The sequence below is a fragment of the Giesbergeria giesbergeri genome, from assembly GCF_054779375.1.
Map to the genome: position 1 here is coordinate 115344 of NZ_BAAGYJ010000005.1, position 85180 is coordinate 200523.

The 85180-nt window shown below is 57.2% G+C and carries 79 protein-coding genes, 2 tRNA genes and 2 pseudogenes (1 of these 83 running past the window's edge); 55 read left to right on the forward strand and 28 right to left on the reverse strand.

All coding sequences use genetic code 11. The features are described 5' to 3' along the window. The 4 genes and pseudogenes from ACYVB2_RS10420 to ACYVB2_RS10435 form a co-directional block, all read left to right on the forward strand. Positions 1-57, forward strand: a pseudogene (locus ACYVB2_RS10420) (transposase); its annotated part reaches 272 nt to the left of the window's first position; the annotation flags it as partial. An 873-nt stretch (positions 58-930) separates the two neighbouring features. Next, on the forward strand, positions 931-1860 hold the full coding sequence (rpoH, locus tag ACYVB2_RS10425) for an RNA polymerase sigma factor RpoH (protein WP_382432349.1): 930 nt from the start codon (positions 931-933) through the stop codon (positions 1858-1860). 112 nt (positions 1861-1972) lie between these two features. After that, entirely contained in the window at positions 1973-2980 is a 1008-nt protein-coding gene (locus ACYVB2_RS10430) for a Bug family tripartite tricarboxylate transporter substrate binding protein (protein WP_382432351.1), read from the forward strand. A 15-nt stretch (positions 2981-2995) separates the two neighbouring features. Beyond that, positions 2996-3769: a Crp/Fnr family transcriptional regulator gene (locus ACYVB2_RS10435; protein ID WP_382432353.1), complete on the forward strand. Its 774-nt coding sequence runs from the start codon at positions 2996-2998 to the stop codon at positions 3767-3769. Between the two features lie 22 nt (positions 3770-3791). Here the strand turns inward: ACYVB2_RS10435 and ACYVB2_RS10440 are convergent, their stop codons facing one another. The 3 genes from ACYVB2_RS10440 to ACYVB2_RS10450 all read right to left on the reverse strand — a co-directional run bounded on the left by ACYVB2_RS10440 (position 3792) and on the right by ACYVB2_RS10450 (position 7368). Continuing rightward, entirely contained in the window at positions 3792-5627 is a 1836-nt protein-coding gene (locus tag ACYVB2_RS10440; RefSeq protein WP_382432355.1) for a putative bifunctional diguanylate cyclase/phosphodiesterase, read from the reverse strand. Between the two features lie 194 nt (positions 5628-5821). Next, the gene (locus ACYVB2_RS10445) at positions 5822-6451 is read right to left on the reverse strand and encodes an SCO family protein (RefSeq protein ID WP_382432357.1); all 630 of its coding nucleotides are present in this window, start codon (positions 6449-6451) and stop codon (positions 5822-5824) included. Between the two features lie 2 nt (positions 6452-6453). Beyond that, positions 6454-7368 carry a biotin synthase gene (locus tag ACYVB2_RS10450; protein ID WP_382432359.1) on the reverse strand — a complete coding sequence of 305 codons (915 nt, stop codon included), beginning with the start codon at positions 7366-7368 and terminating at the stop codon, positions 6454-6456. Positions 7369-7409: 41 nt separating this feature from the next. On the opposite strand from ACYVB2_RS10450, the gene ACYVB2_RS10455 reads away from it, so the two are divergent. The 12 genes from ACYVB2_RS10455 (at position 7410) to ACYVB2_RS10510 (ending at position 16318) form a co-directional block, all read left to right on the forward strand. Next, positions 7410-8126, forward strand: a complete 717-nt coding sequence (locus tag ACYVB2_RS10455; protein ID WP_382432361.1) for a ComF family protein — start codon at positions 7410-7412, stop codon at positions 8124-8126. A gap of 32 nt (positions 8127-8158) precedes the next feature. Beyond that, complete coding sequence (gene trmL / locus ACYVB2_RS10460) at positions 8159-8653, forward strand: tRNA (uridine(34)/cytosine(34)/5-carboxymethylaminomethyluridine(34)-2'-O)-methyltransferase TrmL (protein WP_382432363.1); 495 nt, start codon at positions 8159-8161, stop codon at positions 8651-8653. Beyond that, positions 8640-9278, forward strand: a complete 639-nt coding sequence (locus tag ACYVB2_RS10465; RefSeq protein WP_382432365.1) for a trimeric intracellular cation channel family protein — start codon at positions 8640-8642, stop codon at positions 9276-9278. Before trmL ends, ACYVB2_RS10465 begins: the two co-directional genes overlap by 14 nt. A 27-nt stretch (positions 9279-9305) precedes the next feature. Beyond that, on the forward strand, positions 9306-9740 hold the full coding sequence (locus ACYVB2_RS10470; RefSeq protein ID WP_382432367.1) for a DUF1841 family protein: 435 nt from the start codon (positions 9306-9308) through the stop codon (positions 9738-9740). Between the two features lie 63 nt (positions 9741-9803). Then, positions 9804-10724: an ABC transporter ATP-binding protein gene (locus tag ACYVB2_RS10475; protein ID WP_382432369.1), complete on the forward strand. Its 921-nt coding sequence runs from the start codon at positions 9804-9806 to the stop codon at positions 10722-10724. Next, positions 10721-11476, forward strand: coding sequence for an ABC transporter permease (locus tag ACYVB2_RS10480; protein WP_382432371.1), 756 nt, complete (start codon positions 10721-10723; stop codon positions 11474-11476). The genes ACYVB2_RS10475 and ACYVB2_RS10480 overlap by 4 nt, the downstream gene beginning before the upstream one ends. Positions 11477-11485: 9 nt before the next feature. Next, entirely contained in the window at positions 11486-11737 is a 252-nt protein-coding gene (locus tag ACYVB2_RS10485) for a BolA family protein (protein ID WP_382432373.1), read from the forward strand. Positions 11738-11747: 10 nt separating this feature from the next. Continuing rightward, positions 11748-13028 carry a UDP-N-acetylglucosamine 1-carboxyvinyltransferase gene (gene murA / locus ACYVB2_RS10490; RefSeq protein WP_382432375.1) on the forward strand — a complete coding sequence of 427 codons (1281 nt, stop codon included), beginning with the start codon at positions 11748-11750 and terminating at the stop codon, positions 13026-13028. 3 nt (positions 13029-13031) lie between these two features. Beyond that, entirely contained in the window at positions 13032-13697 is a 666-nt protein-coding gene (gene hisG, locus ACYVB2_RS10495; RefSeq protein WP_382432377.1) for an ATP phosphoribosyltransferase, read from the forward strand. Positions 13698-13759: 62 nt separating this feature from the next. Beyond that, positions 13760-13969 carry a diguanylate cyclase domain-containing protein gene (locus ACYVB2_RS10500; protein ID WP_382432379.1) on the forward strand — a complete coding sequence of 70 codons (210 nt, stop codon included), beginning with the start codon at positions 13760-13762 and terminating at the stop codon, positions 13967-13969. Positions 13970-13995: 26 nt separating this feature from the next. After that, the gene (gene hisD / locus ACYVB2_RS10505) at positions 13996-15333 is read left to right on the forward strand and encodes a histidinol dehydrogenase (RefSeq protein ID WP_382432381.1); all 1338 of its coding nucleotides are present in this window, start codon (positions 13996-13998) and stop codon (positions 15331-15333) included. A 4-nt stretch (positions 15334-15337) separates the two neighbouring features. Beyond that, entirely contained in the window at positions 15338-16318 is a 981-nt protein-coding gene (locus ACYVB2_RS10510) for a nuclease-related domain-containing protein (protein ID WP_382432383.1), read from the forward strand. Positions 16319-16418: 100 nt separating this feature from the next. Here the strand turns inward: ACYVB2_RS10510 and hisC are convergent, their stop codons facing one another. Continuing rightward, positions 16419-17492, reverse strand: a complete 1074-nt coding sequence (hisC, locus tag ACYVB2_RS10515; RefSeq protein WP_382432385.1) for a histidinol-phosphate transaminase — start codon at positions 17490-17492, stop codon at positions 16419-16421. Between the two features lie 119 nt (positions 17493-17611). On the opposite strand from hisC, the gene hisB reads away from it, so the two are divergent. The 3 genes from hisB to hisA all read left to right on the forward strand — a co-directional run bounded on the left by hisB (position 17612) and on the right by hisA (position 19756). Further along, positions 17612-18199 carry an imidazoleglycerol-phosphate dehydratase HisB gene (hisB, locus tag ACYVB2_RS10520; RefSeq protein WP_382432387.1) on the forward strand — a complete coding sequence of 196 codons (588 nt, stop codon included), beginning with the start codon at positions 17612-17614 and terminating at the stop codon, positions 18197-18199. Positions 18200-18251: 52 nt separating this feature from the next. After that, positions 18252-18920 carry an imidazole glycerol phosphate synthase subunit HisH gene (gene hisH, locus ACYVB2_RS10525; protein ID WP_382432389.1) on the forward strand — a complete coding sequence of 223 codons (669 nt, stop codon included), beginning with the start codon at positions 18252-18254 and terminating at the stop codon, positions 18918-18920. A 92-nt stretch (positions 18921-19012) separates the two neighbouring features. Then, positions 19013-19756 carry a 1-(5-phosphoribosyl)-5-[(5-phosphoribosylamino)methylideneamino]imidazole-4-carboxamide isomerase gene (gene hisA, locus ACYVB2_RS10530; protein WP_382432391.1) on the forward strand — a complete coding sequence of 248 codons (744 nt, stop codon included), beginning with the start codon at positions 19013-19015 and terminating at the stop codon, positions 19754-19756. A 56-nt stretch (positions 19757-19812) separates the two neighbouring features. On the opposite strand, the gene ACYVB2_RS10535 is transcribed toward hisA, so the two are convergent. From ACYVB2_RS10535 to ACYVB2_RS10570, 8 genes are read right to left on the reverse strand one after another with little or no spacing between them, the layout of a single operon-like run. Then, entirely contained in the window at positions 19813-20979 is a 1167-nt protein-coding gene (locus ACYVB2_RS10535; RefSeq protein WP_460536486.1) for a spherulation-specific family 4 protein, read from the reverse strand. 35 nt (positions 20980-21014) lie between these two features. Continuing rightward, the gene (pelG, locus tag ACYVB2_RS10540) at positions 21015-22388 is read right to left on the reverse strand and encodes an exopolysaccharide Pel transporter PelG (RefSeq protein ID WP_382432395.1); all 1374 of its coding nucleotides are present in this window, start codon (positions 22386-22388) and stop codon (positions 21015-21017) included. After that, entirely contained in the window at positions 22388-23935 is a 1548-nt protein-coding gene (pelF, locus tag ACYVB2_RS10545) for a GT4 family glycosyltransferase PelF (protein ID WP_382432397.1), read from the reverse strand. Before pelF ends, pelG begins: the two co-directional genes overlap by 1 nt. Next, positions 23932-24951, reverse strand: a complete 1020-nt coding sequence (locus ACYVB2_RS10550; RefSeq protein WP_382432399.1) for a hypothetical protein — start codon at positions 24949-24951, stop codon at positions 23932-23934. The genes pelF and ACYVB2_RS10550 overlap by 4 nt, the downstream gene beginning before the upstream one ends. Then, positions 24941-26314 carry a PelD GGDEF domain-containing protein gene (locus tag ACYVB2_RS10555; RefSeq protein WP_460536491.1) on the reverse strand — a complete coding sequence of 458 codons (1374 nt, stop codon included), beginning with the start codon at positions 26312-26314 and terminating at the stop codon, positions 24941-24943. Before ACYVB2_RS10555 ends, ACYVB2_RS10550 begins: the two co-directional genes overlap by 11 nt. Positions 26315-26327: 13 nt before the next feature. Next, the gene (locus ACYVB2_RS10560) at positions 26328-26879 is read right to left on the reverse strand and encodes a penicillin-binding protein activator LpoB (RefSeq protein ID WP_382432403.1); all 552 of its coding nucleotides are present in this window, start codon (positions 26877-26879) and stop codon (positions 26328-26330) included. Between the two features lie 23 nt (positions 26880-26902). Beyond that, positions 26903-30826: a tetratricopeptide repeat protein gene (locus ACYVB2_RS10565; RefSeq protein WP_382432405.1), complete on the reverse strand. Its 3924-nt coding sequence runs from the start codon at positions 30824-30826 to the stop codon at positions 26903-26905. Then, the gene (locus tag ACYVB2_RS10570; RefSeq protein WP_382432407.1) at positions 30792-33596 is read right to left on the reverse strand and encodes a bifunctional glycoside hydrolase 114/ polysaccharide deacetylase family protein; all 2805 of its coding nucleotides are present in this window, start codon (positions 33594-33596) and stop codon (positions 30792-30794) included. The genes ACYVB2_RS10565 and ACYVB2_RS10570 overlap by 35 nt, the downstream gene beginning before the upstream one ends. A gap of 200 nt (positions 33597-33796) precedes the next feature. Here ACYVB2_RS10570 and galE point away from each other — a divergent pair, with 200 nt between their 5' ends. Genes galE through tatC form a run of 10 tightly spaced genes read left to right on the forward strand, consistent with a single transcriptional unit; the run spans position 33797 to position 39866 of the window. Further along, entirely contained in the window at positions 33797-34807 is a 1011-nt protein-coding gene (gene galE / locus ACYVB2_RS10575) for a UDP-glucose 4-epimerase GalE (protein WP_382432409.1), read from the forward strand. Between the two features lie 50 nt (positions 34808-34857). Further along, complete coding sequence (hisF, locus tag ACYVB2_RS10580) at positions 34858-35658, forward strand: imidazole glycerol phosphate synthase subunit HisF (protein WP_382432411.1); 801 nt, start codon at positions 34858-34860, stop codon at positions 35656-35658. Positions 35659-35672: 14 nt separating this feature from the next. Next, the gene (gene hisI, locus ACYVB2_RS10585; RefSeq protein WP_382432413.1) at positions 35673-36071 is read left to right on the forward strand and encodes a phosphoribosyl-AMP cyclohydrolase; all 399 of its coding nucleotides are present in this window, start codon (positions 35673-35675) and stop codon (positions 36069-36071) included. Positions 36072-36086: 15 nt separating this feature from the next. Continuing rightward, positions 36087-36452, forward strand: coding sequence for a phosphoribosyl-ATP diphosphatase (locus ACYVB2_RS10590; protein ID WP_382432415.1), 366 nt, complete (start codon positions 36087-36089; stop codon positions 36450-36452). Next, on the forward strand, positions 36449-36835 hold the full coding sequence (locus tag ACYVB2_RS10595; RefSeq protein WP_382432417.1) for a DUF4870 family protein: 387 nt from the start codon (positions 36449-36451) through the stop codon (positions 36833-36835). Before ACYVB2_RS10590 ends, ACYVB2_RS10595 begins: the two co-directional genes overlap by 4 nt. Then, complete coding sequence (locus tag ACYVB2_RS10600) at positions 36828-37856, forward strand: patatin-like phospholipase family protein (protein ID WP_382432419.1); 1029 nt, start codon at positions 36828-36830, stop codon at positions 37854-37856. The genes ACYVB2_RS10595 and ACYVB2_RS10600 overlap by 8 nt, the downstream gene beginning before the upstream one ends. A 29-nt stretch (positions 37857-37885) precedes the next feature. After that, entirely contained in the window at positions 37886-38245 is a 360-nt protein-coding gene (locus ACYVB2_RS10605) for a histidine triad nucleotide-binding protein (RefSeq protein ID WP_382432421.1), read from the forward strand. A gap of 41 nt (positions 38246-38286) precedes the next feature. Next, positions 38287-38529 carry a Sec-independent protein translocase subunit TatA gene (gene tatA, locus ACYVB2_RS10610; RefSeq protein ID WP_382432423.1) on the forward strand — a complete coding sequence of 81 codons (243 nt, stop codon included), beginning with the start codon at positions 38287-38289 and terminating at the stop codon, positions 38527-38529. Between the two features lie 20 nt (positions 38530-38549). Continuing rightward, entirely contained in the window at positions 38550-39017 is a 468-nt protein-coding gene (tatB, locus tag ACYVB2_RS10615; protein WP_382432425.1) for a Sec-independent protein translocase protein TatB, read from the forward strand. Between the two features lie 54 nt (positions 39018-39071). Further along, positions 39072-39866 carry a twin-arginine translocase subunit TatC gene (gene tatC, locus ACYVB2_RS10620; protein ID WP_382432427.1) on the forward strand — a complete coding sequence of 265 codons (795 nt, stop codon included), beginning with the start codon at positions 39072-39074 and terminating at the stop codon, positions 39864-39866. Here tatC and ACYVB2_RS10625 read toward each other — a convergent pair whose 3' ends face one another. After that, a complete protein-coding gene (locus ACYVB2_RS10625) occupies positions 39867-41015 on the reverse strand; it encodes a trypsin-like peptidase domain-containing protein (protein ID WP_382432429.1) in 1149 nt (382 codons plus the stop codon). It lies immediately after the preceding gene. A gap of 95 nt (positions 41016-41110) precedes the next feature. Between ACYVB2_RS10625 and ACYVB2_RS10630 the strand changes: the two genes are divergently transcribed. Both ACYVB2_RS10630 and pdxA read left to right on the forward strand, forming a co-directional pair. Beyond that, positions 41111-41872: a Nif3-like dinuclear metal center hexameric protein gene (locus tag ACYVB2_RS10630; protein WP_382432431.1), complete on the forward strand. Its 762-nt coding sequence runs from the start codon at positions 41111-41113 to the stop codon at positions 41870-41872. A gap of 12 nt (positions 41873-41884) precedes the next feature. Further along, a complete protein-coding gene (pdxA, locus tag ACYVB2_RS10635; protein WP_382432433.1) occupies positions 41885-42931 on the forward strand; it encodes a 4-hydroxythreonine-4-phosphate dehydrogenase PdxA in 1047 nt (348 codons plus the stop codon). 5 nt (positions 42932-42936) lie between these two features. Here the strand turns inward: pdxA and mscL are convergent, their stop codons facing one another. Next, a complete protein-coding gene (gene mscL / locus ACYVB2_RS10640) occupies positions 42937-43374 on the reverse strand; it encodes a large conductance mechanosensitive channel protein MscL (RefSeq protein ID WP_382432435.1) in 438 nt (145 codons plus the stop codon). A 147-nt stretch (positions 43375-43521) separates the two neighbouring features. On the opposite strand from mscL, the gene petA reads away from it, so the two are divergent. The 6 genes from petA to ACYVB2_RS10670 all read left to right on the forward strand — a co-directional run bounded on the left by petA (position 43522) and on the right by ACYVB2_RS10670 (position 47715). Next, a complete protein-coding gene (gene petA, locus ACYVB2_RS10645) occupies positions 43522-44121 on the forward strand; it encodes a ubiquinol-cytochrome c reductase iron-sulfur subunit (protein ID WP_382432437.1) in 600 nt (199 codons plus the stop codon). 11 nt (positions 44122-44132) lie between these two features. Then, positions 44133-45548, forward strand: coding sequence for a cytochrome b (locus ACYVB2_RS10650; protein WP_382432439.1), 1416 nt, complete (start codon positions 44133-44135; stop codon positions 45546-45548). A gap of 16 nt (positions 45549-45564) precedes the next feature. Next, the gene (locus ACYVB2_RS10655) at positions 45565-46323 is read left to right on the forward strand and encodes a cytochrome c1 (RefSeq protein ID WP_382432441.1); all 759 of its coding nucleotides are present in this window, start codon (positions 45565-45567) and stop codon (positions 46321-46323) included. A 99-nt stretch (positions 46324-46422) separates the two neighbouring features. Further along, a complete protein-coding gene (locus ACYVB2_RS10660) occupies positions 46423-47034 on the forward strand; it encodes a glutathione S-transferase N-terminal domain-containing protein (RefSeq protein WP_382432443.1) in 612 nt (203 codons plus the stop codon). Positions 47035-47074: 40 nt separating this feature from the next. Next, positions 47075-47590, forward strand: coding sequence for a ClpXP protease specificity-enhancing factor (locus tag ACYVB2_RS10665; RefSeq protein ID WP_382432445.1), 516 nt, complete (start codon positions 47075-47077; stop codon positions 47588-47590). Between the two features lie 49 nt (positions 47591-47639). Then, positions 47640-47715, forward strand: a tRNA-Thr gene (locus ACYVB2_RS10670). A gap of 118 nt (positions 47716-47833) precedes the next feature. Here the strand turns inward: ACYVB2_RS10670 and ACYVB2_RS10675 are convergent. The 3 genes from ACYVB2_RS10675 to ACYVB2_RS10685 all read right to left on the reverse strand — a co-directional run bounded on the left by ACYVB2_RS10675 (position 47834) and on the right by ACYVB2_RS10685 (position 51943). Then, complete coding sequence (locus ACYVB2_RS10675; RefSeq protein WP_382432447.1) at positions 47834-48916, reverse strand: TRAP transporter substrate-binding protein; 1083 nt, start codon at positions 48914-48916, stop codon at positions 47834-47836. Positions 48917-49071: 155 nt separating this feature from the next. After that, positions 49072-50973, reverse strand: coding sequence for a 1-deoxy-D-xylulose-5-phosphate synthase (dxs, locus tag ACYVB2_RS10680; protein ID WP_382432449.1), 1902 nt, complete (start codon positions 50971-50973; stop codon positions 49072-49074). Positions 50974-51016: 43 nt separating this feature from the next. Then, positions 51017-51943 (reverse strand): polyprenyl synthetase family protein, encoded by a 927-nt coding sequence (locus ACYVB2_RS10685; RefSeq protein ID WP_382432451.1) that lies wholly within the window; start codon positions 51941-51943, stop codon positions 51017-51019. 336 nt (positions 51944-52279) lie between these two features. On the opposite strand from ACYVB2_RS10685, the gene ACYVB2_RS10690 reads away from it, so the two are divergent. The 5 genes from ACYVB2_RS10690 (at position 52280) to flhC (ending at position 56525) form a co-directional block, all read left to right on the forward strand. Beyond that, positions 52280-53419 (forward strand): aromatic ring-hydroxylating oxygenase subunit alpha, encoded by a 1140-nt coding sequence (locus ACYVB2_RS10690; RefSeq protein WP_382432453.1) that lies wholly within the window; start codon positions 52280-52282, stop codon positions 53417-53419. A gap of 94 nt (positions 53420-53513) precedes the next feature. Then, a complete protein-coding gene (locus ACYVB2_RS10695; RefSeq protein ID WP_382432455.1) occupies positions 53514-54425 on the forward strand; it encodes a DMT family transporter in 912 nt (303 codons plus the stop codon). 56 nt (positions 54426-54481) lie between these two features. Continuing rightward, on the forward strand, positions 54482-55348 hold the full coding sequence (locus ACYVB2_RS10700; RefSeq protein ID WP_382432457.1) for a sulfurtransferase: 867 nt from the start codon (positions 54482-54484) through the stop codon (positions 55346-55348). 225 nt (positions 55349-55573) lie between these two features. Then, positions 55574-55903 (forward strand): flagellar transcriptional regulator FlhD, encoded by a 330-nt coding sequence (gene flhD, locus ACYVB2_RS10705; protein ID WP_300074585.1) that lies wholly within the window; start codon positions 55574-55576, stop codon positions 55901-55903. Between the two features lie 43 nt (positions 55904-55946). Beyond that, a complete protein-coding gene (gene flhC, locus ACYVB2_RS10710; protein ID WP_382432459.1) occupies positions 55947-56525 on the forward strand; it encodes a flagellar transcriptional regulator FlhC in 579 nt (192 codons plus the stop codon). Positions 56526-56601: 76 nt separating this feature from the next. Here the strand turns inward: flhC and ACYVB2_RS10715 are convergent, their stop codons facing one another. The 3 genes from ACYVB2_RS10715 to ACYVB2_RS10725 form a co-directional block, all read right to left on the reverse strand. After that, complete coding sequence (locus tag ACYVB2_RS10715) at positions 56602-57705, reverse strand: peptidylprolyl isomerase (RefSeq protein WP_382432461.1); 1104 nt, start codon at positions 57703-57705, stop codon at positions 56602-56604. Positions 57706-57766: 61 nt separating this feature from the next. After that, positions 57767-58303, reverse strand: a complete 537-nt coding sequence (locus ACYVB2_RS10720; RefSeq protein ID WP_382432463.1) for a FlgO family outer membrane protein — start codon at positions 58301-58303, stop codon at positions 57767-57769. Then, positions 58300-58995 (reverse strand): hypothetical protein, encoded by a 696-nt coding sequence (locus ACYVB2_RS10725; RefSeq protein WP_382432465.1) that lies wholly within the window; start codon positions 58993-58995, stop codon positions 58300-58302. The genes ACYVB2_RS10720 and ACYVB2_RS10725 overlap by 4 nt, the downstream gene beginning before the upstream one ends. Before the next feature lie 141 nt (positions 58996-59136). Here ACYVB2_RS10725 and ACYVB2_RS10730 point away from each other — a divergent pair, with 141 nt between their 5' ends. The 12 genes from ACYVB2_RS10730 to ACYVB2_RS10785 all read left to right on the forward strand — a co-directional run bounded on the left by ACYVB2_RS10730 (position 59137) and on the right by ACYVB2_RS10785 (position 77406). Continuing rightward, complete coding sequence (locus ACYVB2_RS10730) at positions 59137-60321, forward strand: AI-2E family transporter (protein ID WP_382432510.1); 1185 nt, start codon at positions 59137-59139, stop codon at positions 60319-60321. Positions 60322-60387: 66 nt separating this feature from the next. After that, positions 60388-61242 (forward strand): AAA family ATPase, encoded by an 855-nt coding sequence (locus tag ACYVB2_RS10735; protein ID WP_382432467.1) that lies wholly within the window; start codon positions 60388-60390, stop codon positions 61240-61242. Between the two features lie 26 nt (positions 61243-61268). Further along, a complete protein-coding gene (locus ACYVB2_RS10740) occupies positions 61269-61901 on the forward strand; it encodes a GNAT family N-acetyltransferase (RefSeq protein WP_382432469.1) in 633 nt (210 codons plus the stop codon). Between the two features lie 127 nt (positions 61902-62028). After that, entirely contained in the window at positions 62029-63594 is a 1566-nt protein-coding gene (locus ACYVB2_RS10745; RefSeq protein WP_382432471.1) for a class I SAM-dependent DNA methyltransferase, read from the forward strand. After that, the gene (locus tag ACYVB2_RS10750) at positions 63591-64886 is read left to right on the forward strand and encodes a restriction endonuclease subunit S (protein ID WP_382432473.1); all 1296 of its coding nucleotides are present in this window, start codon (positions 63591-63593) and stop codon (positions 64884-64886) included. Before ACYVB2_RS10745 ends, ACYVB2_RS10750 begins: the two co-directional genes overlap by 4 nt. Beyond that, positions 64883-65632 (forward strand): abortive infection family protein, encoded by a 750-nt coding sequence (locus tag ACYVB2_RS10755; RefSeq protein ID WP_382432475.1) that lies wholly within the window; start codon positions 64883-64885, stop codon positions 65630-65632. The genes ACYVB2_RS10750 and ACYVB2_RS10755 overlap by 4 nt, the downstream gene beginning before the upstream one ends. Then, on the forward strand, positions 65632-68820 hold the full coding sequence (locus tag ACYVB2_RS10760) for a type I restriction endonuclease subunit R (RefSeq protein ID WP_382432477.1): 3189 nt from the start codon (positions 65632-65634) through the stop codon (positions 68818-68820). The genes ACYVB2_RS10755 and ACYVB2_RS10760 overlap by 1 nt, the downstream gene beginning before the upstream one ends. 79 nt (positions 68821-68899) lie before the next feature. Further along, on the forward strand, positions 68900-70087 hold the full coding sequence (locus ACYVB2_RS10765; protein WP_382432479.1) for a vWA domain-containing protein: 1188 nt from the start codon (positions 68900-68902) through the stop codon (positions 70085-70087). A 28-nt stretch (positions 70088-70115) separates the two neighbouring features. After that, positions 70116-72005, forward strand: coding sequence for an autotransporter assembly complex protein TamA (locus ACYVB2_RS10770; protein ID WP_382432481.1), 1890 nt, complete (start codon positions 70116-70118; stop codon positions 72003-72005). 6 nt (positions 72006-72011) lie between these two features. Beyond that, positions 72012-75959, forward strand: coding sequence for a translocation/assembly module TamB domain-containing protein (locus ACYVB2_RS10775; RefSeq protein WP_382432483.1), 3948 nt, complete (start codon positions 72012-72014; stop codon positions 75957-75959). 38 nt (positions 75960-75997) lie between these two features. Further along, positions 75998-76072, forward strand: a tRNA-Arg gene (locus tag ACYVB2_RS10780). A 263-nt stretch (positions 76073-76335) separates the two neighbouring features. Further along, positions 76336-77406, forward strand: coding sequence for an RNA-guided endonuclease InsQ/TnpB family protein (locus ACYVB2_RS10785; protein WP_382432485.1), 1071 nt, complete (start codon positions 76336-76338; stop codon positions 77404-77406). Between the two features lie 127 nt (positions 77407-77533). On the opposite strand, the gene hppD is transcribed toward ACYVB2_RS10785, so the two are convergent. The 3 genes from hppD to tsaE form a co-directional block, all read right to left on the reverse strand. Then, complete coding sequence (gene hppD / locus ACYVB2_RS10790; RefSeq protein WP_382432487.1) at positions 77534-78622, reverse strand: 4-hydroxyphenylpyruvate dioxygenase; 1089 nt, start codon at positions 78620-78622, stop codon at positions 77534-77536. Between the two features lie 167 nt (positions 78623-78789). Then, positions 78790-80226 carry an N-acetylmuramoyl-L-alanine amidase gene (locus ACYVB2_RS10795; protein WP_382432489.1) on the reverse strand — a complete coding sequence of 479 codons (1437 nt, stop codon included), beginning with the start codon at positions 80224-80226 and terminating at the stop codon, positions 78790-78792. Next, a complete protein-coding gene (tsaE, locus tag ACYVB2_RS10800) occupies positions 80223-80732 on the reverse strand; it encodes a tRNA (adenosine(37)-N6)-threonylcarbamoyltransferase complex ATPase subunit type 1 TsaE (RefSeq protein WP_382432491.1) in 510 nt (169 codons plus the stop codon). The genes ACYVB2_RS10795 and tsaE overlap by 4 nt, the downstream gene beginning before the upstream one ends. A gap of 12 nt (positions 80733-80744) precedes the next feature. On the opposite strand from tsaE, the gene queG reads away from it, so the two are divergent. Then, positions 80745-81800: a tRNA epoxyqueuosine(34) reductase QueG gene (gene queG, locus ACYVB2_RS10805; protein WP_382432512.1), complete on the forward strand. Its 1056-nt coding sequence runs from the start codon at positions 80745-80747 to the stop codon at positions 81798-81800. 9 nt (positions 81801-81809) lie between these two features. On the opposite strand, the gene ACYVB2_RS10810 is transcribed toward queG, so the two are convergent. From ACYVB2_RS10810 to ACYVB2_RS10830, 5 genes and pseudogenes are all read right to left on the reverse strand, one after another. Beyond that, positions 81810-82868, reverse strand: a complete 1059-nt coding sequence (locus ACYVB2_RS10810) for a protein-glutamate methylesterase/protein-glutamine glutaminase (RefSeq protein ID WP_382432493.1) — start codon at positions 82866-82868, stop codon at positions 81810-81812. Continuing rightward, entirely contained in the window at positions 82865-83374 is a 510-nt protein-coding gene (locus ACYVB2_RS10815) for a chemotaxis protein CheD (protein WP_382432495.1), read from the reverse strand. Before ACYVB2_RS10815 ends, ACYVB2_RS10810 begins: the two co-directional genes overlap by 4 nt. Position 83375: 1 nt before the next feature. Then, on the reverse strand, positions 83376-84185 hold the full coding sequence (locus ACYVB2_RS10820) for a CheR family methyltransferase (protein WP_382432497.1): 810 nt from the start codon (positions 84183-84185) through the stop codon (positions 83376-83378). Between the two features lie 31 nt (positions 84186-84216). Continuing rightward, positions 84217-84774, reverse strand: a complete 558-nt coding sequence (locus ACYVB2_RS10825) for a chemotaxis protein CheW (RefSeq protein ID WP_382432499.1) — start codon at positions 84772-84774, stop codon at positions 84217-84219. A gap of 11 nt (positions 84775-84785) precedes the next feature. After that, positions 84786-85180: pseudogene (locus tag ACYVB2_RS10830) on the reverse strand (methyl-accepting chemotaxis protein); the annotation flags it as partial.

Consider the following 85180-nt stretch of genomic DNA (forward strand, 5'->3'; position numbering starts at 1 on the left):
CCCAGCTCGACCAAAAACAAAGAGGGTGAGCGAGATCCAGAGAGGCACCAGACAAAGACAAGGCCGAGCGGCTTAAGGCCAGCGTGTGAGACAAGGTGGAACAACCGTTCAGGGTGAAAAAGCAGTAGTTTGGCTACCACCAAGGTGGGCTACCGGGGCCAGGGGAAGAGCACGGCGCGGTTGACGATGCTGTTTACGTTGGGAAATCTGTGAATGGCAAGGAAGTGCATCATGGGTGCACAGGGATAGGAGTGCTTTCCCAGTGCTAAAGCGGTATCGCAGAGGCCAAAACAGGCCTGCAAACTGCGCGAAAAGGGTGCCAATCAACCGGTTATGCAGGCATCAAGTGAACCTGCGCGCTCTGTCGGGCGGAGTTGATAGGGCCACCAGAACCACAATCTTCTGTATTTTCGAGACAATTCCCACATCATGGAATAAAAAACAACGGTGAAAAGTAAGAAATTGCTTCGCCGAAGATTTCAGTCCTCAGCCCTTACTCAAACTCCCGAGTTCCATGCTGTATTTGCCCTTGTCTCACGTGGCAAACGTCCCCATAGTTCAGTGCTCAGTGCAAAAAACAGAACCTAGAAAAATTTCGCTGGGTCTTACATCAGCGGAGGTTTGAACAAGCTTGACGAAGTCGGCGTTAAAGGCATCCGCCAGAGTCGCCCCCTTTATTGGGTAGCGTATTCGGTGCCTCCTTGTCTGAACGAGAGGCTAGAGGCACTATCAATCCAACCCCAGTAATTGGGGCTATTGCCCTTTGATCCCAAACGAAAGAAGCAGTCAGAGTTCAGAACTCAGTGCAAAGAGCGGGAAACTGAGTGACGATCAACATTGATTTTTTTGTTACAGGGTCGGGAACTTCGGGTCTTGGCACTCTCTCCAACAGAGTGCTAACATGAAGACTTGGAAGAAAGGACTTCTGGAATGACACTCTCATCTGGATCCGCATCGGCGGCTTTGGCATCGACCAACCCGTGGGCCGTAGTGCCGTCGCTGGGCAATCTGGACGCTTATATCTCGGCAGCCAATCGCTTGCCCTTGCTCACCTATGAGGAAGAGCAAAGCTATGCGCGTCGGCTGCGCGACCACAATGATGTGGAGGCGGCTGGGCGCTTGGTCATGTCACACCTGCGGCTGGTGATTTCTATTTCGCGTCAATATTTGGGGTATGGGCTGCCCCACGGCGATTTGATCCAAGAAGGTAACGTGGGCCTGATGAAGGCGGTCAAACGCTTTGATCCTGATCAGGGGGTACGTCTGGTCAGTTATGCCATGCACTGGATCAAAGCCGAGATCCATGAATACATTCTGAAGAACTGGCGTATGGTCAAGGTGGCTACCACCAAGGCGCAGCGCAAGCTGTTCTTCAATTTGCGCTCCATGAAGCAAGGCTTCAAGACCGATGCCGAAGACACGCACCGCAGCAGTTTGTCCGATACTGAAATTGACCAAGTAGCCCATCAGCTCCAAGTCAAGCGCGAAGAAGTGATAGAGATGGAAACACGCATGTCTGGTGGTGACGTGCTGTTAGATCCAGCTCCCTCCGACGATGGTGAGCAGGCGTTTGGCCCGATTGCCTATCTGGCTGATGCTTCGCACGAGCCTACGGCTGTGATGGAGTCGCACCAGCGCGACATGCTGGCCAGCGATGGTATTGCCACTGCCTTGGCTACGTTGGATGAGCGTGGTCGCCGGATCGTGGAGGAGCGTTGGCTCAAAGTGAATGACGATGGTTCTGGTGGCATGACACTGCATGAATTGGCGGCGGTTTATGGCGTGAGTGCCGAGCGCATTCGCCAGATTGAGGTGGCCGCTATGAAGAAAATGCGCAAGGTGTTGAGCGCCTACGCCTGATGGGCTGTTCCCCACCGTATGGGGTGGCGATAATGTAGGATGCACCATTGAGGTGCAACGTGCCTTCTTTGCGCTGGGGTCATAGGATCACAGCGATTGTTCAGGAGTTTTGATGCCCCCTTCCTCCTCGCGCCGCACGGCCCTGCTTTGGGCCTTGGCTGCTGTTGGCAGCAATGCCTGTCTGGCACAGCCCGTGGTGGCGGGCAGGGCGCTGGCTACGCCTGGATGGCCTACGCAACCTATCCGGTTGGTGGTGGGTTTTCCGGGGGGCTCTTCGCCCGATTTGGTCGCACGTACATTGGCAGAACCCCTTGCACAGGCTTTGGGCGTGCCAGTGGTGGTAGAAAACCGGGTGGGGGCTGGAGGCAACATCGCCGCCGAGGTGGTGGCCCGTGCCACCGACCACCACACGCTGGGAGTGATGATCAACGGCAACTTGACAATTGCACGGATGCTCAACCCCAAACTTGTTTACGACCCCCTCAAAGATTTGGCGCCTATCAGTTTGATCGGTACCGCCCCTTTGGTTTTGGCGGTGCCTGCCAAAGCACCGGGGAGTCAAACCCGTGATTTCTTGATAGCAGCTCGCCAAGCGGGGGATCGGTGGAGTTATGGCACGCCGGGGGTGGGCACAGTCGCCCACATTGGCATGGAGTTGCTCAAAGCCAAAACAGGCATGGCCCCAGTGCATGTGCCCTATCCTGGCAATCCTCAGGTCATCCAGGCGCTGGTGGGGGAGCAGTTGCAATTGGCCCTGCTGCCCCCAGCAATGGCAGCCGCCCAAGAGCGGGCAGGCAAGTTGCGCATTATGGGGGTGACATCTACTGGGCGTAGCACGTTGGTGCCCCATTACCCCAGTTTGTCCGAGGCGGGGGTGGCTGATTTCCATTTAGAAATATGGAATGCCGTGGCCTCCTCGCCAGCACTGCCGTTGCCAGTGCGAGAGCGGCTCTCAGTGCTGCTCAGCCAGATCGTACGCAATCCAGGGGTGCGCCAAAAATTGTTCCAACAGGGCTGGCAGGTTGCAGGCACCACCGCCGAAGGGCTGGCCCGACGCATTCAGGCTGACACCCAGCTGCTGGGGGGAGTGATTGCCACCCAGAGCATTCGGGCCGATTGAGCCAAGGAGCGTCCTTTGGCTGCTGCACCTTTGCCATTGCCAGCCCCCCCCCAAGGGGCCGTGTTGCGTGGCTTGGCGGTAGACGCAGCCGAGGGGCGGGCAGCCGATTGCGCACGCTGTGCCTGTCAGCGCCTGTGCCTGATGGGCAAGATGGCTCCAGAGGTGCGTCCGCATTGGCAGTCGTTGGTCACCGAGCGATCTTTTGCCAAGGGGAGCTATTTGCTGCGCCAGGGGGAGGCTCTGACGGTTTTTCGTATCGTCAAGGTGGGCACCACCATGTTGTTGCGCAGTTCAGAATACGGCATTGAACGGCCTGTGGGCCTGTGCGGTCATGGTCAAACGTTGGGTTCCACCATGTTGCTCGGTCAGCCTGCCATGTTGTCGTGCATTGCCATGTCACCCGTGCGGATCTGTGAAGTGCCCATTGCACCTTTGTTGGCGGGTGGCTTGGTCAACCAGACTTTTTTATGGGAATTGGCCGTGGCTTATGCACAGACCAATGCCCAAATGGCAGATTGGGCGCGTTTGGTACGCATTCCTACCGTGGCAGGTCAGGTGGCAGCGGCTTTGCTGCAATTGGCCACTTTGCAACGCAGCACCTTGGTGCGCCTGCCTAGCCAGAGCGCATTGGCGGCCTTGTTGGCCACCACGCGCGAGACGATTGCCCGCACCTTGCGCCAGTTGGAACTGGAAGATTGTTTGGTTCGCCGAGACCGCTGGCACTGCGAGATTCGGCGCGAGTTGCTGCTGGCCCGTTGTGGTGAAGGCCAAACGGCATTGCCGTCTTGACCTGTTGCACAACGGTGGCAGTTTAGGGTGTTGGGCAACTCGCCGCAGCGCACAGGGCGGCAAAGGACACAGGCGTGCCCATCCAGCGCGGCATTTCTTGGGCTGGAACGGCCTTGGCGTAGAGCCAGCCCTGCACGATGTCGCAGCCATAGCGGTGCAAACGGCGCAATTGATCGGGCGACTCGACTCCTTCGGCTACCACGGTCAGGCCCAACGTGTGTGAGAGATCAATGACTGCCCGCACCAGTGCGGCCTGATTGTCGCCTTGCAACATAGGCTCAATAAAGTCGCGTGCGATCTTGATGCGTGAGATGGGCAACTGTTGCACATAGGCCAGCGAAGAATGGCCCGTGCCAAAGTCGTCCAACGTCACGTTCAGGCCCAAGGATTTGACGCAGGCCAGTGACTGGCGGGCCAGCACTGGGTCGGCCATTGCCTCGGATTCGGTCAGTTCTAGCTCCAGCAGGTCGGGTGGGACACCGTGGCGCTGCAATACTTCTTGCAATTGCGAGCCCCAGTCGGGTTGCTGTAATTGCTGCATGGAGACATTGACGGCTACTCGCAGCGGAGTACCTGCCTGCTGCCAAGCCATGATTTGCCTGCACACAGTGTTGAGCACCCATTGCCCCAAGGGCAAGATCAGCCCCGTGGCTTCGGCCACCGGAATAAAACGTGACGGCGGCACTTCGCCCAGTGCGGGATCTGTCCAGCGCAGCAGGGCTTCAGCCCCCACCACCTCGCCACTGAAAACATCGACTTGTGGTTGGTAGTGCAAAGACAAACCGCCATAGGCCAGCGCCAGTTTCAGACGATCATGCAGCAATACCTTTTCTGCCATTTTCTCGCCCATGGGCGGGGTGTAGAGCGCATATTGTCCCCGACCCCGATCTTTGGAGTGGTACATGGCGATGTCGGCATAACGCATCAATGTTTCGGCATCGCTGGCATCGTGTGGGAACACGGCAATGCCCGCACTGGCACCGCAGTTGAGTTCAAAGCCCTGCACCCGAAATGGCTCTTGCAGCAGTTGCAGGAGTTTGGCGGCTGTGGTTTGGGCCTCTTGCACTTGGGTCAGGGCAGGTAGCAGCACGGTGAATTCATCACCACCCAAGCGCCCCACCACATCGCTGGCCCGCAAGACGCTTTTCAAGCGCCGCGCCACCTCAATCAGCACTTGGTCGCCAGCGGCGTGGCCGTAGCCATCATTGATGGCCTTGAAGTCGTCCAGATCCAGTAGCAACAAGGCAAACGGTTGATCTTCTTCCGCGCCCAACTGGATGGCCTGTTCTAATCGCTGGCCAAACTGCCAACGGTTGACGAGCCCGGTCAGGTTGTCATGTGCGGCTTGGTAGCAAGTTTGTGCTTCCAGGCGCTTGACTTCAGAGATGTCGCGCACAAAGGCCACTGCCGCACCACCATAGGCTTCTGAGTAGCCCAGTGCCACATCCACAGGAATCAGATTGTTGTCTTTGCGGTACAGCCACAGATCATGGCCCATGCCCATAGGACGGCGCGTGGGGTTCTGGAAGTAGCTGCGCATTTGTTGTGCATGCTTGGCACCAAGATGCGGCGCTAGCAACACGCTGACCGATAGCCCTATCAATTCGTCGGTGTGGTAGCCAGAGATGATTTCGATGGCCGGATTGGCCATGATGATGGTGCCCTCACGGTCGACCAACAAGATGCCATCGGGTGCTGCCTGCATGGCCACTTGTTCGAGCCAGCCACCAGGAACCTCACGCAAGCTATCGGCATAGACCAGCGGCGGACTGCTGCCGTGGTGGAAGGGGCAGCGGCGGGGGGCGACAGTGCCTTGGCTGTTGCTGTCGCGAAGCGCGGGAAGATCAAAAATATGCATCGATGCGGCTCCTGTTCTGTAACAAAAGCCCCTATCGGGTGCTTCTGCAATCAGCCCACTGGCCGTGTGGGAGGGTAGATACTGTCTTCACTCTAAGCAAGTTTGATGACAACACTATGGGGTAATCCCGTATCTCCGCACCGACGAAACTGCAATGTGATGCAGTTGGCAATTCGCGCTGTTTTTGTGTGGGCTTAATGGCTGGAAGTTGCCACGGGTTGCAGCAGCGCACGCACATCAGCGGCCAGTGCTTGGGCTCCGCTGCCATAACGGGCGTATACGCGCAGCTTGCCTGTGGGGTCGTAAATGTAACTGCCGGCCGAATGGTCTAATGTGTAGCTGGTAGGGGTGGGGCCATCTACTTTCTTGTAGTAGATCTTGAAATCTTTGGCTAAGGCTGGCAGTTGCTCTGGCGTTGGGCGCAGGGCCAGAAAGTGGGGGTCGAAGTTGGCCATGTAGGCTTTGAGCATCTCGGGTTGGTCACGCTCCGGATCGACACTGATGAAAATACCCTGCAACCGTTCACCATCGTTGCCCAACAATGCCTTGGCTTGGGCTAGCTCTTGTAGCGAGGTGGGGCAGACATCGGGGCACTGGGTGTAGCCAAAGAACACTACGACCGCTTTGCCACGAAAGTCTGACAACCGGCGCAATTGGCCTTGGTGGTCGGTCAGGGCAAAGTCGCGGGCGTAGTCGGCTCCAGAAATATCAACACCTCGGAAGGTCGGGCCTTCTTTGGAGCAGGCACTCAACATAGCACCTGCACTGATGACCAGCGTGGTAGCACCCAGCTGCCGTAGAAATTGTCTTTTGAGTATGGTCATGGTCAAGGTTGTGTGCTGCCCCGCAGCATGGCGCGCATGTCTTGCAAAGAGACTGCGCTTTCAGAGGCCACGCGTACGCGCGGAGTTGGTTTGAAAGCGTGGCCGTAAATGATTTCAAAAGTGAGCGCCAGCTGACCATTGTCACCCGGCGTGGCGAGGCGTTGGCTGATTTGCTCTAGCAGTTGCCCGTACCAATGGCGTCCGCGCAGGGCGGCAAAGCGTTGTGGGTGCAGGTTGCGCCCGAGTTCGCGCAACTCTTGCAGCAGGCGCTGCGGGCTGGAAAAAGTCAGGGTGATGCGTTCCATGTCCATCACCGGCTCGGCAAAGCCGGTATGTACCAGCATGTCACCCCAGTCGTGCATATCGGTGTATTGGTGGCTGGGGGCGGGCCAGCCCAGTGCCTCATAAAGGCTGCGCAGTTCTTTGAGCGTATCTGGCCCTAGGCAGGAAAACATCAGGTAGCCATCTACAGCCAAAGTGCGGTGCCACTGTGCCAACAGCTCTTGTGGCTGGCTGTGCATGTGCAGGGCCATATTGGCCCAAAGCATCTGCATGGTGCCATTGGGGGCCGGCCCAAATTGTGTGGCGCCGCCTTTCCAGCGGGCGGCGCTCCACCAAGCGGGGGAAAGGGTTGCTTTGGCAGTCGCTTGGCGTTCTGGCGCTGTCTCGGTGATATGGCACAGTGCATCTGGGTAGCGTTGGCGCAGCAGGGCATGGGCTTGCAGACCGCCGCGCACCGGGTCCCAGTGGCACCAACTGGTGGGCGCTTGGCGTATCCATTGCAGGCGGCCCTCCATGCGCCGGGCTACTTCTTCATGGAGCCAGGGTGAAGGGGAGGGGGCCATTTGGTGCCAGCGGGCGGCTGCCACGCAGTCCATGGTGGGTGGGGAGGTGCTTGGGGTAGAGGGCGATGACATGAAAAACAGAAAAAAGCAGCGCGTATATATTGGACACCATCATGACCAACCCATTGTTCGCCAAGGTTTCCACTGCATGGCATCGTTTGTTGGCAGGTGTTCCTAGCCAGTGTGAGGTGTGCCGTGCTTGGCCTGCGCAGCGTATCTGTGAGGACTGTGTAGCACGGTTTGCCAGACCTCGTTTGCGCTGCCGTACCTGTGCGCTGCCTGTGCCTGTTGGCGTAGTGCAATGCAGCCATTGTCTGCGTCAGCCCCCGCCGCTGGATGCCTGTGTGGCTGCAGTGGATTACGGCTTTCCGTGGGAGCATATTTTGGGTGCCTATAAATTTCATGGCGACCCAGGCTGGGCAGGCACTTTGGGGCAGTTGTTGCGCAGCACTCCGTGGGCAGAGCCTGTGCTCGAGGCCGCCGATCTGGTGCTGCCTTTGCCGCTGTCTCCGCAACGTTTGCGCCATCGGGGTTTTCATCAAACCTTGCTGTTGGCACAGGTGTTGGCTGCAGACAAGGTAGATGCCAAATTGTTGCTGCGTGTGCGCAATACGCCTGCGCAAAGTGGCTTAGGGCGGGCCCAACGGCTCGAAAATTTACAAGGCGCCTTTGCGCTGGCACCGGGCCGCTTGTCGGATGTGCGGGGGCGGCGTGTCGTCTTGTTGGACGACGTGATGACCACTGGCACCACGCTGCACACGGCGGCCACGGTGCTGCGCGAGGCTGGTGCAGAACATATCGCCGCTTTGGTTGTGGCACGGGCTGCCTGACGTCTTTGCCACACTGGCGGACAATACGGGCCATGTTCCATATCGTTTTGGTTGAACCTGAAATCCCGCCCAACACGGGTAATATCATCCGTCTTGCAGCCAACACAGGTTGTGCCTTGCATCTGATTGAGCCGTTGGGCTTTTCGATGGAAGACCGCCTGATGCGCCGCGCAGGGCTGGATTACCATGAATATGCCCAAGTGCTGCGCCATGCGGATTGGGCCGCCTTTGTGCAACAGACACAGCCTGATCCAGCCCGCATGTTTGCACTCACTACCCACGGCACGCAGCAGGTGCATGACGTGGCTTTTGCCCCTGGTGATTGGCTGGTGTTTGGCTCTGAAACCCGTGGTTTGGCCCCAGACTTGCGCGAGACTTTTGCACCTGCCCAGCGTTTACGTCTGCCGATGGTGCCGGGTCAGCGCAGCCTTAACCTGTCCAATGCGGTGGCCGTGACGGTGTTTGAGGCGTGGCGTCAGCATAGTTTTGCCCCTGTGGGCCTGAAAGCAAGCAATGGGCTGGTTTGAGACCCCTTTTGAGCTGTTGCGTTACCTGCTAGAGGTCGCCGCCACTATCGCTTTTGCCTTGTCCGGCGTCATCATGGCGGCGCGCAAGCGGCTCGATATCGTGGGCGTCTGTGTGGTCGCTTTTGTGGCAGCGTTTGGTGGTGGCACGCTGCGCGATTTATTGCTGGATCAGCGGCCCTTTTTCTGGGTGCGCCATGTGGGCTTTGTCTGGGGTATTTTGGCCCTGTGTGTGGCTGCCATGCTGTTTATGCGCCAACGCCACTTTCAGCCCACGGAGCGGGCCATGCTGTTGCCCGATGCTATCGGGCTGGGTCTGTTTGCTGCGGTAGGGGTGGATGTGGCCTGTGCCACGGATATGCCCGCGCTAGTGGCCGTGATGATGGGCGTGATTACGGGGGTGTTTGGTGGTGTGTTGCGCGACGTGTTGTGCAATGAAATCCCCCAAGCTTTCAACGACCACCGGCCCTATGCCCTGTGTGCTTTTATAGGTGGCTGGGCCGATATTGGCTTGCGTCAGTTGGATGCGCCAGCTTGGTTGACTCTGCTGGCCTGTGTGGTGGTCACTGCGGGTCTGCGTGGGGTGGCACTGTGGCGCAATTGGCAACTTCCGGTCTGGCGGGTTTGAGCTGCAACGCGTGCTACGCTTGCGGCCATGTTCAATCCCTCCCAAGCCGATGTGCGGCGGTTTTTCTGCGCTGCACATGCCAAAGCCCAAACCGGTGCCCCCATGGAAGCCATAGAAACCTTGGCCAGTCTGTGGATTGCTGAGCACCCCGAGTACCACACTGACTTGGCAAATGTGGATGCTGCGGTAGCCCGCAACTACGATAAAACCCCCGAGCAGACCAACCCGTTCTTGCATCTCTCGATGCACTTGTCCATCAGTGAGCAGTGCAGCATTGACCAGCCTCGAGGCATTCGTCAGGCGGTAGAGCTGTTGGCCAAACGGCTGGACTCGTTGCACGATGCCCACCATGCCGCTATGGAATGCCTAGGACAAATGCTGTGGGACAGCCAACGCTCAGGCCAACCGCCCGATGGTGATGCCTATGTGGCGGCGGTGCAGCGCCGCGCCACCCGCGACTGAGCAGGTGGCCCCAGCAGGGTAGCCTGCACGCTGATCAGGCTGGCCGTAAAATCGCCCGCTCCCATGCCTGCTATCTCCTTCCAATCGGTCTCTAAGACCTACACCACGGCCCAAGGGCCGTTCCATGCGCTCAACAACGTCAGTCTGGACATCCAAGAAGGCGAGTTTTTCGGCCTGCTTGGCCCCAACGGCGCCGGTAAAACCACCATGATCAGCATTTTGGCTGGTTTGGCCCGTGCCAGTAGTGGCCGGGTGTTGGTGCAAGGCAGCGATGTGCAAACCGACTACGCCGCAGCCCGGCGCAAGTTGGGCATCGTGCCACAAGAGCTGGTGTTCGACCCCTTTTTTAATGTGCGTGAGGCACTGCGCTTTCAGTCCGGTTATTTCGGCGTAACCCACAACGACGACTGGATTGACGAACTGTTAGAAAGCTTGGGCTTGACAGAAAAAGCCAATGCCAACATGCGCCAGCTCTCAGGCGGCATGAAGCGGCGTGTGCTGGTGGCCCAAGCCCTAGTCCACAAGCCGCCCATCATCGTGCTGGATGAACCCACCGCCGGGGTGGACGTGGAGTTGCGCCAAACCCTATGGCACTTTATTGCTCGCTTGAACAAAGAGGGCAACACCGTACTCCTGACCACGCACTATTTGGACGAGGCCGAAGCCCTGTGTGGCCGTATCGCCATGCTCAAGCGTGGGCAGGTGGTGGCGCTGGACGACACCTCCAAACTGCTGCAAGCGGTATCGGGTAATGTGCTGGTGTTCAAAACCGATGATGTGCTGCCACCCGCCTTGGCGGCCCAAGCACGCATCACGGGACGTGTGGTGCAGATGGTCGCCCACGATGCGGGGGATATTGAACGCCACTTGTCTGCCCTGCGCGAGGCCCAGGTGCAGGTGCAAGATGTAGAAATTCGCCGTGCCGATTTAGAGGATGTGTTCCTCAGCGTCATGGCCGCCCACACCCCCGGAGGTGCCGCATGACCGGCTGGCAAATGCTGTTTTACAAAGAGGTGCTGCGTTTCTGGAAAGTCAGTTTCCAGACGGTGGCAGCCCCGGTGCTCACTGCCGCCCTATACCTGCTGATTTTTGGTCATGTGATGCAAGACCATGTTAAGGTGTACGACCGAATTGACTACGCCAGCTTTTTGGTGCCGGGTTTGGTGATGATGAGTGTGCTGCAAAACGCCTTTGCCAACAGCTCGTCGAGCTTGGTGCAAAGCAAAATCATGGGCAACGTGGTGTTTTTGTTGCTCACCCCGTTGTCGCATTGGGCATGGTTTGTGGCTTATGTGGGGTCGTCCGTGGTGCGTGGCTTGGTGGTGGGCGTGGGCGTGTTTTTGGTCACGCTGGGTTTTGCCACACCAGAGTTTGCGGCACCGTTGTGGATTGCTGTGTTTGCCGTGTTGGGGGCAGCGTTGTTGGGCACCTTGGGCCTGATTGCCGGGCTGTGGGCCGACAAATTTGACCAGATGGCCGCCTTCCAGAACTTTGTCATCATGCCCATGACTTTTTTGTCGGGTGTGTTTTATTCCATTCACTCGCTGCCACCGTTTTGGCAGCAGGTGAGCCACCTCAACCCGTTTTTCTACATGATTGATGGTTTTCGCTATGGCTTCTTTGGTCAGAGCGATGCCTCGCCCTGGCTGAGTTTGGGCATTGTCGGCGTGGCCTGGTTGGCCGTGAGTGCGCTGGCCCTGCACCTGCTGCGCACAGGATACAAAATTCGCAACTGAGATTTTTCAATGACTGCCGATCAACTCCAGCAACTGATTAGCGCGGGCCTGTCCTGCCAGCACCTGAGCGTCGAGGGCGATGGCCGCCACTGGTACGCCACCATTGTTTCGCCCGAATTTGAGGGCAAGCGGGCCATTGCCCGCCACCAGCGCGTGTATGCCACGCTGGGCAGCAAGCTGCAAACGGACGAGGTACATGCCTTGTCCATGAAAACCTACACCCCTGCCGAGTGGGCTGCCCAATCGGAATCGGGCACCTGAGATTTTGACCATGCACAAACTCCTGATTCGCGGTGGTCGCCCCTTAGAGGGCGAAGTGGTGGTCTCTGGCGCTAAAAATGCCGCCCTGCCTGAGCTGTGTGCTGCTTTGCTCACCGCAGAGCCGGTACAACTCAATAACGTGCCGCATCTGCAAGATGTAGCCACCATGCTCAAGCTGATTCGCAACATGGGCGTGACGGCCCAGCGCGATCACCACGGTGGCGTACACATTGATGCTGGTGCGCTGTCCAACCCCGAGGCTCCTTACGAATTGGTCAAAACCATGCGCGCCTCGGTGCTGGCGCTGGGGCCATTGCTGGCGCGTTTTGGCCGGGCTACCGTGTCTTTGCCCGGTGGTTGCGCCATTGGCTCGCGCCCCGTCGATCAGCATATCAAGGGCTTGCAGGCGATGGGGGCTGAGATTGTGGTCGAGCATGGCTACATGATTGCCCGCTTGCCCGAAGGCCGCACCCGCCTCAAGGGCGCACGCATCACCACCGATATGGTGACCGTCACTGGCACCGAAAACTTCCTCATGGCCGCCACGCTGGCCGAGGGCGAGACGGTGCTGGAAAACGCAGCCCAAGAGCCTGAAATTGTCGATTTGGCTGAGATGCTGATCGCCATGGGAGCCCAAATTGAAGGCCACGGCAGCAGCCGCATTCGCATCCAAGGGGTAGAGCATTTGCATGGCTGCACCCACCAGGTGGTGGCCGACCGCATTGAGGCTGGTACCTTTTTGTGCGCCGTGGCCGCCGCTGGTGGCGATGTGGTGTTGCGCCATGCCCGCCCCGATCATTTGGATGCTGTCACCGACAAATTGCGCGATGCTGGGGTGGATGTACAGGCCGCGCCGGGGGGCATCCGCGTGCGCAGCCCAGGTGCTGCCCACCTGAAGGCGCAGGGCTTTCGCACCACCGAGTATCCGGGCTTTCCCACCGATATGCAGGCGCAGTTTATGGCGCTCAATTGTGTGGCCCAAGGCACGGCCACCGTTACCGAAACCATTTTTGAAAACCGCTTCATGCACGTCAATGAGCTGTTGCGGTTGGGGGCGCACATCCAAATTGATGGCCGTACCGCCGTCATTGAGGGGCTGGGCCACAGTGGTCAGCGTTTGTCTGGGGCTACGGTGATGGCGACCGATCTGCGGGCATCGGCCAGCTTGGTGATTGCCGCCCTGGTGGCTGAAGGCGAAACCTTGGTAGACCGCATCTACCACCTTGACCGTGGCTACGACTGCATGGAAGCCAAACTGCGCGGCTTGGGTGCCGACATAGAAAGAATTTGACCGATGATTACCCTTGCCCTGTCCAAAGGCCGCATTTTTGATGAAACCCTGCCTTTGTTGGCCGCCGCTGGCATCGAGGTGCTTGAAGATCCAGAAAAATCGCGCAAGCTGATTTTGCCCACCAACCAGCCCGATGTGCGCGTCGTCATGGTGCGCGCCAGCGATGTGCCCACCTATGTGCAGTATGGTGGTGCCGATATGGGCGTATGTGGCAAAGATACCCTGATAGAACACAGCGCCGAATGGGGCGGTGCCGGGCGCTCGGGCCTGTACCAGCCGCTGGACTTGCGCATTGCCCAATGCCGTGTCAGCGTGGCGGTGCGTGCGGGTTTTGACTATGCCCAAGCCGTCAAAAAAGGCTCACGCCTGAAGGTAGCCACCAAATACACCGCCATTGCCCGCGAGTTTTTCGCTAGCAAGGGTGTGCATGTGGATTTGATCAAGCTCTATGGCAGCATGGAGCTGGCCCCGCTCACGGGCATGGCCGATGCTATCGTCGATTTGGTCTCTACCGGCAACACCCTCAAGGCCAACCATTTGGTCGAGGTTGAGCGCATCATGGACATCAGCTCGCATTTGGTGGTTAACCAAGCGGCCCTCAAACTCAAAATGGCGCCACTGCGGCGCATTATTGACATTTTTGCTGCGGCCATTCCAGCAAAAGACTGAGTTACAAAAAAGGCACAACCTTACAATAATTTTCTCCCCATTGAGAAATTTTATGGAAGGCCGTGCCATGCCTAACAAGCAACAACTGCTCGACATCATTGGTATCCAGTCAACTACTGCGAGCCAGCATTGGTGCTGCTTATTTTCCAGACGATGGCAAGGACTTGGAGACTCTGATGGAAATCGCTGATCAGCGGATGTATGCTGTGAAGAAAGAACACCATCAGCGGCAAAAGCCCGTGGTGCCTCGCCAAGATACTTGCACCGCCTAAAACGGCCCTGACAGGAAGATTGCCCCATGAAAGCCACACCCGCCCGCCTGCATACCAGCAGCGATTCGTTTGATGCTGATTTTGCCGCTCGCCTGCATTGGTCTGCCGATACCGATGCCGCTATTGAGCAGCGGGTGGCCGACATCTTGGCCGATGTGCGTCAAGGGGGTGATGCGGCAGTGCTCGAATACACGCAGCGTTTTGACAGCGTGTCTGCCACCAGCATGGCCGAGTTGGAACTGTGCCAAGCAGAACTCAAGGCCGCTTTTGACGCTTTGCCCGAGGCGCAACGCCAAGCCCTGCAGCAGGCTGCTGTCCGTGTGCGTCGCTATCACGAGGCACAAAAAAAAGCCAGTGGTGAAAGCTGGAGCTACCGTGACGAAGACGGAACCCTGTTGGGCCAAAAAGTGACGCCGCTAGACCGCGTGGGCATTTATGTGCCCGGCGGTAAAGCCTCCTACCCTTCCAGTGTGCTGATGAATGCCATTCCAGCCCATGTGGCAGGCGTGGCTGAGATCATCATGGTCGTGCCTACCCCCCGTGGCGAAAAAAATCCGCTGGTGTTGGCAGCCGCCTATGTGGCGGGCGTCACGCGGGCTTTTACGATTGGAGGTGCTCAGGCAGTGGCGGCCTTGGCCTATGGCACCGAGACTGTGCCTAAGGTGGACAAAATCACTGGCCCTGGCAATGCTTATGTGGCCAGTGCCAAAAAGCACGTCTTTGGCACCGTAGGCATTGACATGATTGCTGGCCCCAGCGAAATCTTGGTGTTGGCTGATGGCACCACCCCGCCCGATTGGGTGGCGATGGACTTGTTTAGCCAAGCCGAGCACGACGAGCTGGCCCAATCCATTTTGCTAAGCCCCGATGCCGCCTATTTGGATGCTGTGCAAGAAGCGATTGATCGCCTGCTGCCCACCATGCCACGGGCTGAGATCATCGCCAAGAGCCTGAATGGCCGTGGTGCGCTCATCCACACACGCAGTATGGAAGAAGCCTGTGCCATCAGTAACCAAATTGCGCCAGAGCATTTAGAAGTCTCTAGCCGCGAGCCGCACCGTTGGGAGCCATTGCTCAAACACGCTGGGGCGATTTTTCTGGGTGCCTACACCAGCGAGAGCCTAGGCGACTATTGTGCTGGCCCCAACCATGTGTTGCCCACTTCGGGCACGGCACGGTTCAGCTCGCCCTTGGGCGTGTATGACTTTCAAAAGCGTAGCAGTCTGATTGAAGTCAGCGAGCAAGGGGCGCAAACCTTGGGCCAGATTGCCTCGGTGATGGCGCATGGTGAAGGTTTGCAGGCCCATGCCCGTGCCGCCGAGTTGCGGCTCATCGGCAACTGCGAGCAGTACACAAAAGACTAAGCGTATGCTCATCAAGTCGGCAGATGACAAAAGTCGGCGTATTGCCTTATTGGAGTCTTTACTGCAAGCCCCACAGTTGAGCAGTGAGCAAAAAACCTGGTTGCAGCACGAGGTCAAAAATGTGCGTTATGGTGTGCAAGGTGAGCGTGATGCAGCACACTACATTGACAACCATTTTGCAGATGCCCCCAACCACGCCGTGATTCATGATTTGCGTGTGGTGCATGAGGGCGAGGTGGCACAAATCGACCATCTGGTCATTTCTCGTGGCTTTGTCTTTTATTTGCTAGAAACCAAAAATTTCAGTGGCAATTTACAGATCAACGAGTTTGGTGAATTCACAGTGAATTATGGGCCAGATAGGGCGTTTGGCATCCCATCACCACTGGAGCAAAGTCGTCGCCACGAAAACGTATTGACCAAGGTGTTAGAGCAGTTGGGCATTACTGGGCGTGTGCAGAGAAAACCAGACTTTCGGCACGTAGTGCTAATTCATCCCAAGTGCACCATCCAGCGTCCAGATGCCAAAAAATATGACACCAGTAGTGTCATCAAAGCGGATCAGTTTGCTAGTTGGCATAAAGAGCACGTCGAGAAAGATACTTCTACTTTCCAAGTGCTAGGCTCAATATTTAACCTGCGCAGCGCCGATACGGTGCGTCAATGGGCAGAAAAATTAGCCAGCCTGCACTCTCCGCCCGATTTACTGGCCTTGCCTGAATTTCTGCAATCCCGTGCTGCGGCCCCTATCACACCTCCCGCTGTCGCTCGTGTGTCGACCCCAGCACATCATCCAGCTGCACCAGTTGCACCAACCCCGACTCTTGTAAGCGGTAGTGATGATGGCACTGCCCTGAAAAAGCGCTGTATCTGTGCAACCTGTGCTGCAAAGATCAGTTATGCAGAAGCCAAATTTTGCTGGAACAATCCCCGGCGTTTTGGCGGTCTTCAGTACTGTAGAGAACATCAGGGTGCATTTGTTTAATGGATAAGGAAGCGCGTTGTCATCCACCCCGAGGTCTACGCCATGAAAAAAGCCGCACCAAGCTGCAGCTTTTTTCTGGATGGGGTGGCTGTGGTTGGCTTTAGCCTGCCAATATCTCGCCCAAGGCTTGAACCAACAGAGCACATTGTGCGTCAGTGCCCACAGTGATGCGCAAAAATTGATCGATGCGGGGCTGTTTGAAATGGCGCACGATGATGGCGCGCTGGCGCAGTGCGGCTGCCAGTGCGGCTGCATCTTGCTGTGGGTGGCGGGCAAAGATAAAGTTGGCTGCTGAAGGCAGCACTTCAAAGCCCAAGGCGGCCAAATCGGTCACCAATTGCTCGCGCGTGGCAATGACCTTGCGGCAGCTGTCCTGAAAGTAGTCTTCGTCTGCCACCGAGGCCACGGCACCGGCCAAGGCCAGCCGATCGAGTGGATAGGAGTTGAAGCTATTTTTGACCCGCTCCAGCCCTTCAATCAGCGCCGGGTGGCCCACGGCAAAACCTACCCGCAGCCCAGCCAAAGAGCGGCTCTTGGAGAAGGTATGCACCACCAGCACATTGGGGTATTGGTTGACCAGCGCGATAGCACTCTCGCCACCAAAATCAACATAGGCCTCATCGACCAAGACCACGGCAGCGGGGTTGCCCGCCACAATGCGTTCAATCTCGGCCAAGGCCAACAGCCGACCTGTGGGGGCATTGGGGTTGGGGAAAATGATGGCCCCAGCTTTCTCGTCACCTTGGGGTAGGTAGTCTTCAGCGCGAATAGCGTAATCTTCGGTCAGTGGAATGGCTTTGTGTGCCACACCATACAAGCCGCAATACACTGGGTAAAAACTGTAAGTAATATCCGGAAACCACAACGGGCGTTCTTGGTCTAGCAGGGCCATGAAGGCATGTGCCAGCACTTCGTCAGAGCCATTGCCGACAAAAATATGTGCTGGTTGCACTCCGTGGCGCTGGGCCAAGGCCGCTTTAAGGGCATCGGCATTGGGGTCGGGGTACAGGCGCAGGCTGTCATTGGTGGCGCTGCGAATGGCCTCTAAGGCGCGTGGCGAGGGGCCATAGGGATGCTCGTTGGTATTGAGTTTGACCAAATTGTCAATTTTGGGCTGTTCGCCCGGAACGTAAGGGGTCAGGCCGTGAACAACGGCACTCCAGAAACGGCTCATGCGGTGGCTTCCCAAGGATGGGCGGCAGCGTTGCAACAGACAGAGACAGGGGCTGCCGCTGAGGCGCTGGATGCTATCATGCCCAGCTTTCCACCACCCTTGAACGAGTGCCCCACGACATGCGTCAAGCCGACGTTACCCGCCATACGCTGGAAACCCAAATCACTGTGCGCCTCAATCTGGACGGCACAGGCCAATCGCAGCTGCACAGCGGCATTGGTTTTCTTGATCACATGCTCGAACAGATCGCCCGCCACGGCCTGATTGATCTTGACATCCAGTGTCAAGGCGATCTGCATATCGACGGCCACCATACCGTCGAAGATATTGGCATCACGCTGGGGCAGGCTTTTGCCCAAGCCGTGGGCGATAAAAAAGGCATCCGCCGCTACGGCCATGCCTATGTGCCACTGGACGAAGCCCTGAGCCGTGTGGTGGTCGATTTTTCCGGCCGCCCTGGCCTGCACATGGATGTGCAGTTCACCAGTGGATCTTTAGGCCAACTGGATACGCAATTGGTGTTTGAGTTTTTCCAAGGGTTTGTCAATCATGCAGGCGTCACGCTGCACATTGACAACCTCAAGGGCGTTAATGCCCACCACCAATGTGAAACCATCTTCAAGGCTTTTGCGCGGGCTTTGCGGGCTGCGCTAGAGCTGGACCCGCGCGCAGCAGGTACCATTCCCTCTACCAAGGGTTCCTTGTGATGATTGCAGACCAGATGCGCCGCCATGGTGGGTCTGCAATGCACTGACAGTTATGAATACAGAAGCAAAAATAGTCGCCGTGGTTGATTACGGCATGGGCAATCTGCGCTCGGTGTCTCAAGCAGTGCAAGCAGCAGCCCAAGACAGTGGTTGGACGGTACAGGTCACGTCCAACCCCGAGCAGGTGCGTGCCGCCCAGCGCGTGGTGCTGCCCGGTCAGGGGGCCATGCCCGACTGCATGCGCGAACTGGCCCAATCGGGCCTGCGCGATTCGGTGCTCGAGGCTGCTGCTAGCAAACCGCTGTTTGGCGTTTGTGTGGGTATGCAGATGTTGCTTGATCACAGTGCCGAAGGAGACACCCCTGGCTTGGCACTCATTCCGGGTGAAGTGGTGAAGTTTGACTTACAGGGTTGCAACCAAGCCGATGGCAGCCGCTATAAGGTGCCACAAATGGGCTGGAACCAAGTGCGCCAAGTTTGCCACGGTGGCACCGTGCACCCAGTTTGGGCAGGGGTGCCAGACAATAGCTATTTTTATTTTGTCCATAGCTTTTATGCCCGGCCACAGAACCCCGAGCATTGCGCTGGCGAAACTGATTACGGTGGCTGGTTTGCGGCAGCCATCGCGCGCGATAATATTTTTGCCACGCAGTTTCATCCTGAGAAAAGCGCCGATCAGGGTTTGCGGCTCTATCGCAACTTTCTGCACTGGAACCCCTAAGCCCGGCCGGTACCTCGTTCTAGGGTACCGCCGCATTTTTCCTTCCGTCTGGGTCATTGCTGTGATGGCCCCTTTTTCTTGTCAAACCCACCATGTTGCTCATCCCTGCCATCGACCTCAAAGACGGCCACTGCGTACGCCTGAAACAAGGCGATATGGATCAATCCACCACCTTCGGTGAAGACCCGGCTGCAATGGCCCGCCGTTGGGTCAATGCGGGCGCACGGCGCCTGCATTTGGTCGACTTGAACGGCGCCTTTGCGGGCAAGCCGCAAAATCTGGCAGCTATCAAGTCCATCCTGCGTGAGGTAGGCGATGACATTCCAGTGCAACTGGGCGGTGGTATTCGCGACCTCGACACCATTGAGCGTTGCATTGATGGCGGTTTGCGCTATGTCATTATCGGCACTGCCGCTGTGAAAAATCCTGGTTTTCTCAAAGATGCCTGCACCGCCTTTGGTGGTCACATCATCGTTGGTTTAGATGCCAAAGATGGCAAGGTAGCCACCGATGGCTGGAGCAAGTTGACGGGCCACAACGTCACCGATCTGGCTAAGAAGTTTGAGGATTGGGGTGTAGAGTCCATCATTTATACCGATATTGGTCGTGATGGCATGCTCTCGGGTATCAATGTCGAGGCCACCGTCAAGTTGGCCCAAGCGGTGACGATTCCAGTGATTGCCTCGGGTGGTTTGGGCAGTATGGCCGACATCGAGGCGCTGTGTGCCGTTGAAGACGAAGGCGTGCAAGGGGTAATTTGTGGCCGTGCCATTTACTCCGGCGACCTGAATTTCGAGGCCGCGCAGGCCCGCGCTGACGAACTCAGCCCCGCCTAAAGGCGCTACACCCAACGCTGTATCAGTGCTTGGGTGTTAGACAAAGCACACCACACTCAACAACTCGGCAGTGGTTGGCCCTGGTTCAGGGCTTGCACGCTGTCGAGCAGCTCTGTCCAGTAACTGGGCAGACTCGCCCAAGGGTTGCCGGTGTTGGTGGCATAGTCGTATGGCCGGTGGGTGACATACACCAGACCGCTGTTGGTCTGTGTGGACGCTGCAGTGCGCAAGGCCGTTTGCATGGCCGTGCAACTGCTGGCGGAATGCAGGAGCGTACCTTGCCGATTGTTGCTCAGTGTGTAGAGCCAGCCACCCTTTTTGCGTGGGTCGTAATGGGCGAAATCTGCTGCTGTGCCCTCAAACGTAATCAGGGCATCGCTCACGCCAGCCATGTCGGTGGCCGGTATGGTACCGGGGTTGCCAACCACGCGCAGGCTAGGATCTTTGGCCTTGATGTAATGGTAGACCTGTCGGTAAAAGTCCAGCGTGGAGCTTTGGCCGCTCATTTCATCCAGAAAAATACCGCTGATGAGGTCGCGTCCATACAGTTCTAGGTAACGGTCGATGTTGGTCTGCACATCAGACAATGAGCGCACACCCGTACCGTAACTGGTATGCACATAGCCCAGCAACTGCCCCCCCGCATGGACAAAATTGCCTGCGGCTTCCACATAGCGGCGATCAGCGGTACTGAAAATCCCATTGTTGGGGTTGAGAATGGCCGTGACCTTCAGGCCAGGGTGCGCTGCCACACTAGAGGCCAGCAGCGTCCAGCCTGAACCCGTAGAGGGGTAGAAGTAAGCGGGCACCAGTACTTCCAGGGGGGCGGGTGTATGGCGCAAATAAAAGGATTTTGTATTGCCTGTGCGCACACCCGCCACTTCGGCTTCGGCCCGCAGTGTGTGGGGGCCTGGCACCGTGCCCCATAAAGCACTATGGGCCTGCCCGTTGCGGGTGGAGGCCGTGGCCGGTGCGAATAAACCGGCAGAACTGCTGAAATGCACAGGGGTGTCATCGGGCGCAGTCAGCGTATTCACCGCCACGGTGGCCTCTACGCTCAGTGGTGTTTGCAGTTCGAACACGGGCGAATCACCGCTGGGGGCGGTGATCTCCACCACCACATTGGGGGCAATGTCTGAGCCCCCGCCGCAGGCGCTTGTTAGCAAGACCACGCAAAGCGCAGCGGTCGTGCGTTGCAGAGCAAAGAATCGCGGCATGGTCATGGTCTGTGGGCCCCAAAATGAAACAGATCCGTATGCTACTGGAGCATGAAAGTCTGATACTCCAAACGGTTAAGCTGGCGTGTGAGCAAGATCAGGCCAGTCAGGAGGCTGATCAACATAGCCAGCGTGAAACCATAGCCGTATAGTGCAGCACCGTAGTATTGGCTGACGGCTGTGAACACAATATTGAGCAAGACCATTTGCCCGCACAGCAGCAGCACAATTCGACGCTGGTCTAGGTAGAAAAAGACGTTCAGCACCGCCATCAGCCCCACTTGCAAGCCAGCTCCCACCACCTGCACATACAACAGTGGCAGATACAGCAGCGAAATACCCAAGGCATCCAGAACGACGGGGCCAGCCACAAAGGTTACCAGTACTGCCAAAGTCTGGGTTTTGGCAATTTCTACCAAACCCTGTTGGATAGAGTAGACCATTTCATCGTGCATGGACTCGATGTATTCCAGTGAGCCACCCCCCCGCACAGCATCGTAGAACTTGTCGTAAAACTCGACAAAATCTGTCTCGATGCGCACCAAAAAGACGGCCATGCCTGGAATGATGGACAGGTATGACAAAAACACTGGCAAATCGTAGATCAGGGAAGCGCGCAAGCCGCCAATGACTTGTTGGGAGGTTGGCTCAAAGTACCAAAACATCAGCTTATCGACCCAGATGCCGAAGTTGTACAAAAAACCTACCGCCACCAAAGACAGATACCGCAGCTCATGCCGTGCAAAGTCAAAGGCAATCAGTTGTCCAGAAGGATTGAAGTCGCGCACAATGAACAGCCACATACCCGCCAGCAGCACCAGATTGCCCAACACAAAGCCCCCCAGCAGCCCCTCCAGCCCCCAAGGCCGCATGAGCAAAGAGGCCAACACAATCAGGGTGTAAGCCACGGCAAACAGCAGCGTAATGGCTTTGTAGTGCTTCATGCCTGAGAGCAAAACCGTTAGCACCCAGACGGCACACATGATGGCAAACCCCGCCAACATCAGCAATCGATAGAGCAGACGCTCGCTAGGCAAAAGCAGAAACAGGGCCACCGTACCCAGCACACAGGCGGCGCCCACCACCAGCAGCAGCAAGCCATGCAAATTGGGCAAGATCAGTTCTTGGCGTTTTTCAAACAGCCGATCCGACACAAAGCGGGTAAATGCCAATTGCACCAGCCCCGTCAGCACCAAACTCGATGCCACCAGATAGGTCACAGAAGTCTGGAATTGCGTGACCAAAAAAGACGGCACGACAACGGTGGCACTGAAAATACCCACCAGCAAGATGCCCACAATGGAGAACACCCAAGGGCCAGAACCGATCACACCGGCATAGGCATAGGCTTGCGCCAAGCCCAGCAAAGTGTTTTTGCGCAACAAGCGCCGCAGTTCAAATCCAATGCCCGCCATCAACGTGCTCCTTTGGGGTCTTGCAACGCCTGTTCGTACACTTTGCGGTAGCGGTCAAACATCATCGTATCGGTGTAATAGCGTTCTACCCTGGCAATGGCTGCTGCACTGGCCCGTGCCCATGCGGGGGTGTCGGTGAGCAAGGCAATCGCCGCATCGGCCAAGGCTTGTGGGTCGGCAATGTTCACTACCACCCCACTGTGGCCGAGGGCACGATCCTCCTCGTCCAAGCCCTCAATCAATTGACGGCAGGAGCCTACATCGGTGGAAACGGTGGGCACGCCTGCGGCATAGCCTTCCAGAATCACCAGGGGCAGTGCCTCGCTGATAGAGGAGAGCACTACCAGCCCAATTTGCGGCATCAGGGCTTCCACTTTTTGAAAACCAAGAAACTTCACTTGGGCTTGCAGGCCGAGGCTTTGCACCAGGTTTTCGCACTCTTGGGCGTAGCTAGGATCTTCTTCGGTGGGGCCAGCAATCCACCCTTGGGCTTGGGGCAGTTGGTTGACCACTCGGCGCATGGCGCGAATAAAGGTTTTGACATCCTTGATGGGCACCACGCGCCCAATCAGACACAGCACAGGCGGTGGGGTGGCAGGCCGCTGTGAGCGCAACGGGGCAAAACGCCCCAAATTGATGCCATTGGGGATATTGAAGGTGCGTTCTGGTTTGGCTCCGTCGTGGATTTGGCGTAGACGGTTGGCTTCATACAGGGCAATGATGGGGTTGGAGGCCTCGTAGCAGTAGCGTCCCATCCACTCGAAAAAGCGAATCCACATTTGGCGAAAATAGGACAGCTCGGTGGGATCGCGTTGAAAGACATTGCGGTTGTCGCGAATCCACTCGCTCTTGAGCAGGTCAATTTGGCGCTCTTTGGTGTAAATGCCATGTTCAGACAAAATCAAGGGCAGGCCGCGGCGCTGGCGCAGCATGGCCCCTAAACAGCCTGCATAACCTGTGGAGGCACTGTGCAGCACCCTCACCGGAATCAACTGGTGGGCAATGCGTGCCAACAGCCACAGGGGCTGAAACATGATGCGCACCGTCCAGAAATAATCCACAAACGATGGGTCGGTGCAATAGCGCCGATAGGTGTCGCACAGTAGCTGCCAAGAGCGTTCGCTGTACAAAAAATCGTCCAGTTGCAGTTTGCCACCGGGCATGATTTCGCGCACCAGATGGCGCAACAGCCCCAGGGTGAGATCCCGCTGCGCCTCTCCTTGGCGCAGCGAATTCACGAGCGCACTCATCATCTCAAAGGCCAATGGGCTGCCCCGTCGGGCAGCGGGCAAGCCCGGTGCTACCAGATCGTCGTACAGGTAGTGCTCTTCAAAATGCACCACATTGGCGGGCAACTCGTACCGAAAGCCTTTGTAGTCGCTGCGGCGGCTACCCAGAAACACAATCGCGTAACGGTATTCCGGATAGGCCCGGATGATTTGATTGATCCAGCTCGATACGCCTCCACTCACATACGGAAAGGTGCCCTCTAGCAGCAGGGCGATGTCGGCACTTTGGGCTTTGGGTGGTTTGTGCGGTGTGTTCATCCGCCTGTTTTCCAGTAATCGATGATGGGCCGCAGCCGGGGTACAGAGTCTGCTGCGTCCAATTGCTGGATCAACAGGTAGGTGCGCACAATGTCGCGGCGTTCAAAGCTCAGTTCTGCTTGGTAGGGCAGTACCCGTGTGGCGGGCAGTCCCAATTTGACGGAGCGTTGATAGGCCAAGGCAGCCTCATCGAAGCGGCGCAGCGAGTGCAGCAATCGCCCTTTGCGCAACCACAACGGTGCATTCTGGGGTTGTATTTTTAACACCTCATCGCAGTAGTGCAGGGATTGTGCAATCGCGTAGTCGCGCAGATCACCTTGGGCCAAGTCTTGGTAGATGAATTCCCAATACAGATCAGACAGGTGCTGCACGGCTTTGAGGGTTCGGGGGCCGGGGCGGGCGGTGCCCTCTCTGGCGCGAGCAGTGCGCAGGGCTTGGAGTTCTTCGTCCACCGCCCGGCTGATGCGCTGTTCTAGGCCATCGAGCATGCCATAGGCGAGCAAGCGTAAATCTTCACTGGGGTCGTTGAGCACATTGCGCAGCAAAGGCGAAGCCACCCGGCCAGAGACATGTTGTAATGAGACCATCGCCCGCATCCGTGAAGTCATGGGTACATCCCGGTTGCCCAGAAAAGAGCCAAGACCTGTCTGCCGAAAGGCGCCGGTAATGCGCTGGTGTTGGTCAAACTCGGGCAATTGCAGAGACTCAAACATGGCCACGGTTTGCGCAGGACGGTGGTAGCGCAACACCAAGGCAGCTGCCAAAACGCCAACAAAACCCACCAGCGGTACGGCATAACTGCACAGTACCATCAAGCTCAACATGGCTGTGCGCGGTTGGGCCTGCTCTTTGGGTAGCAAAGGCAGTGCAAACAGTGCCAACAGGGTGCTGGCCCCTGCATGCAGCAACAAATAACTGGCCAATGCTGTATCGGAGTGACCATGCAGCAGCACCGGGCCGCTCCAGGCCGACAGCTCCATGATGACCGCCGAGAATCCAAGCTTGCTATTGAGCATCGGCAATCTCGTGCAGGCGCTGCAATGGTCCCAGAGGTGGCGTTTGGCTCAGCGGAAGTTGGTGCGGAAAAATCCCTGCATCGGCCAGCGAAATACTTTCTTTTTGATGAATCCAGTTCTCTAAGCGGGCCAGAAAACCTTCTGCCGTTGCACTGTCACCCAAAGGCATCAGCACGGCCAGCAAAGCACGGCGCTCGCCTTGAATCAGCCAGGTCTCGTCCATCAGGCGGCGCAGGCGCAGCAATTGTTGTGGCAGGTCGCGTTCAATCGCCGTAGGGGTGAACTCTAGTGCCACCACCATGCTGGGAACCCCAGTCGTTTGGTGCATGTGCCATAGGCGTTGCATTTCAAAGGCAAATTCAGCTGGACAGTCTGGCCAGTGCTGCAACAAGGGTTGTGCCAATGCCTGGGTAGACAGGCCATCGGTGTAGTAGCCCAGCAGCAGGTTGATGGTTTGTAAATTCTCTTCTTGCAACGCAAAAAAAGGCATGTCGTCGACCAGCAAGAGCCCATAGATATCGCCGCCCAGATCGAGCAGGGGGGCCGCCATCAGATACTGGCTCTGTTGCTTGAGGGCCAGCGTCTGCACCACATGGCACAGCTTGTGCGTTTCCAGTGCTTGGCGCACCAAGGGATCGTTGTTATCCAAGGTGATGGGCGCACCCATACTGGACAGGGGTTGTGTGTCGAGCTGATCCCCATCCACACGGTATAAGGCGGCCGCACCAATCTGGCAGTATTGCGACAACAGGCGCAGCAGGGTTTGGGCGTCAGACTCCATGCTGCCCAGTCCCCGCAGGGTTTTGAGGGCATCGCGCATCGACATGGGGCGGCCTATCAATTCATGTTCCAGCCGGTCATGAGACAGACGCAACAGGTAATACTGCCGGATCAGGTGCTCCATCCGTTGGTGCAGATAGTGTTGCACGCTCTCGGCCCGTCGGGTACGTGCTACCCACAGACTGGAGAACTCACCCACCAACATGACCAGAATCAGCCCCCCCAGAAAAAACACCTGTGGAAACGGCTCATCTTGCCCGTGGTGTAGCAGCAACCAGCCTGCCAACAATACACTGGCAGAGAGCAAACCCGCCAAGGGGCCATAACGCAGCGCGACGATCATTGGAGCCAGCCAGGCCCAATGAAAATCGGCATGTACCCACAAGGGGTCTTGGGGGTTCAGCCACCAGCCCAGCGCCAGCGTCAGTGCCGGCAGCAACACGGCTTCCAGCAACACGATCCAGGGGCGTATCCCTGTGGGCGCCAACTTGCCTAAGGGCGAGCCGGTAAAGCTGGCCCCAGTGATAGCTCTGGGTTGTGCCGAGGTTTCTGGGGGACGGACGTTGCCACTAGCACTAGACATGACCAGGGATAAGTCAACGGACTGTGGTCAGGCCGGCACGCAGCAGTTCACGGATCAATTTTTGGGCCACCGAGGACAAAGCCTCGCGGCTCCAGCCGCTTTTGCCACCGGTACCACTCCACAAGGTTTCGCCGGTGCTCACGTCCACAATTTGCAAGGTGACGCCAGCGGCGGGTTCACCATCTACCCCCACTTTGTAGCGCCATTCGTCTACAGCGCCCGTGAGGGCATAGCGCACATTTTGTTCCCGTGCCCAAGCCAGTGCCTCCTCTTGCCGTTTGGTTTCGGCCCCTTCAAACAGGGCTTCGGATTGCGCATGGCCTGGGTAACGTTTGACGGTGCCAATGTTCTGGGCCTGTAGCAGTGCTTGGGCAATGGCCTCTGCCCGATTGCCTGCCAGGGGGGTTTCTGTATGGTTGGCAAACGGCAGTACTACCCATTGGGCATCGCGCTCCAAGGTGGGTGCTTTGCCGTGGTCTACCGTGGAGCAAGCCGCCAATGTGGTCAGCAGCACTGTGCCAATCAGCCATTGAAAGATGCGCAGGAGAAAAGACGGGTGGATCATGATGCCTTGTGCAGAGATAACGGTTAAAAGTGATAACGGTAGTTCAATTGAACTTCTTGGCTCAGGCCCGGAGTTTGTGCTCCAGATTTGCCCAAACCCCAGATCAGGCTCAGGTGGTCTGCTCCGAGCACGCTGCCCGCCAAGCCCAAGCGCAGACTGTAGCCCGCCCCTTGGCGGCTGTGCCAGGTGTGCGCCAGACTGGCCAAGGGCAGGAGGGCGCGGATGTAGTCCCGCTCAAAACGCAGATTGGTAGTGAGTTGCACGCCATAGAACTGAAAATTGTCGGGCAGCAAATAGCCACGATCTACATTGGCGATGCCTGGGGGCAGATAGCGAGTGAAGGCACGGTCGGCGCCCGATAAGCCTTGGGGGTTGCGCCGGTCGTAACTGTGGCTAGACCAGAAAGCACCCATATCCACAGTGGGTACGTCTAAGCGGTAGGTGTGGGTGTAACTCAGGGCGGAATGTTGTCCATTGCCTACTTCACCCCCGGTTTGCCATTCGTATTTTTCTCGCCAGTGGTTGAGCGTTACTTGGTCTAGGCGGGTGGCTTGGTAGCGCATGCCTATGCCCAAACGGTCTTTCATCCCGCCCATGCGCAAAGCCAGACTCTCTTGGGTAGGCAGTTGATTGCCCCAGTCCAGATGCAATGACAAGCGGTTGTCCAGCCGTTGTATATGTTCAAGCTGCCAAGGGGTAGAGCTGGCTAAGCTTTCGCGCCAGCCCAGATGCAGCATGGTGGAGCTACCCCCCCCATACTGCCAGCGCAAGGCACCATAGGCGGCACGCTCCTGAGAAGGCTCTTGCAGGGCGCGTGGATCGGTGGTTTGCCGGTCGGTACGCAGCATTTTGAGCCCCAATGACAAAGAGGGGCTCAATGGGTAGTGCAGCCGTGTCTCTGTTTCTTGTTCGTCCAGCTTGTCTAATCTGCGTGAGGCTATGTTGCCATTGGCATGGGGGCTGAAGGCCAATAGGTTCTCGGCCAGTTGCTGGTGCAGTGGGCTGTCATCGGGTTGGTCGTGTTGGGTCTCGAAGGCGGCACTTTGCGCCAAGCGCACATCCCCCACAGCGGCTGCTGCATTCACCCGGTCGTAACGGGGCAAGCGTTGATCGAAGATTTCGAGCAGCTCGCCGGTGGCAGCTTTGTCTTTCTCGGCCAAAGCCACGGTAATTTCGGCCCACAGTGGCCGGTTGGCTTGTATGCTATGGCTGCGGGCATATTGTTGCCATAGAAAACCACGTTCGGCGGTGTATTCCCCCGCGTCTTGCAGCCAGCCAATGGCGGTCTCTGCCGCTGCATTGGATAGGCCGTGGCGGGCGTCACGGTCTAGCCGCAGCAGCTCGCGCAACGTAGCCAGTCCCACGTCTCCTGGGCGCTGTGTCAGTTGTAGGCGGGTGCGGGCTATTCGCCGTGTTGTATTCAAGCCCTCCTCGGTCAGCCAGCGGGCACGCGACTGTGTGGTGCTGACATTGCGGTGGACTTTTTGCCATTCTTGACTGAGCAGGTAGCGCCGTAAGCGCCATGCACGATCCGATTGTTGGTTTTGATCTAGCGCATCGGCATAGTTCATGAGCCAAAGCAGGTCGTTGCGGTGCGCTTGCACACGGGGTTGTAAATAGCGATCCAGGGCAATAGCGGGCAGTGACAGGGACTGGTAGGCCGATGCCAGGGCATCGTGCAATTCTTTGTCTTGGCTCCATTGGGCCTCGTAACGCGTCAAAATATCGCGCAAGGCAGTGGCATCGTTGCCCTCGATGAACAGCCATAGCAGCGCATGGCGCATGGCTGTCGACTGTGGTGCCTGTCGCAATCCAGCCTCGTAATACTGGCGGGCTTGGGCACGACGGCCTGTGTTTTGGTAGCACAGCCCAGCTAGGCGCAAAAACTCAGGTTCTTGGCGCAAGCGGTGCAAGGCCCGACGTTGTGCATGGGGGGCTGGATCTACCCGCTGTAGTACCCGTTGCGCCTCAGACCATTGGTTGCGGCTGGCATAAATACCCAGGGCCAAAATGAAGTGGCGGGACTGGTCGTGTTGTTGCCACGCCAGCAGCGCCACCTCAGCGGCCTCTAGCGGTTGGTCGGTTTGTAACAGCCGAATCAGGGCATCAAAGTCCCCAACATCAGCACCATCTTCGGCCAACAATTGGCGATAAGCCTGCACGGCCAACAGGTCTCGTTGTTGGTCTTGTGCCATCTGGGCCGTGAGGCGCCAGAAGGCGGCACTGTCTGTGGTGTCAGGGGTGATCTTTTTTTGCGCCGCCTCTAACCACGCCAGTCCTTGTGCCGCTTGGCCGCGCAACAGGGCCAACACTGCTGCACGCATCGCCAGCGTGGGGGTCAATTGGGTGGGGTCTTCAAACAGGCGTTGCCAACTGGCCAGAGCCAAGTCCAAATCGCCCGCTCGCTTGGCTAGGCCAGCCAACATTTCCAGGGTCTGGGGGGTGGCAGGTTGCTGGCGCAGGTAGTCCAGTGCAGGCTGGGGAGACCCCAAACGCTCATAGGCATCTACCAATTCTTGCAACAATGTGGGGTGGCCAGGCCTGCGCCGTAACTCGTAACGCAATGCCTCGACCAGTGCAGCATCATCAAACTGTCCGGGAGCCAAGCGCAACACCGCTTGCCAGGCCACATTGTTTTGTGTCTGACGGGCCACCTGCAACCAGTGTTGCAAAGCCAACTCCAGTCGCCCCGTCCATTCAGAGACTTGGGCCAACCGCTCATGCCAAAGAATGAGTTGAGGGGCTTGTTGTACGGCTGCTTTGGCCACACGCCAAGCATCTTCAAGGTTCTTGTTTTCTAAGAACACTTGGTACCCTAGGGTGTAGATCTTGTCATCAAACGGCAGTCCGGGCGCCGCGATCGGGGGAGACTTTTGGCTGCTGGATACAACTTGCCAGTCTTCTGGGGCCACCCCATCGTTGGGGTGATGCAACAAGGATGGATCCAACAGATAGGCCCGATCTTCGTATTGCTGCGGAGGGGGGCTGGGCAGCTGCCTGTGCGTGACTGGCTCCAGTAAGGTTGGGGTGGTGGTGGATGCTTGGGCATGGGCTTGCCATTGCCGCCACAGGGCCAGACGCAGCAACTGCTTGACATATTGCTCAGCAATGTCTGGGCGGCCTGCGGCCCGTGCCAGTTGTACCAACCGTTCAATGATTTCGCTGTCGCTGTGCAGTGTCTGCAGCTCTTTTTCTGCCAGTTCTAGGGCTGCCAGTGGTTGCCCGCTCGACTGCATGGCGGCAATGGCTGCCAGAAAGTATTGCTTGGCCTGTGGGGCATGGGGCGTGGCTTGGCGTGCCAGCAGATACAACTCAGCACATGCTGCGTAATGGGAATGGGCCAATGCGGTTTGTGCCGCTTGTTCATACAGTCGTGCGGCTTGGTCTGGCTGCCGTTGTTGCAATGCCCGCTGGCGCATCAGCGTGATGGCAACGGTGGGCTGCCCCAAGTCCAATGCTTGGCGGGTTAATTGTTGTTGTTGCTCTGCAGACCATTCTTCACGTACGAGCGCGGGCAACTGTTCTACCAGCTTGGTATGCAATTGGGCGCGCGCTTGGGTGGCCGAGCCCGCTGTTTTTTCGTAGGCTTGGTAGGTACTCTCCCACAGGAGCCAGACAGCACGGCGGTGTATGCCCGCATCGGCCGATTGCAGGGCGGGTTGCAAGGTCTGGCGCATAGTGTCGAGCTCGCCCGCTTGCCCCTGTTGTCGTGCCAATAACCAACGCAGTTGCGGATTGTCTGGATCGCTGCGCAAAAGGTTGTGCAGATAGTTGGTAGACAAATCGGAGTGTTCATTGCCCGCCTGACTCAAACGGCGTTCCAAGTCTTGGCGAGGATAGAGCAGCCATAACCCCCCGCCCACCATCACTGCCAATAGAAATAGCAGCCAGTAAGGAGCAAGCAAAGGCCGCTCAGCGGGTTGGGCAGACGATCTGGAAGTCGGCATGTGTAGCAGTCAACTCAAACATTTGGACATCGGCACGTACAGCGGTGGTGGTGCGGACAGGGGCCAACACCCGTTGGCCGGTGCGCACTTGGCAGTGGCTGCTGTGGGCCACACTAAACTCGAGTGGCACATGGCCTTGCAGGGAGAATTCGGTGTGTGTGGCATTGGCATTCACCTGCCACTTTTTGATGCGTGCATTGGCCTCATACAAAAACGGGCGTGGGGGGGGGGCTGTGCCTGTTTTCTCCAGCGTTTGGAAGCGGGCGCTATCACCTGTCAGGTGCAGGTAGGTGCCTTCGGCACCTTCACGGTAGCCGGCTACCTGTTGGCTCTGGGCCAGTGCTGGCATGCCCCAACTGGCAGGCAGGCGCAAAGTGCGCAACTCACCACTACCGCGCACACGCCAGCCCTGCCCATCGCGGGCCAGGGCATAAGTATAAAAATCCAGTACCTTGCGAATGTATTCAGAGGCAAAAACCGGGTGCAGGGGTTGTGCCTGCGCCCAACGGTACACCTTGTGCAATGCCTGCAGCCCCGCCCGCTTGCTGGCTGAGTAGGTGTGGTAGTAAATATCCACTGCTTTGATACGGCGTGGATGGCCCGTCATCTCAAAGGTTTCAATCGCCCGCTCAAAACCATAAAACGGCCCCTGCCAAAGGTTGGTGTAAATGTTCTCGTTGGTGATGGGGGCAAATACCTGCACATAGCCATCCTTCTGAATGCCGTGGCTGCGCACAGCGGTCAGCGAGGGCTGGTTGCGGGAGATGAAGGTATCGCCACCGTTCATGTTCAGTAATCCAGCACGGTCGGCAATCGCCAAGGCTTCACTGCTGGGGGCGGTATCGCCTGTCCACAGCATGATCTGCACCTTCTTGCCGGTGGGGGCCAGCCGTTGTTGGATGTAGTTGACCGAACCGACAATTTCGCGTTCTAAATTGAAGGTGTAGCCGGGCAGCTCCAGGTGGTAGTCTTTTTGGGTTTCGTCCAAGAACGTGCCGTGTTTGGCTTCCTGGTTCCATAAAAAGGGATGGCTATAGCTGTGGCTGGCCATTTCGACATGCGGCAACCGAAACATCCGCCGTGCAATGTCCTCTAGTTGGGTGCTGTATTGTGGGTAGAGGCCGTGTGCGGCAATCTCTCCTTCAATCACCGACATGGTGTGCGGGATACGGTATTTTTCCAGCACATCCTTGAGCAGTACTTCTGAAGAGAAGGGGCTGCCTGCCATTTCGGCTCTGGATGGAAAGCCATCGCCATCAATGTGGGCCATCAGCAAGCGGCGGCCATTTTCGGTGGTCACATCTGGCACTGGCATGGGGGGCAAACGCAGTGCCTGCGTTAAGAAAGTGAAGGGGTCAATCACCCAACGTTGCTGGTCTGTGCCAGGAAGAGTCACCAAAACGAAAGGATCGAGCACAAAGCCACCCCAAGGCATGATGGCACCCGCCACAGCCCGTTGCCCACGCTGGTCCTGTAGCTCCAACAAGGGCGTAGCCTGTGCGCTCCATTTGTTGGTAATGCGTACTGGCTCATATTCCCGGCCTGGCATCGGGGGGGCGATTTCAAAACCCATCATGGGGTGCTGGCGTATCGTTTGCAATGTGCCCTGCATCCCCAAGTCACCCACTTGCAGCCCCAACTGTTCTGTCCAGCTGCGGTCGGGCAGAAAGCCAAAATCATCAATCAGTGCCAATGGCATTCCTTCGCCAGCACGGGCCAGTAGCCAACGGCTCAACTCCTTGCCTTTGGTGGCAGGCAAAAAGCCCGAGAACCAAGTCACTACCCCCGCATAGCGATCCCGATAAATGCCTTGGGGCAAAGGCTGCCTCGTATCGGCATACTCCACCAAATAGCCCATGTGGTTGAGGGGCATTTGCAGGTAGCGGTGGGCGTTGGTGTAGTTGAGCGCAACAGTCTCGCCGCCGTTATAAAGAACCAAAACACGCCGGGGCTGGAATTCGATATTGCCCACACCAATGGTGTGCAATTGGCTGTCACCCACCCAAGGAATGAACCCCAGCGCCTCAATTTGGCTGGCTGTGGCACGGGCCAAGGAGCGGTTGTGGGGTGGCACATAATCAATCACCAGCACCGGAATTCCATGTTGTTGCCGGATGGTTTGCAACTGGCCTAGCAACCATTCGCGACTGGCCGCCGGAACTTCCTCATAACGCTTTTGACCAGCATTCCAGCCACGGAACAACGACTCGGCGGCCACCATCTCAATTTTGTCGCGCACCCGAGGCACGATTTCAAAACCGCGATTCAAAATCAGTCGGATGCCCGGAAAGCGCCGGTGCAGCGTTTCAATGACCCGTACCAACCCGGCCTGCTGGGCCGCTTCATCAAACTGGGCGGCTAGGCGATAAGAGTCCAGTGTGTCCAGAAAGAACCCTCGGTAACCGCGCTCCCACAAAGGAGCCACCACCCGGTTGGCAAAAAACTCGGGCCAGTCTGCAGGCGTTTGGTCTAGCACCTCTGACTGCCAGTCACCATTGCGTGCCAGCTTCCAGGTTGTTGGAATGTCTGGGTAGTAGCGGCGTGAAGGCTGCACCTCTGCTACCGACACATAGGCATACAACTGGCTGCCGCTGCGCTGGTACAGCAGCGGGTCGTGGCCGTGGTCAGGCTCTACCACCACGATGTCAAACACTTTCAGATCGGCCAAGGGTGCCGCGCCGTAATGCAAGGCCACCGCAGGCAAAGCATGGACAGACACGGACAACAGACTGCCCAGAACCCACAGCAGCAGAGGAAAGAATTTAGACATGGTGGGTGTAACCAAAAACATGTAATGCACAAAACACCAAAAACGTAACAAGGTGTTTTTAAATTGAATTATAGTGATAGTCTATCTAAAGCAGATATTCATTAGTTCATATTGCCGTTGTGGTGGGGGCTGCAAAATATCAAGCTCTTTTGCCATGAGGGTCGCCCTGTGTTGGGGCACTTTCCAAAGGATGCAAGGGCATGATTTTGGTGACTGGTGGTGCCGGTTTTATCGGCTCGCATACCTGTGTGGCACTGGCGGCTGCGGGTTTTCCTTTTCTTATTCTGGACAATTTCAGTAACAGTCGCCGCTCAGTGTTGGAGCGCATGGGCCGCATTATCGGTACAGAGCCAGTCTGTATCGAAGGTGACGTGTGTGATGCGGCCTTGCTGGCCCGTATCTTGGCACAGTACCCGATTCAGGCGGTGATCCACTTTGCCGCACTGAAGGCGGTGGGTGAGTCCGTCGCTGCCCCCTTGCGTTACTACCAGAACAATGTGGCTGGCACCATCACCTTACTGCAAGCCATGCGGCAGGCAGGGGTGCGTAACTTGGTGTTTTCATCTTCGGCCACGGTGTATGGTGAGCCGGCGAGTGTGCCTATTCGCGAGAATTTTCCGTTGTCGGCCACCAACCCTTACGGTTGGAGCAAACTGATGATGGAGCAAGTGCTGGCTGATGTGGATGCGGCAGAGCCGGGGCAGTGGTGCATTGCGCGTTTGCGTTACTTCAACCCTGTGGGGGCGCACGAGAGCGGCTTGATTGGCGAAGACCCGCAAGATGTACCGGGCAATTTATTGCCCTATGTGGCCCAAGTGGCCGCTGGTCAGCGCAGTGGTCTTTGCATTTATGGCAACGATTACCCCACTCCTGATGGCACTGGGGTGCGTGATTACATCCATGTGATGGATTTGGCCCAAGGCCATGTGGCAGCCTTGCGTTATTTACAGCAACATCCCGGCCTGCTCACGGTCAATTTGGGCACAGGCCGTCCAGTGTCCGTGCTAGAAATGGTGCGTCGCTTTGAGCAGGCCAGTGGCCGCCCCATTCCCTACCAAATAGTAGGCCGCCGTCCCGGTGATGTGGCCCAATGTTGGGCCGACCCTTCGTTGGCGGCGCACCTGTTGGGGTGGCAGGCCCAGCATGGCATTGAACGCATGTGCCAAGATGCTTGGCGTTGGCAGAATGGTGTGGCCCGCAGTTTGTCTTAGCCGCGTGGTATCTTCCTTGGCTTGTTCTCCATTGCTACATTTACTGCGCCATGCTTGCCAAACGCATCATCCCCTGCCTTGACGTGACCGGAGGCCGTGTCGTCAAGGGCGTCAATTTTGTTGAACTGCGCGATGCGGGCGATCCCGTCGAGATCGCCGCACGATACAACGCCCAAGGGGCCGACGAGCTGACTTTTCTTGACATCACCGCTACCAGTGATGGTCGCGACCTGATCCTCCACATCATTGAGGCCGTGGCTAGCCAAGTTTTTATCCCGCTGACTGTGGGTGGGGGCGTGCGCACCGTAGAAGATGTCCGCCGCCTGCTCAATGCCGGGGCTGACAAGGTCAGTTTTAATTCGGCAGCCATTGCCAACCCCGATGTCATCAGTGCCGCTTCTGGCAAATATGGCGCCCAGTGCATTGTGGTGGCAATTGACGCCAAGCGCCGCACCCCGCAGGACGAAGCCCGCCTAGGCACCAATGGCCAAGCGGTAGGTGCGGGCTGGGATGTATACAGCCACGGTGGGCGCAAAAACACCGGTCTTGATGCAGTGCAATGGGCCGCCGAGATGGCCCGGCGTGGCGCTGGCGAGATTTTGCTGACCAGTATGGATCGCGATGGCACCAAGGCTGGATTCGATCTGGCCTTGACACGCACCGTGAGCGACACTGTGGCCGTACCCGTCATCGCCTCTGGGGGGGTGGGTAACTTGGATCACTTGGCCGATGGTGTGCAGCAAGGCGCTGCCGATGCGGTGCTGGCGGCCAGCATTTTTCACTATGGTGAATACACCGTGCAACAGGCCAAACAGCACATGGCGGTGCGTGGTATTCCGGTGCGTTTGTAATCTAATCGTTCACAATGGGTGCCATGAACTGGATAGAGCAAGTCAAATGGGATGCGCAGGGCTTGGTACCTGTGATTGCACAAGAGCAGGGCACTGGTGATGTGCTCATGTTTGCTTGGATGAATCGAGAGGCTCTGCAAAAGACCGCTGAATTGGGCCGAGCTGTCTATTTCAGCCGGTCACGCGGCAAGTTGTGGTTTAAGGGCGAAGAGTCTGGCCATGTGCAAATGGTGCACGACATTCGCATCGACTGTGACAACGATGTCATTTTGCTGCAAGTCACACAGCAAGGCCATGAACCGGGCATTGCCTGCCACACTGGGCGGCACAGTTGTTTCTACAGTGTGCTGCGTGAGGGGCAGTGGCAGCCGGTCGATCCGGTGCTCAAAGACCCCCAATCGATCTACCAATAAAGAAAGGTTGCTTGCATGTCTGCTGCTGATACGTCGATAGAGGGGGCACTGGCCCGTCTGGCGGTAGTGATTGAGAGCCGCAAGCCTGCCCAAGGCGGCAACCCCGAGAAAAGTTATGTGGCCCGTCTGTTGCACAAAGGCCCAGATGCGTTTCTGAAAAAGATTGGTGAAGAGGCCACCGAGGTGGTGATGGCCGCCAAAGATGTAGACCACGGGGCTGACAAGGCCAAGCTGCTGTATGAAGTGGCTGATCTCTGGTTTCATTCCATGATTGCGTTGGCCCACTATGGGTTGGAGCCTGCCGATGTGGTGGCCGAACTCGAACGCCGTGAGGGCACCAGTGGTTTAGAGGAAAAAGCCCAGCGTCAGGCCACACCATGAGCGATATCTTGGATGTGCAAAGCAACGAAGAAAAAGCCCGTGGCCTGATGGCTTGGGGTTGGGTCAGCTACCTCCTGCATCTGGTGGTGGCGGTGGGGGCCGTCATTCCGGGGGCGCAGCCCGGTGCGGCCTTGTTAGTGATTGCACTCATCATTGATTTGGTCAAAAAAGGGGACGCCGAAGGGACTTGGCAGGCCAGTCATTTTTCTTGGCGCATTCGTACTGTGCTGTGGGCCGGGGTGCTCTATGTGCTCACGTCCCCACTGTGGTTGCTGTTCGTCTTTCCTGGCTGGATTGCATGGGCGCTGATCTCGTTATGGTTTCTCTACCGAATAGTGCGCGGCATGGTGGCGATGAACAAGGGGCAAGAGCTGTATGCCTGAAAGCAGCAACCCGGCCCCGCGCTTGAGCCTGGCTTTGCAAGGAGGGGGGCCACATGGTGCCTTGACCTGGGGGGTGTTAGATGCCTTGCTCGAAGACGGCCAGATTGAGCTAGACAGTATCAGTGGTACTAGCGCCGGCGCCATGAATGCTGTGGCTGTGGCCTACGGCTTTGCCCAAGCAGCACAACAGTACCAAGATCCGCAAGATGTGCGCCAAGCGGGTGCCGATTTGGCCCGCGCTACCCTGACGCGCCTGTGGGAAGGCACTGGCGCTTTGGGCAATTTGGCTTGGGGGGCACCGCTGTCGCAGGTGTTTCCAGGTTTGGCCATGATGACGCCTTGGCTGGCACCTGCACAGGCCAATCCTTTGGATATCAATCCGTTGCGCCAGCTGTTAGAACGTGAGGTCGATTTCGAACTGTTGGCTACTTCTGAAGCTGCACCTCGGGTGTTTGTGTGTGCCACCAACGTGCGCACTGGGCAGGGCGAGATATTTTCCGGCCACCGCCTGACTGCGGATGCTGTCATGGCCTCGGCCTGCCTGCCGTTGATCTTCAAAGCCGTTGAGATTGATGGCGAAGCCTATTGGGATGGCTGCTATTCGGGCAACCCACCACTTTACCCACTGATTTACAGTGCCCAAAGCAGCGATATTTTGTTGGTACAGATCAACCCGGTAGAGCATCTGCGGGTGCCTGCCACAGTGCCCGAAATCACTGATCGTGTCAACGAGATCACCTTCAATGCCGGTTTGCTGGCCGAACTGCGCTCTCTGGAGTTTGCCCGCAGGTTGCGCGCTGAAGGCAAGATTGACACCGGACATTTCAAAGAGGTTCACATGCACCGCATTGATGGTGGTGCCGTGCTGGCCGACTTTGGCATGGCCAGCAAAACACGCGCTGATCTGGGCTTTATGCGTCAGCTGTTTGCGCTGGGCCGCACGGTGGGCCTGCGGTGGTTGCAAGACCATCGTTCTGACATTGGTGTGCGTTCCAGCTTTCAGTTGGCACGGGCCATCTGAAAAGATTCACCGTCTCCTCAGAGAGTTTTATGCACGATTCCAATTGCCTTTTCTGCAAAATTATTGCGGGTCAAATTCCATCACGCAAAGTCTACGAAGACGAAGAAATCTTTGCCTTTCATGACATTCACCCTTGGGCACCCGTACACTTTCTGATGGTGCCCAAGCTACACATTCCCTCTATGGCCCAAGTGCAGCCAGAGCATATCGGCCTGTTGGGGCGCATGATGGCACTGGCCCCACGCTTGGCATTAGAGCAAGGCTGCAACCCCTATCCCGAAGGAGGATTTCGCATGGTTGTCAACACTGGCCTTGAAGGTGGGCAGGAAATCCACCATCTGCATCTCCATGTCATGGGTGGCCCGCGTCCCTGGTTCAAGAAGGGCTGATACCCCCCTCTACAATGAACCGCATTCCTTAGGAGATTTTCATGGGTTCGTTTTCCATCTGGCACTGGTTGATTGTGCTGCTCATCGTCGTCATGGTGTTTGGCACCAAGAAGCTCAAGAACATCGGCTCCGATTTGGGTGGCGCTGTCAAGGGGTTCAAGGACGGCATGAAGGACGGCAGCACGGCAGCCGACAGCACTACCAGCCCATCTGCTGGGCAAGTGGCCAACCACACCGCCACCGACAAATCGACCATCGATGTCGAGGCTAAGCACAAAGGCTGAGTCTTTGGGATGGCATCGGCATGATTGATATTGGCTTTTCCAAACTGGCACTGATCGGTGCGGTGGCGTTGATCGTCATTGGGCCAGAGAAACTGCCGCGCGTGGCGCGGACGGTGGGCGCTCTGTTGGGCAAGGCACAGCGTTATGTGGCCGATGTCAAGGCCGAAGTCAACCGCTCGATGGAGCTGGATGAGCTGCGCAAGATGAAGGAGACCGTCGAGGGCGCAGCCCGCGAGGTAGAGCATTCCATCCACACCCAGACCCAAGCATTTGAGCAGGATTGGGCTGATGCCACCCGCTTCGATGCCTTGGGGGTGGACACCACTGCCAGCAGTGCAGTAGTGCCTGCCTATCGTCATCCTGGTAAAAACTGGCGACTCAAGCGCGGTACCATGCCCCAGTGGTACAAATCGCGCCACGGTGTACGCACCAAAGTACAGTCCGGTGCAGCGCGAGTAGCGCGCCACCGCCCTCCTAAATTTCGTTGATGCCGCAGCGCCCTGCGCGGCAGGGGCGGGCCTTATCTCCCGCAGTTTCTACACATGTCCGACCACTCACCCCAAGACGAACTCGCGGGCACCGAACAGCCCTTTGTGCAGCACCTGATGGAGCTGCGCGACCGCATGGTCAAGGCCTTGTTGGCCGTGCTGGTTGCGGCTGCCCTGTTGTTCTTTTTTCCTGGCCCCGGCACGCTGTATGACTGGCTGGCAGCACCCCTGGTAGCCCATTTGCCCAAAGGAGCTACGTTGATTGCCACCTCGGTGATTTCGCCCTTTATGGTGCCACTGAAAATACTACTGATGGCCGCTTTTTTGCTGGCGTTGCCGTTGGTGTTGTGGCAGGTGTGGGCTTTTGTGGCGCCAGGGTTGTACTCGCACGAGAAGAAGTTGGTGTTGCCTTTGGTCATCTCCAGCACCATCTTGTTCTTTATTGGGGTGGCGTTTTGCTACTTCTTCGTTTTTGGGCAGGTGTTTGCCTTTATCCAAGGCTTTGCGCCAAAAAGCATCACTGCCGCACCAGACATTGAGGCCTACCTGAGCTTTGTGTTGACCATGTTCTTGGCTTTTGGCCTGTCGTTTGAGGTGCCGATTGCTGTGGTGGTGTTGGCACGTATGGGGGTGGTCAGTGTAGAGAAACTTCGGGAGTTTCGGGGTTACTTTATTGTGCTGGCCTTTGTGATTGCCGCTATCGTTACGCCACCCGATGTAGTGTCACAGTTGGCACTGGCTATACCCATGTGCCTGCTCTATGAGTTGGGCATCTGGGCTGCACAGATTTTCATCCAGCACACCCAGGCGCCCTCTGAAAGTGACGATACGCCTGCGGCTTCTTCCTGATCAGCGGCGCAGTGCCCGTTGTGGGCGGGGGCGTATGCCAGGGGTCACGGCCAACTCCAGCATCCGGTCATTGCGTTGCACTTGGAAGCTCGCTGGCACACCCGGTTTGAGCGAGGCCACAGTAGCCAGCAGTGTGGGTACATTCGTAATAGCCTTGTCGCCCACCTGCACAATCACATCACCAGGGCGTATACCTGCCAGTGCCGCTGGCCCGTCTTGTAGCACCCCAGTCAATATCACCCCTTCACTGGCCTTGACACCAAAGGTTTCAGCCAGTTCGGGTGAAAGTTCGTTGGGTTCGACGCCAATCCAGCCCCGTGTGACCTGACCGTCCTTCACGATGCCATCCAGCACCATCTTGGCTGTGGACACCGGAATAGCAAAGCCGATCCCCATGCTGCCTCCTGAGCGTGAGTAAATGGCCGTATTGATGCCCAACAGATGGCCATTCACATCCACCAGTGCCCCACCAGAATTGCCAGGGTTGATGGCAGCATCGGTTTGGATGAAGTTCTCGAAAGTGTTGATACCCAGTTGGCTGCGGCCCAGCGCACTCACGATGCCGCTAGTGACTGTCTGGCCCACGCCAAATGGGTTGCCAATCGCCAGCACCTGATCACCCACCGCCAATTGGTCAGAGTTGCCCAACACAATCACTGGCAGTTTGTCCAATTCGATTTTGAGAATAGCCAGATCTGTTTCTGGGTCGGTACCAATGGTGCGGGCGCGGGCACGGCGACTGTCAGTGAGCGTCACATCGATCTCGTCAGCGCCCTCCACCACATGGTTGTTGGTCAAAATATAACCATCAGGGCTGATGATGACACCACTGCCCAACCCAGTCTGGGGTTGGCTTTGTTGATCCCCAAAAAAGAACTGGAACCATGGGTCGTTGCTGCGCGGGTGCCGCACGGCTGCCTTGCTGGTGTTGATGCTAACTACCGCCGGTGCGGCCTTACGGGCTGCGGGGCTGAAGCTGCCTGGTGCTGGACGGGCCGGATCGGTGACGGGGGCCTCAAACAAAGTCACGCCAGCACCAGAGCGTCTGGCTCCAGCGGTGAGCCAGTCTGGTTGCAGTGTGGCAACTACAAAATAGGCCGCGACAAACACCGTCACGGCTTGGGAAAAAATCAGCCAAAAGCGTTTCATGAAAAATCAGAACTAGATGGGCCTAAAAAGGCAGGTTGCCATTGTGAACCAGCTGGGATACTGCTGTCGTCGCCTATTGGCGCGACAATGGGCACATGAGCATTTTTCGCGATACCTTGCGGCAATCTCTGGATGTGCTGCTGCAACCCGAGCGTTTTAAAGACTATGGCCCCAATGGGTTACAAGTGGAGGGCAAGGCACAAATTGAACGCATCGTCAGTGGTGTCACTGCCAGCCGTGCCTTGATTGATGCAGCCATTGAGGCCCGAGCCGATGCCATTTTGGTTCACCATGGGCTGTTTTGGCGCGGTCAGGACGGCTGTATCACTGGCTGGATGAAGCAGCGTTTGCAACGTCTGCTGGCACATGACATCAACCTTTTTGCCTACCACTTGCCGCTGGATGCCCATCCAACATTGGGCAACAATGCCCAATTGGCTTGTGTGCTGGGTTTGCAGGGGCAAGCCTGTTTTGGCGATCAGTCACTGGGCTGGCTGGGGCAGCGCGAGGATGGCAGCCATTTTGCCAGTGCTCACGCTTTGGCGGCACAGGTAGAAGAAGCGTTGAACCGTCAGGTCACTGTAGTGGGGGATGTCTATAGCCCTATTCGCAAAATTGCCTGGTGCAGTGGCGGTGCCCAAGGCTTTTTTGAGGCCGCCATTGCTGCGGGCGCAGAAGCCTTTATCACTGGTGAAATCTCAGAACCTCAGATGCATTTGGCCCGCGAGTGTGGCGTGGCCTTTATTGCAGCCGGTCATCATGCCACTGAGCGTTATGGTGCCCCTGCGGTGGCTGCACAGTTGGCACAGCAGCATGGGCTGGATCATTACTTCATCGACATCGACAACCCCGCCTGAGTGGGCTTGAGCATGAATACCACCTCCGTTTCCTCTCGCGTTTGGGCCATCACCCAAGGCGATTCTGCCGGTATTGGCCCAGAAACCATTGCCAAAGCATTCCGTGATGTGCCTGAGCAACTCCAAGGTTGTTTTGTTGTGGGCGATGTCGCCACCCTGCGCCGAGCAGCCTCTTGTGTGCTGCGCCCTGGTCTGCCCACATTGCCTGTGGCCTTGATCACGCATCCAATGCAAGCCTTGGAGATGCCACCACGTTGTCTGCCAGTCTTGCAACTGCCGGGCCTGCCCGGCCCCCAAACTTTTGGGCGTATCAGTGCTGCGGCTGGACGGGCTGCTGCCGACAGTGTGCTGTGGGCAGCACAGGCGGCTCTGCGTGGTGAGATTGCTGGATTGATCACAGCACCTTTGCACAAAGAAGCACTCCATGCTGCTGGCGTCGATGTCCCTGGCCATACCGAACTGCTCCAAGCACAAGCGGCAACCCATGCGGGTGTTGCGTTGGCCCAGATGCCTGTGCGCATGATGCTAGCCAATGACGAATTGCGAACGGTGCTGGTCAGCATCCATGTGTCTTTGCGAGATGCCATTGCTGCCGTTACGTACGACAACGTGCTGCAAACCCTGTGCATCACCCACCACGCGCTGGCCCGTAGCTTAGGACGGGCACCTCGGATTGCGGTAGCAGGTCTCAACCCCCATGCTGGAGAAGGAGGGCTTTTTGGCCGTGAAGAAATCGACACCATTGTCCCTGCGATTGCTACAGCTTGTGCCCAAGGGATCAATGCCCACGGCCCGTTTGCACCCGACACCATCTTTATGCGCGCTCGTCAAACCCCGGCGCACCCTGGTGAATTTGATGTGGTGGTCGCCATGTACCATGACCAAGGCTTGATTCCTGTCAAGTATTTGGGCGTGGACAAGGGAGTCAATGTGACCTTGGGGCTACCACTGGTGCGTACTAGCCCAGACCACGGCACCGCCTTTGACATTGCTGGTCAAGGCATAGCAGATGCAAGCAGCCTGATCGCAGCAGTACAAATGGCCAAGCAACTGGGCTAAGGCCATCAGCGTTTGAGACTGTCCCGAATCTCCCGCAGCAGCACAATGTCTTCGGGGGTTGGTGGTGGCGCTGCTGGGGCCACGGGGGCAGATTCAGCATTGCGCTTGAGGCGGTTGATTTGCTTGACCATCATGAAAATGATGAAGGCCAAAATCAGAAAGTTCACGGCGACAGTGATGAAACTGCCATAGGCGAACACCGGCACCCCGGCTTTCTTGATGGCATCCAGCGTCATGGTGGTGCCTTCTGGTACTGTGCCCAGCACAAGAAACAAGTTGGAGAAATCCAATTTGCCAAACACCAAGCCCACCACGGGCATGATCAGATCGCCCACCACAGAATCCACAATCTTGCCAAAGGCGCCGCCAATAATCACGCCCACGGCCAGATCGATCACATTGCCTTTGATGGCAAACTCCCTAAATTCTTGCACCATTCCCATGAGTATTTCCTTTCTGATGACCAAAACTTGTAGGAAGGCTGCTCCACAAAGGCCGTAACCGCGAACGTCCAGACCGGGATACCCCTACGCACTCCGCTACAATTTGAGGCTAAACCCCCAATATAGCGATGTTCATCGAGGATTCCCATGAGTGACACTCCAATCGACTCCAGCAAGCGGACGTGGCTGATTGCGTCCGGCTGCGCGGGTGCGGTGGGCGGCGTGGCAACCGCCGTCCCCTTCGTGAGTACTTTTCAGCCCTCCGAAAAAGCCAAGGCAGCCGGTGCTGCGGTCGAGGTGGACATCTCCGCCCTCAAGCCCGGTGAAAAAATGACAGCCGAATGGCGCGGCAAGCCGGTATGGATCGTCAAACGTACCCCCGAGCAATTGGCTGATCTGCCCACCATTGATAGCCAGTTGGCCGACCCCAAGTCTGAGCGCAAGCCCAACGAGTTCACGCCAGTGTATGCCCGCAATGGCCACCGTTCCATCAAGCCCGAGATTTTTGTGGCTGTGGGCATTTGCACCCATCTGGGTTGCTCGCCGTCAGACAAGTTCGTTACGGGTGCCCAGCCTTCGTTGCCTGCCGATTGGAAGGGGGGCTTCCTGTGCCCCTGCCACGGTTCTACCTTCGATATGGCTGGTCGCGTGTTCAAGAATAAGCCCGCACCCGACAACCTCGAAGTGCCGCCCCACATGTACCTGTCAGACTCTAAGTTGCTGATCGGTGAAGACAAGAAGGCCTGAGGAATAACGACATGGCTCACGAATTCAAGGAAATTTCCCCCAACGCCTCGGGTGGTGCCAAGCTGGCCAACTGGTTTGAAAACCGGTTCCCCACAGCTTTTGATGCCTACCGGGTACACATGTCGGAGTATTACGCTCCGAAAAACTTCAATTTCTGGTACATCTTTGGCTCGCTGGCACTGCTGGTGCTGGTGATCCAGATCGTCACCGGCATTTTCTTGGTGATGCACTACAAGCCCGATGCGGATAAGGCATTTGCCTCGGTGGAGTACATCATGCGTGATGTGCCGTGGGGTTGGCTGATTCGCTACATGCACTCCACCGGTGCATCGGCCTTCTTTGTGGTGGTCTATCTGCACATGTTCCGTGGTCTGCTTTATGGCAGCTATCGCAAACCACGTGAGCTGGTCTGGGTGTTTGGCTGTGCCATCTTCTTGGCACTGATGGCCGAAGCCTTCATGGGTTACCTGCTGCCTTGGGGCCAGATGTCCTACTGGGGCGCTCAGGTGATTGTGAACCTGTTTGCCGCTGTGCCCTTTGTTGGCCCCGACTTGGCTTTGTTGATTCGTGGTGACTATGTGGTTTCTGACGCCACACTCAACCGCTTCTTCAGCTTCCACGTCATTGCTGTGCCCCTGGTGCTGCTGGGCTTGGTGGTGGCTCACTTGTTGGCCCTGCACGATGTGGGCTCGAACAACCCCGATGGCATCGAAATCAAAGGCCCCAAAGCCCCCAAAGATGCCAATGGCCACCCGCTCGATGGCGTTCCTTTCCATCCCTACTACACAGTGCATGATATTTTGGGCGTGTGCTTGTTCCTGATGGCCTTCACGGCAGTGATCTTCTTCGCCCCAGAATTTGGTGGCTATTTCTTGGAATACAACAACTTTATTCCTGCTGATCCGCTGCAAACTCCACTGCACATTGCCCCAGTGTGGTACTTCACGCCGTTCTACTCCATGCTGCGTGCTATCACCACTGAGATGATGTATGTGTTGATCGCTTCTGTAGTGTTGGGTGCCTTGCTGGCTGTGCTCAAGTGCAAGCTGCCCGCCTTTATCAAGGCTGGGATCATGGGTGCTGCTGTGGTCGTTGTCGCCATGATGTTGTCCATCGACGCCAAGTTCTGGGGTGTGGTGGTCATGGGTGGTGCTGTGGTGATTTTGTTTGGCCTGCCTTGGTTGGATCACAGCCCCGTCAAGTCGATTCGCTATCGTCCGAGCTGGCACAAGTATGTGTACGCTGTGTTCGTGGTCAACTTTGTGGTGCTGGCCTATTTGGGCGTGCAACCTCCCTCGCCAGTGGGTGAGCGTGTCTCGCAAGTGGGCACCCTGTTCTACTTCGGCTTCTTCTTGCTCATGCCTTGGTGGAGCCGTTTGGGCGAGCCCAAGCCCGTGCCCGACCGTGTCACCTTTACTCCACACTGAGCTGGAGACGAATACCATGAAGAAAATTATTCTTTCGTTCATCGCTGCTCTGGGTTTGGTAGCCGGTGCTGCCCAAGCGGCAGGCGGTGGTATGGCTTGGGATAAAGCGCCCAATCGCCTCAATGATCAGGGTGCATTGCAAAATGGTGCCAAGCTGTTCGTCAACTACTGTGTGGGCTGTCATTCTGCAGCGTTCATGCGCTACAACCGCCTGAATGACATTGGGTTGACCAATGAGCAGATCAAGGACAACATGTTGTTCACCACCGACAAAATTGGTGAAACCATGAAGGCCGCTATTGATCCCAAACAGGCCAAGGAATGGTTTGGTGCCAATCCACCTGATTTGACCGTGATTGCACGTTCGCGTGCGGGTGCTGGTGGCACAGGATCAGACTATCTGTATACCTTCTTGCGCACTTTCTACCGTGATGAGGCCAAGGCCACTGGTTGGAACAATCTGGCATTCCCCAACGTGGGCATGCCCCATGTGCTGTGGCAGTTGCAGGGTCAGCGCCGTGCCGTGTTTGAAGAGCAACAAAGCCACGGTCAGACAGTGCAAGTCCACAAAGGCTGGGAGCCCATCAGCCCTGGCAGCATGACGCCTGAACAGTACGATGAGGCCATTGGCGACTTGGTTGGCTACCTGCAATGGATGGGTGAGCCTGCTCAGAAGAAGCGTGTCAACCTTGGTATCTGGGTGTTGGCCTTCTTGGCATTGACCTCAGTGGCAGCCTGGAAGCTCAATGCTGCGTTCTGGAAAGACGTGAAATAAGCAGTGTCTGCCATGCCACGCTCTAGCAGCGTGGCGCCATCTTTTTCAGAGTGGGCGCACTATGCGTTCCACTCTTTTGATTTTTAGGAGTTCCTTGCCATGATGGTGCTTTATTCGGGTACAACCTGTCCTTTTTCCCACCGCTGCCGTTTTGTGTTGTTTGAAAAGGGCATGGATTTTGAAATCCGCGATGTCGACTTGTACAACAAGCCAGAAGACATCAATGTGATGAATCCCTATGGTCAGGTGCCCATTCTGGTGGAACGTGACCTGATTCTCTATGAGTCGAACATCATCAACGAATACATTGATGAGCGTTTTCCGCACCCACAACTCATGCCCGGCGATCCCGTGGATCGTGCCCGTGTACGCCTGTTTCTGCTCAACTTTGAGAAAGAGCTGTTCGTCCATGTGAACACGCTGGAATCTCGCGCAACCAAGGGCAACGAAAAGGCGATGGAAAAGGCCCGCGCCCATATCCGTGACCGTTTGACGCAACTGGCGCCCGTGTTCTTGAAGAACAAATACATGCTGGGCGAGAGCTTCTCGATGTTGGATGTAGCCATTGCACCGCTGCTCTGGCGCTTGGATTACTACGGCATTGAAATGAGCAAAAATGCCGCACCACTGCTCAAGTATGCCGAGCGCATCTTCTCACGTCCGGCTTACATTGAGGCACTGACGCCCTCGGAAAAGGTCATGCGCAAGTGAGTTCAGCGCACATCCACTCTCCATTGCCCACAGGTGCACTATGAACGCACAGGAACCCACTACCACACGCCCATACCTGATCCGTGCTTTGCACGAGTGGTGCATTGACAATGGGTTCACGCCCTATATTGCTGTGCGCGTTGACGCGTCAGTTCAGGTGCCGCGTGAATACGTTAAAGATGGTGAGATTGTGCTCAATGTGGGATTGGATGCCACCAGCGGTCTCTTGTTGGGCAATGACTATATTGAGTTCAAGGCCCGTTTTGGAGGCAAGGCCCGTGACATCATGGTGCCGGTAGGGCGTGTGGTGGCTATTTACGCGCGCGAGAATGGGCAGGGTATGGCGTTTCCTCCCCCTATGGACTTGGATGCCACAGAGGCTACCGAAGCCTTGGTGTCTATCTCCGAGGAGATGCCCGATACGGGTTTGGCGGGGCATCTGGCCGTCGATGCAGATCGTGTCATCCAGTTGGTATCCAGTGAGGCCACCCCATCGGAGGATTCGCCGCGTCCGCCAACGGGGGGGGGACGACCTGCCCTCAAGCGTGTGAAATAAAACGGATAATTTTTACTAGGCGCTTTTTTATTGCTATAATAAGAGCTTAGCCGGTTTAGCTCAGTTGGTAGAGCACCCGCCTTGTAAGCGGTAGGTCGTCAGTTCGAATCCGACAATCGGCACCAACATTAAAACCCACCTGTTCATTGCAACAGGTGGGGTTTTTTATGCCCATCGACCACCCCAGAACATGGGGTGGCAGGATGTCTATGTTGGCTAGACATCCTGTGTGCAGTGCCTTGCTTACAGCTTTACAGAGGCCATATAAGCATTGAAGCGTTGCTCAGAGAATTTTTCCCACAGCAACTGGTCGCGCTGGAAGGCGCGCATATCTTGGTGGATTTTCTTGAACTCGGGCGATTTGGCCTCGTGTTCGGCAAACACTTCCATCGATGCCTTGAAGCCCGCATCCAGCACCTCTTTGGAGAATGCCTTGAGTTGGGTTTTGGCGCCCACCAGCCGCTTGAGGGCTTGTGGGTTGAAGGCATCGTACTTGGAGCCCATGTCACGGGCAGCCACAATGGTGGCGGCATCCACAATGGCTTTGAACTCTGGGCTTAATGCCGCATAGGCCTTGGTGTTGACATAGAACTCCAGCTCGGCGCTGCCTTCCCACCAGCCAGGGTAGTAGTAAAACGGGGCCACCTTGTTGAAGCCCAGTTTTTCGTCATCGTAAGGGCCAACAAACTCGGTGGCGTCTAGGGTGCCTTTTTCCAGAGATTGGTAGACCTCACCTACGGGCATGTTCTGTGCCACCACCCCCAACTTTTGCATGGCTTCGCCGAACAGGCCGCCACCCAAGCGCATTTTGAGACCCTTGAGGTCAGCCACGGTTTTGATTTCTTTGCGGTACCAGCCGCCCATTTGGGTGCCGGTGTTGCCTGCGCTGTAGCTCTTGATGTTGTAACCTTCCAAGAAGGCATCCATCAGCTTGCGGCCGTTGCCATGATTTTTCCAGGCATCCATCTGGCGGGCGGTCAGGCCAAAAGGCACAGCGCAGCCGAATGCAAAGATGGGGTTCTTGCCGGTGTAGTAATAGGCTGCTGTTTGGGCCATTTCAATGGTGCCGTTTTGCAAACCATCGACCACGCCAAATGCAGGCATCAGTTCGCCAGCAGCATGTACAGACACTTCAAACTTGCCGCCCGACAAGGCTTTGACGGTCTTGGCAAACATTTCGGCGCTGCCGAAGATGGTGTCGAGCGACTTCGGGAAGCTCGATGCCAAACGCCAGCGCACGGTGGCTTGGGCATGTGCCGCAGGGGCGACACCAGCCGCCAGAACGCCAGCCATGCCAGCGTGTTTGATAAGGGAACGACGATCCATAGGAAGACTCCGAAAAGGACTGCAAAACCTGCCGTGGCAGGAACTTCTGGACTGCTGATAGGGATCGGCAGCAGCCTTTGATCGCCGCACGGGGGTAGGGTGTGCGGCGCTTGCACCAGCATAGCGAGGGGCCGGTGCCAGATTTTTCATGGGGGTTATGGGGTGGGGAGCTGAAAATGGCTACGCACCGCTTGTTCGATACCCAAGGCGTCCAGCCCCTGTAGGGCCAGTAGTTTGCTGGGGTCGCCGTGCTCAATGAAGACATCAGGCAAGCCCAGCGACAGCACGGGGCGCTGCACCTTGGCTGCAGCCAGAGCTTCTAGCACGGCACTGCCTGCGCCACCGGCAATGGCCCCTTCCTCTACCGTGATCAGCAGGTCATGCTCGGCAGCCACTTGGAGCAGCAGTGCTGTATCCAGGGGTTTGGCCCAGCGCATGTTGACTACCGTGGCATCCAATGCTTCAGCTGCTTGCAGTGCTGGATAGAGCAACGTGCCAAAAGCCAAAATGGCAATGCGTGGCATGCCCACCACGTCGCTGGTGGCTGCTTGGCTGCACTGGCGGCGGATTTCGCCTTTGCCAAAGGGCAGTGGCTCTAAATGGTGCAGTGGTGCAATGCCTGCACCCGCCCCACGCGGGTAGCGTACCGCGACTGGCTGGTTTTGCGCAAAAGCGGTGCTGAGCAGTTGGCGGCATTCGCGCTCATCGGCTGGGCAGGCCAGTGCCATATTGGGAATGCAGCGGATAAATGAAATATCGTAGGCTCCGGCATGGGTAGCACCATCGGCCCCCACCAAGCCGGCCCGGTCTAAAGCAAATACCACTGGCAGATTTTGTAACGCCACATCGTGGATCATCTGGTCATAAGCGCGTTGCAAGAAGGTGGAATAAATGGCCACCACTGGTTTGAGCCCTTCGCAAGCCAAACCGGCGGCAAAGGTAACGGCGTGCTGCTCGGCAATGCCCACATCGTAATAACGCTCAGGAAAGCGGCGATGGAATTCCACCATGCCCGAGCCTTCACGCATGGCTGGGGTGATGCCTACCAAGCGTTCATCTTGTGCGGCCATATCGCACAGCCATTCGCCAAATACCTGGGTGAAAGTGGGTTTGGGGGGGGTGGCAGGCTTGACCAAACCAACGCTAGGGTCAAACTTGCCCGGGCCGTGGTAGGCGATTGGGTCGGCTTCGGCCAGTTTGTAGCCTTGGCCTTTTCTGGTGACTACATGCAAAAATTGTGGGCCAGGCAGGCTTTTGATGTTCTCTAGCGTGGGAATCAACGAATCGAGGTCGTGACCATCGATGGGGCCAATGTAGTTGAAGCCAAACTTCTCAAACAGGGTGGCTGGCACCACCATGCCTTTGGCCTGTTGCTCTAGCCGTTTGGCCAGCTCTAGCAACGGGGGCGCATTTTTGAGCACGTTTTTACCTACGTTCTTGGCCTTGGCATAAAACTGGCCGCTCATCAGTTGTGCTAGGTAGCGGTTGAGCGCGCCCACGGGTGGGCTGATGCTCATGTCGTTATCGTTAAGCACTACCAGCAGTTTGCAGTCTTCTACGCCAGCGTTATTGAGCGCCTCAAAGGCCATGCCTGCTGTCATGGCACCATCGCCAATAATGGCGACGGCGTGGCGGTCTTCACCCTTACTGCGCGCAGCCAAAGCCATGCCCAAGGCGGCAGAAATACTGGTGCTGGAGTGTGCTGTGCCAAAGGTGTCGTACTCGCTCTCGGCACGTTGCGGAAAGCCACTCAGGCCGCCCAACTGACGCAGTGTAGACATGCGCTCGCGCCGTTCAGTCAGGATCTTGTGCGGGTAGGTTTGGTGGCCTACATCCCACACCAGCCGGTCGTGTGGGGTATTGAAAACCCGGTGCAGGGCAATGGTGAGTTCTACCGTGCCGAGGTTGGAGCTGAGATGGCCGCCGGTTTGTGCCACGCTGTCAATGACAAAGGCGCGCAGTTCAGTGGCCAGTGCCTTGAGTTCGGTGCGGGGCAGGCGGCGCAGATCGGCTGGGTTATTGACAGTCTGCAACAGGGGATAGGGCTTGGTGGGCATCTTGAAGGGCGGCTGGCTTGGGACGGGGACTTGCAGGTGCAGGTCAGTAGGCGCGATGGACGACTTTGTCGGCCAAGGCGGCCAAGGCACGGGTATCGGGCAGGCCACTGGCTTCTAGAGCTGCCAAGGCTTGTTGGTGCAGATCTTGGGCATGGCGTTGGGCGGATTCCAGACCCAGTAGCGACACATAGGTCGGCTTGTCTTGTGCGGCATCTTTCCCTGCTGTTTTGCCCAGTGTGGCCGCATCGGCGGTGACGTCTAGGATGTCATCTACTACTTGAAAGGCCAGCCCCAAGGCCGCTCCATATTGAGCCAAAGCGGCTAGGGCTGTGGCATTGGCTTGCCCACAGGTGGCCCCCATGAGCACGCTGCCTTCCAATAAGGCGCCTGTCTTGAGGCGGTGCATGTGGCGCAACTGATTTTCGTTGAGGGCGACCCCAACGCTAGCCAAGTCAATGGCTTGGCCTCCGGCCATGCCTTGGGCACCAGCGGCGCGTGCCAGCACACTGCACAAACGGGCTTGGATGTTATGGGGGATGGCACTATTTTCGGGCACTAGAAGCTCAAAGGCCAAGGCTTGCAGTGCATCACCGGCCAGCAGGGCTTGGGCTTGACCAAATTGCACATGCACTGTGGGTTTACCTCGGCGCAGCACATCGTTGTCCATGCAGGGCATATCGTCATGCACCAAAGAATAGGCATGGATCAATTCAACCGCACACGCGGCGCGCAGCGCAGCTTCATCACAACTGCTGTGCAGAGAGGCATCGGCGCCATCAGCACTGGCGACGGCGTGGCGGGCGGCTAACACCAGCAGTGGCCGCAGGCGTTTGCCACCATCGAGCACTGCGTAGCGCATGGCTTCGCCCAGGCCCGCAGGGGCACCTTGGCCTACCCAGACCGACAAGACTTGCTCAATCCGCAGCAGATGGCCCTGTATCCAGTCTGCAATATCAAAGGGGGTGACCATTTTTGGGCTCATGCAAGCACCTGTGTGCAGTAGTAGGCAGCTTGGTGTGGTTGTGCCCCCTCCGGCTGCGCTTGTTCTGCCAGCACTGCCTGTGGGCAGGCCGGGGCGGCGGTCTTGGGTGTGGGCATGGGGACGGGTCCGCAAAAGTCTGAAACCTTCAATTTTAGGCCGATACCAGCTGGCAATACACGCATGGCCCCTGCGGGAATCCTATACGGCAATAACCCCACGTCCTATAATCCCATTCCCTGCAAGCCGGCGTCCTGCCGGTTTATTTTTTTCTCACCCGCGCCTCGTGCGCACCTCCCTGTGGGGAGTCTTTAGGTCAGGTCATCCATGTCTGATTTAAGTCTTCGACTGCAGCAGGCTGCAAGCCAACTACCAGTTTCAAGCTACTTTGACGAGGCGCTGTTCCAGCGCGAGTTGGAGCTTATCTTCCAGCGCGGGCCCCGCTATGTGGGGCACCAATTGGCAGTACCCAACGTGGGCGATTATTACGCCCTTCCTCAAGAAGGCGAGGGCCGTGCTTTGGTGCGCAATGCCCAAGGGCAAGTGGAGCTGGTCTCAAACATTTGTCGCCACCGCCAAGCCGTGATGTTGCAGGGGCGCGGCACGCTGCAAGGCCAAGGCAAGGGTTATGCGGGTGGCAATATTGTTTGCCCGTTGCACCGCTGGACTTACAGCCCCAGTGGCAGTTTGTTGGGTGCGCCCCATTTTCCGCAAGACCCCGGCTTGGACTTGAAGAATTACCCCCTGCGCGAGTGGAACGGTCTGTTGTTTGAAGACAATGGCCGTGACATTGCTGCTGATCTGGCCGGTATGGGGCCACGGGCTGAACTCAGCTTTGAGGGCTTTGCACTCGACCGGGTAGAACTGCACGAGTGCAACTACAACTGGAAGACGTTTATCGAGGTCTACCTAGAGGATTACCACGTTGGCCCCTTCCACCCCGGTTTGGGCAATTTTGTCACCTGTGATGACTTGCGCTGGGAGTTCAGCAAAGAGTACTCGGTGCAAACGGTGGGGGTGGCTTCTACGTTTGGCCATTCCGGCTCGGATGTGTACCAAAAGTGGAAAGAGGTGTTGCTGCAATACCGCGAAGGCAAACTGCCCGAGCGTGGTGCTATCTGGCTCACTTATTACCCCCACATCATGGTGGAGTGGTATCCGCATGTGCTGACGGTTTCTACCTTGCACCCTATCAGCCCGACCAAGACGCTGAACATGGTGGAGTTTTACTACCCCGAAGAGATCGTGGCTTTTGAGCGCGAATTCGTCGAGGCCCAGCAGGCCGCCTATATGGAAACCTGCATTGAAGACGATGAAATTGGCGAACGCATGGACGCAGGTCGTAAAGCCCTGTTGGCCCGTGGCGATAACGAGGTTGGCCCTTACCAAAGCCCCATGGAAGATGGTATGCAGCATTTCCATGAGTGGTACCGTGCCACTGTGGGCGCGGCGGTTCCCCAACGCTAACGCTTTTTTGGGCCCCTGAGTGCTATAGCTGCCAGTGCTGTTTGATCAGCACTGGCAGCTATTTTGCCTTTGACACTTATTTTTTTGGGATTCCATGCAAGCTCTTTGGATGGTGCTGGCCGCTTTTTTGTTTGCCAGCATGAGTGTGTGCATCAAGCTGGCCTCGGTCTACTTCAATGCGGCGGAACTGGTGTTTTACCGGGGGCTGATTGGCATTGGTATTTTGTGGCTGCTGGCGCGATCGCAACAGGTGGTGTTGCGCACCAGCTACCCGTGGATGCACGCTTGGCGCAGTTTGGTGGGGGTTGCGGCAATGGGGGCTTGGTTTTATGCCATTGGCCAATTGCCACTGGCAACAGCCATGACGCTCAACTATATGAGCAGCGTCTGGATTGCGGCATTTTTTGTCGGGGGGGCTTTGCTGGCGTGGCGGCCTTCGCCTGCCACACCGCTACCTGCGCTGCAAGGCCCATTGGTGTTGACGGTACTGGCCGGTTTTGCTGGTGTGGTGATGGTGTTGCGCCCCAGTCTAGACCAGAACCAGATGTTTGCCGGAGTGGTGGGGCTGTTGTCGGGCATGTCAGCGGCTTTTGCGTATTTGCAGGTGGTGACACTTTCCAGAGTGGGGGAGCCTGAGACGCGAACCGTGTTTTTCTTTGCCATCGGTTCTACCTTGGCCGGTGGTTTGGCCACGTTGGTGATGGGGGTGTCCGATTGGCCTGGCTGGCCTGCATGGTGGTTGCTGCCCATTGGCTTGCTGGCCTCTGGCGGTCAACTGTGCATGACGCGGGCTTATGCCAGTGCCAAGACCGAGCGTGGTACGTTGGTGGTGGCCAATTTGCAGTATTCAGGCATTGTGTTTGCGGCGCTTTATGGCATGGCTTTGTTTGGGGATCAAATTCCGCTGCTGGGTTGGGCGGGCATGGCCCTGATCATTGGCAGCGGCATTGCTGCCACCGTGCTGCGTGCCCGTGCTGCCCCTGGAGCACCTGCCCAAGAAGAGTAGCCAGCGCATCTTGTGCAGTTCTTATCCCATGATTTTTACTTTGCTGTGTGTTTGCCATGTATTCCACTTTGATCTCTGCCTCTGAATTGCGTGTATTGATAGACCGTGGCACGCCACCGCTGTTGTTTGATGCCAGTTTTGACTTGGCCGACCCGAGTGCCGGTGCTTTGCAGTACCAACAAGAGCATGTGCCGGGAGCCTTGTATGCCCATCTGGATCATGATCTGAGTGCCCAAGCCGATGACTTGCCTGCCTCAGGAGGGCGCCACCCGTTGCCCAGCCGTGAGCGATTGGCGCAATGGTTGTCCGCACAGGGGCTGGAGAATGGTCGTCAGGTGGTGGTGTATGACCGTAACAGTTGTGCCTTTGCTGGACGTTTGTGGTGGATGCTGCAATGGGTTGGGCATGGGGCTGTGGCTGTGTTGGATGGTGGGCTGACCGCTTGGAAAGCCGCAGGCGGGGCGCTGGAGTCTGGCCCGGTTCAGCCATCTGTGGTGCCTTCTGCTTTTCGCCTGGAGTCCTCCTTGCGCTCTTGGGTGGATGTGGCGCAGGTGCTGGCGGCGCTGGGCCAGCCCGCCCAAACGCTGGTAGATGCTCGTATGCCTGCCCGCTATCGTGGTGAATTTGAGCCGCTAGACCCTGTGGCTGGCCATATTCCGGGGGCTTTGAACCGTCCGTTCACCGATAACTTTGGCACTGATGGCTGCTTTAAGCCCGCCGCAGTGTTGCGTGCGGAGTGGGAGGCTTTGCTGGCGGGGCGTGATCCGGCCAGCGTGGTACACCACTGCGGCAGTGGCGTGACGGCCAATCCCAACATGCTGGCGATGGAGTGGGCAGGTCTCGGAAAAACCACACTTTTTGCTGGCAGTTGGAGCGAATGGTGCAGCGACGCTAGTCGTCCTGTAGCACATGGGGCGGCCTAAAGGGCAGAAAAGCTTGTTGCAGTGCAGCAGGTAGTGCAGGGGGGGCAGGGGCTGTGGATGCTGCACGGTTTGTAAGGCAAATTCCTACATGGTGGCGCGTTTGTCTGACATGCAGTACCGACAAAGCCCGACTTAATTTCTGATTGGCATGTCTTCACAATCCATTTCAACGGTTCACCCATTGGCGTGGCCTGAAAACCCCGACCGAACTGAAAGGATTGCACCATGACCAACGAACAACTTCTTGCCGAAATTCGCGAAGCCAACCTGACCTATCTGATGTTGGCTCAGACCTTGATTCGCCAAGACAAGGCTGAAGCTGTTTTCCGTCTGGGCATTAACGAAGAGGCTGCCGATATTCTGGCATCCCTGTCGGCAGCGCAAGTGATGAAACTGGCCTCCCGAAACACCCTTCTTTGCAGCTTCCGTGTGGATGACAACTTGGTCTGGAGCTTGTTGACCAACCATAACACCCCCAAGAAGGTGGGCAACGAAGCCACCAACACCCTGCACGCCAACATTTTGATGGCCAGCCGCGTGTCGGAAGTTTTGTAAGCCTTTTTTGTCACCTTGCCCGCACCTGATTGGAGACTTCACCATGACTGCTACATCCGCCGACCAAAGCACTGCCAAGGCTGCCAAAACTGCTACCAAGAGCGTGCTCAACGAATCCAAGCAGATTGAGCGTGCTGCCATGCTGATTGCCATGGGGGCTCGGATGCAGGTGCTGGAGTCAGAAACCACCTTGTCGTATGAGCGTTTGATTCGTCTGTACAAAGAAGTGGCGGGCAAGTCCCCCTCCAAAGGTCAGTTGCCTTTCTCGACCGATTGGTTTCTGACCTGGCAAGAAAACATCCATAGCTCGCTGTTTTTGAATATCTACGAATACCTGTCTAAGGGGATTGACTTAGATCCGGTGGATCAGCTCACCAAGGCCTATCGCCTCTATACCGAACAGATTGAAATGGCCCAGGTGGAGCCACTGTTGTCTTTTACCCGCGCTTGGCGTCTGGTGAAGTTTGTGGATGCAGGCATGTTGACCCGTACCAAATGTGCTCAGTGCGGTGGTCAGTTTGTGACCGAGTTGTATGAAAACCGCCACTACACCTGTGGTTTGTGCAACCCCCCAGCCCGTGCTGGCAAGAGCAAAGCCGCTGGTTCGCTGATGCTGCACTGAGTCCTGACAGATCGCCATCAAAAACCCGGCCAGCCTTGTATAGGCTGCCGGGTTTTTGCATGGGATGCCGGTTGGTTTAAAGGTAGGCCAGACCAATATGGGCCAACCCTACGAGGTTGACCGTGCTGGCATTGAGATCGGTGTTGGCTGCCAAAGCCAACATCTGTGCTTGGGTGACTTCGCCGTTGTCCAGCATGGTGGTAAAGGTTGCTTGTGCGGTGGCATCGGGTGCGCTGCCGACCACATTTTTGTACACCGCCTTGACAAAATCGCTGTGGCTGACGTTGTTAAACACACCGGTATTGACCACAACCTGCGCTACCTCTTGGAGGCTCAGACCTTGGTCAAACAAGTCCAGCCCCACTCCAACCACGGTAGGGGTGAGGGCGTTGAGCCCGGCGGCAGCGTTGATCAACAGTGCCGTTTTGCCTGCATTGCCATTGAGGTCGTAGGCATACTGTCCATCGGCAAAGTGCAGCCGACCTGCATCGGTGACAGTCTCGCTGCTGTGCAGGCCGTCAATTTGGGTCACTGTCAGTGTTTTGTTGGTGTTGAGTTTGACACCATAGTCGAGCCGGTTGCCGCTGTAGTTGGCTATGGCCACGCCATAGGCATTGCTGCCAAGGGTGTGGCTGGTGGGGGTCAGGGTGGCGGCTGGGGTGTAGCGATCAGCACCGTAGATAGACAGCAGGTAGGGGTACGGAAAGTTTTGGTAGCTGGCACCGTTGAGGGTGAAGTTGGCCGTTTGTGTGTTTTCGATGGCGTCGATCACGTCCATGCCATCAATGACTTTGCCAAACACGGCGTAGCCAGGTTTGTCGGCGCTTTGGTAGTTCAGCCCAGCGTTGTCTACTGTGTTGATAAAAAATTGCGATGTGGCCGAGTCTGGTGCCAAGGTGCGGGCCATAGCGATGGTGCCCCGGTCGTTTTCGAGGCCATTGTTGGACTCCAGTGCAATGGGCTCGCGTGTGGTCTTGAATTGCAGTGAGCGATTCATGCCACCACCTTGCACCACGAATTGGTCAATGACCCGATGAAACAGCGTGCCATCGTAAAAGTTGGCATCAACGTAGGCCAAGAAATTAGCCACCGTGGCGGGTGCTTCGGTGGGGTACAGCTCGATGGTGAAGGGGCCGTAGCTGGTGTTGATCAAAACCTGTGGAGGGGTGGAAGTGGTCATGGCATGGGCACAAAAGTCAAAAAACGGCGCAGTCTAATCGACACCGCCAGCGATGGCCTTGCTACGAGCGGGCGTGCAACAACATGCGCACGTTGTCGTCCATCGGCAGGGTGTAGTCGGCAGCAGCCATGACCAGATTACCCACTGGATGCACCAGCTTGAGACTGACATAGACTGAACGCAGCGAGGCGGCATAGGTGCCTATCAGTACTGCTTGGGCATCATGGCGCTGGCTGACTTCGTGCAGTTCACGCGAGAGCAGCAACTCCCCTTGGTTGGGTTCTATGACCAGGTTGTCGCGCAGTCGGGGCTCTACCACCAGCACACCGCGCTGCACCAGTTGCCCGGCCAACTGTTCAGAGAGGGTGCGGCCCAGGCGTGAGGATTCAGCGAGCCGGTCTATGCTGACCAAGGTGCCCACCAAAATAGGGCGGGTGGGGTCGAGGTTGATCCTTTGCAACAGGGTGTCGATGGCTTTGGCGTTGGTTTCTACCAGATCAGCGCGCACGGGGGCTGCATCGCCATAGTAGTAACGGGCGCAGCCAGGCAGGGCTGCGGCGGTGGCAAGCAGGGCCAGGGCGGCGGTACGGCGCTTCATGGGGCTACCACCCGCCAAGTTTTGATGGGGGTAGGGGCCGGTGGTGGCGCAGGCGGCGCATACAGGAAGGCATCGTCGGGGTCGAGGTAGTAGATGTCGGCGGTGCGGGTCAGGTAACGTTGGCCGCTCTCTAGTGAAGTGCTGATGAGCACTTCGGTGCGTGTGGGCCATGGCCCCATGTTTTGGTGGTGTGGGGCAGTGGGGGCTGGCAGGTGGCTGCCGCCGGTGCCTTCACCGATCTCGGGGCCAGTGCGCCCCGGCGCGGGGGGCTGCCAATTGCGCAGCACAGAGACGCCCGGTGACAGGGGGGTGGCAGAACCTGCCAACAAGCTGCCTATGGGGGCACCGTGGGCTACCAGTTGGGCATCTACATGCAGCACCACACTGGTGGGTTCGGTGGATACGGTGATGTCTTTGTCCAACAGGCGTGTGAGCAGCAGTTTGTGAAAGCTGGTGCTGAATTCGGAGGACTGGCTGGTTTTGATCGACAGCGGATATTCGCCAGGGGGCCATTCGCTGATTTTGTAGGCGATGCGTTCGGCCACGTCATTGGCGAGCACATCCCAATGGTGGATAGCCATTGCTTTTTTCTGACCACTGGGCGCATGCCGCTCCAGATGGGGTAAATCGGCCACGGTGCCGCAGCCGACCAGCGCAGCAGCAGCCAGCAGCGGCAAAAGAAGATGGTGCATGGTGCGCCGGATGGAGTGGGACTGGGCTTGCATAAGTTGTGATGGTAGCGGGCCATTCTGGGGGCTAATCGGAGAATCAGCCGTTGATTCGCCATGTTCTTTGGCGCTGCGTGTAGCAGCGCCCTGCACTCTCGCAGCACAATGGCCCCCATGACTGCGCCCGCCTCCCCTTCTGTTGAACCTTTGCCCTCACCATCTGCTGCCGTGGTGGCAGCGACACCGGCGACTGCACCGCCACCGTTTGATTTGGCGCGGCTGGCTTTGGTATGGCTGGCTTTTTTGTCCACAGTGGCTATGCTGCATTGGGCCAGTGCAGTGTGCATTCCGATTGTGCTCAGTTTGCTGCTGACCTGTGCTTTGCAACCAGCTGTTCAGTATTTATGGCAACGCTGGCGTGTGCCGCGTGCGCTCAGTGCGGCTGCTTTGTTGCTGGCGCTGGTGGCCGGGCTGGCGGGCACCAGTTGGTCTTTGAGCGATGGTGCCTCGCAATTGGTGGATGCCTTGCCGGTGGCCACCAAGAAGGTGCGCGATCAGTTGCGGGCCTACAGCCGAGCGGGCAGTACCAGCACCTTGGCCACAGTGCAAAAAGCTGCCACCCAGATTGAACAGGCGACTCAAGACAACGGGGTGCCTGCTACACGCCGGGGGGTGCAAAGGGTCGTGGTCGAGCGGCCACCGTTCAATGTGCGCGACTATGTATGGCCGGGGACGCTGGGGTTGGTGTCGGGGCTGGCGCAGTTGGCAGCGGTGGTTTTTTTGAGCTTTTTTTTGCTGGCCTCGGGGGATTTGCTGCGGCGCAAATTGCTGTGCATTGTGGGGCCGCAAGTGCAGACGCATCAGATCACCTTGGATATGGCCGACGAGATCAATACCCAGGTGCGCCGCTATTTGCTGGTGCAGTTGTGGACAAGTGCTTTGGTCGGGGTGGCTACGGGGCTGGCTTATTGGGCGCTGGGCTTGCAGCAGGCCGCGGTGTGGGGCGTGGCGGCAGCGGTGCTCAATTTGGTGCCCTATGTGGGCTCTTTGGTGGTAACGGGCGGCTCGGCCTTGGTGGCTTTTCTGCAATTTGGCACACCCAACATGGCGCTGGCGGTGGGTGGGGCTTCTTTGTTCATTCACACCCTGGTGGGCAATTTGCTAACCCCTTGGCTGACCAGTCGCACTAGCAGCCTCAATCCTGTGGCCGTGTTTGCGGGCGTGATGGCATGGGGTTGGCTGTGGGGTGTATGGGGCTTATTGTTGGGGATTCCGATTTTGATTGCTGTTAAGGCTGTGTGTGACCGGGTGGCGGCCTTGCGCCCCGTGGGGGAGTTGTTGGGTAATTGACGTGTGCGGCAAGTCGGACGTTTTCAGCGCACAATCGTTGTTTCACGTTTTTGCTGCCATTTACCCATGAAATTCCAAGGCTCCTCGAACTATGTGGCTACCCAAGACCTGATGCTGGCCGTGAATGCGGCTATCAAGCTGCAGCGCCCGCTGTTGGTCAAAGGGGAGCCGGGCACCGGCAAGACCATGCTGGCTGAGGAGGTGTCGCAGGCACTGAACATGCCTTTGCTGCAATGGCACATCAAATCGACCACCAAGGCGCAGCAGGGTTTGTATGAATACGATGCCGTGAGTCGCCTGCGTGATTCGCAATTGGGCGATGCCGACAGCAGCGAGCGTGTCCAAGACATCCGCAACTACATTGTCAAGGGCGTGCTGTGGCAGGCGTTTATGGCTGAGCAGCCAGTGGCGTTGCTGATTGACGAGATCGACAAGGCGGATATTGAATTTCCCAACGACTTGCTGCGCGAACTCGACCGCATGGAGTTTTACTGCTACGAGACGCGCGAGATGATCCGTGCCAAACACCGGCCTTTGGTGTTTATCACTTCCAACAACGAAAAAGAATTGCCTGACGCCTTTTTGCGCCGCTGCTTTTTCCACTACATCAAGTTTCCAGAAGCGGAAACCATGCGCCGCATCGTGGATGTGCATTTTCCGACGCTCAAGAGCGAATTGCTGGCGGCGGCCATGAAGACGTTTTATGACGTGCGTGGCCTGCCCGGCCTGAAAAAGAAGCCATCGACCAGTGAGTTGATCGACTGGCTCAAACTGCTGGTGGCTGAAGATATTCCGTTGGAAGTGCTGCAAAGCGCCGATAACAAGGTCTCGGTACCCCCACTGGTGGGGGCTTTGCTCAAGAATGAGCAAGACGTGAGTTTGTTTGAAAAGCTGGTCTACATGAACCAGCGCAACCGCTGATAGTCTCTGGGGCAGGAGTGTCTAGCATGGCTTTTGTCGAACCTGTGACCTTGCAACAGGGGGGCGTGCGCTTGGAGCCTCTCACGTTAGCCCATGAGGCGGGCCTGCGGCAAGCGGCTGCTGATGGCGATTTGTGGAACCTGCGCGTCACCTCAGTGCCTGCGCCCGATGCCACCAGAGCCTACATTGAGACCGCGTTGGCCGCACACGAGCAGGGGCACCGTTTTGCCTTTGCCGTGATCGACACCACCACGGGCCGGGTGCTGGGTAGCACCAGCTACCACGACATTGTGCCCGCCGTGCGCCGGGTAGAGATTGGCTACACCTGGTATGCGCAAAGTGTGCAGCGCAGCCATGTGAATACCACGGCCAAGCTGCTGTTGTTGGCCCATGCTTTTGATACTTTGGGCTGCCCAGTAGTGGGTTGGCGCACCGACAACCTCAACTTGGCATCGCAACGGGCCATTGAGCGCCTAGGGGCCACAAAAGACGGTGTGATACGCCGCCAGGCGCTGCGCCGCGATGGCACGATTCGCGATACGGTGATGTACAGCATGACGGCGGAGGAGTGGCCGCAGGTGCGGGAACGTTTGGTGGAGAAACTGCGGCAATATGCTGCTACAGCGCCCACATTGAGTGGGGCCGAATTCATCGACTAACTACCCGTGGTGGCGGATTGGCCTGATGCTGGTAACGGATAACGCGTGAGAATTTGTACGGGTGCCGGGCTTGCCATTGGAAAACTGGCTGAAATGTGAACAAAGAAATGCAACCTGAATAAGAAATATGGCAAAAAACGACACCAACACCAGCAGCGATCATCTAGGCTTTGAAGCTGAACTTTTCAAAACCGCCGACAAACTGCGCGGCAATATGGAGCCATCGGACTACAAGCACGTCGCGCTTGGGTTGATTTTCCTAAAGTACATCTCAGATGCCTTCGAAGCCAAACACAAAGCTTTATTAGCTGAAGACGCACAGGCGGCTGAAGACAAAGACGAATACCTAGCAGACAACGTGTTTTGGGTGCCCAAAGAGGCCCGTTGGTCACATCTACAAGCGAACGCTAAACTTTCTATCATTGGCACCTTGATTGATGATGCCATGCGCGCCATTGAGAAGGACAACGAGTCACTCAAAGGCGTACTTGCTAAAGACTACGCTCGCCCCGCCCTGAATAAAGTGATGCTGGGTGAGCTGATTGACCTGATCTCTGGTATTGCGCTGCATGAAGAAGGCGACCGTTCCAAAGACATCCTCGGGCGCGTGTACGAGTATTTTTTGGGCCAGTTTGCCGGAGCAGAGGGCAAGCGCGGCGGCGAGTTCTACACCCCACGTTCTGTGGTGCGTGTGTTGGTAGAAATGCTCGAACCATACTCAGGCCGGGTGTACGACCCGTGCTGCGGTTCGGGCGGGATGTTTGTGCAATCGGAAAAGTTTGTGCAAGAGCACGGCGGACGCGTTGGCGATATTGCCATTTACGGGCAGGAGTCGAATTACACGACTTGGCGGCTGGCCAAGATGAACTTGGCCGTGCGCGGTATCGACTCGGATATCCGCTGGAACAACGAGGGGAGCTTCCACAAAGACGAATTGCGCGACCTCAAGGCCGACTTTATCCTCGCTAATCCGCCGTTTAACATTTCCGACTGGGGTGGCGACCGGCTGCGCGAAGATGTGCGCTGGAGGTTTGGCGTACCGCCCGTAGGCAATGCCAATTATGCGTGGTTGCAGCACATCTACCACCACTTGACCCCCAATGGCACGGCGGGGGTGGTGCTGGCTAACGGCTCGATGAGTTCCAACCAGTCCGGTGAGGGAGACATTCGCAAAGCCATGATTGAGGCCGACGTAGTCGATTGCATGGTGGCGCTGCCGGGGCAGCTTTTTTATTCCACACAGATTCCTGCTTGCCTGTGGTTTCTGGCCCGCAACAAGAACCCCGGCAGGGGACTGCGTGACCGGCGCGGGCAGGTGCTGTTGATCGATGCCCGCAAGCTGGGCGTTCTGATTGATCGCACCCGGCGCGAACTGACCGATGAGGAAATTCAGAAAATTGCCGACACCTACCATGCTTGGCGTGGGGAAGAAAATGCGGGGGAATATGCTGATGTGGCGGGTTTCTGTAAATCTGCTCCACTGGACGAAATTCGCAAGCATGGCCATGTATTGACACCGGGGCGCTATGTCGGGACTGAAGACCTCGTTAAGGACGATGAATCCTTCGAAGAACGGATGACTCGACTCACGACCAAACTAGGGGAACAGCTTGTGGAGTCAGCAGGCCTTCAAACCACGATGCGAGAGCAACTAAAGCTCCTTGGTTTCCCAATCGTGGAGCTTGAGCAATGAAGTTGTCCGATTTGGTCGATTTCAATCCAAAGCGTCCGCTCGGAAAGGGGGCTATTACTTCCTTCATTGAGATGGCAGATTTAGCCGAGGGAGAGCGAGACGTTTCAGCAATTGGCAACCGGATTTTTAACGGTGGCGGCAGTAAATTCAAGAACGGTGACACACTGTTCGCTCGGATTACTCCATGCCTCGAAAATGGAAAAACTGCAAAGGTAAGCGGTCTGCCCAGCAACGCCGTTGGTCATGGATCAACCGAATTTATCGTCATGGCTGCCAAAGACCCAAGTGTTGATGAAGATTTTGTCTATTACGTTGCAAGGCACCCCGAATTTCGAGCCTACGCCAAAGGGCGAATGGAAGGCACGTCCGGGCGACAAAGAGTTTCGTGGCAAGCCATTGCAAACTACGAAATTCCGGACTTTTCTAGCATTGAGCGGAAGAGGATTGGAAGTGTTTTGTCGTCGATTGATAACTGTGTTACCACTAACCGCCGAAGTAACGAAACGCTGGAGGAGATGGCTCGTACCCTGTTCAAAGCGTGGTTTGTGGACTTTGCCCCAGTGCGTGCCAAGATGGATGGTCGCTGGCAGCGCGGCCAATCGCTGCCCGGCCTACCTGCACACCTTTATGATATTTTTCCTGATCGGCTGGTGGAGTCGGAGTTGGGGGAGATTCCGGAGGGGTGGGAAAGTGTGCCAGCGAGCAGACTCATAAGTTTCAACCCTACTGAATCTCTGCGGAAGGGGATGGAAGCGCCCTATATCGAAATGGCTTCGCTATCGACTTCCGGATGCTGGCCTAAACCACCGGTAGCCCGGCCATTTGGTAGCGGGATGCGCTTTCGCAACGGCGACACGCTGCTGGCCCGTATCACGCCATGCTTGGAAAATGGCAAGACGGCGTTTGTGCAATGCTTGCCAGAAAAATCTGTGGGTTGGGGTTCTACCGAGTACATAGTGATGCGTACCAAGCCTCCGCTACCTTCTGAGTTTGGATATTTGCTTGCGCGAGATGATGCCTTTCGGGAACAGGCCATCCGGAGCATGACGGGCACGTCAGGCCGCCAGCGTGTTCAGGCCGACTCGGTGGCTGCATTCAAGTTAGCTTCACCGTCGAGTGATGAAGTGTGGAATAGTTTCTCTCGCACTGTTGCACCGCAGTTCAGAAGCATTAAAGCCAATGCTGAAGCGATTGGAAGCCTCGCTCAACTCCGAGACACCCTGCTACCCAAGCTCATTTCCGGTGAATTGCGCGTGCCGGATGCCGAGCGTATTGTCGGAGTGGCGGTATGACTATGGATTGGTGCCCCGGCATCCGCGAGGCCTGCGCACATTGGCGTGACGCACCGATGCTTCAACATACATTCGAGGCATTGCAAACAAGCCTCGATAGTGACAGCGATGCTGCCATTGATGCCGCCAAGGGACTGGTGGAGTGTGTTTGCCGGGTTGTGATCGACCAACTCGACGACCCGACGAAACCGCTAAAACCACGGGATGATGCCTCGATCAATGACTGGGTATCCGCAGCGACACGGGCGCTCAAACTGGGTGATATCCGGCATAGGAAATTTTCTGACCTCATCAAGCACCACAATGGCTTGGCCGATTCACTCCGTGTGCTGCGAAATGATGCTGGGCCGCTAAGCCACGGAAAAGATGGATTTATCCAGACCCTGACTGTTTATCACCGCCGCGCAGCTATTTTGGCAGCCGATGCCATCGTGGCCTTTTTGCACCATGCCTATTTGGAAGCACAGCTTAATCCGATGAACTCACGCGAGCCTTGGGAGTGGTTTGCGGCGGATAACGCATTGATCGACACCCATGTGGGCCTAGCGGTAGATGCCGAGGATAGCGACTCATCCACCCCTACCTTGCGTTTCCTGCTGCCAGACGGTGACGATCTGTCCATCAAGATCGAAGTCAGCCGTTTGCTTTACCAACTGGATCGTGGTGCCTATGTCGAAGCGTTGAACGCTGCACGCGGAGCACAAGTTCTCGTCGATCAATCCATAGAAGAACAAGGAGAAGCGTAATGGCGTTTCTGTCCGAGGCCGCCGTAGAGCAAGCACTACTGGATCAGTTACGTGTGCTCGGTTACTGCATCGAACGTGAGGAAGACATCGGCCCCGATGGACACCGGCCTGAGCGCGAGAGCCACGATGAGGTTGTGTTCAAAAAACGATTCGAGGCTGCCGTGGCCCGCCTCAATCCTAGCCTGCCATTAGAGGCCAGACAGGATGCAGTTCGCAAAGTAATGCAGTCTGAGCTGCCTTCACTGCTCGAAGAAAATCGCCGCCTGCACAAACTGATGACCGAAGGCGTGGACGTGGAGTATTACGCCGACGATGGCACGCTGGCTGCCAGTAAAGTCACACTGATTGATTTTGAGCAGCCAGAACAAAACGACTGGCTGGCTGTAGGTCAATTTGTGGTTATTGCAGGGAAAGTGAACCGACGGCCTGACGTGGTGGTGTTCGTCAACGGTCTGCCCCTTGCTGTTATCGAGTTAAAAGCGCCGGGCAGCGGTAATGCCACGTTGCTTGGAGCTTTTAACCAGCTGCAAACGTACAAGCAACAGATTCCGGCTTTGTTCCATACCAATGCTTTGTTGGTGACATCGGATGGAATCACCGCCCGCGTTGGCTCCCTTTCGGCTGATCTGGAGCGGTTCATGCCTTGGCGTACCACCGATGGCCAGGACGTTGTACCAAAAGGTACGCCCGAACTCTCCACCTTGATAGCGGGCGTGTTAGAGCACCGCCGCCTGCTCGATGTATTGCGCCATTTCACGGTTTTTGGCGAAACTGGATCGGGGTTGGCCAAGATTATTGCAGGCTATCACCAGTTTCACGCGGTCAATCGGGCTGTGGCATCTACTATTCGCGCCGCGCAGCCATCGCACGGCGTTGCTGAAGAACCGGCAGGGTATGGCTTGCCATCCGTCACATTGCAGCGCGAAGGAGACCGGCGTGCTGGGGTGATTTGGCACACCCAAGGTTCTGGCAAAAGCCTATTGATGGCTTTCTACGCGGGTCAGTTGGTTAAACACCCAGCAATGGCCAATCCAACGCTGCTGGTGCTAACCGACCGCAACGACTTGGACGATCAGCTTTTCTCGACCTTTTCCATGTGCCGCGACCTGATTCGGCAAACGCCAGTGCAGGCCGAGAGCCGAGAGCATTTACAAACTTTGCTTCATCGTGCCTCCGGTGGTGTCATCTTCACTACCCTGCAAAAGTTTGGTGAGATACAGGAAGCCCTCACCAGCCGTTCCAATGTGGTGGTGATTGCAGATGAAGCGCACCGCAGTCAATACGGCTTCAAGGCGAAGGTCGATGCCAAAACGGGCGCAATTTCTTACGGCTTTGCCAAATACCTGCGCGATGCTTTGCCGAACGCATCGTTTATCGGATTTACTGGCACGCCCATCGAGGCCGACGACGTTAACACACCAGCGGTGTTTGGCAACTACATTGATGTTTATGACATCAGCCGCGCTGTAGAAGATGGCGCAACCGTGCCCATTTACTACGAATCGCGCCTTGCACGTATTGAGCTTGACGAAGACGAAAAGCCCAAAATCGATGCCGAAGTGAATGAACTCACGGAGGATGATCCGGAAGTCGAGCAAGAGCGATTCAAAAAGAAGTGGTCAACGGTGGAGGCCTTGGTAGGCAGCGACAAGCGCCTTGCTTTGGTGGCTAAGGACATAGTGGCCCACTTTGAAGATCGTGTAGCGGCCCTAGATGGCAAAGCGATGGTGGTGTGCATGAGCCGCCGGATTTGCGTCAAGCTGTACGATGAGATTGTCAAATTGCGGCCTGATTGGCACAGTGCCGATGACAATGCGGGGGCGCTCAAGATTGTGATGACGGGGGCAGCTAGCGATCCGCCAGAGTGGCAACCCCACATTGGCAATAAAGCGCGGCGGGATTTGCTAGCCAAGCGTGCCCGTGACCCGAAAGACACACTCAAGTTGGTGATCGTGCGGGATATGTGGCTTACCGGTTTTGATGCGCCCTGTATGCACACGATGTACATAGACAAGCCCATGCAAGGACACGGCCTGATGCAAGCCATCGCCCGTGTAAACCGGGTGTTCCGCGACAAGCCTGCTGGGCTGATTGTGGACTACATTGGCATTGCGCAAAACCTCAAGTCGGCTCTAGGGCAGTATTCTAAGAACGACCAAGAAAACACCGGGGTTGACGAAGCGCAGGCCATCGCCGTGATGATGGAGAAGTACGAGGTGGTGCGGGATATGTACCACGGCTTCGACTATGTTTGCGCACTGACCGGAACGCCTCACGAGCGCCTAGTGATGATGGCGGGGGCTATCGAGTGGATTTTGAGTCTGCAACAGAAGCTGGCCGAGAAGGAAAGTACACCAGAAGGCAAGAAAAATGCCCATCGTCGATACCAAGATGCGGTGCTGGCGTTGTCCAAAGCGTTCGCCTTGGCATCTGCTTCCGATGAAGCTAAAAAAATCCGTGAGGAGGTTGGTTTCTTCCAAGCAATTCGTGCTGCACTGGTCAAAAGTGCTACCGGGTCAGGTGTCACGGCACAAGAACGCGAGCTGGCTATCCAGCAAATTGTGAGCCGCGCAGTAGTGTCCACCGAAATCATTGACATCCTGACCGCCGCTGGAATTAAAAGCCCGGATATCTCCATCCTATCCGACGAGTTTTTGGCTGAAGTTCAGCAGATGGAACGAAAGAACCTTGCGTTGGAAGCCTTGCGCAAGCTCATCAACGATGGCATCCGCTCACGCAGTAAGGCCAATGTGGTGCAGACCAAGGCTTTCTCGGAACGTCTGGAAGACGCTGTGGCGCGTTACCACGCCAACGCCATCACCACCGCCGAGGTACTGCAAGAGCTGATCGAACTGGCCAAAGACATCCGTTCTGCCCACCAACGGGGCGAAGAATCCGGACTGTCCGATGAAGAAATTGCTTTCTACGATGCGCTGGCTGAGAACGAAAGTGCTGTGCAGATGATGGGGGATGACAATCTTCGCTTGATTGCACACGAGTTGTTAGTCAGCTTGCGAGAAAACATCTCTGTGGATTGGGCGCATCGTGAATCAGCTAGAGCCCGAATGCGGGTGCTGGTAAAACGAATTTTGCGCAAGTATGGTTTTCCGCCAGATTTGCAGGATTCCGCAGTACAAACTGTATTGCAACAAGCAGAAGCTCTTTCGTCTAGTTGGAGTCAACATTGAAGCCTGAGCGGCGAAATTTACATAGCAGTGGTTCCTGTGTGAACACCCTTGGCTCAAAAAACCTGACGATGACATTCCGATGCTGATTGATTTCTTTTACACCCTGCGCGCCGCCAAACTCCCGGTATCGGTCAAAGAGCTGCTGGCCCTGCTCGAAGCCTTGCAGGCGGGCATTGTTGGCCCGAATTCTGAAGATGCTTGGAGCATTGATGATTTTTACCATCTGGCCCGCCTGACGCTGGTCAAGGACGAAAAGCACTTCGACAAGTTTGACCGCGCCTTTGCCGCCTATTTCAAGGGCGTGGAGTTGTTGGCCGATTTCAGCAAAGAAATCCCGGCCGATTGGCTACGCAAAGTGTTAGAGCGCGAACTCACGCCCGAGCAAAAGGCGGCCATCCAAAAGATGGACTGGGACGAGCTGATGGAGACGCTCAAAAAGCGCCTCGAAGAGCAAAAAGAACGCCACGAGGGCGGCAGCAAATGGATAGGCACGGGCGGCACCAGCCCGTTTGGTCACGGTGGTTACAACCCGCAGGGCATTCGCATTGGTGGTGCAGGCAAAAACAAAAGCGCCATCAAGGTTTGGGAGCAGCGTGCTTACCGCGACTACGATGACACCCAGGAGCTGGGCACGCGCAATATCAAAGTGGCTTTGCGCCGCCTGCGCAAGTTTGCCCGCCAAGGCCACGAACTGGAGTTAGACCTGCCCGACACCATCCGCAGCACCGCAGCCAATGCGGGCTGGCTGGACATCAAAATGGTGCCTGAGCGCCACAACAACGTCAAAGTGCTGCTGCTGATGGATGTGGGCGGCACGATGGATGATCATATCCAGCGGGTAGAAGAGCTGTTTTCTGCCGTGAAAACCGAGTTCAAGCATTTGGAGTTTTACTACTTCCACAACTGTGTCTACGATTTTGTCTGGAAGAACAACCGCCGCCGGTTTGCCGAAAAGTTTCCTACCTGGGACATCATTCGCAAGTACAACAAAGATTACAAACTGATCTTTGTGGGTGATGCCACCATGAGCCCTTATGAGATTTTGCAACCCGGTGGCAGTGTCGAATACACCAATGAAGAACCTGGGGCCGAATGGTTGCAACGCCTGACCCACGCCTTCCCGCATTTTGCGTGGATCAACCCAGAGCCACAGGGGGTATGGCAATACCGCCAAAGCATTGCGATAGTTCAGCAGTTGATGGGGGATCGCATGTTTCCGTTGTCTTTGCAGGGGCTAGAGCAGGCCATGCGCTTGTTGTCCAAGTAAATATAGTGCCAAGGTGATTGCCAGAACCATGTGGGGGCTGTTGCGAGGCTTGGCCCCAGTGGGCCGTTGGGTGCTGCTAGGCGTTGTGTTGTGTGCCGTGGCGGGTTGCAGCGGGCTGCCTGTGCGCAACCAAGAGCAGCACAACCAAGATGCACCCTCGCAGTCCTCGGCGGTGTCGGAGGTTGAGGCGTTTACCTTACAGGTGCGCAGCCCCAATGAAGAGGTGGCTGCTTATCTGGAAAAGCATCTGGAGTTACAGCGGTTTCGCACCCTGCCTGAATTGCAGGAGCGTGAGTGGTTGCGTTTGTTGGCCGCTGTTCCGGAGGATGCCCGCGAATTATTGGCTACGCTGGGCTATTTTGCCCCCACCATCGCAGTGGAGCGCACCTTGGCTCCCCATGCTGACGCACAGGCATTGCCACAGATCACTTTGACAGTAGAGCCTGGAGCAGCCACACAGATTGCGCAGGTACAAATTGACTTTGTTGGGGCCGTTGCTCAGGCCGAGCCTGCCAGCCCGCAAATAGCCCAGATACGCCAGTCTTGGAATCTGGCACCGGGTCAGCTTTTTACCCAAGCTGCTTGGGATGGGGCCAAAGCGTTGGGTTTGCGCAGTTTGCAGGCCCGACACTATCCGGCCGCTCGCATCGCGCACAGCCATGCACTGATCGATGCTGACCAGCACCGGGCCGATTTGTCGGTGCGCTATGACTCTGGCCCAGCCTATCGTTTTGGCACGCTGCAACTGCACGGACAACAGCGTTATGACCCCGAAGGTGCCCGCCGCATTGCCCGTTTGCCTATGGGGGCATCTTACGATCAGGCCCAATTGCTGGAAGCCCAGCAGCGGCTGGCCAGCAGTGGCTATTACGACACGGTGTTTTTGCGTCTGGATACCGATACGGCCACCCCCGAAGCCGCCCCAGTGGTGGCCCAGGTGCGTGAAGCACAGTTGCAGAAATGGGTGTTTGGTCTGGGGGTCTCTACCGATAGTGGTGCCCGCCTGCGCATTGACCACACCCACAATCGTCTGCCCGGGTTGGGTTGGCGTGCAGTGAGTAAGCTCTCGTTGGACCAACAAACCAAATTGCTGGCAACGCAATGGATGGATTTGCCCAATGAGCAGGGTTGGCGCTGGTTTGGTGGGGGGCAGGTGCAGCGTGAAGTCACAGGTAGTTACCAGGTGAACAGTGCCCGTTTGCAGGCAGGCCAGCGCCGTGATAGCGAACGCATCGACCGCAGTAATTACCTGCAATACGACTATGCCCATGCCCAAGGTACTGCTGCCCCACCCTCCAGTACCGCCTTGAGTGCAAACCATAGCTGGACGGGCCGCTACTTTGACAGCACCACTGCACCTGCTGCTGGATATGGTCTGGCTTGGGAGTTGGGGGTGGGCATGACGCTGCATCCGCAACGCGACCCTTTTGTGCGCCTGTTGGGGCGTTGGCTCGCGTTTGTGCCTTCGCAGGCAGTGACATTGCCCAGCGGTCGCAGCCGCCAGAGCCGTTGGGCCTTGCGTGCGGAGGGTGGGGCGGTACTGGCCCGCGAGGGTGCTTCATTGCCAGTGACACAATTGTTTCTGACAGGCGGCGACACCACCGTACGTGGTTATGGCTACCACCAGATTGGCGCCCGTACCGTGCTCCACCAACTGTATGGGGGCCGTTATTTGGCTGTGACCAGTGTGGAGTGGCAGCGCCCTATAGTGCTGAATGGGCAGTTCAGCGATTGGGAAAGTACCTTGTTTGCCGATGCGGGTGCAGTGGGCGATACCCCGCGTGCCATGCGTCTGCGTACCAGTGTGGGGGCAGGCGTGCGCTGGCGCAGCCCGGTGGGGCCATTGCAGGCCGATGTGGCTTATGGTGTGCAAGATCAGAGCGTGCGTTTGCATTTGCGCCTAGGGTTCAGTTTTTAGCCTGCAATGACCGATTCTTCCCCCGTGTCCGCTTCTGCTGCCGAGGTGGCCCTTCCCGTACCAGAGACACCCCCACCCACCAAGGGGCGTGGCTGGCGCTGGCTGGCTGGTGGACTGCTGGCATGGTGCATGGTAGTGTTCTCAGTAGGGTGGACAACATGGGTTTGGATGGGGACGGATACGGCTTTGTCCACAACGCTGGAGTGGGCCAGCCGTTGGTTGCCCGCAGGCCAACAACTGGAGTTGCGTGGTGTGCGTGGTTCTCTGCGCAAGGGTGGGCAGGTGGATTGGTTGCGCTGGCAGGGGCCGTCTTTGGCCGTGGAGGTGCGTGGTGTGGAGCTGCGTTGGCACTTGGCCTCCTTGTGGCAACGGCATGTGCAGGTCGATCAACTGCATGTTGCCGATGTACACATCACAGCGACCCCCGAAACAGATAAACCCCCGCCAGAGCCATTGCAAGCATTGCTGCTGCCCGTCACGGTGACATTGCCGTTTCAGATAGACCAGATCGTTTGGGCGGGTCACACCCGATTGGAGGCTGGCGCTTTAAGGGGACGCTACGTTTACGACGGCAGTGCCCACCAACTAGACATTGAACGCCTTGCCTTGGCGCAGGGCCAGTACAGCGCCCAGGCCCGTGTGCAGGCACAGGCTCCTATGGCCTTGAGGGCAGATGTGCAAGGGCAGGTAAAAAACCCGTTGCCTCAAACGGCCCAGCCCCTGACTGTAGCGGCCCAAGCCCATGTAGAGGGCACCTTAGCGACTGCAGCGGCTCGGTTGTCGTTGCAGGCCAGTTTGCGCCCTGTGGTGCCGGATGGGGCTACCACCACAGGCATGGGTGCGGAGGTGGCGGTGCAATTGGCACCGTGGGCCATCCAGCCCTTGCAGCAGTTACAGGCGGATGTGCAGTCGCTCAATCTGGCGGCGCTCTGGCCCCAGGCACCACAAACTGCTTTGCGTGGGCAGGTGCAGGTACTGCCCGTCAGCCCAGGGTGGACGATGGCAGTCCAGCTTCACAATGATGCGGCTGGCCCTTGGGATCGGCAGCGGCTACCTCTGAGCCAATTGGATGCGCAGGCCCACTACGACGGCAGCCAATGGCATTTGCCACAGGTGCTGGCGCAGGTGGGTACAGGTCGGGTGCAGGCACAAGGCCGTTATACCCCTAGCAGCCACATGGTACAGGGGAGTGTGCAGATGCAAAATCTCAACCCAGCCACTCTGCATGGGCAGTTGGACGCAGTGCCTTTGAATGGCTGGCTACGCGCCCAGAGTCAGGATGGTGTGGCAGTAGATTTCAGTGCCGATGTGCGTGCGGTGCCTGTGGTGTCTGCACGCAAGATGGTGAGGCTGCCGATTCAGCACATCCAAGCACAGGGGCGCTGGAAGGCTCCCACATTGGCGTTGCAGCGTTTGCAGGTAGATGCTTTGCAAGCGCGGTTGGAAGCGGATGGTTTGAGCCTCCTGTGGGGGCCAGCGCCTGTGGTGCGTGGCACCTTGGCGTTGACTGTGCCCGGCGCTCGGTTGCATGCCAGCGGGCTGCTGGGGGCGGCTCAGGGCAAGGGTGCCCTGGAAGCAGATGTGGCAGCAGCGGACCGATTGCTGCAATGGGTACAAGCCTTGCCCGGTGGTGCCACACTCTTGTCCCAGCAGCGGGTGCAGGGGCAGGCAAAGCTGGCACTCCACTGGCAAGGTGGTTGGGATGGTCTGTTGCACCGGCCAGTATCTCCTGCCCAAGCCACTCCTTTGCGTTGGGAGGCCACGCTGGCGGTGCCCACACTGCTGCTGGCACCACCTAGCAGCACCACAGAGAGATCCGCCCCTCGGCTGGAGTTGAGTGCTATACAGGCGCAGGCATCTGGCACAGCCTACAAGGCTACGCTGCGCTTGGATGCACAGGCTGGATGGGCACCGTACCGCGCCACCTTGCATAGCAGCATCCATGCGGAGCGTGGGGGTGGTGCTACCCCCAGTCCTTGGAAAGCCCAACTGGCTGCTTTGCAGTTGCAATTACAGCACCAAGACCAGTCTGGTGGCTGGCGCCTGAAACTCGATCAGGCACTGGAGGCGGTTTGGCATCCGTCCATCTCTCGGTCTGTGGCGGCTGTGTTGGATGTGGCAGCTGGTCAGGCCAGCATCACGGGGCCATTGCCTGGCACAGTGTCATTGCAATGGCAGCCACTGCAATGGCGTTGGGCAGAGTCGGGGGGGATGCAGTTGCAAACCCGTGGTCATTTGGCCGGTTTGCCTTTGGCTTGGGTAGATGCACTGGCCCCTGCCAAGGCGCCGATGCTGGCTGCGGCAGGCTTGGGCAGCCAATTGATGCTGGAGGCCGACTGGGATATTCAAACCCATCCCACCTTGCGCGCTCAATTGCAATTGCAACGCACACAAGGCGATTTGCATCTGCTGCATGATCAAGCTGCTGCCACGGCTGCTGGCTTGCGTGCAGCACGGCTCCGGCTGGAGGCGGTAGACGACAACCTGCGCGCCCAACTCGTGTGGGACAGTGCCCAAGCTGGTCAGGTACAGGTACAGGCCAGCACCCGGTTGCGGCAGCAGGATTCTGGCTGGGTCTGGCCTGAAGACGCCCCCGTGGCGGCCCATGTGCAGGCCCGGTTGCCCGATATGGGTGTTTGGTCAGTGTTGGCGCCTCCCGGTTGGCGCATCCACGGCACCTTAGATGCAGATGCCACCTTGTCGGGCAGCCGTCAAGCGCCCCGATGGCAGGGCCGAATCGATGCCGATCAACTGGCGCTGCGCTCACTGGTGGATGGTGTGGATTTGCAAGAAGGCCGTTTGCGCACCGTGCTGCGAGGTGATCGACTCGACATTACGGAGTGGTACTGGCGCGGAGGCAAGGGCAGTCAGGCCCGTATTGCGGGCTACAGCGGCAACCTGACCTCTGCACCGCGTGATCGGGGCAGTTTGCAAGGCAGCGGCAGTATTCGTTGGCACGATGCTGGCATTCACCTTGATTTGCAGGCCCAAGCACAAGCATTGCAGGTGTTGGTACGTGCTGACCGGCAGGCCAGCGTCTCTGGCACGGTGCGGGCGCAGTTGCAGCAGGGCCAGTTGGTGCTATGGGGCCAGTTGCAGGTAGACCGGGCCGCCATTTTGTTGCCCGATGCGTCGGCCCCCCGCTTGGGTGAAGATGTGGAGGTGCGCTCTACACACAGACGGCCCCAGATGACGGCCCGCCCTGCACCGTCTACTACTGTTCAGGCCCAAACTCCTAAGCCTATCGATATGGCAGTGACTGTGGATTTGGGACGTGATTTTGCACTGCAAGGCTATGGCCTGACCACCCGTTTGCGCGGGCAATTGGAACTGCGCAGCAGCCCAGTGCAGGGGATGCCTCCAAGGGTCACCGGTGAGGTGCAGACTGAACAGGGGCGCTACCGTGCTTGGGGGCAGATGCTTGATATAGAAACCGGCTTGTTACGCTTTAGTGGAGCACACGACAATCCGGCACTGGACATCTTGGCTATCCGTCCCAATATCAATGTGCGGGCTGGGGTGCAAGTCAGCGGGGTGGCGCAGGCACCTCGGGTGCGTTTGTATGCCGATCCCGAACTGACCGATGCCGAAAAACTGGCTTGGGTGGTGACGGGCCGCAGCAGTGCAGCCGGTGGTGCAGAAGCTGCTTTGCTACAGCAGGCTGCGTTGGCCTTGTTGGGAAAACAAGGGGTTGGCACAGGTGGGGTGGCCCGCAAATTGGGTTTGGATGAGATTGGATTCAAGGCACCTGATACGGGCAACGGAGCCAGTGCGGCAGCGATCACTTTAGGCAAGCGGCTGTCTAGCAAACTGTATGTGACCTATGAGCATGGCCTGTCGGGGGCCGTAGGCATGATTTCGGTTTTTTATGATCTGTCGCGCCGTCTGACTTTGCGGGGTCAGACAGGCACGCAAAGTGCGCTCGACATTATCTACACTGTGCGCCACGACTGATGGCAGTCTGCTACTGCTTACAATAGCGCACTGTACGCCTCCCCGTAGTTCAATGGATAGAACGAGTGCCTCCTAAGCGCTAAATACAGGTTCGATTCCTGTCGGGGGGGCCACGGCACTATTTCAGGCCGTTGCGCGCCATGTCAAAAGCCCCACCCCTCAGAGGGAGCAGGGCTTTTTTGTTGTCTCACATCACTTCATAGGGCACCATACCAGCTTACTTTTTTGTCGGTGGTTTTGTTGGTTCCTAAACACCAACAACCCACAGGCACCAACAAAGCACCAACAGAGGGGCGATGGTATGGCCCGGTGCGCGGGAAGCCCCGGAGTTCAGTCCGGGGTTGAGAGCAGGGATTAGCAATCCATAATCTACGTCATGGATTGCACCAAAACCCTGCGTCTGCGCATCAAAGACAAGCACGCCAAAGTGCTGGCGTTGATGGCGCGTGAGGTTAATCAGGTCTGGAATTTTTGCAACGAAACCAGCCACCGCGCCATCCGCGAGCGCCACCAATGGCTCTCGGGCTACGACCTGCAAAAGCTGACCAACGGTTTCAGCCAGTGCGATGGCATACACATCGGTTCGCCCACTGTGCAGCAAGTGTGTGAAGACTACGCCAAAGCGCGCAAGCAATTCAAAAAAGCCAAACTGCGCTGGCGCGTCTCCAACCCCCAGAGCAGCAAATACAGTCTGGGTTGGATTCCGTTCAAAGCGCCCGCTGTGCAATACAAGGCGGGGCAAATCGCTTTTGCGGGTCAGAAATTGAGCCTCTGGGACAGCTACGGTCTGGCAGACTACGAGTTGCGCGCTGGCAGCTTCAGCCAAGATACACGCGGGCGCTGGTACTTGAATGTGGTGGTGAAGGTGCAGGCCCAGGCCAGCGCGGGCACAGCCAGTGTCGGTATCGACTTGGGTGTGAAAGAGGCGGCGGTCACTTCTACTGGCGAACGCATCGAGGGGCGTTTTTACCGCAAGCTCGAATGCAAACTCGGTATTGCACAGCGGGCACACAAAAAACAGCGGGTGCGGGCCATCCATGCAAAAATTGCCAACCAGCGCAAAGACCTGCTACACAAATTCAGCACCGCAATGGTGAAACAAAACGCTGCCATCTTCGTGGGCGACGTAGCCAGCAGCAAGCTGGTCAAAACCAAGATGGCCAAGTCCACACTGGATGCGGGCTGGGCCATGCTCAAGACGATGTTGGAATACAAGAGCCATCAGGCCGGTGTCGTCTTTGAAGTAGTGAATGAAAGCTACACAACCCAGACTTGCTCGTGCTGCGGGGCCATTCCTGCCAGCAGTCCGAAAGGTAGAGCAGGTTTGCGAATAAGAGAGTGGAAGTGCAGCGACTGCGCAGCGGAACACGACCGCGATGTGAATGCAGCACGCAACATTCTCGCGGCGGGGCATCGCCGTCTAGCAGTAGGAATCCCCGTCCTTTAGGGCGGGGAGGATGTCAAAGCGATTATGTTTGTCTGCTGCTACCGGGTACAACTTCATAGCGCGCCGTGAAGGCGCGGTATTTTTTACGGCATCTGGCAGATGCCACAGGGCTTGGCGTAGCGCCAGGTCAGTGGGTGGCTGACGCTACTTGCAGGGCACCACGGCGAATCTGGTCACGCTCCAGTGATTCAAACAAGGCCTTGAAGTTGCCTTCGCCAAAACCTTCATCGGCCTTGCGCTGAATAAACTCGAAGAACACCGGCCCCAGCAGTGTTTGCGAGAAAATCTGCAACAGCAGGCGCTTCTCCCCGTTGGCCGTCGAACCGTCCAGCAAAATGCCGCGCGTCTGAAGTTCTGATACTGGTTCACCATGATGGGGCAAACGCTCCGACAGCATCTCGTAGTAAATATCGTTGGGGGCGCTCATCAACGGAATACCTGCCATTTGCAAGGCATCCACGCTCTTGAGCAGGTCATCGGTCTGCAAGGCAATGTGCTGGATACCTTCCCCATTGAACTGCATCAAAAACTCTTCAATCTGGCCGCCGATTTTACCCGCCTCTTCGTTGAGTGGAATGCGGATCAACCCGTCGGGGGCCGTCATGGCGCGGGAGGTTAGGCCGGTGTACTCGCCTTGGATGTCAAAGTAGCGAATCTCGCGGAAGTTGAAAATCTTTTCGTAAAACGCCCCCCAAAAAGCCATGCGGCCCTTGTAGACGTTGTGTGTGAGGTGGTCGATGCTGGTGAACCCGTGGCCTACGGGATGGCGATCGACCCCATCGATAAAGTCAAAATCAATGTCGTAGATGGACTTGCCGTCCTCATAGCGGTCAATCAGGTACAACGGCGCCCCACCAATCCCCTTGATCGCCGGCAGACGCAACTCCATCGGGCCCGTAGGGATTTCAATAGGTTGTGCGCCCATTTCTAGTGCCCGGGCATAGGCTTTGTGGGAGTCACGCACCCGAAAGGCCAGTCCGCAGGCACTGGGGCCATGCTCGGCAGCAAAATAGCCCGCCAGACTTTTGGGTTCGCGGTTGACGATAAAGTTGATATGGCCTTGCCGGTACAGCACCACATCTTTGGAGCGGTGGCGTGCCACCAACGTAAAGCCCATTTTTTCGAACAACGGCTCTAGTACGTTGGCGGTGGGGGAGGCGAATTCGACAAACTCGAATCCGCAAAGGCCCATAGGGTTGTCAAACAGGTCGGTCATGAGAGTGCAATCCAGAAATAAAGAACAAAAAGGCGGGTGTGCAATGTTTGTTCATCCCCGGTGGTGGCGCGCATGGCCGACCACGGGTGCTCTTGGCCAGGTGCATCCCAACGATGAGCACCTGAACCCGCAGGGGTTTATTCAGTTTCTGGATACCCACACTAGGCTCACACGGAGCGGCTGCGCGCCAGGGGGGGATTCTTGGCAAAATAGCGAGTAATACCTCGCATCAGTGCATCGGCCAATTGTTCTTGGTAGGATGCACTGCGCAGTTTGGCCTCCTCTTCTGGGTTGCTGATAAAAGCGGTCTCTACCAGTACGCTGGGGATGTCCGGGGCTTTGAGCACTGCAAAACCGGCCTGCTCTACGCGCGGTTTGTGCAACTTACCTACATTGCCGATTTCGCCCAGCAACACACTGCCGAGTTTGAGGCTGTCGTTGATTTGTGCAGTGGTGCTCATGTCCAGCAGGGCGCGCTGCACATGTTGGTCTTTCACCCGCACATTCACACCGCCGATCAAATCGGCCTGGTTTTCTTTATTGGCCAGCCAGCGCGCTGCTGTGCTGGAGGCAGCACCTTGGCTCAGGGCAAAGACACTGGCACCGCGGGCGTCTGGGTTGGTGAAGGCATCGGCATGGATACTCACAAACAGGTCGGCTTGCACCCGTTGTGCCTTTTGCACACGGGTGCCCAGTGGTACAAAAAAATCGCCATCGCGTGTCAGATAAGCCCGCATCGGATTGCCTGCTATGGTCGTGCGGTTGATGCGCTCACGCAGCAGATGGGCCACCCGCAGCACAATGTCTTTCTCGCGGGTGCCGTTGGGCCCAATGGCGCCGGGATCTTCACCACCATGACCAGGATCCAGCGCAATGATGATCAATCGGTCGGTTTGGCGATGGCTGGCGGTGGCGGGGCTGCTTTTGTTGGCTGGCGGTGGGGGCGGCGCAGGGCGTGTGTGGGCCGGAGGGGCTGGTTCGTCGTCGTGCTTGGCAATCAGATCGCCCAAAGGATCTACGGCCCCTGTTATGGGTTGGCCGTTGGTGGTGGCCGCTTTGGTTGCGGGTTTGCTGGCGGGTGGGTTTTGGGCCGACCTCGCATGCATGCTGGCCGAAGCGGTGGGGTCGCGCAGACGCTCGGCAATCAAGGCCTCCAGTGGGTCTACGGGGCTGGCTGGGTACAAATCGAGTACCAGCCGGTGTCCGTAGTCGGCTACGGGTGGCAGGGCAAACACCTGTGGTCGTGCTGCTTGTTTGAGGTCAATCACCAAGCGGACTACATCGGGTGCATTCTGGCCGACACGGATTCCTGCAATGTTCGGATCATCGGCACGCACCTTCGCGACCAGATCACGCAGTTGCGGGCTCAGCTCAATGCCTTCAATGTCTACCGCCAGTCGGGGTGGTGTGGTGATGAAAAACTGTTTGTTTTTGAGCCGGGTGTCTGACTCAATGGTCACGCGCGTGTAGTCTGCAGCGGGCCAGACGCGCACAGCCAAAATGCCTGCACCACGGGCTAACTGGCTTGCCCCCAGCAGCAGCACCAGACCACCACGCTGGAGCAGCGTGCGCCTATGGGTCAGTGGGGAGAGAGAGAGGTTCATGCCTGCAATCCTTGCAGCAACTGTTGTCCATGTACGGTATAGGCCTGCAGTGTGGCCTGCCGTGTTTCTTCGTCCAGGGCTTCTAGGGTGATAGCCACATCGGCCAGTGGCAGAACAGCTTGGGCTTTTTCTGGCCATTCGGCCAATTTCAGCCCTGGGCTGGCAAAAATGTCCCGAAAGCCAGCATCTTCCCATTCGCGGGGGTCATCAAAACGGTAAAAATCAAAATGCCAGATGGCTAAGCCTGCGGCTTGATGGGGTTCTACCACGGCGTAGGTGGGGCTTTTAATGCGTCCTTGCACGCCCAAAGCGCGCAACAAATGCCGCACTAGTGTGGTTTTGCCCGCACCCAATTCACCGTGCAGGGTGATAAAGGCATTGCCCAGCAATGGTTGGGCCGCTAGCCTTTGGGCAAAACGGGCCGTATCGTCTTCATGGTGCCATGTAACCACAGTAACAGGGGCTGTAGTTTCTACAATGGGGCAATGGTGGTTTGCAGCAGTCAACTCGTTCCTCAAATTCGGCTATGGGCGCGCGAATTGGGATTTTCCCAAATTGGCGTCGCGGGCGTGGATTTGTCCAGTGCAGAAACCGGGTTGCTACAGTGGCTGGCACAGGGGTTTCATGGTGAGATGCACTACATGGCCGCCCATGGTCTCAAGCGTGCCCGTCCTGCAGAGCTGGTGCCAGGCACCGTCAGTGTCATTACTGCACGCATGGACTATTTGCCCCGTACCGCGCCCGCAGGCTGGCAGTCCGTTGAGTTTGCCCGTTTGCAGCAACCTGCGCAAGGTATTGTCTCTATGTATGCCAGGGGTCGGGACTATCACAAGGTATTGCGATCGCGCTTGCAAAAGTTGGCCGAACGCTTGGCACAGCAGGTGGGGCCATTGGGGCACCGGGTCTTTACCGATTCGGCACCGGTGCTCGAGGCAGAACTAGCCGCCCGCAGCGGCCAAGGTTGGCGCGGCAAACACACGTTGCTGTTGAATCGACAGGCAGGCTCCCTGTTCTTTCTGGGGGAAATTTATGTGGATCTTGCCTTAGACCCCACAGAGCCCGTGAGCGCGCACTGTGGTCAGTGCATGGCCTGTATAGAGGCTTGCCCAACCCAAGCCATCGTGGCGCCTTATCGACTCGACGCCCGCCGCTGCATCTCTTACTTGACGATAGAACATGCTGGGCCTATTCCTGTAGAGCTGCGTCCCTTGCTGGGCAACCATGTGTATGGCTGTGACGATTGTCAATTGGTTTGCCCGTGGAACAAGTTTGCTCAACCTAGCATCCTGCCTGATTTTGATACCCGTGCGGTTTTGGCGGGCCAGCCACTGATTCACTTGTTTTCTTGGGATGAAGCCACCTTTTTGCGTCTCACCGAGGGGGGGCCGATCCGCCGCATCGGCCATGAGCGTTGGCTGCGTAACGTGGCTGTGTCTTTGGGCAATGCCTTGCGGGGCGCTGATGCCACGCAAGCCGTTGATTTATGCGCTGCCCTGCAAACCCGCAGTGCAGACGACAGCCCGCTAGTGCGCGAACATGTGGCCTGGGCGTTGGCACAGGCCGTAGGTAGGTAATTGCCCTGTTTACAAAGACATCTGCGCTTGAATTTCTCGGGCAATCGATTCCAGTGGTACGGCGCGCATCACTGCACCACGCTTGACGGCTTCTTTGGGCATACCGTACACAACGCAACTGCGCTCGTCCTGCCCCAGTGTCTGCGCCCCCACCTTGCGCATTTCTAGCAGCCCGGCAGCGCCATCGTCACCCATGCCCGTCATGATGACACCCAATGCGTTGGCGCCAGCACTTTTGGCTACCGAGCGAAACAGCACATCCACAGAGGGACGATGCCGGTTGACCAACGGGCCATCGACCACTTCGACAAAGTACTGTGCGCCGTTGCGGCGCAACAGCATGTGTTTACCCCCAGGGGCAATTAAAGCCCGCCCCGGCATGACGCGGTCATTGTTTTGCGCTTCCTTGACTTCTATTTGGCATAGGCCGTTGAGGCGGCTGGCAAACGCTGCCGTGAATTGTTCAGGCATGTGCTGCACAATCACGATACCAGGGCAAACACGGGGCAATGCCGTGAGCACCACCTCCAGTGCCTGTGTTCCTCCTGTAGAGGTGCCCAGTGCCACCACACGTTCTGTGGTCTGAATCATGGCGTGGCGTGCAGTGTCCACCGCAGGCAAGATAGCATCGGCAGTCAGCTTGTCCCTGGGTTGTAGTTTGCGCACATTGGCCCGCGCCGCCGCCTTGACGGCCGCTGTCAAGTCGTCACTGGCATCGGTGAGAAATTGCTTGAGCCCCAGCTTGGGCTTGGTGATGATGGACACCGCCCCTGCGGACAAGGCTGCCAAAGAGGTTTGGGTGCCCCTTTCCGTCAGGGTAGAGCAAATCACCACCGGCGTGGGGTGCTCTGCCATGATTTTTTTCAGAAAGGTGATGCCATCCATGCGTGGCATCTCAATGTCCAAGACGATGACATCGGGCCACTGGTTGGCCATGCGTGACATGGCCAAAATAGGATCAGCCACTGCGGCCAGCACCTGAATATCAGGGTCTGATTCCAGCAGAGCGGTCACGACTTGGCGGACGACGGCTGAGTCGTCTACGACAATAACTTTGATACGTTTCATGGCGGATGGGGGGGAAGCGAGGGCTTGACTTGGTGTGACCAGACATCCCCCGTGCTAACGTCAAAAATGATTTGCCGGTGGCCAATGCCAAACAGACTTTCTGAAACAATGGGGATGCCATGTGCCTGCAATAGTGTTCGGGCTGCTTCACCATTCTTGCGTCCGATGTGCATCAGACCCCGGCGCGTTTGTTTCGGGAACATATTGCCACCGCCAAAAATCTTGCTTTGACAGTGTTGGGGGTTGATGCCCGCTTGGGCCAGTTCGGCCAGCATCAGTTGCAGGGCTTCATCGCCATAGCGGGCGTCAAGTGTATGTACCCCGGTATCGATCAGGTGGCGGGTGGGCAGCAAAAAATGGGACATTGCCCCGAGGCGGCTGGCCGGATGCCACAGGGTGATGGATACGCAAGAGCCGAGCATCGTGCGTATCTGGTAGTTGGCATCCCCGACAAAATATTCCCCAGGCTTCAAAAAAATGTCGATCAGGTCGTTCAGGTGCGCCATGTCATGGGTTTTTGCGGTAAATCGATGGTGCCAACGTCTGGACGCTACGGGTGATGTCATTGAGGCTCTCGGAGTGGCCGATCAGAAAGTGCCCCCCAGGTTTGATGGCCGCAATCACGCGGGCTACCACCTCGCGTTTGGTGTCATCATTAAAGTAGATCATCACATTGCGCAAAAACACGATATCAAACAAGCCCAATGGGGGCAGAGGAGCATTGAGATTCAGTTGGCGGAAATGTACCTTCTGGCGCAGCCCGCGCTCAATGAGCAGCGTGCCTTGGTATTCCTGGGTGCCGCGCAAACAAAACCGGCGCAGATAGTCGATGGGGATATTGCGTGCCCGCTCCATAGGGTAATGGGCTTTGGTGGCCCCCTTTAGAACCCGGGTGCTAATGTCTGAGCCCACCACTTCCCAGGGTGTTTCAGTGCCCAAACTGTCGGCCAGTACCATTGCGATGCTATAGGCCTCCTCGCCGCTAGAGCTGGCGGCACTCCAGACCCGAAACATGGTGGTACGACCCCGAGCCGCCAACGCTTGGTGGCGCAGAAACTCAAAGTGTTTGGATTCCCGAAAAAAATAGGTTTCGTTGGTCGTGAGTAGATCAATCGCCGTTTGTAGTTCGGTGGGGTGGTGTCCGCTGTGTAGCAAACGAAAGTATTCGCTGTAAGTCTGGAGTTGATAGTGGCGCAATCGCTTAGACAGCCGTCCTGTGACCAAGGCTTTTTTTGACGCAGGCAAAGTAATGCCTGCCGAATCAAAAATGAAGCGTTGAAACAGCGCAAATTCTTGATCTGTCAGAACGGGTGTCATGCTGGCGTACGAACCGGCCAGGGCGCAGGCTTCAGGCACTCTGTGTGGGGGAGGCCAGCAAGGTATTGGTTGCTGCAGTGGTGGCCCGACCCATCGAGCCAATTTCGTCAATCGACAGTACCTCATTGACGTTGAGCAAAATCACAAAATGACCATTGACTTTGCCCATGCCTTCGATGAAGTCGGTGCGAATTTTGGCACCAAAGGCCGGTGGTGGCTCAATCTCGCTGCGAGGAATCTCTAGCACTGCATTGACGGCGTCCACCACCACACCCATATCGTGGCTCTCGTCTGCGGTTTTGACTTCCACAATCACAATACAGGTCTTTTTGCTGACAGCACCAGGTTTTTTGCCAAAGCGCACGGCCAAGTCCAGCACGGGCAATACCGCACCCCGCAGATTGATCACACCACGAATGCAATCGGGCATCATTGGCACTTCGGTCAAGCCGTTGTATTCAATGATTTCCTTGATGCACAGAATGCCGATGGCAAAAGGTTCACCATTGAGCAGAAACGTCAGATACTGCTGGTTTTCTTGGGCCGTCGTGCGGGCTGGTTTGGCCGGGGCTGGGGCGACTTGGTTCATGGCGCTGCCTTTCAGAACTTGGTGAACTTGCTTTCGTCAATTTCCGTATCGCTGGTGTCCAGCGTACCAGGGGCTGTGGAACCCGCCGATTCCATGAAGGCCTTGGCGGGCACAGCATTGCCCGGTTTGCGCCCGCTGGTTTTGCTGTGCGCTGCCCCCGCGGATACGGTGTGGGAGGCATGGGACACCGGTTTGTGTGCCAGATGGCCGCCGCCTTGGATTTTGAAAAAGGCCATGGTCTGCTGCAATTGCTCCACTTGGCCGCTCATCTCTTCGGCTGTAGCCGCCAACTCCTCCGAGCTGGACGCATTCTGTTGCGTGGTTTGGCTCAACTGGCTGATGGCCGAATTGATTTGCCCCGCCCCAGAAGATTGCTCCTCCGAGGCCGCCGTGATCTCTTGCACCA

Coding starts and splice junctions, on each gene's coding strand:
- rpoH (WP_382432349.1), top strand. CDS start 931: ATGACACTCTCATCTGGATCCGCATCGGCGGCTTTGGCATCGACCAAC.
- ACYVB2_RS10430 (WP_382432351.1), top strand. CDS start 1,973: ATGCCCCCTTCCTCCTCGCGCCGCACGGCCCTGCTTTGGGCCTTGGCT.
- ACYVB2_RS10440 (WP_382432355.1), bottom strand. CDS start 5,627: ATGCATATTTTTGATCTTCCCGCGCTTCGCGACAGCAACAGCCAAGGC.
- ACYVB2_RS10445 (WP_382432357.1), bottom strand. CDS start 6,451: ATGACCATACTCAAAAGACAATTTCTACGGCAGCTGGGTGCTACCACG.
- ACYVB2_RS10450 (WP_382432359.1), bottom strand. CDS start 7,368: ATGTCATCGCCCTCTACCCCAAGCACCTCCCCACCCACCATGGACTGC.
- ACYVB2_RS10455 (WP_382432361.1), top strand. CDS start 7,410: ATGACCAACCCATTGTTCGCCAAGGTTTCCACTGCATGGCATCGTTTG.
- trmL (WP_382432363.1), top strand. CDS start 8,159: ATGTTCCATATCGTTTTGGTTGAACCTGAAATCCCGCCCAACACGGGT.
- ACYVB2_RS10465 (WP_382432365.1), top strand. CDS start 8,640: ATGGGCTGGTTTGAGACCCCTTTTGAGCTGTTGCGTTACCTGCTAGAG.
- ACYVB2_RS10470 (WP_382432367.1), top strand. CDS start 9,306: ATGTTCAATCCCTCCCAAGCCGATGTGCGGCGGTTTTTCTGCGCTGCA.
- ACYVB2_RS10475 (WP_382432369.1), top strand. CDS start 9,804: ATGCCTGCTATCTCCTTCCAATCGGTCTCTAAGACCTACACCACGGCC.
- ACYVB2_RS10480 (WP_382432371.1), top strand. CDS start 10,721: ATGACCGGCTGGCAAATGCTGTTTTACAAAGAGGTGCTGCGTTTCTGG.
- ACYVB2_RS10485 (WP_382432373.1), top strand. CDS start 11,486: ATGACTGCCGATCAACTCCAGCAACTGATTAGCGCGGGCCTGTCCTGC.
- murA (WP_382432375.1), top strand. CDS start 11,748: ATGCACAAACTCCTGATTCGCGGTGGTCGCCCCTTAGAGGGCGAAGTG.
- hisG (WP_382432377.1), top strand. CDS start 13,032: ATGATTACCCTTGCCCTGTCCAAAGGCCGCATTTTTGATGAAACCCTG.
- hisD (WP_382432381.1), top strand. CDS start 13,996: ATGAAAGCCACACCCGCCCGCCTGCATACCAGCAGCGATTCGTTTGAT.
- ACYVB2_RS10510 (WP_382432383.1), top strand. CDS start 15,338: ATGCTCATCAAGTCGGCAGATGACAAAAGTCGGCGTATTGCCTTATTG.
- hisC (WP_382432385.1), bottom strand. CDS start 17,492: ATGAGCCGTTTCTGGAGTGCCGTTGTTCACGGCCTGACCCCTTACGTT.
- hisB (WP_382432387.1), top strand. CDS start 17,612: ATGCGTCAAGCCGACGTTACCCGCCATACGCTGGAAACCCAAATCACT.
- hisH (WP_382432389.1), top strand. CDS start 18,252: ATGAATACAGAAGCAAAAATAGTCGCCGTGGTTGATTACGGCATGGGC.
- hisA (WP_382432391.1), top strand. CDS start 19,013: ATGTTGCTCATCCCTGCCATCGACCTCAAAGACGGCCACTGCGTACGC.
- ACYVB2_RS10535 (WP_460536486.1), bottom strand. CDS start 20,979: ATGACCATGCCGCGATTCTTTGCTCTGCAACGCACGACCGCTGCGCTT.
- pelG (WP_382432395.1), bottom strand. CDS start 22,388: ATGGCGGGCATTGGATTTGAACTGCGGCGCTTGTTGCGCAAAAACACT.
- pelF (WP_382432397.1), bottom strand. CDS start 23,935: ATGAACACACCGCACAAACCACCCAAAGCCCAAAGTGCCGACATCGCC.
- ACYVB2_RS10550 (WP_382432399.1), bottom strand. CDS start 24,951: ATGCTCAATAGCAAGCTTGGATTCTCGGCGGTCATCATGGAGCTGTCG.
- ACYVB2_RS10555 (WP_460536491.1), bottom strand. CDS start 26,314: ATGTCTAGTGCTAGTGGCAACGTCCGTCCCCCAGAAACCTCGGCACAA.
- ACYVB2_RS10560 (WP_382432403.1), bottom strand. CDS start 26,879: ATGATCCACCCGTCTTTTCTCCTGCGCATCTTTCAATGGCTGATTGGC.
- ACYVB2_RS10565 (WP_382432405.1), bottom strand. CDS start 30,826: ATGCCGACTTCCAGATCGTCTGCCCAACCCGCTGAGCGGCCTTTGCTT.
- ACYVB2_RS10570 (WP_382432407.1), bottom strand. CDS start 33,596: ATGTCTAAATTCTTTCCTCTGCTGCTGTGGGTTCTGGGCAGTCTGTTG.
- galE (WP_382432409.1), top strand. CDS start 33,797: ATGATTTTGGTGACTGGTGGTGCCGGTTTTATCGGCTCGCATACCTGT.
- hisF (WP_382432411.1), top strand. CDS start 34,858: ATGCTTGCCAAACGCATCATCCCCTGCCTTGACGTGACCGGAGGCCGT.
- hisI (WP_382432413.1), top strand. CDS start 35,673: ATGGGTGCCATGAACTGGATAGAGCAAGTCAAATGGGATGCGCAGGGC.
- ACYVB2_RS10590 (WP_382432415.1), top strand. CDS start 36,087: ATGTCTGCTGCTGATACGTCGATAGAGGGGGCACTGGCCCGTCTGGCG.
- ACYVB2_RS10595 (WP_382432417.1), top strand. CDS start 36,449: ATGAGCGATATCTTGGATGTGCAAAGCAACGAAGAAAAAGCCCGTGGC.
- ACYVB2_RS10600 (WP_382432419.1), top strand. CDS start 36,828: ATGCCTGAAAGCAGCAACCCGGCCCCGCGCTTGAGCCTGGCTTTGCAA.
- ACYVB2_RS10605 (WP_382432421.1), top strand. CDS start 37,886: ATGCACGATTCCAATTGCCTTTTCTGCAAAATTATTGCGGGTCAAATT.
- tatA (WP_382432423.1), top strand. CDS start 38,287: ATGGGTTCGTTTTCCATCTGGCACTGGTTGATTGTGCTGCTCATCGTC.
- tatB (WP_382432425.1), top strand. CDS start 38,550: ATGATTGATATTGGCTTTTCCAAACTGGCACTGATCGGTGCGGTGGCG.
- tatC (WP_382432427.1), top strand. CDS start 39,072: ATGTCCGACCACTCACCCCAAGACGAACTCGCGGGCACCGAACAGCCC.
- ACYVB2_RS10625 (WP_382432429.1), bottom strand. CDS start 41,015: ATGAAACGCTTTTGGCTGATTTTTTCCCAAGCCGTGACGGTGTTTGTC.
- ACYVB2_RS10630 (WP_382432431.1), top strand. CDS start 41,111: ATGAGCATTTTTCGCGATACCTTGCGGCAATCTCTGGATGTGCTGCTG.
- pdxA (WP_382432433.1), top strand. CDS start 41,885: ATGAATACCACCTCCGTTTCCTCTCGCGTTTGGGCCATCACCCAAGGC.
- mscL (WP_382432435.1), bottom strand. CDS start 43,374: ATGGGAATGGTGCAAGAATTTAGGGAGTTTGCCATCAAAGGCAATGTG.
- petA (WP_382432437.1), top strand. CDS start 43,522: ATGAGTGACACTCCAATCGACTCCAGCAAGCGGACGTGGCTGATTGCG.
- ACYVB2_RS10650 (WP_382432439.1), top strand. CDS start 44,133: ATGGCTCACGAATTCAAGGAAATTTCCCCCAACGCCTCGGGTGGTGCC.
- ACYVB2_RS10655 (WP_382432441.1), top strand. CDS start 45,565: ATGAAGAAAATTATTCTTTCGTTCATCGCTGCTCTGGGTTTGGTAGCC.
- ACYVB2_RS10660 (WP_382432443.1), top strand. CDS start 46,423: ATGATGGTGCTTTATTCGGGTACAACCTGTCCTTTTTCCCACCGCTGC.
- ACYVB2_RS10665 (WP_382432445.1), top strand. CDS start 47,075: ATGAACGCACAGGAACCCACTACCACACGCCCATACCTGATCCGTGCT.
- ACYVB2_RS10675 (WP_382432447.1), bottom strand. CDS start 48,916: ATGGATCGTCGTTCCCTTATCAAACACGCTGGCATGGCTGGCGTTCTG.
- dxs (WP_382432449.1), bottom strand. CDS start 50,973: ATGCCCACCAAGCCCTATCCCCTGTTGCAGACTGTCAATAACCCAGCC.
- ACYVB2_RS10685 (WP_382432451.1), bottom strand. CDS start 51,943: ATGGTCACCCCCTTTGATATTGCAGACTGGATACAGGGCCATCTGCTG.
- ACYVB2_RS10690 (WP_382432453.1), top strand. CDS start 52,280: ATGTCTGATTTAAGTCTTCGACTGCAGCAGGCTGCAAGCCAACTACCA.
- ACYVB2_RS10695 (WP_382432455.1), top strand. CDS start 53,514: ATGCAAGCTCTTTGGATGGTGCTGGCCGCTTTTTTGTTTGCCAGCATG.
- ACYVB2_RS10700 (WP_382432457.1), top strand. CDS start 54,482: ATGTATTCCACTTTGATCTCTGCCTCTGAATTGCGTGTATTGATAGAC.
- flhD (WP_300074585.1), top strand. CDS start 55,574: ATGACCAACGAACAACTTCTTGCCGAAATTCGCGAAGCCAACCTGACC.
- flhC (WP_382432459.1), top strand. CDS start 55,947: ATGACTGCTACATCCGCCGACCAAAGCACTGCCAAGGCTGCCAAAACT.
- ACYVB2_RS10715 (WP_382432461.1), bottom strand. CDS start 57,705: ATGACCACTTCCACCCCTCCACAGGTTTTGATCAACACCAGCTACGGC.
- ACYVB2_RS10720 (WP_382432463.1), bottom strand. CDS start 58,303: ATGAAGCGCCGTACCGCCGCCCTGGCCCTGCTTGCCACCGCCGCAGCC.
- ACYVB2_RS10725 (WP_382432465.1), bottom strand. CDS start 58,995: ATGCACCATCTTCTTTTGCCGCTGCTGGCTGCTGCTGCGCTGGTCGGC.
- ACYVB2_RS10730 (WP_382432510.1), top strand. CDS start 59,137: ATGGCCCCCATGACTGCGCCCGCCTCCCCTTCTGTTGAACCTTTGCCC.
- ACYVB2_RS10735 (WP_382432467.1), top strand. CDS start 60,388: ATGAAATTCCAAGGCTCCTCGAACTATGTGGCTACCCAAGACCTGATG.
- ACYVB2_RS10740 (WP_382432469.1), top strand. CDS start 61,269: ATGGCTTTTGTCGAACCTGTGACCTTGCAACAGGGGGGCGTGCGCTTG.
- ACYVB2_RS10745 (WP_382432471.1), top strand. CDS start 62,029: ATGGCAAAAAACGACACCAACACCAGCAGCGATCATCTAGGCTTTGAA.
- ACYVB2_RS10750 (WP_382432473.1), top strand. CDS start 63,591: ATGAAGTTGTCCGATTTGGTCGATTTCAATCCAAAGCGTCCGCTCGGA.
- ACYVB2_RS10755 (WP_382432475.1), top strand. CDS start 64,883: ATGACTATGGATTGGTGCCCCGGCATCCGCGAGGCCTGCGCACATTGG.
- ACYVB2_RS10760 (WP_382432477.1), top strand. CDS start 65,632: ATGGCGTTTCTGTCCGAGGCCGCCGTAGAGCAAGCACTACTGGATCAG.
- ACYVB2_RS10765 (WP_382432479.1), top strand. CDS start 68,900: ATGCTGATTGATTTCTTTTACACCCTGCGCGCCGCCAAACTCCCGGTA.
- ACYVB2_RS10770 (WP_382432481.1), top strand. CDS start 70,116: ATGTGGGGGCTGTTGCGAGGCTTGGCCCCAGTGGGCCGTTGGGTGCTG.
- ACYVB2_RS10775 (WP_382432483.1), top strand. CDS start 72,012: ATGACCGATTCTTCCCCCGTGTCCGCTTCTGCTGCCGAGGTGGCCCTT.
- ACYVB2_RS10785 (WP_382432485.1), top strand. CDS start 76,336: ATGGATTGCACCAAAACCCTGCGTCTGCGCATCAAAGACAAGCACGCC.
- hppD (WP_382432487.1), bottom strand. CDS start 78,622: ATGACCGACCTGTTTGACAACCCTATGGGCCTTTGCGGATTCGAGTTT.
- ACYVB2_RS10795 (WP_382432489.1), bottom strand. CDS start 80,226: ATGAACCTCTCTCTCTCCCCACTGACCCATAGGCGCACGCTGCTCCAG.
- ACYVB2_RS10810 (WP_382432493.1), bottom strand. CDS start 82,868: ATGAAACGTATCAAAGTTATTGTCGTAGACGACTCAGCCGTCGTCCGC.
- ACYVB2_RS10815 (WP_382432495.1), bottom strand. CDS start 83,374: ATGGCGCACCTGAACGACCTGATCGACATTTTTTTGAAGCCTGGGGAA.
- ACYVB2_RS10820 (WP_382432497.1), bottom strand. CDS start 84,185: ATGACACCCGTTCTGACAGATCAAGAATTTGCGCTGTTTCAACGCTTC.
- ACYVB2_RS10825 (WP_382432499.1), bottom strand. CDS start 84,774: ATGAACCAAGTCGCCCCAGCCCCGGCCAAACCAGCCCGCACGACGGCC.